Consider the following 115343-nt stretch of genomic DNA (forward strand, 5'->3'; position numbering starts at 1 on the left):
GCCGCGTTCACGGGGCGGTTGATTGACTCTTCCTGCCCATGACACTGAATCGGTGGGGAGTTCGTCTTGAACGAAAAGGGAACCATGGAGGTGCGGATCGCCTGCACCCGTCTGCCCCGGCATGAACCGCTCGCTCTCTACGCCCGGCTGACCGGCGGCCGCCCCTCGGCGGACGTGTTCCTCCTGGAGAGTCCGGCGGGCAGTGCCGAGGACCGGCGCTCGGCGGTCGTCGGCGTCGGGCGGCTGGCCGAGATCCGGGTGTACGACCGGCATCTCGACATCGACGGCGTACCGGCCGTGGCGGCGGCCCTCGCCCGGGCGGCCGGAGCGGCGGGGCTCGTCCGGAACCCGCCGCCGGGCCCGGAGCCCGGCCGGCACCGGCTGCGCTTCACCGGCCGGGACATGCTGTGGGAGGCCCTCGGCCGGGTCCGGGGTGTGTTCGAGGTCGGCGGTGAACTCCCCGCCCAGGGATACGCGTTCGGGTTCCTGTCGTCCTTCGCGTACGAGTCCGCATGGCACATGGAGACGCTGCCCGGGCGGACCGGGGATCCGCAGGGCCCGGACATCACGCTCACGCTCTTCCGGGACACCGTCCGGTACGACGTCGCGGGCGGGGCACCATGTCATCTGCGGGCGCACTGTGCGGAGTTCGCGGGCGCGGAGCCGGCGCCGGACATCGCCGCGGCCGCCGCCGAGGCGGCACGGACCGCCGCCGTCGCACCGCCGGAGGCGCCCGCACCCCGCTCGGTGCACGACAGCGTCGCCCGTGACACGTTCCTGGGCTGGGCGGACCGCTGCCTCGCGCACATCGCGGTCGGCGACCTGTACCAGATCCAGATCGGGCACCGTATCGACGTGGTGACGGACCTGGAGCCGCTCGACGTCTACCGGCGACTGCGCGCGCGGAACCCGTCGCCGTACATGTATCTCGTGCCCGGGGCGGGCGGCACCCTCATCGGCGCGAGCCCGGAGCTGTTCTTCCGGATCGAGCGCGACGACCTCGCCGGGGACGAGATCGTGATGCGGCCCATCGCGGGCACCGCGCCGCGCGGCCCCGACGACGAGGTCAACCGGCGCCGCATCAAGGAGATGCGGGAGTCCGGCAAGGAACAGGCCGAGCACATCATGCTCGTCGACCTGTGCCGCAACGACATCGGCCGGATCAGCCGGCCCAGCACCCAGCCGGTGGACCGGCTCATGGACGTGGAGAGCTTCTCGCACGTCTTCCACCTGGTGTCGACGGTCTCCGGCCGTCTGGAACCGGGCGTCGACGTGTGGCAGGCGGTGCGTGCGACGTTCCCCGCCGGAACCATGACCGGGGCGCCCAAGGTGCGCGCCATGGAGATCATCGACGGCCTGGAGGAAGAGCCTCGCGGCAGCTACGCGGGCGCGGTGGGGCTGATCGACGTACGCGGCTGGTGCGAGCTCGCCCTGTGCATCCGCACGATCGCGTACGACGGGGCCGTCTACTCCACCCAGAGCTCGGCCGGCATCGTCGCCCAGTCGGATCCGGAGGCGGAGTGGCGGGAGACCCTGGCGAAGATGGGCGCGGCGTACTGGGCGCTGACCGGAGAGGAGTTGCTGCCGTGAAGGTGCTGCTGATCGACGCGTACGACAGTTTCGTCCACATCATCGACCAGTACCTGCGCACCCTCGGTGCCGACACCCGGGTCGTCCGCTCCCTGACCCGGACACCCGCCGCCCTGGCGGGGCTCGAGCCGGACGCCGTGGTGCTCGGGCCGGGCCCCGGGCATCCGGCCGACTCGGGGCACGTGGAGCTGGTGCACGAGTTCGCGGGACGGGTGCCGCTGCTCGGGGTGTGCCTGGGGCACCAGGCCATCGGGCTCGCGTACGGCGGACGGATCGAGGTGGCGGAACAGGTGATGCACGGGCGGACCAGCACCGTCCGGCACGACGGGGCGGGGCTGTTCCAGGGGCTGGGGCACACCCTGGAGGCGACCCGGTACCACTCGCTGCTGGTCGCCGAGCCGCTGCCGGAGGAGCTCATGACGACCGCGGTGGCCGCCGATCACGGCTATGTGATGGGGCTGCGGCACCGGACCCTGCCCGTCGAAGGGGTGCAGTTCCACCCGGAGTCCGTGATGACGACGGGCGGGCTGGCCATGATGCGCAACTTCCTGGAGCTCGGCGCCTCCCCGGTCAGCCGATGACCGCGCCCAGCTCCGCGACGGCCTCCCCGATCCCCGTCCTCGGAAGCTGGGCGTGCCCCACCACCAGCGCGGGCGTCCCCTCCCCCGCCCGCGCGTGGAACGCCGCCGCGCCCCGCACCAGGACCGAGCGGCTGAGCGCCCCCGCCACCAGCGCCGCCTCGTCGGTGTGCGGAGGCAGCTGTACGCAGGCGTGCAGTCCGGCCGCCGGTCCCAGGACCCTCGCGCCGGGCAGATGCCGTCGTACCGCCGTCTCCAGGACCTGACGGCGGTCCCGGCAGAGGGAGTTGAGGCGGCGCAGATGACGGTCGTACAGGCCGCTGCGCAGGAACTGCGCGAACGCCAGCTGCGCGAGGCTGTCGGTGCCCAGGTCGTGCCGGGCACGGGCGCGCAGGAGCGGGCCGAGCAGGGCGCGCGGTGCCACGAGCCAGCCCAGGCGCAGGCCGGGGGCGAGCGTCTTGCTGGCGGTGCCCGCGTAGACGACGTGCTCGGGGGCGAGCCGGCGCAGGGCGAGCGGCCGGGGCGTGCCGCGCTCGTACCAGAGGCCGCCGTCGTAGTCGTCCTCCACGATCCAGCCCCCCGTCCTCCGTGCCCACGCCACGAGTTCGGCGCGCCGTCGCGCGGACAGGGTGACGCCGGTCGGGTACTGGTGGGCGGGCGTGACAAGCACCGCACGCACCCCCGAGGCCGCCAGTGCCGTCACGTCGATGCCCTCCGCGTCGACGGGCACCGGGACGGGCCGCAGTCCGCACTCGCGCACGAACCGGCGCTGGCGCGGATGCCCCGGGTCCTCCATGCCCAGGGTGTCCACGCCCAGTTCCGGCAGCGCGGCGCCGAGCAGGCCGAGCGTCTGGGCGAAGCCGGCGACGACCATGATCTGGTCGGGTGTGCTGGGCACGCCGCACACCCGGCCCAGGTAGTGGGCGAGTTCGGTGCGCAGCGCCGGCATCCCGGCGGGCGGCGGGTAGTCGTGGTCGGCCGGGTCCGCGGACCGCAGCGCCCACTGGTAGCAGGTGAGCCAGTCGCGGCGCGGGAAGTGCGGGAACACGGGGGCGTTGGGGCGCAGGTCCCACCGCACGTCCGGCACCCGGCCGTCCTCCAGCAGGGTCGGTACGACCGGCTCGGGCCGCAGATGCCGTACGACACGGGTGCCCGCGCCCTGCACCGCCTCCAGATAGCCCTCGGCCACGAGTTGCCCGTACGCCTCGACGACCACACTCCGCGAGACGCCCAGGTCGTCGGCGAGGCTCCGGCTGGAGGGCAGCCGGCTGCCCGGATGCAGCACTCCGGCGGCGACCTCGCTCTTGATGAACAGCTGGATCTGTGACGTCAGCGGGACGCCGGAGTCCCGGACGACATTCATCGTCGCATGCACGCTGCTCTCATCCCCCTTTCCCTTCCCTTTCCCATTCCGGTTCGGGCGAATTGGACCGCACGAAGGGCGCGGCAGTGGTCTGGAAAGGAGCCGTTTTCTTTCCCAGACTGAAAATGAATCCATTGACGTACGAGGAGATCGCCGTGAACAACTGGCCGACATTGCTGAGCACGTTGCTGGACCGCCGGGACCTGTCCGCGCCGCAGGCCGAGTGGGCGATGGACGAGGCCATGTCCGGCGCGGCGGGCCCGGCACGGCTCGCCGCCCTGATGATGGGCCTGCGCGCGAAGGGCGAGACGGCCGCGGAGATCGAGGGCCTGGCCCGCGGCATGCTCCGGCACGCGGTGCCGCTGCCGGTGCCGGGCCGCTGCCTCGACATCGTGGGGACCGGCGGCGACGGCTCGCACAGCGTGAACATCTCGACGATGTCGGCGCTGGTGGCGGCCGGGGCCGGGGCCCGGATCGTCAAACACGGCAACCGCTCGGCGTCCTCGGCGTGTGGCTCCGCCGATGTGCTGGAGGAGCTGGGGGTGGCGCTCGACCTGCCGGCCGACGAGGTCGCGGCGGTCGTGGAGGACACCGGCATCACGTTCTGCTTCGCCCCGCTGTTCCACCCGGCGATGCGGCATGCCGCCGGGCCGCGCCGCGAACTCGGTATCCGTACCGTGTTCAACGCCCTCGGTCCGCTGACCAATCCGGCACGGCCGGCGGCCCAGGCGATCGGGGTCGCCGACCCGGCGCTCGCCCGGCGCATCGCCGAGGTGCTCGCCGGGCGGGGCACCGACGCGCTGGTGTTCCGCGGCGACGACGGGATGGACGAGCTGACGGTCACCACTACCTCCACCGTGTGGTCGGTCACCGGCGGCGAGGTCCGCCGGGAGTCGTTCGATCCGCGGGACATCGGTGTCCCACGGGCCGCCGCGGGGGCGCTGCGCGGCGGCGACCGGGTGCACAACGCCCGGGTGGCCCGCGAGGTCCTGGCGGGGGCGCGGGGGCCGGTCAGGGATGCCGTCCTGCTGTCCGCGGCGGCGGGACTGGCGGCGTTCGAGGGGGGTACGGCGCCGCTGACGGAACGCCTCGCCTCCGGCCTGGCCCGTGCGGGGCACGCCGTGGATTCGGGGGCGGCGGCGGAGGTGCTGGAACGGTGGGTGGCCGTTTCGGCGGGGCGGGTCGCGTCCCCCGCGTGATCGCCGGGGGGGGCGGGGTCGCGGGGCGGCTGCGGGCCGTGGTCCGTCCTCGCGCAGTTCCCCGCGCCCCTGAACGGGCGTCAGCCCCGCAGCCGCGCGACCGCCGACGCCGCGTCACCGTCGACGACCACCGCCTCCCCCACCAGGACCGCGTCCGCCCCCAGCTCCGCGTACTCCGCCACGTCGGCAGCCACCCGCACCCCCGACTCCGCGACCCGCACGACATCGGCCGGCAGGTACGGGACGACCCGCGCGAACGTCGACCGGTCCACGCTCAGCGTCCGCAGATCGCGTGCGTTGACGCCGATCACCCGCGCCCCCGCCGCGAGCGCCCGCTCGGCCTCCGCCTCGTCGTGGGTCTCCACCAGCGGCGTCAGGCCGATCTCCGTGGCCAGTGCCGACAGATCGGCCAGCAGCGGCTGTTCGAGCGCCGCCACGATCAGCAGCACCAGGTCCGCGCCGTGCGCCCGTGCCTCCCAGACCTGGTACGGGTCCACGACGAAGTCCTTGCGCAGCACCGGCAGGGCGACCCCGGCCCGCACCGCGTCCAGGTCGGCGAGACCGCCGCCGAACCTGCGGCCCTCGGTCAGCACGCTGATCGCGGCCGCGCCGCCCTTCTCGTACTCCGCCGCGAGCCCGGCCGGGTCCGCGATCGTGGCGAGCGGGCCGCGGGAGGGACTCGCGCGCTTCACCTCGGCGATGATCCGGGGGCTCCCGTCCACGGCCCTCAGCAGGGACACGCAGTCCACGCCCGGGCCGCGCGCCGTCGCCCGTCGCCTCAACTCCTCTTCCGGTACGGCGCGTCGGCGCTCCGCGAGGTCCTCGCGCGCCCCCGCCACGATGTCGTCGAGCACGGTCATGCGGCTGATCCCTTCTCGTCTGCTCAGGTCATCGAGACGACGACCTTGCGCGTCCCGGTGAACGCCTCCCGGCCGTGCAGGACGGAGAGGTTGTGGACGATCATCACGTCGCCCTGCTGCCAGGGCTCGATCAGCCGGTGCGCGCGCTGCGCCGCGCGGACCTCGGAGAGGTCCTCGTCGGAGAGGGGCGTGCCGTCGGCGTACGTCACCCAGTGCGGCAGGTCGTCGACCGAGTCGGTCAGCGAGAGGAGCAGCTCGCCCTCGTCGCCGGGGAGGTTGGAGGGGTGCCACTGGTCGGCCTGGTTGAACCAGGTGTCGCGGCCGGTGCGCGGGTTCTTGCGGACCCCCGGGCGGTGCTGGCCGACCCGCAGCCCGCCGTCGGCCGTCCACACGAAGTCGGCACCCGACTCGGTGAGGAACTCCTCGACGACGGCCCGGTCGTCCGTCTCGAACGTGTCCTGCCAGGACTTGCCGAGCCCGGCCCCGCCGTGCAGGTACTGGCGGTAGACCACCCCGGCGGCGAACCGCTCCCGCACCTCCGGGGAGAGCGCGCCGAGCAGGGCCTCGCCGTCACAGACCGGGGTGGCGCCGCCGGTGTCGGGTGCGTCCAGGCAGCAGAAGTACAGCCGTTCGGGCCAACTGCGGGCGTAAGACAGCTCGTTGTGCAGGGTGATGTCGTAGCGCGCGGGATACTCGGTGGAGGTGAAGACACCGTCGGAGAGCGTCTTGCGAGGGGTGTTGCCGCCCCGATAGCTCTCGATGAGGTCGTCGCCGAAGCGGCTGACGGCACCGTGGAACGCGGTGACGTCGGGGATGCCGGCGCCCCGCAGCAGGACCGCACCGTACGCGTCGAGCAGCACCCGCGTCCGGCCGCGCACCTCGTTCCAGCGTGCCTCGTCCCAGGCGTCGGACGGGGTCCCGGTGTACAGGATCGCGAGCGTGGTGCCGCCCGTGGTCCGTGTCTCGTGGCGCATCTCAGCGAACCTCCTCGCCGGCCGGCTCCGCGCGCAGTGCGACGGGCAGGCCGCTGTAGCCCTGGATGAAGTTGGAGTAGAGACGCTGCGGAGGGCCGAGCAGGGTGATGTCGGCGACCATGGCGCGCAGCGCCTCCACCATGGCGTTCACATGGACCCGGCCCAGGAAGGCGCCGAGGCAGAAGTGCGGTCCGTGGCCGAAGACCACGTGCTTGTTGGGGGTGCGGCCGACGTCGAAGGTGTACGGGTCGGTGAAGACGTCCTCGTCGAAGTTGGCGGACGCGTTCCACAGGGTGACCACGTCACCGGCCTTGACGGTACGGTCCCCGATCTCCACGTCGGTGAGGGCGCGGCGCCCGAAGTGCATGGCGGGTGTCGTCCAGCGCAGGATCTCCTCCGTCGCCGACTCCGGGGTGACCTCGCCGCTCTTGAGGCGGCGCCACTGCTCGGGGTTCCCGGCCAGGGCGATGAGCCCGCCGGTGATCGACATCCGGGTCGACTCGTCGCCGCCGAGGATGAGGCTGTAGCTGTTGAGGACGATCTCGTCGTCGGTCAGCGGCCTGCCGCCGATGGTGGCGGTGGCCAGGGTGCTGAGGACGTCGTCGCCCGGCTTCGCCCGGCGTTCGGCGGCGAGTCCGGAGATGTAGAGCAGGATCTCGTTGCGCGCCAGGAGCGACTCGAACTCGCTCTCCTCGGAGCTGTGCCGCGACAGCGTCCGGGTGTTCCACTCGACCAGCTGCGCGCGGTCGGCGGCCGGGATGTCGAGGAGGTCGCCCATGGTGTGCATCGGGATGTGGTCGACGACGTCGGTGACGAAGTCGGTCCGGTCCGCCGCGACGGCGGCGCCGAGCAGGTCACGGGTGTGCCGGTGCACACCGTCCACGACGGGCTCGAGGACACGCGGCGAGAACGACTTCAGCATGAGGTTGCGGATCTCGCGGTGGCGCACCCCGTCGGTGACGGCGAGCATCTTGCCGGCGGCCGAGTCCTCGCCGCGCAGCAGCGTGGTGAGGACGGTGCCCTTCTCGGAGGTGAAACGCTTGTTGTCGCGGTAGACGGCGACCGCGTCCGCGTACCGGGAGATCACCCAGAACCCGGGGCCGGCCGGGCCGGCCGGTTGCCAGTGCACGGGGCTCTCGGTGCGGAACCTGCGCCACATGGCGTGCTGGTCGACGTCGAGGAAGGTCTGCGGGTCGGTGAGGTCGAGCGAGGCGGGGTCGGGCGCCGCCGCGCGTTCTGTGACAGGCATGGTGGGTGTTCCTTACGGCTTCGGGCTCAGGGCTTTCGGAAGCGGCGCAGGCTGAGGGCGCAACAGGCCGCGAAGAGCGCGGTCAGGGTCACCGCGACCACGATCAGCGGGTGCTCGCCCACGAAGCCGGGGCCCGTGGTGGCGGGGTTGCCCCACAGGTCGCGGCAGGCGGCGATGACGGCGCTGACCGGGTTCCACTCGGCGATCGGACGGATGACGCCGGGCATGGACTGCGGGGAGAGGAAGGCGCTGGACAGGAAGGGCAGCACGACGACGATGAACGGCGCGACGACGCTGATCGTCTCGATGCTGCGCAGGGTCGTGGCGAGCAGCACGCCGAGCCACAGCATCACGTAGGTGAAGACCGCGACCAGGGCGAATCCGGCGAGCGTGGGCAGGAGCCCGGTGTGCGAACGCCAGCCGAGCAGCAGCCCGGCCCCGGTGGTGACGGCGAGCGCGGCCAGGGCGACGAGGAAGTCCGCGGCGGTGTGCCCGAGCGGCACGGCGGACCGGCTGATCGGCAGCGAGCGGAACCGGTCGACGATGCCGCCCTGGAGGTCCATCGCCATCGACACGGCCGTCGGTCCCACGCAGGCGAGCCCCACCTGGACGGCGCCGCCGGCGAAGACGTACTCGACGTAGCTGCCGCCGGCGGGCAGCCTGATGGCGTCCCGGAACAGATAGCCGAGCAGCACCATCGACACGAGCGGGTTCAGCACGACGCCGATGGCCCGGCCGGGCCCCCGGCGCAGCCGCCTGAGCCTGCGTCCCAGGACGGCGAGCACCTCGGTCCCGAAGGTCCGGGCTCCGCCCGGCCGGGCCCCGTCGAGGAGGGGATGCGCGACAGAGGCCCGGCCGGGGGTGGGCGCCGCGGGGGGCGGCGCCTGGGGGAGGGTGGTCGTCATGAGGGTTTCCGTTCGTCCGGGGCGGGTTCCGCCGGCCGGCGCGGTGCGGGGGACGTCGGGCCGTCGTACGGGCGGCGTGCCGTGCCGAGGTCTGCGCGCGGGGCCGCCGCCGTCACCGTTCGCTCCCGTCCTGCTCGGTGTGCAGCCGCTTCAGTTCCGCCGCGACCGCCCGGCCTATCTCGTCCAGGGGGCCGGGGCTGAGCATGTCGTCGTGGGCGCAGTCCAGGTGGTGCGCGGTCACGGTGCCGCCGGTGTACGGGGCCCAGAGGCGTTCCTTGTCCGTCTCCTCGCCCCACGGCGAGCGGTCGGCCAGGAACAGGTGCATCTCGCCGTCGTAACGTCCCGGCCGGTAACGGGTGTTGAGGATCTGGTGGCGGGCCATCAGATCCACCATGCGGGTCATCCGCCGCTCCCCCACGCGGGCCAGCGCGCTGCCGTCGCGACGCAGGACGTCGACGATGTCCGCCGGGCTGAGATCCCGGTCGCCGAACTCATCGCGCCGGTGTCCGATGCCCTCCAGCAGCCAGGCCAGGCTGCCCTGCGCGTCCCGTTCGTCGACGGCACCGGTCCGGGGATAGGCGTCCAGGTTGGCCAGCAGGCCCACCTGCTGTCCGGCGGCCCGCAGTTGCACCGCGATCTCGTACGCGAGCAGTCCGCCGAACGACCAGCCGAGCAGGTGGTACGGCCCTTCGGGCTGCACCCGGCGGATGAGGTCGATGTACGCCGCGGCGTTCGCCTCGATGCTGTCGGGCAGGGGTGCGCCGTCGACAACGCTGGGCGACTGGATGCCGTAGACCGGGTGCTCCGGACCGATCCAGCGGGCCAGCGGCAGGTAGGAGAGTGCGAGGCCGACACCGCTGTGGACGCAGAAGACGGGCGGGCGCCCGCCGGTCGGACGGATGCACAGCATCGGTGCGAAGGTGTCCGCGTGGTCGAGGCCCTCGGTCTCCTCGATCGCCTCGGCCGTGAGGCGCAGGGTGTCCCGGGGAGCGGGGGCCGTCGGCTCCGGCGCCGTCCCGGGTTCCGGTTCCGGGCGCAGCGCCGTCGCGAGCGCGGCCACGCTCTGGTGGGTGAACACATCGGCGATGGTGAGCTCGAGGCCGGCCCTGCGGGCGTGGGCCACCAGGCGCAGCGACTTCATGCTGTCCATGGACCGGGTCTCGAAGAAGTTCTCCGCCGGGGCCACGGACTCGGCCCCGACCACCTCGGCGACGATCGCGCAGAGCCGGGCCACGACCGGGTCGGCCGCGTCGGCGACCGGCCGCGGTGGCTGCGGTGGCCGCGCCGGACCGACCGGAGCATCGCCGCCCCGGGTCACCATCCGGCCCGTCCGCCACATCCGTGCCCCTGCCCCGCCCCACGGATCGGCGACGAACCGCCCGGCGGTGGCGCCGGCCCGGCCCGCGTAGGACCGGGCGACGGCCGCCCCCGCGAGATACAGCTCGCCCTCGGGGGCCGGGCGCAGGGCCTCGTCCAGGACGTAGCCGTGGGCCGGCCGGTGGGCCGTGTCCACCGGGAACGTGTCCGGTGCGGCCCACGCGGCGGGCGGTCGCTCGCGGGAGGCGACGCCGGTCCCGGCGAGCAGCGCGCCGAACAGCCCGGCCTCACCGGGCCGTCCCGCGTCGAGGGCGGCGGCGACCCGGGCGGCGGCCGTGCGGTGTTCCACGACCGTGCCGGATGTGCCGCCGCGGATCACGTACGCGGCCTGGCCGGGCCGTGCCGTGGCGGTCACGGGCCGGTGGTCGTCGTCGGCCGTGCCGCGCAGTGCCGCGACGTCGAGGACGAGCACCGGCACCCCGGTCGCCCGCAGCCGTCCCGCCATGCCCGCCGTCGTCAGGACGCACACCGGGTCGACGTCCTCGAAGAGGCGCCGGATCCCGTCACCCGGTTCGTCCGCGGCCAGCGGCACGTACGCCGCGCCCGCCTTGAGGATCGCGAGTGCCGCGAGGGCCTGGTCGGCGGCGCGCGGCACGGCGAGCGCCACGGTGCGCTCGGGGCCGGCTCCGGCCGCGACCAGGGTGCGCGCCAACGCGTCGGCGCACCGGTCGAGTTCGCCGTACGACAGCGCCTGGGGCCCGCTGCCGACGGCGACGCTGCCGGGCTTCCCGGCGACCAGTTCGGCGAAGAGGTCGAGCAGGGTGACGTCGGGCAGCTCCCGGACGATCTCGTCGAAGTCCGGAGCCGCGCCGGCCGCAGCGGCCGGCGTGTCCGTGCCCCCGACCTCCAGGTCCCCGATCCGTACGTCCGGATCGGCCACCGCGTCCCGCAGGACCCGCGTGAACTGCCGCACCAGGCTCTCGGCCGTCTCCCGCGTGAACAGGTCCTTGCTGAAGGTCAGCAGGCCCTGCATGCCGTCCTTGTCGTGCCACGGCACCAGTTCGACGACGAGGTCGAGCTTGGCCTGCCGGGACGGGACGTACTCGGGGCGCGCGGTCAGGCCGGGCAGGCCGAGGTCGCGTACGCCGTCGTACTGCACGGTCAGCGACACCTGGAACAGCGGGTGCCGGTTCAGCGCGCGGGCCGGCCGCAGCGCGTCGACGACCCGGTCGAAGGGCACGTCCTGGTGGGAGAAGGCCGCGAGGTCGGTCTCCCGGAGCCGGTCGAGCAGTTCGCGGAACGTCGGGTCGCCGCTGGTGTCGCCGCGCAGCACCAGGGTGTTGAGGAACATGCCGACGATGTCCGAGAGCGCGTCGTCCGTGCGGCCCGCCACCGAGACACCCACCGGGATGTCGGTACCCGCGCCGCGCCGGGTCAGCAGGGCCGACAGCGCCGCCTGGTAGACGATGAACTCGGTCGTGCCGGTGGCGCGGGCCAGCTCCCCGATCGCCGACCGGAGGCCGGCGTCCACGTCGAACAGCACCACGTCGCCCTCCCGCGACCCCTGCGCCGGGCGCGGGAAGTCGGCGGGCAGCGGTGTCTCGTCGGGCAGGCCCGCGAGCGCGTCGCGCCAGAAGTCGAGCTGTTCGGCGGCGAGCCCGTCCGGGTCGTCGTCGTCGAGCAGTGCGCGCTGCCAGACGGCGAAGTCGGCGTACTGGACGGGCAGCGGCTCCCAGCGGGGCGCGCGGCCCGTGCTCCTGGACCGGTAGGCGGCGGCGAAGTCGCCGAGGAACGGGCCCATCGACCAGCCGTCGAACGCGATGTGGTGGATCACGAACAGCAGCACGGACTCGTCCGGTCCCGCCGGGAAGAGGCGGACCCGCAGCGGGGGCTCCTCGGTGAGGTCGAAGCCGCGGTCGGCCTCCGCGGCCACCGCCGCGGTCACCTCGTCGGCCGGGACCGGCACCACCTCGACGGCGGCTCGGCCCGCGGCGGCGTCCAGGAGGCGCAGCGACGGCACCCCGTCGGTGTCCGGCATCACGGTGCGCAGCACCTCGTGCCGCTCGGCGACGTCGCGCACCGCGGCCCGCAGGGCGTCCGTGTCGAGCCGCCCGGTGAGCCGGAAGGCCAGTACCGAGTTGAACGATCCGTCCGCCGTCCCCTCGCGGCGGTTGAGGAACCACTGCCGCTGCTGGGTGAAGGAGAGCGGCCGCTCGGTTCCGGCGGGCGCGGGTGCCAGCGGCGGCCGGGCCCGGTCCGCCTGCCCCACCCGGGCGGCGAGCTCGGCGGCGGTGCGGGCCTCGAAGAGGGCCCGGATGGGAAGTTCGGCGCCGAGGACGCCGCGGACCCGGCTGACCAGGCGCGTGGCGAGCAGCGAGTGCCCGCCGATCTCGAAGAAGTCGTCGTCGGCGTGGACCCGGTCACGGCCGAGGATGTCGGCGAACAGGCCGCACAGGATCTCCTCGACGGGTGTGCGCGGGGCGCGTCCCCGGGCACCGGCCCCGAGGTCCGGGTCGGGCAGGGCGGCGCGGTCCAGCTTTCCGTTGGTGGTGAGCGGGAGCGCGTCCAGGGCGACCACGGCGGACGGCACCATGTAGTCGGGCAGTTCCCGGACGAGGCGGTCCCGCAGGGCGGCGGTGTCCGCACCGGCCCCGGCTCCGGACGCGGCGGCAGCCACCACGTACGCCACCAGTCGCCGCTCGCCCGCCGCGTCCTCGCGCATCACCACGGCGGCCTGGTCGACCGAGGGCATGGCCGTCAGCGCCGCGGAGATCTCCCCGAGTTCGATGCGGATGCCGCGCAGCTGCACCTGGTCGTCGGCGCGGTCCAGGTAGTCGAGCTCGCCGTCGGGCAGCCAGCGCACCAGGTCGCCGGTGCGGTACATCCGGCCGCCGGCCGGCCCGTACGGGTCGGGCACGAACCGCTGGGCGGTCAGCCCCGGCCTGCCGAGGTAGCCGCGGGCCAGTCCCCCGCCGACGTACAGCTCGCCGGCACAGCCGGCCGGGACGGGCCGCAGCGCGTGGTCCAGGACGTACACGCGGTGGGCGCTGGTGGGCCGGCCGATCGGCGGGCGGCCGCGGCCGGGTACGAGCGGTCCGCTCACGGTGCAGCCCACGACGGCCTCGGTGGGGCCGTACCCGTTGAACATCCGCACCGAGCCCGCCCAGCGGTCGACGACCTGGGGCGGAACGGCCTCGCCGGTCACCACCATGCGCAGGTCGGCGGGGAGCGTGCTGCCCTCGGGGAGGGCGCCGACGACGACCGGCGGCAGCGCGGCCAGGGTGATGCCGGCGCCGTTGATCAGGTCGACGAGCGGCTGTCCCGGGGTGCGGTGCTCCTCGTCGGCGATCACCAGGGTGCCGCCGTTGAGCAGGGCCAGCATGATGCCGAAGATCGACGCGTCGAAGCTGAAGGACGCGAACTGCAGGACGCGGACGTCGTGGTCGAGGTCGAACCGCCCGGTGAGGCTGTCGACCATCGCCATCAGCGCGGCGTGCGGCACGGTCACGCCCTTGGGGCGGCCGGTGGAGCCGGAGGTGTAGATCATGTAGGCGGTGTGCCGCGGGTGCAGCGGTTCGTTCCGGTCCGCGTCGGTGAGGTCGGCGCCGGAGAGTCCGGCCAGGTCCGCCGCGATGCCGGGTGAGTCGAGGATCAGGGGGACGCGGGCCGGGCCGGGCAGCCCCGCCGGGCGGGCGGCGGTCGCGGTGTCGGTGAGCAGGACCGCGGGGCGCGCGTCGTCGAGGAGGTACGCGATGCGGTCGGCCGGGTAGTCGACGTCGACGGGCAGGAACACGGCGCCCGCCTTCATCGCGGCCAGGGCCGCCACCACCAGCTCCGGGGAGCGCGGCAGCAGCACGGCGACCGGTTCCTCGGGGCGCACCCCCCGGGCGACGAGGAGCCGGGCGATCCGGTTGGCGCGGGTGTTCAGCTCGGTGTAGTCGAGGACGTCGGCGCCGAGGGAGACGGCGGGCTTGTCCGGGAACCAGGCGGCCCACCGCTCGAAGGTGTCGGTGGCGAGCAGGTCGGGCTCGGGCAGCGCGGTCCCGGCCCCCGCCCAGTCGGCGGTGAGCCGGTGCCGCTCGTGCTCGTCGAGGGTGTCGAGGCGGCCGAGCGGGATCCCCGGGTCGGCCGCGAGGCGCTCCAGGACGCGGAGGAAGCGTCGTACGAAGGCGGCGGTCCGCTCCTCGGTGAACACGTCGGGCCGGTACTGGGCCTCCACCCTCAGCCGGCCGTCCGGGGCCGGGAAGACACCGATCGCCAGGGGGTACTCGGCGACGACACGGGCCTTCCAGCCGAGCATGGTCAGTCCGGGGATGTGCTCTCCGATGCGGTCGAGGGCGCCGGCCGGGTAGTTGTGGAAGCTGACGACGGTGTCGAACAGCTCGCCGCTGCCGGCGCACCGCTGTACCTCGGCGAGGCCCAGGTGGTGGTGCGGTTCGAGGCCGAGCTGACGGTCCTGGAGCTCGGCGAGCATCACCTCGAAGGGCTGTGCGGCGTCGAGCCGGGCGCGGACCGGCAGGGTGTGCAGGAACGCGCCGACCATCCGCTCCACCTCCCGGAGTTCGGCCGGCCGGCCGGAGACGACGGCGCCGAAGGTGACGTCCTGTCGTCCGGTGAGCGCGCCCAGGACGACGGCCCAGGCGCCCTGCATCACGGTGTTCAGGGTGAGGCCGCGGTCGTGCGCCCAGGGGGTGAGCGCGGCGGTGACCTCGGCGGGCACGTCGGTGACGAGGGTCTCGGGCAGCACGGAGACGCGGTCGCGGTCGGCGGGGCCGAGCCGGGTCGCCCCGCCCGCTTCCTCGATGTCCGCCAGCTCGGCGCGCCAGGCCTCGCGGGCGGCGTCCTTGTCCTGGGCCGCCGACCACTCCAGGTGACGGTGGGCGGGGGCCACCCGGGCGAGGGCGGTGGTGTCGGCGCCGTTGGACCACAGGGTGACCAGTTCCTCGGCGAGCACGGCGGACAGGGACCAGCCGTCGACCAGCAGGTGATGCGTGGTCCACACGACCCGGTGCCGGTCGTCGGAGAACCGGTAGACGGTGAACCGGGTCAGCGGGCCGCGGGTGACGTCGAAGCGGTGCAGCCACTCCTCGTCGGTGCGGCGGGCCGCCTCGGCGTCCACGTCGGCCGCGGCGACGTCGGTCAGGTCGACCTCGGTCCACGGCAGGTCGACCTGGTCGGGGATCAGCTGGACCGGATCGCCGGTGTCGCGTTCGCGGAAACGGGCGCGCAGGGCCGGGTTGCGGTCGAGGAGCGCGACGGCGGCGGCCCGCAGCGCGGCCGGGTCCAGGGGGCCGCCGATGTCCATGACGACCTGGAGGGTGTACGCGTCCATGCCCTGCCGGTCGAACTCGGCCTGGAAGAGCAGTCCGCGCTGGAGCGGGGAGAGCGGCAGGATGTCGGTGACACCGCGCAGTTCGCTCTCGTACGCGTCGATCTCCCGCTGGTCGACCCGGACGAGCGGGAAGTCGGACGGGATGCGCCCCGTGGTGCCCGGCCGGTCCGCGTGCGCGACCAGGGTTTCCAGGGCGCGGAACCAGGTCTCGGCGAGATCCCGTACGTCGGCCTCGTCGAGCAGCGCGGAGGCCCAGGTCCAGTCGGCGACGAGGACGGGGCCCCCGGGGCGGTCCTCGGCGACGGCCACGATGTCGACGGGCTGGCGCAGCGGTGTGCCCGGGGCCGCGGTCTGGCCGGCGCCGCCGGCCCTCAGGGACCAGTCGCCGCCGCTCACCGGGAACCGGCCCAGGTAGTTGAAGGCGAGTTGCGGGACGGGGGTGCGGGCGAGAACGGTGGCGGTCTGCGGGTTGAGGTGGCTCAGCAGGCCGTGGCCGATGCCGTGGTCGGGCAGGGCGCGCAGGGCGGCCTTGACCCGCCTGAGCGCGGCCGTGAGGGAGGCGCCGCCCTGCCACGCGTCGGACAGGTCGAGCTCGCCCAGGTCGAGGCCGACGGGGAAGACGCTGGTGAACCAGCCGACCGTACGGGACACGTCGAGGTCCCCGGCGTTCTGCTCGCGGCCGTGGCCCTCCAGCTCGATCAGCGCTCGGGTGACGTCGGAGGCCCCGGTGCGGCGGGCCCGCTCGACGAGGGCGAGGGCGAGACCGGTCAGGAGCACCTCGTTGATCTCGGCGTGGAGGGCGGCGGGCACCTGGGTGAGCAGGGCCGCCGTGTGCTCGGCCGGCAGTTCGACGCGGAGCCGGCCGGCGCTGCCGTGCACGTCACGGGCCGGATCCAGCGGCTGCGCGGTGAGCACCGCCGGCGCCCCGCTCGACTGCTGCGTCCACAAGGGCAGTTCGGCCATGCGGTCGGCGGTGCGGGCCTCCTCGGACAGAGCCTTCGCCCAGCGGCGGTAGGAGGTCGGGACGGGGTCGAGCTGCGGCTCGCGCCCCTCGGTGACGGCCTCCCAGGCGGACCGGAGGTCGGGCAGCAGGATCCGCCAGGACACGCCGTCGACGGCGAGGTGGTGGACGACCAGGAGCAGTGTGCCGGCGCCCTGCCCGGTCAGCAGCACCGCCTGTGCGACGAGCCCGTCCTCGGGGCGCAGCCGGCCGCGGGCCGCCGCCAGTTCCTCGGCCAGGCGTACGGCCCGGTCGGCGCCCTCGGGTACGGGGACGGTGGTGAGGACGTCGGAGGCGGCGACGGCGCCCCGGGGCCGGGTGCTGAGGGACCACAGGCCGGGGACCGGGCGGGCGAGGCGCAGCCGCAGCGTGTCGTGGCGGTCCAGGACGGCCTGGAGCGCGCGCTCCAGACGTGGGGCGTCCACCTCGGCGGGCACGCTCACCGCGAAGTACTGCGCGAACTCCTTTGCCTCGTCCGGGAGATGCGCCAGAAGTTCTCGCAACTGCTCGGCCACGGGCAGGAGTTCGACCTCCCCGATGCCGTCCTCCTCGGCCGTGGGTGCCGCCTGTGCGGCGTGTCCGGCGACGGCGGCGATGGCCGCCGGGGTGCGGTGCCGGAAGACGTCGCGGGCCGTGACGAGCAGCCCCTCCTTGCGTGCCCTGCCGACCACCTGGAGGGAGCTGATGCTGTCGCCGCCGAGGGCGAAGAAGCTGTCCTCGGGGCCGACTTCGGGCAGTCCGAGCACCTCGGCCAGGATCCGGCACAGGATGCGCTCGTCGTCGGTGCGCGCGGCGCGGCCCTGTCCGGGGGCCCCGAAGTCGGGGGCCGGCAGGGACCTGCGGTCGACCTTGCCGTGCGCGGTCAGCGGCAGTTCGTCCAGGGCGACGAGGACGGTCGGCACCAGGGCGCCGGCCAGTCGCTGTGCCAGCAGGGCGCGGGCGGCCGCGGTGTCCGGGCGGGTGTCGGCACCGACGACGTACCCGACGAGCCGCTTCTGTCCGGCCGGGTCGGTGACGGCGGCGGCCACCGCGTCGGCGACGCCGGGCAGTTCACGCAGGGCCGCCTCTACCTCGCCGAGTTCGATGCGCTGGCCGCGGATCTTGACCTGATGGTCGACGCGGCCCACGAAGGCCAGTCGGCCGTCCGGGCGCAGGACGACATGGTCGCCGGTGCGGTACATCCGGGAGCCGTCGGCGGCGAACGGGTCGGGCACGAACGTGGTGGCGGTGCGACGCGGGTCCCCGAGGTAGCCGCGGCCGACGCCCCACCCGGAGATGAACAGTTCGCCCCGCGCGCCGCGCGGCACCGGCCGCAGGTCGGCGCCGAGGACGTGCAGGCGGGTGTTGCGCAGCGGCCGGCCGATCGGCACGACGGGCGCGTCCAGCTCGCCGGGGGTGGAGACGTACGCGTGGGTGACGTCGTCGGAGCACTCGGTGGGGCCGTAGAGGTTGGCGAGCGGGATGTCCGGGTAGCGGGCGAACCAGCGCCTGCACAGGTCGGCGGGGAGCGCCTCGCCGTTGGAGATCATCCACCGCAGGGCGGGCAGCTCGGGCGCCGGGCCCGCCGCGTCCCAGACGTCGAGGGTGGCGCGGAGCAGGGAGGGCACGACCTCGATGACGGTCAGTCCCTCGGCGCCGATGGCGGGGAACAGGGCGTCCGGGTCGGCGGCGTCACCGCGGCCGAAGGCGCGGACGCGGCCGCCGACGAGCAGGGTCGTCAGGGTCTGCCAGACGGTGACGTCGAAGGTGACGGGGGCGTTGTGGACGAGTGCGTCGGCGCCGGTGAGCCCGAACTCCTCGATCTTGGCGAGGAGATGGTTGACCATGCCGCCGCGCTGCACCATGGCGCCCTTGGGCTTGCCGGTGGAGCCGGAGGTGTAGATGACGTAGGCGAGGTCCAGCGGGCCGCCGGTGACGGGGGCCAGCGCGTTCGCGGGGTCGGTGCGGGCGTCGAGGACGTGCACGGGCAGCGGGCCGGCGACGTCATGGGCCAGGCCGGCGTGCTCGTCCTGGGTGAGCAGGAAGCCGGCGCCGCTGTCCCGCAGCAGTGCGGCCAGCCGGGGCGGGGGCGCGCCGGGGTCGAGGGGCACGAAGGCACGTCCGGCGCCGAGGACGGCGAGTTCGGCGGTGACGAAGTCCCGGCCGGGCTCGCAGAGGACGGCCACCGGGCCGTGGCCGGTCAGGACACGGGAGACGGCGGAGGCCCGGCCGACCAGCTCGGCGTAGTCGATGCTGCCGCCGTCGTCGGTGACGGCCACCGCGTGGGGTGCCCGGGCGGCCTGCTCCCGCACCCGCTCCACGACCCCCCGGTAGGGGGTCTCGCGGACGGGCCCGGTGAGCGCGGCGGTGAGACCGGCCCGCTCGTCGTCGGTGAGCAGGTCGAGCCCACCGAGCGGGGCGTCGGGCGGGGCCTGGAGGAAGGCCTCCAGGAAGGCGGTGAACCGGTCCAGGTGGGTGCGGACCTCGGCCCGGTCGTAGCGTGCGGTGTTGCCGCTGAGGTCGACGCCCAGCCCGGCGTCTCCCTTGTCCGCCACGGTGAACTCCAGGTCGTCGACGAGTCCCGTGGACGGGCTGTGGATGGTGGCCTCGCACGGGCCGATGGCCAGCTTCTCGACCTGCGGCATCATGTTGAGGAACGGGCCGAACGGCCGCCGGTCGTCGCTGGGCAGGCCCATGGCCCTGCGGATCCTGCTGACCCGGTGCCGCTGGTGCCTGAGGCCCTGCGAGAACACCTGGTACGTCGCCGTGAGCAGCTCGGCGCGTGTGGTGCCGGCGGACACCGCGAGCCGTAACGGCAGGTTGTTCACCACCATGCCGGGGATGCGCTGCGTCGTGCCCCCGACGCGCGCCGTCACCGGGAGGGCGAGCAGGACGTCCTCGGTGCCGGCGGTGCGCGCGGTGTAGGCGCCGAGCGCGGCGGCGAACGTGGTCTGCCAGGTCACCCGGGACTCCCAGGCGACCGTGCGCAGCAGCTCCGCCGTCCGCTCGGGCAGCACCGTGCCCTCCTGGTGGAAGGACTGGGCGGGCTGGGCGTCCCGGGTGGCCAGGCTGATCAGCTGGGGGCCGTCGCCCACCTGCTCCTGCCAGTACGCCGCGTCCCGGCCGCTCTTCGCCGACGCGGTGTACGCCGCCTCGGCGTCGACGAGAGCGGCGAGCCCGGGGAAGCGGCCCTCCTCGGGCGGGGTGCCGTCGAGCAGGGCGCCGTAGATCTCGGAGAGCCGCTGGAAGTAGATGACGTAGCTGAAGCCGTCGGAGACGAGGTGGTGGTTGACGAGGCAGAAGAAGGTGCGCCGCGGACCGAGCACGAACACGCCCAGCCGGAACAGCGGGGCGTGCCCCCGGTCGCCGTCGGACTCCTCGTCGATGGGGAACGGTACGGCCAGGTCCTCGCGGATCGCCTGCCGCGCGGCGGCCACGGGGTCGGGCGCGGTGCTCACGTCGGTGACGGTCAGCGGCAGGGTGTCGAGCGCTTCGACGAACTGGCGCGGCTCACCGTCCTGTTCGTCGAACCGGACGCGCAGGCACTCCGACTCGTCGACGAGCCGCGCGAGCGCGCCGCGGAAGAGGTCGAGATCCAGCGGGCCGCGGATGTCCCAGTAGATGGCGGTGTTGTAGGTCGCGCCCCCGCCGGAGAGTTTCGCGTCGAACCAGATGTCCTTCTGGCCGGCGGTGAGCGGCAGGCCGACCGTCTGAACAGGTGTCATGGCAGTTCCCCTAGGTGAAGGATGGTGCGGGTGGGGGCGCGGCGCGGTTCAGCCGCAGCCGCCCGCGTGGCCGTCGTCGGTGGCCGTGCCGATGCCGACCGCGGTGAGTGCGCGAGGGACCGAGGCGGCCGGCTCCTCCTGGGAGCGCAGGTGCTGCACAAAGGCGTCGAGCCGGTCGATCCCCCAGAAGCGGCTGTAGCCGTGCACGAAGAACGGCACGCCGAACACACCGTCCGCGCAGACGTCCAGGAGGATGCGGATGCCCTCGGCGCGCAGCTCGGGCTGGTCGGCGGCGCGGGACAGACGCACGGGGTCGATGCCCAGCTCCCAGCCGATGTCCTCGATGGTCTGCGGGTCGCAGATGTCGCGGCCCTGGCCGAACCTGGCCCGGTACACGGCGTCGATGTAGTCGTGGCCGCGGCCTTGGCCGCGGGCGACGAGATAGCCCAGGTGCGGGACCTCCCACACCGGGTCGCGGTCGACCGGCCAGACGACCTCGATCCCCAGGGCGCCGGTGAGGCGGCCGACGTCCTGGAGCACGTAGCGGTTCTTCTCGCGGGACATCTCCGAGTAGGGGAAGCGGCCGCCCTGGTCCTCCATGAGCCGGGCGCTCAGCGGGTCGGGCTCGAAGAAGGGCACCCATTCGAGGCGCTCCGCGAGGTCCCGGTGCTCGGCCATCACCTTGCGGTACGCGAGCCACGAGTAGGGGCTTCGCAGGGAGAAGTAGAACCGCGGCGTCTTGTTCTTGGGCATGGTGGAGCCCCCTTCCGGTCAGACGACGAGGCCGCCGTCGACTCCGAATACCTGTCCTGTGATGTACGAGGCGCGGTCGGACGCGAGGAACGCCACCAGGTCGGCGACCTCCTCGGGGCGGCCGAGGCGGCCGAGCGGGATCCGCTCGGTCATCCTCGCGAGGTGCTCGTCGGCGAGGCCGGAGAGCATGTCGGTGTCGATGAAGCCGGGCGCCACCGCGTTGGCGCGGATGCCGTAGCGGCCCGACTCCTTGGCGAGTGCCTTGGTGAAGCCGATGATTCCGGCCTTGGTGGCCGAGTAGTTGGCCTGTGTGGCGTTCCCGTACACGCCGGCCACGGACGACAGCGTGATCACGGATCCGGCCCGGCGCTTCATCATCGAGAAGACCGCGGCCTTGCAGAGGTTGTAGGTGCCGTCGAGATTGACCCGCACGACCGCGTCCCAGTCGGCGGGCGCGAGGAGCACCAGGGGGTTGTCGCGCACGATGCCCGCGCAGGACACCACGGTGTGCAGCGGGCCGAGTTCGCGTTCGGCCGCCTTGACGAAGGCGCGTACGGCGTCGTGGTCCGCCACGTCCGTACGCGCCGCGTACACGCGGGCGCCCGCGGCGGTGGCCTCCTCGGCGACGGCGTCGGCCGCCTCCTTGTCGGACTGGAAGCAGAAGGCCACGTCGTGGCCGTCGCGGGCGAGCCGGGTGACCACATGGCGGCCGATGCCACGCGAGCCGCCGCTGACGAGGGCGACGGGTCGATCGGTTGCGGACATGCTTGTCTCCTGAAAGTGCGGGGGGGGGCTCAGGTGCCGGTGAGGACGGCGCAGCCGACCTGGCCGTCCCGTTCGATGCCGGTCACCAGGGCCGCTTCGCCGGGGCCGAGGCCCTGGTCGCCGGCCGTGGCGAGGACGGCCGCCAGCTGGAGGGCGGTGGCCGCGGCGGAGGTGTCGCCGACGCGTTCGCGCAGCCGTATCCACTCGGGGTGCGCGCCGGGCAGGGCATCGGTGACGGCCTGCTCCTCCTCGGCGGCGAGCTTCCCCCCGCCCCCGAGCGGCGCCACGAACCGGACGTCCCCGGGTGCCGCCCCCGCCGCTTCCAGGGCCCCGCGCACACACACGGTGAGCGCCTCACGGGGGCCGTCGGTCCCCTGGTAGGCGCGGAAGCGGGCGGCTCCGACGCGGGCCAGGGCGGTACGGCCCGCCGCCGCGGCGTCCTCGGCGGGCTCGACCAGGAACACGGCGGCGCCCTCGCCGAGCGGGGTCCCCCGCTCCTCGTCGGCCCGTCCGTGCCACTCCAGCCAGGCGCGCTGCGTGGAGAACTCCTCGGCCGCCCCGCAGAGCACCCGCGCGCAGTGGCCGCCCCGGTACAGCCGCAGCGCGTAGCCGAGCGCCAGCAGACCGGTCAGCGAACCTCCGGCCACCGTGGTGTTGGGGCCCTTGATGCGATGCCAGATGGCACTCTGCCCGGCGGCCCGGTTCATCACGGTGTTCGGGAAGCGGGCGGGCTCCACGTGGTAGGGGCGCTCCCCGGAGAGGGAGTCCCTGGTGAAGTCCATGACGCTCTGGACACTGCCGGAGCCGGTGCCGAGGACCAGGGCGGTCTGCTCCGGCCGGGCCGCGAGTTCCTCGGCGACGGACTCGACGAGTCCGCCGACGGCGACGACGGCGAGCGCGGTCAGCCGGTCCATCGTCCGGGTGCCCTTCTTGCCGACGTACCGGGCGGCGGTGAAGTCCGGTACCAGGGCGGCCTGCCGGAAGGGGACCTCGTGGAGGCCGGGGTCGAGGGCGGCCAGGGCGGAGCGTCCCTCGGCGAGCCCCTGCCGCAGCGGCTCGTTGCCCACGCCGTACGGGGAGATCGCCGACCACGCGGAGATGACGAGGGACGACATCACGCGGCCTCCTTGACGGGCTCCGGGCGTTCTGTGCGTTCCCTGCGTTCCGGGCGTTCTGTGCGGTTCATGCGGCCGAGGATCAGCACCGCGTTGTTGCCCGCGAAGGCGAGCGCGTTGTTCTGCACGACGTTCAGGACGGCGGGGCGGGCCTCGTTCGGTACGCAGTCCAGTCCGCACTCGGGGTCCGTCTCACGGTGGTTGACGGTCGGCGGGATGAAGCCCTCGGTGATGGCGAGGGCGCAGGCCGCCGCCGCCAGGGCGCTGGCCGCGCCCATGGAGTGGCCGATCATCGACTTGATGGAGACCGTGGGCGGCGGGGCGTCGAAGACCTGACGGATCGCGCCGGCCTCCGTCACGTCGTTGGCCCGCGTCCCCGTGCCGTGCGCGGAGATGAAGTCGATGTCGTCCTGTGCCACCCCGGCGTTGCGGTGGGCGATCTCCATGCAGCGGGCGAGGCTGTCCTGGTCGGGCGCCACGGGGTGGTGCGCGTCGCAGTTCAGTCCGTAGCCCAGCACCTCGGCGTAGATCCGCGCCCCGCGCGCGAGGGCGGAGTCGAGGCTCTCCAGGAGGAGGACGCCCGCCCCCTCGCCGGTGAGGATGCCCTTGCGGTCGATGTCGAAGGGCTGGCAGACCTCGGGAGCGATGGTGCCCAGGCGGTAGAAGCCGGTGAACGTCTTGCGGCAGACGGCGTCGGCGCCGCCGCACAGCGCGGCTTCCACCTCTCCGCTCCGGATGGCGTCGAAGCCGCTGCCGATCGCGTAGTTGCCCGCCGCGCAGGCGGTCGGGATGGTGAGGGCCTCGACATCGACCAGGCCGAGTTCCCGGACGATGCCGCTGGACAGGCGCCCGGCCTGCGCCCTGCGCGCCAGGCCGGGCGACAGCCGCTCGGGGCCCTCCGCGAGCTGGGCGGCGACCAGGGTGTCGAGGTCGCGCGACTCGGCGTCGGTGGTGCCGACCGAGACCAGCACCCTGCGCTCCCGCAGGTCCCGCGCGGTCAGGCCGGCGTCCGCGACGGCCATGTTGGCCGCCGCGACGGAGAACTGGGTGGCGCGGCCCAGCTCCTGGGGGTCGACGTGGTGGATCCACTCGTGCGGCACGAAGTCGGTCACCTCACATGCGTGGGCATGCGCGAAGCCGCTCGTGTCGAAGGCCGTGATGGGCTTGACCCCGCTGCGTCCGGACTTCAGTCCGTCCAGGAAGGCCGGGGCCCCGAGCCCGATGCTGGTGACCGCTCCGAGTCCGGTGATGACCACCCGGCGCGGCCGCTGCTCCTCGTCGTACACCATGCGCTCCCGTCGTGTCGGTCCGGCAGCGGTGGCTAGTTGGCCCGGGCGGGCTTGGCCGCGACGGCCTCGCCGACCACGGTCACGACGCCGTCCAGGTTGACCATGCGGGAGAGCTCGGCCTGGTCGATGTCGGTGCCGAAGGCCCGCTCCAGCTGGGAGAGGATCTCGATGGCGCCCATCGAGTCGGCCTCGTGGTCCTCCTTGAAGCGGCTGGTGTCGGTCATGTCGTCCGGCTCGATCTCCAGGATGTCGCAGATGATCTCCTTGATCCTGGCGCGGTCCCCGGCGGTGAGTTCCTTCGTTGTCGTCATGCCAACGATGCTGGCGGACCGCGCTGATCCCTCACTGACGCGTCGCTGACCACACGCTGACAGGCTCTGCCCCAAGGTTCTGGGGGTCGGGGGACGGCCCGAGGAACGGCTGGAGTTCGGGAAGCTCGGCCCGATGCCCGACCAGCCATTCCCAGTAGCCGGGCACCGTGCGGGCGTACGCGCAGTAGTAGGCGCGGACCGCGTCCACGAGGCGGCGCAGCGTCTCCTCGGTGACCGCGCCGCGCCGCCAGACCAGGAGCATCTCGACCAGCTCGGTGTCGGGCAGCGGACGCAGGCGTACGTCGGCGGTGGCACCGGAGGGCGTGGCCAGGGCCGCGGCTCCCCGGTCACGCACCCATGTCATCGCCTCGCGCTGGGTACTGACCTGATGCACCACCGAGCCGGGGCCCGCCCGGCCCAGCCGGTCGAGCAGCCGTTCCTCGACGGCGTGCAGCCAGTGGTGCTGCGAATAGCGCACCCAGGCTCCCCCGGACCGGTCGCCGCGCGCGGGCAGAGCGAGCCAGACGGGCTCACGGACGACGACGGTGCTGCCGAGGGCGGGATCGGCCATGTCGGCCGCGGGCCCGGACAGCAGGACGAGGCCCGGCACCAGGGCCACCGAGAGCGCGCCGCGGCGCACGCCCGCCACCGCGGCGGCGGGCGGGAGGGTCTCGGTGGCCACGGTGGTGCCGGGCAGCACTTCCTGCAGGGCGTCGCCGAGGGCGGGCGGGGTCCATTCGGTGTTGCCCAGGCGCAGTCGGCCGGCGGTGGCACAGCTCGCCTGGGCGATGATCTCGTCGGCACGCCTCACCAGATCGCCGAACAACGGGATCAGCCGCTCCCCGAGAAGGGTCGGCGTGACACCGTTCCGGGAGCGCACGAACAGGTCCCCGCCGACGGCCCTTTCGATGCGCTTGAGCTGGGCGGTGAGGCTCGGCTGGGGGAGATTCAGTTCGCTCGCCCCGCGGGAAATACTCCCGGCTTTGCTTATGGTGACGACGATCCGCGCATGTCTCAGTTCGATGTCCATGAGCCGCCTTACATCCCCGATGTGGATATACGGACTCCACTGGCGATCCACGTTAACCGCGACGCGGGGAACAGGCAGCTTTCTTTCGCCGTTTATCAGTATTCCGTCAGCAGGACTTCAGCGGTGGGCGAGAACCTGCCGTGGTTCACCGAGTCTGTCGTCCTGTTCCAGAATCGCCTGATAGGCGCGGTGCAGTGCACGGCCCGGTTCGAGACCCATGTCGTCGGCGAGCCTGCGGCGCGCACGATGAAACACGTCGAGGGCTTCGGCCTGCCGCCCCGCGTGATAGAGCGCCAGCATCAACAGCTCGCTCAGCCGCTCGCGTTCGGGATGGTCGGCGGCCGTCCCACGCAGTTCCGGCAGGGAGATCCGGTGCGGGTCCACCGCCAGCCGCGCGGTGATCAGATCCTCGTACGCGGTGATCCGCTGCTCCTCCAGATCAGCCGCCGCGATCCGCACCCGAAGGCCGTCGTGGGCGTCGCCCAGGGCGGGACCGCGCCAGAGGGACAGCGCCTCCTCCAGCGCGACCACGGCCAGGACCGGGTCGGCGGTCACCAGGTCGGCACCACTGCGCGCCTGCTCACGGAAGCGGTGGGCGTCCACCGAGCCGGCCGGGACGTCGAGCTGGTACCCGCCGCCCACCGTGCGGATCAGCTCGTCCCCGCGCCGGCCCGTGATCGACCCCAGATACTTGCGCAGCCGGCCGACGCTGGCCTGCAGCGCGTTGCGCGCGTTGGTGAGGGTGCGGCCCGCCCACAGCTCGTCCTCGAGCTGGTCCGCCAGGATCGTGCGGCCCGGCGAGAGCGCGAGCAGGGCGAGGATCGCCGTCGGACGCTTCGACACCACGGCGTGCTGTCGGCTGCCGTACCCCACAGAAACAGAACCGAGAACCTGTATGTCCACTGAGAACGCCCCCGTATTCGTCGGTTGGAGGGCCCAAATATCGCCCGTGTCCACCGGTAGGGGGAAATACCATTCACACCGCCCGCGAGCAGCGTGATGGTATGGTCCGGCACCCCTTGCCGCGCGCGCGTCGCCTCGGCATAATGCCGAACCTCACTGACGGTTCGCTGACGCCGCGGGATCCCGGCCGCCGAACCGATTCCACCGGCGTGTTTCAGCGCTCGCTTAACAACCTGTCGTGCTCCTCGGCCGATTCCTAGGCTCCTCCCGTGTACGGGAAGTCGGTCAGCGAACAGGAGTCACTTCATGCTCAACAGACTTGTGATTGTCGGCGGCGGAACAGCGGGCTGGATGACGGCCTCGTACTTCAAGGCGGCCTTCGGGGACCGGATCGACGTCACGCTGGTGGAGTCCGGCAACGTCGGCACGGTCGGCGTCGGCGAGGCGACCTTCAGCGACATCCGGCACTTCTTCGAGTTCCTCGGGCTCAAGGAGAAGGACTGGATGCCGGCCTGCAACGCGACGTACAAACTCGCGGTCCGGTTCGAGAACTGGCGCGAGCAGGGCCACTCCTTCTACCACCCGTTCGAGCAGATGCGATCCGTCAACGGCTTCCCGCTGACCGACTGGTGGCTGCGCGCCGGCCCCACGGACCGGTTCGACAGGGACTGCTTCGTGATGCCCTCCGTCATCGACGCCGGGCTCAGCCCGCGCCACCTGGACGGCACGCTGATCGACCAGCCCTTCGACGAGGGCGCGGACGAGATGCAGGGCCTGACGATGTCCGAGCACCAGGGCAAGACGCAGTTCCCCTACGCCTACCAGTTCGAGGCGGCGCTGCTCGCCAAGTACCTGACGGCGTACGCGGTGGAGCGCGGCGTCACACACATCACGGACGACGTCCAGAAGGTCAACCTGGACGAGCGCGGCTGGATCTCCGGTGTCACCACGGCCGGGCACGGCGACATCGAGGGCGACCTGTTCGTCGACTGCACCGGCTTCCGCGCACTGCTCCTGAACAAGGCCCTGGAGGTGCCGTTCGTCTCCTACGCCGACACCCTCCCCAACGACAGCGCGGTCGCCCTCCAGGTCCCGCTGGACATGGAGGCACGCGGCATCCTGCCGTGCACCACCGCCACCGCCCAGGACGCCGGCTGGATCTGGACCATTCCGCTGATGGGCCGCATCGGCACCGGCTATGTGTACGCCAAGGACTATCTGTCCCCCGAGGAGGCCGAGCGCACCCTGCGCGAGTTCGTCGGCCCGGCCGCGGCGGACGTCGAGGCCAACCACATCCGCATGCGCATCGGCCGCAGCGAGAACTCCTGGGTCAACAACTGCGTCGCGATCGGCCTGTCCAGCGGCTTCGTCGAGCCCCTGGAGTCCACCGGCATCTTCTTCATCCACCACGCCATCGAGCAGCTCGCCAAGAACTTCCCCGACGAGTCCTGGAACCCGGTCCAGCGGCAGCTCTACAACGACTCGATCGCCCATGTCATGGACGGCGTACGGGAGTTCCTCGTCCTGCACTACGTCGCCGCGAAGCGCAACGACACGCAGTACTGGCGCGACGCCAAGACCCGGCGCGTCCCGGACGGGCTGGCCGCCCGCATCGAGACGTGGAAGACCCAGCTCCCCGACACGGAGACGGTGTTCCCCTACTACCACGGCCTCCCCCCCTACTCCTACATGTGCATCCTGCTCGGCATGGGCGGCATCGACCTGCGGCCCTCCCCGGCCCTCGCGCTGTCCGACCCGGGCCCGGCGGAGCGGGAGTTCGCGGCGATCCGCGAGAAGACACGCCGACTGACCGAGACGCTGCCGAAGGCGTACGACTACTTCGCCGCGCAGCACTGACCGGCCGGAAGGTGCTGCGCAATGGACTCCCTGCAACCGCTCGGCCACGCCGCGCACCTGGCGGCGCTGCTCGCCGTGGTGCTGCTGCTCGCCCGCGCGGGCCGGGGCGTGGCGCGCCGGATGCGCCAGCCCGAAGTGATCGGCGAGATCGTGATCGGGCTGCTCTCCGGGCCCGTCGTGCTCCGCCTGCTCGGCCAGGACACGTTCGACGCGGTCCTGCCCGGCTCCGCCCTGGACACGCTGAAACTCGTCGCCAAGGCCGGGCTCGTCCTGTTCCTCGTCGGACTGGCCCATGAACTGCGCGCCCGTTCCGGCGCCGAGCGGCGTTCCACCCTCTGGCTGGCGGCCGGCTCGCTGGTCCCGCCGCTGTTCGCGGGCACCCTGCTCGCCGGGTTCGTGGTGCTCGAGGACGACCCCGCGGTGCGCGGCGACGCCCCGCTCCCCGCGTTCGTGCTGATGGTCGCCGTCACGCTGTCCATCACGGCCGTACCGGTGCTGGCCCGCATCCTCGCCGACCGCGGTCTCAGCACCACCTCGGCCGGACGGCTCGCGCTGGCCGCGGCCGTCGTGATCGACTCGGTGGGCTGGCTGCTGTGCACGCTCGCGATCAGCCTGAACACCGGAAGCGTGACGGGTTTCCTGCACTCCGTCGTCGGCATCGGGTTCGGTGCGGCGGGCGCGCTCGCCGTGCGGTACGCGGTGCGGACGCCGGCCGCGGGCCGGGCGTGCGCGCGCCGGCCACGGACCGCCACCGCGGTGCTCGGCGCGGCGGCGCTCGCCGTGGCACTGACGGTGGAGCACCTCGGTATGACCGCGATCCTCGGCGCCGCCCTGGTGGGTCTCGCGATCCCGACGGACGAGGACACCCCGTGGACTCCGGTCGTGGCGGACCTGACCCGGGCCGGACGGGCGCTCGTCCCCGCGTTCTTCGTCGTCACCGGAATCACCGTGCTCGACAAGGCCTTCTCCCAGCTCTCCTGGACGCTGCTCGTGACGACCCTCGTGCTCGCCTGCGCGGGCAAGGGGATCGGCGGCTACCTGGGAGCGCGTCTGGGCGGTCAGCCTCGCGGGGCGTCCCGCCGGATCGCGGTGCTGATGAACACGCGCGGGCTCACCGAACTGATCGTGCTCCAGGCCGGCTTCAGCGCGGGGATCCTCACCGCTCCCCTGGTGCTCGCGCTGACCCTGATGGCGGTCACCACCACCGCCGCGACGGGTCCGCTGCTCGGCCTCCTCGACCGCGGCGGGAGCGGCCCCGAGCCCGCTCCCGCCGTCGAACCGGTCGCCGCGGCGGCAGAGAGCGGTGCCCGATGAACCGGTCCACCGTCCGGACGACGGCGGCCACGGCCACCCCGTCCGACGACTTCCGCACGATGATGAGCAGTTTCCCCACGGGGGTCGCCGTGATCGCCGCGGAGGACCTCGACGGCACCCCGCGCGGCATGACGTGCTCGTCGGTGTGCAGCGTCGCACTCGACCCGCCGACCCTCCTGGTGTGCCTCCGGGACGGCAGCCCCACACTCCAGGCCGTCCTCGCCTCGGGCGAGTTCACCGTGAATCTGCTCCACGAGAACGCCCGGAGCGTCGCCGAGCTGTTCGCCTCCGGGGACCCCGAACGGTTCCGGGTCACCCACTGGGAGCGGACGGCCGACTCCGCGGGACCGCATCTCCCCCGGCACGCGCACACGATCGCCGACTGCACCGTGGCCCTGACCCAGCGCGTGGGCGACCACGTGACGGTCTACGGACGCGTGCGGCACATCAGCCGGCCGAACGGACGGTCCCCGCTCCTGTACGGGCTGAGGCAGTTCACCGCCTGGCCCACGACCACCTGACCACCGGGTGCGGGGCGCGCCCTCCTCCCCGTCGACGCGCCCCGCACCCCCGACTCCGGCCCCACCTTCTCCACGCCTCTAAGGACACCCATGAACGGGACACAGGACCCGCATGCCCAGCCAGTCGTCCTCCTCGAATCCGTCAGCCGGCTCTACGGCGGACCGAAGAACCGGGTGACGGCACTCGACCACGTCAGCATCAGCCTGGAGAGGGGTACCTTCACCGCCGTCATGGGCCCCTCCGGATCGGGCAAATCCACGTTCCTGCACTGCGCCGCGGGCCTCGACCAGCCGACGTCCGGGTCCGTGCGCCTGGACGGGGTGGACCTCGCCTCACTGCGCGAGAAGGCCCTGACCAAGTTCCGCCGCAAGCGCATCGGCTTCGTCTTCCAGGCCTTCAACCTCCTTCCGGCGCTCAGCGTCGTGGACAACGTGACGCTGCCGCTGCGCCTGGCGGGCACCCGCCCCAAGAAGGCCGTCGTCGACGAGGTCCTCGAACAGGTCGGTCTGTCCGGCAAACGGCACAGCCGTCCCGGTGAGCTGTCCGGCGGCCAGCAACAGCGCGTCGCCATCGCGCGGGCGCTGGTCACCCAGCCCGCGGTGATCTTCGGGGACGAGCCGACCGGCGCCCTGGACACGCGCACCGCCGCCGAAGTGCTCACGCTGCTGCGGCAGGCGGTGGACGTGGTGGGACAGACGATCGTGATGGTCACGCACGACCCGGTGGCCGCCGCGTACGCGGACCGGGTCGTCTTCCTCGCCGACGGCCGGCTCATCGGCACGCTCGGCAGTCCGACCGTCGAGCAGGTCACGGAGCAGATGCAGCAACTGGGCACGTGGAGCGACCCGTTCGCGATCCGGCAGACGGAACACGGGGTGCCCCGATGATCCGGATCGCGCTGCGTACCCTGCGCTTCCACAAGGGCGGCTTCCTCGCCTCGTTCGTGGCCCTGTTCCTCGGCGCCGTCATCGTCATCGGCTCCGGCGGACTCCTCGAGACCGGTATCCACAACGCGGCGCCACCGCACCGGCTGGCCGCCGCGCCGATCGTCGTCACCGGCGACCAGCGCTATGCGTACACCCAGCAGGAGCTCGTCTTCCCCGAACGCCTCCACATGGACGCCACCTGGGCGGACAGGATCGCGAAGGTCCCCGGCGTCGAGGCGGCGGTGCGGGATCTGTCGTTCCCCGCGGCCCTCGCCGAAGGCGGCACGGTCACCGGTCACGGCTGGTCCTCCGCCGCGCTCTCCCCGTACCGGCTCACCGACGGCACGGCCCCCGGCACGGACGGCCAGATCGTCCTGGGCAAGGTCCTGGCGGACCGTACGGGGCTCAGCACCGGCGACCGGATCCAGCTCCTCGTCCACGGCACGGAGAAGAACTACCAGGTCTCCGGCCTCGCCACCGGTCCGGACGACGACGGTGACGTCTTCCTCGCGGACACCGAGGCCGCCGAGGTCGCGCACCGCGTCGGCACGACCGACAACATCGGCGTCTTCCCGGCCTCCGGCGCGAACACGCAGGAGGTCGCCGCCGCGGTCCGCGAGGTCGTCGACGGGTCACCGATCACCGTGCTGACCGGGGACAACCGCGGCCGCGCCGAGGACCCGGACGTCGTGGCCGACGGCAGCGACCTGATCCCCCTGGCCGCCGCCTTCGGCGGTCTGTCGGCGATGGTCACCGTGTTCGTCGTGGCCAGCACGCTCGGCCTCTCCATCCAGCAGCGGCAGCGCGAGATGGCGCTGCTGCGCACGATCGGCGCGACACCGGGGCAGCTGCGCCGCCTCATCCTCGGCGAGACCCTGTTCCTCGCGATCGTCGCCACCGGTCTCGCCACCGTCCCGGGCCCCCGCTTCGGACACTGGCTGCTGACCGCGTTCGCGGACGCGGGCGTCGTACCGGAGTCGATCGCGTACCGGGCCGGCTCCGTGCCGGTGATCGTCGGGGTGGGCACGGCGCTGCTCACCGCTGTCGGTTCGGCGTACATCGCGGCACAGGCCGCGGCGCGCACCCGGCCGACCGAGGCGCTGGCCGAGGCGACCCTGCAGCGCCGCTGGTTCAGCGCGTTCCGGCTGATCGTGGGACTGCTGTGCCTGGCCGGGGGCGCGGCCCTCGCCTGGGGCACCGCGGGCTCGGCGGGGCCGGACGCGGCCGGGGTCGCCACCCCGGCGGCGATGGTGTGGGCGGCGGCCTTCGGCCTCCTCGGACCCGTCGTCGTCCGCGCCATGGTGGCCGTGCTGCGCCGCCCCGTCGGCAAGGTGTCCGGGCTCGCCGGTGAACTCGCCGCGCACAACGCGCGGGCGCGCACGGCCCGCCTCGCGTCGGCCGTGATGCCGGTGATGCTGGCCAGCGGCCTGGCGGTCGGTCTGATCTACATGCAGACCACGCAGTCCGACGGCGCCCGGCAGGCGTTCGACGACAACCTGCGCGCGGACGTCGTCGTGACGTCGGCCTCCGGGGGGCTGCCGCTCGACCTCGTCGACACGGTCCGCAGGCAGCCGGGGGTGGCGGCGGCGTCCGCGCAGATCCCCACGACCGGCTACATCGAGCCGGACGAGCCGATGCGGCCGAGCGAGGGCGAGGACACCGGACCGCAGCCCACCGAGCTGTCGATGCAGGGAGTCACGTCCCAGGGCCTGGACCGCACGACCGCGTTCCACGCGGTGCGGGGCAGCCTCACCGCCCTGACCGGCGACTCCGTGGCCCTGCCGGTCACCTACGCCAAGGACCGTGAGCTCGGTGATCTGGTCCCGATGCGGCTCGGCGACGGCACCCAGGTCAAGCTGAAGCTGGTCGCCACGGTCGACGCCCGGCGCGGATACGAGACCGCGCTCGTCTCGGCGTCGGTGCTCGTCGGGCACACGGACGGCGGGCTCGTCCCGCAGATCCTGGTGAGCGCGGCCTCCGGCACGGACCCCGCCCGGCTGAGCGCCTCGCTGTCCGGGCTGGCGAAGGAACAGCCCGGCCTCCGGGTGACCGGACGGGAGGTCCTGGAGGCGGCGCAGGCCGACGCGGACGACACCCAGGCGTGGATGGCGTACCTGGTCCTCGGCGTCGTCGTCGGCTACGCCACCCTCGCCCTGATCAACACCCAGGTCCTCGCGACGACCGAGCGGCGCAAGGAGTTCATGCTGCAGCGTCTCATCGGGGCCACGCGCCGGCAGGTCCTGCAGATGATGACGGTCGAGGCGTCCCTGGTGGCCCTGGCCGGCATCCTTCTCGGTCTCCTGGTCGCCGGGGCGACGCTGGTGCCGCTGAGCATGAGCGTCCTCGGCACCGCGCTGCCCGGCGGCTCACCGTGGATCCTCGTCGCGGTGGTGGCCGGAGCGACGGCGCTGACCCTGACGACGACCTTGCTGGCGGCGGGCGCGGTGCTGCGGGGCCGGCCCGGGGACATGGCGGGCATCAAGGAGTAGCGGGCCGACGAGGGTGCCGTGCGCCGACACGGCGCACGGCACCTTCGTCTTTAGAGGGGCGCGGGGAACTGCGCGAACGGCCCCACCGGCCCGCACCCGGCCCCCATCCGGCCCCCACCCGGCGACGAACCGGCTAGGCCGCGCGCCGCACCGTCGCGGCCCCCGCCCTGACCGTCGGTCCGGCCGGGCGAGGGGAGATGCCTTTGAGCAGGGCGACACCGAGCGGCGTGAGCGTGTGCAGCACCGTGTTGCGGATGCGGCGGGTCGTGATGAGGCCCGCCCGGCGCAGGATGGCGGTGTGCTGGCTGGCGCCGGCCGCCGAGATGCCCAGCCGGTCGGCCAGTTGGCTGGTGGTGCAACTGCTGCGCAGGGCGTGCAGCGCGGCGGCCCGGGTCTGCCCCACCAGGGCGCCGAGCGACTGGCCGCTGTCGTCCGGCTCGTCCCACAGCCCGGCCGCCTGGTGCGTGTCGGGCGGCGCGGCGAAGGCGAGCACGACCGGGCCGTTCTCGGCGAGGCGGCGGGTGACCCGGCCCGGCCGGTGGGCCAGGAACACGGACGGGGTGAGCACCAGACCACGCCCGTCGAGGCGGATGTCCTCGTCGGGGCCGTCGTGGATCTCCAGGACCGGAGCACGCCAGGTGATCTTCGAGTGCAGGGTGGTCAGCAGCAGTTCCACCCCGCCGGCCATCAGCACCCTGCCGCGGGCCTCGCACTCGGCCTCCAGATAGCCCCGTACATGCTCCCAGTACGGTGCCACGGCGACCCGCCACACCATCGACAGATCGGCGGCCGCCGGGTGGAAGGGCGGTCCGGATGCCGCCCGGCGGGCGTCGGTGCCGACCGAGCGGCCACTGCGCTCGATGAGGTCGATCAGCCCGTCGAGGCCAGGGGCGGCACTGCCGCCGGTCAGCGGGAGCGGACACCGAGCCAGCCGTTCCCCGACCTGGCTGCGCCAGCGGGCGAACGGCGCTCCGACGCCGCGCCCCAGCAGCCCGTACGCGAAGGCGCTCTCCACGAGCGGGCCGGCGGTCGTCCGCAGCCGGACCCGGGCGAAGTCGGCAGGGGTGAAGTGGATTCGTTGCATGGTGATGCCCCCGTGGTCGCTGCTGACGGCAACCGCCGCTCAGGCCGACTTGCCGGTGAGGGAGATGAAGACGTCGTCGAGGGTGGGTCTGCGCAGAGCGAAGTCGGCGACGTCCACGCCTGCCAGGCGCAGCGCCGCCGCGGCGGCCTCGATGCTCCGCATGCCGTCGCCCAGGACGATCGACACGGTGCCGTCGGCGGGGTCCGCGGACGGCTCGCCGACGGCGACGCCGCGCAGCGCGTCGGCGGCCGCCGCCATGCTCTCCGGCCGGGTGAGGGACACTTCGAGCCGTTCCTCACCCGCCGTGCGCTTGAGTTCCTCCGGGGTGCCCTCGGCGATGACCCGCCCGGTGTCGATGACCGCGATCCGGTCGGCGAGGACGTCGGCCTCCTCCAGGTACTGGGTGGTCAGGAGCACGGTCACACCATCGGCGACCAGCTCCTGCACCGCGGCCCACAGCCGGGACCTGCTGACCGGGTCGAGACCCGTGGTCGGCTCGTCGAGGAAGAGGACGGACGGCCTCGCCACCAGGCAGGCCGCCAGGTCGAGGCGGCGCCGCATACCGCCCGAGTACGTGCGCGCCGGGCGGTCGGCGGCGCCGGTCAGCTCGAACCCGTCGAGCAGCTCGGCGGCCCGGGCGCGCGCGGCACGCCGGCCCAGGTGGGTCAACGTGCCGATGAGGACGAGGTTCTCCCGTCCGGTGAGCATGTCGTCCACCGCGGCGTACTGTCCGGCGAGCCCGATGCGCCGCCGTACCTCGGCGGGCTGCCGCACCACGTCGTGACCGGCGACCCGGGCCCGGCCGCCGTCCGGTGCGAGCAGGGTCGTGAGCATTCTGACGGTGGTCGTCTTGCCGGCCCCGTTCGGGCCGAGCAGGCCGAGCACGGTTCCCGGTGGCACCGCCAGGTCGACTCCGCCGAGCGCTTGCCGTCGCTCGTACCGCTTGCACAGGCCCTCGGCCTCGATCGCCCATTCCACCGCTGCCACCGCCGCTCCTCCGCCCGACCCGGCCGGCTCGTCAGGCGGCCGGAGCGTCGGCGGCCGGGCCGCGCAGACTGCGCGGGCGGAGGTCGGTCCAGTGCTCCTCCACATAGGCGAGCGCGTCGTCGCGCGAGCTCTCGCCGAGGGCCACCGTCCAGCCGGCCGGGCACTCCGCGAAGGTGGGCCACAGGGAGTGCTGGCCCTCGTCGTTGACCAGTACCAGGAACGTTCCGGCCGGGTCGTCAAAGGGGTTCGCCACGTCGCACACTCCAGGTCGTGTCTGATTCGAAGGCCCGGTGTGCGTCCACCGGGCTCAACGAGGATCTCGACCTGCGCTGACGAAACGCTGACTGCTCACTGATGCGGGCCGCGCGCGGCGACGGGCGGGCGCGCCCGTCAGGCCACGAGCGACCTCGTCGCGGCGACGTCGCGCTTGCCGTTGGCGGTCACGACGATCTCCGGCACCGTGTGCACGGCCTCCGGCACCAGGGCCGAGGGCAGCACCGCCGCGAGGGCGGAGCGGACGGCGGTGGCCAGGGCGCCGGTGCCGGTGGCCGCCACGGGCCGTACGAACAGCTCCAGGGTGTCGACCGGGCCGCGCACGATGTCGAACACCGCGTCGGCGACACCCGGCACGGACAGCACGTGGTGGCGGAGTTCACCGAGTTCGATCCGGTGGCCGTTCACCTTCAACTGGTCGTCCCCGCGCCCGAGATGGAGCAGCGTGCCGTCGGCAAGCAGTTCCACCACGTCGCCCGTGCGGTAGGCGCGACCCGCCGGCCCGCCGAGGTCCGCCTCGTCGATGAACCGCTCACCGGACGGCTGCGGGCCCAGATAGCCGGCCGCGACCGCCCGGCCGGCGACGACCAGTTCGCCCGGACTGCCCTGCGGTACGGGGCGCAGCTGGTCGTCCACGACATAGGCCCGGGTGTTCCACGCGGGCCGGCCGATCGGCACGGTCGGCGTCGCGGGCAGCGTCGCACGGTCGAAGGGGAAGGCACAGCAGCCGACGGTGGTCTCGGTCGGACCGTAGTGGTTGACGAGGCGGACCCCGTCGAGGCGGTCGCCCAGGGAGGCGACGAGAGCCGGGTCGAGGCCCTCGCCGCCGAACATCAGCAGCCGCGTCACCCGGTCGTAGCGGGGCGGATGCGCGAGGACGTCGAAGAAGCGGGCGTGCGAGGGAGTCATCTTCACGAACGTGTACTTCTCGGGGCGCTCGCCGAACAGCGTCTTCTGGTCCCACAGCCCGGCGACGGTCACGACGGTGCGGCCCTGCGCGAGCGGGACCCACAGCGATGTCATCGCCAGGTCGAAGCCGAGGCTGCCGAACAGGGGGCTGCCGGTGCCCCCGGAGCCCACCAGCCCGCCGCACCAGGAGACGTAGTTGGCGAGCGAGGCGTGCGGCACCCGGACGCCCTTGGGGACGCCGGTCGAGCCGGAGGTGAACACGACGTACGCGATGTCCTCCGGGCCCGGCAGGGCGGCACTCCGGTCGGGTGCGTCGGCGTCCGGGAGGGCCGCGACGTCGATGAACGGCAGTGATCCGGCGGGCAGTTGGCCGACCGCTTCGGGGCCCGAGTGCAGCAGCGCGGTGGGAGCCGCGCCGGCGAGCACGGCGGCGGCGCGTTCGCCGGGGTGCTCGGGGTCGACGGGCACGTAGGCCGCGCCGAGCGCCATCACCGCGAGGGCTCCCGCCACGGTGTCCGGGGTACGCGCGGCCATCAGGGCCACCCGGTCCCCGGGGCCGACGCCCGCCTCCTCCAGGGCGGCGGCCACGACGAGCGCCCGGCGCCACAACTCCCGGTAGGTGAGCGCGCCTCGGGCCGACCGCACCGCCACGGCGTCGGGCCGGGTCCGCGCATGCCGTACGACCATATGGACGACGGAGGCCTCCGCGACGGGGCGCACCGCGCCGCGCACCAGGCTGGGGTGAGGTACATGGACCATGACGGGGACTCCTGGGTGGGGACGCGTCAGGGGCGTCGGCGCGGTCTTCCGGACGGTCGTCAGCGTAGGAACGCCGCGGCCGTCCGGACCACGCTCTTAAGCCCCCGCCGAAACTCACCGGTCAGCCGCCGAGGGCGACGGTCACCAGCAGCCCGTCCGCCGCGAGCCAGCGGCCGGAGAACTCACACCGGTCCGGGGCCAGGACGGTGGCCCGGAAGGTGTGGTCGGCCGGGTCGAACGACACCGTGACGTCCCGGAAGGTCAGCGCGGTCCCGGTGTCGGGGAACCACGCCTTGTAGACGGCTTCCTTGGCGCAGAACAACAGCCGGTCCCAGCAGGCGAGCCGGGGGTGCGACGCCGTCAGCGCCGCCAGCCGTGCGCGTTCCCCGGGCAGCGAGACCGTGCCGAGGACGCCCTCGCGCAAGGGGCGGCAGGGCTCGGCGTCCACCCCCAGCGCGCGCACGTCGCACCGTCGCGCCACCACGGCGGCCCGGTATCCCCGGCAGTGCGTCATGCTCCCCACCACCCCGTCGGGCCAGCGCGGCACCCCCCGCGCGTCCGGTACCAGAGGCACGGGGGCGCGGCCGAGCGCGGTCAGGGCGCGGCGGGCGCAGAGCCGGACCGTGGTGAACTCACGGCGTCGCCCCTCGCTCACCCCGGCGACCGCGGCCCGCTCCTCGGGGTGCGGGGAGTCGTCCGCCGCGTCGACACGGGCCTCGGCCCCGGCGACGTACGACGGCAGCAGCCGCTCGATCAGCGGCTGTCGCACAGCATCCCCAGCACCGCGGCGCCCAGCACCGTGTCCGGGTCCGCGAGGTCGAAGGGCAGGTCGAAGTGGTGGCGTCCGGGTACGACGAGATCGGTCACGTCGGTGCCGCCCGCGCGGGCGAAGTCGACGAACCGGTGGTGCTGCGCGGTGAACGCGTCCGTCTCGTTCTCACCGAGGGCGACGACGAGCCGCGGGAGCCGGGCGGGCGGGCGGTGCAGCGGGCTGCACGCGCGGGCTTCACCGGCGTCCATGCCGAGGGCGTCGTTGACGTAGGTGTGCCGTAGGGGCTCCAGGTCGTAGACCCCGCTGATCAGCGTCGCCGAGGCGAGGGCGCCGAAGGGGTGCGGGCCCTCGGCGTCGAGGAGCGCGCTCGCGACGAGGTGGGCCCCCGCGGAGTGACCGCCGAGATGAACGGCCCTGGGCGTGACGGGCAGAGGGGCGCGGCCGGTGCAGATGCGGCGCAGTGAGTCGGTGACGGCCGCGGTGATGGCGCGCAGGCGGTGGCGTGGCGCCAGGCCGTAGCCGAGCGCCGCGAAGGAGATCCCGGCGGCCAGGAAGTCCCGTGCGGCGAAGGCCGCTTCGGACTTGCTGAGCTCCTGCCAGTAGCCGCCGTGCACGAACACGAACAGCGGGGCGTGCGGGTCGGGCGCCGGGAACAGGTCGAGCCGTTGCTCGGGCAGGGGGCCACAGGGCAGGTCCAGGTGGACGGGGAGGCCGCTGCGTGCGCGGGCGCTGTCGGTGGCGTACCGCGCGAGATGGACGTCGAGGTCGCTGACGCGCGAGCTGGGCGAGTACTCCAGGTCGAGGCCGGTGCGGGCCGTGTCGGGCACGGTCATGACAGCGGGGTCCAGACGTCGGGCAGCATCCGGCGCAGGGCGGCCCGCCACAGGTATCCGGCGCCCTCGGATCCGGCGGTGCCCACGGCGGTGCCGAGGAACCGCTCGGCGAGCACGGCGTGCCGGGCCCGCCAGACGGCCGCGGCGTCGTCGAACTCGAGGAGGGCGAGCCGCACTCGCTCCGCGGCCGCCCGGTCCGCACACCTGTCGGCGAAGTCCCGGTAGGCCTCGGCCACCGACCGTTCCCCGAGCCGCGCCTCGAGCCGGACCCGGTCCCCCTCGGTGAAGCCGGCCGTGGTCAGGTAGCGGGAGTCACGCAGACCGCAGAGGAACTCGACCTCACGGAACTGCGCGGACTGGAATCCGCTGGCGTCGCCCAGGGTGGTCCTGATGTCCTCGAACGCGGCCGGGGTCAGCGTCGCGAGCCCGTCGAAGTGCCGGGTCAGCGTGTCCATCAGCCGCGGCAGCGGGGCGGCCCTGCGGACGGCCCGGTCCGCGTCGCCCGCGTCCAGGGCCGCGCGGATCTCCTCCAGATGGCGCAGGGCGACGGCGAAGAGGATCTCGCAGGACTGATGCGTGGCCAGGAAGAGGACGTGGTCCACGTCGTCGTCGTGGACGCGGGCGGTCCGCAACAGCTCGTCGAGCCGAAGCACTTGGCCGTAGGGCGGGGCGGCGGTCACGGCATTCACGGGGCCTTCTTCCTCGCGTACGGAAACCGACAGCAATGCGAACGGGAAGCTGTGCCGGGAGCGTAGCCGCGCGGCATCCGACGGATCACCGTGATCAAGCGGAGCCTTAAAGGGCCACTTCCGGACCCCGTGAAATCTTCATCTCGCAGTGATGACACCGGCACTGTGCGCAGCGAGGCGAACTTTGCAGAATTTTCCCCGGAGCCGCACACACAGCACCAACGAGGAACAGCAACACACACCACATACACCAAGGGATGACACATGAATCTGCTTTCCTCCGGCATTCAGCTGAAGGCCGCCGGCGCCGACGGCGCCGTTCCCGCCCGCCCCGCCCGGTCCGCCCTCGTGATCGAGGAGCTCGACTCGGTGGCGGACCACACGGTCGCGCTCTCCACGTTCTGCATCCTGGCCGAGACCGCTGTTCCGGTCGCCGCGCGGAGGGCGGGACGGCCCGACGCGTGACTCCTTCCGACGTACGGAGGGACGGGTCCCCCGTGCTCGCTGCGGGGGACGGTGTCCTGGTGGGTTTCAAGAGCCACCTCCACCCCACGGTCCTGCCGGACGACGCGACGTACCTGGTGTCACGCCGCGGCGTCACGGCACTGCACGGTCCACAGGCGGAGGTCCTGGTGCCGCTGCTGGACGGTACGCGCAGCCCGCAGGCCGTGCTGCGCGAGGCCGCCCCGGTGCTCGGCATCGAGGACGCCGAGGCGGCGCTGCGTGCCCTGGACGGTGCGGGTCTGCTGCGGTACGGCGGTCCCGGACGGCGGCACACGGACCCGGCCGCCGAGGCGTACTGGGACCTGATCGGCCTGGACGGCGGGCGCGCCGCGGCCACCGTCGCGGGTGCCACCGTCGCGGTCCAGGCGCTGCCCGGAGTGGCGGTGGAGCCCGTGGCGCGGGCCTGTCGCGCCGAGGGGATCGCCATCGCCCCGCCCGGCACCGCCGCCGACCTGTCCCTCGTCCTGTGCGACGACTATCTGTCCCCTCAACTCGCCGCGGTGGACGCGGCGCACCGCGCCGCCGGGCAGCCGTGGCTGCTCGCGAAGCTGTGCGGGGCGGACCCGTGGGTCGGTCCGGTGTTCCAGCCGGACGACGGCCCCTGCTGGCACTGCCTCTCGGTACGGCTGCGCGGCCACCGCCACGCGGAGGTACCGGTGCAGCGAGCTCTCGGGCTCGACGGACCGCCGCCGCGCCCCGTCGCGTCCCTGGCCGCCGGACGCTCGCTCGCCATCGGCATCGCCGTCCTGGAGACGGCGAAGTGGCTGGCCGGGGTACGCGATCCGGAGCAGGGCCACATCCACACCCTGGACACGGTCCGGCTGCGCACCGCCTCACATCCGGTGAGCAGGCGCCCGCAGTGCCCCGAGTGCGGGGATCCCGATCTCGTCGCCCGCCGGGTGCGCGCCCCGTTCCGGCCGGTCTCCCGTCTCAAGGCGGTCACCACCGGCGGCGGCCACCGGGCGCTGACGGCACAGCAGATGCTCAGCACGTACGGCCATCTGGTGAACCCGGTGACCGGTGTCGTCAAGGAGATCAGACCGGCGCCGGGCTGCCCCGACTTCGTCACCTCCTACGTCTCCGGTCACAACCTGGCGATGGCGTCGGCGACCCTCGCCGGACTGCGCTCCGGACTGCGCGCGCTCAGCGGCGGCAAGGGCCTGACCGAGACGGAGGCCCGCGCCAGCGCCCTGTGCGAGGCGGTGGAGCGCTACAGCGGAACCCTGCACGGCGACGAGCCGGTGGTACGGGACTCCTACCGCGGCCTCGGCTCTGCGGCCGTGCACCCGAACGACTGCCAGCTGTACGCGGACCGGCAGTACGCCCACCGGGAGCGCTGGAACGCGACCCACTCCCGGTTCCAGCACGTCAGCGCCCCCTTCGACGAGACACGGCCCACCGACTGGACCCCCGTCTGGTCCCTGACCCACCACACCCGGCGTCTGCTGCCCACGTCGATGCTCTACTTCGCGGGCGGCGGCGCCGGAACGGGAGCGGGAACGGACGGCGGGGCCGGCGACGGCCTGTGGGCCGACTCGAACGGCAACGCCGCCGGCAGCAGCCCCGAGGACGCCCTCCTGCAGGGCTTCCTAGAACTGGTCGAACGGGACGCGGTCGCCCTGTGGTGGTACAACCGCACCCCGCAGCCCGCCGTCGACCTGGACGCCTTCGACGAGTCGTACGTGGAGCGGCTGCGCCACGGATACCGGCGCGTCCACCGGGACATCTGGGTCCTCGACCTGACCTCGGACTTCGGCATCCCCGTCATGGCGGCGCTCTCCCGCCGCGTGGACAAACCGGCCGAGGACGTCATCTTCGGGTTCGGCGCCCACTTCGACCCGCGCACGGCACTGCGGCGCGCGCTCACCGAGATGGGACAGCTGCTGCCCGCGGTGTCCGACGTGCTGCCGGACGGGTCCGGGTACCGGATCGACGATCCCGAGCCGACACACTGGTGGCGGCACGCCACGACCGCCGGCCAGCCGTACCTCACGCCCGATCCGCAGGTGGCGCCGCGCGGCCCCGGACACTGGCCCGCCCCGCACCGCCCCGACCTCCTGGACGACGTGCACGCGGTCACCGCGCACGTCCGCGCCGCGGGCCTGGAACTCCTGGTGCTCGATCAGCGACGCCCCGACCTGGGCGTACCGGTCGTGAAGGTGATCGTGCCGGGCCTGCGCCACTTCTGGGCCCGGTTCGCACCGGGCCGCCTGTTCGACGTACCGGTGAAGACCGGCCGCCTCCAAGAGCCCACCCCGTACGAGAGGTTGAACCCCATACCGCTCTTCGTCTGACAACAGAAAGACCAGGTCACGATCAACGTGACCTGGTCTTCGCCGGAGCCGCCTTCGGGGCTGTGCCGTCCTGTGTTGGACCGTCAGCGCGGATGCCATGACCCCCAACCGTCCCTCCGGTCAAGGTCTGTTGGACGGCACTCCAGCCTCGACGCCCCCGAAGGCGGCCTGCTGCTCGTCCAGCCGGGTGCGTTCGCGGTGGGAGGGTGGCGGGTCGGCCTGGCGGTTTGGGGGGGAGGGCGGACCAGGTGCAGAGGGCGGCGGCCAGGTTCATGCCGCCGCCGAAGGCGGTGAAGAGGATGCGGTCACCGGGGGAAAGGCGGCCTTGGCGGTTGGTCGCGTCGAGGGTGAAGTGGGCGGCTTTCTTCACCGAGGACGGCACGTTCACCGTCGGCTCTCATCCGGTTCCCGCCCGGGGGCGAGAGGAGATCGTCGCCGGAGCCACCCGCACCGTCGAGCAACTCCGGGCGCAGGGCATCGCACGGCGGCACTGGCTCGGTATGGCGGACATCTCCGCCGAGAGCGGGGGCGAGGGCGAGGGAGAAGGCTACGCCCTGCGGGTACGCAGCTACGCGCTGGTCTTCCAGATCACCGCGGCGGACGGGCCCACGCTGCGGTCCAGCACGACCTGCGAGGACGTTCTGGTGCCGGACGGTGACTCCTGGCTGATCAAGAGCCGGCTGGTGGTCACGGACGCGCCCGACTGACCCGCGGGCGCAGGAGGGCACCCGGCCGCTACTGCCCGCAGGGGCCTGACGATGCGTCATGGCGCGTCGGCGCGGCAGCGGCGGCTTCGGGCCGGTCAGTCAGCCGGCGTGGCAAATCGGACGTCCGGGGTCTCACCGGCAGCCGCGAGGAAGCCGGCCAACTTCCTTCCCTCTGTGTCCAGTTCAGCGATCTCCTGGGCAGCCAGCGGCCGGAACGGCGAGATGGTGACCAGCCCCCCGTCAGCCCGCCAGAGGCCGGCCACCATGCCGTCGACCAGGATCGATCCGGGCACGATACCGTTGCGCAGGAACAGGTTCTTGCGCAACAGCTCGGGGACGATCCGGCTGCGGTCGGCGTACGAGAGCACGACGTTGTCGAAGTCCGGCAGGAAGCGTGCGGGCGCCGGCAGGCCGGGGTCGGGGCGGGGCGCGTCTGGCAGGTCCAGCAGATCGGCGCCACCCGTGCCGCGCATCCGTACCAGATCGGACATCGTGTCGGTCACCTCCCGCAGTCTGGTCAACCCGCACCACGCCTGCACATCGGCGACCGTCGCGGGGCCGAACGCGGCCAGGTAGCGGCGGATCACGGCGGGCAGCGCGGCGGCCTCGGCCGGTGCGCCGAGCCAGGACTCGGCGGTGGCGTAGCGGGTCGCCCCACCCGCCCCCCAGACGGCGCGTGGCGGCACCTGGACCAGCGCCAGCCGAGCCCGGGAGACGTCCGCGAGCCGCCGCGGCGCCACGCCCGGCATCCGCTCGGCCAGCGCCTCGCCCAGCTCCTTCGGGGTCATCGGCCCCTTCTCCAGCAGTTCCAGGGCGTGCTGGGCCACCAGCGCCGGGTCGCCGACCTCCCGTACCGCCCGCGCCGTCACGTACATCCGCTCGATCACCGGCTGTACGACCGGGCGCAGTGCCAGGCAGTCGGCGGCGCTCACCAGGTGCACGGTGCCCCGATACAGCAGCAGCCTGGTCACCGAGCGGTCGGTCAGCAGGTCGGCCAGCTCCTGGTGCCGGAAGCCGGCCAGCCGGGTCCACAGCCCGGTGTACGGCGGATAGGGCGCCTGGGCCTGCAGACCGACCAGGTGCTCGATCATCCGCAGGGCCGGCATGTCGCTCCGGCGCAGCAAGTGCTGGCGCGCCAGGGTGGCGCGGTTGAGGGCCCGGTCGGTGAGGAGGGCCACACGTGTCCTTGGGGTAGTGGGTGGTGGGAGCCGCAGCACCCCAATGCTCAGGCGCTCAGCAGGTGCGGTAGCGCGCCGCCAGTTCGGCGTGCCGCTGGGCGAACTCCCGGCAGGCATCACGTAGTTCGGGTGGGTCGAGCACGGTGAACGGCACCTCGAAGACGGCCAACCATTGAGCGATGTCGCGCAGTTCCTCGCCGCGCAGTGACACCACGCAGGTCTCGGCTTCGTCGCACTCGACGGTGCCCCAGCCCTCGGGCACCCGGCCGGCCACCTGGTCGATCGGGGCGTGCAGCCGCACCCGGGCCCGCGTTTTGGTGAAGGCCCGTTTGAAGCCCTGGGCCACGAACGCGGCAGCGCCGCCCTCGGGCAAGTGGCGGGGTGTGAAGCGCGGCCCAGTGGGGCTCTTGAGCGTCATCCGGTCCACCCGGAACGAACGCCAGTCCTCCCGTTGCACGTCCCAGGCCACCAGGTACCACCGGGAGTCGGCCTGGACGACCCGGTGGGGCTCGACTTCGCGCCGGGTGTGGGTGCCGTTCCTTGCGGTGTAGTCGAAGCGCAGCCGCTCCCTGGCGTGACACACCGAGGCGACGGCGGCCAGGACCTGCGCCCCCACCGCCGAAGCGGCCTGCGGGCGGTCCATGATGTCGACCTGGAGGGCATCCAGCCGGTTCTGCAGCCGGGACGGCATGACCTGCCGCAGCTTGGTCAGGGCCCGCAGTGAGGCTTCGCCGATGCCGGCCACCGGCCCGACGGCGGTGGACTGGAGTCCGAAGGCCACGGCCGGCGCCTCCTCGTCGTCCAGCAGCAGCGGAGGCATCTCCGCGCCGGCGCCGAGCTGGTAGCCGCCGCCGACGCCGATCCGGGCGTTCACCGGGTACCCGAGCTCGCGCAGCCGGTCGACGTCCCGACGCAGGGTGCGGGTGGTGACGTCGAGTCGTCCGGCCAGCTCCGCTCCGGTCCATTCGCGCCGCGTCTGCAGCAACGACAGCAGGCGGAGCAGGCGTGCCGAGGTCTCCAGCATGCCGCTGAGCTATCGGCCATGGCGGACAGGATCGGTCCTCAATTCAATTGGCTGCCCGTCCCTGGTCAATGTAGGTCCGAAGTCGTCCGCCATCTCTCCTGGCGTCTGCCCTGCGCCCGGCCCCACGACGGGGCGCGACGGGTACCACCGGTCGGGCGAGGCACCGTCGAGGACGACCGGACGAATCCAAGGAGTGATGTCGACAGATGGCTGCGACCGACAGTGTGACCCGTACGCCCGGCAGTGCCCGGTCCCGGCTGGGGCTGATCCTTCTCGCCTGCTGCGTCGGACAGTTCATGGTGGTGCTCGACGCATCGATCGTGAACGTGGCGCTGCGGCCGATCCAGGACGCGCTGGGCTTCTCGGCAAGCACCCTGCAATGGGTGATCAACGCCTACACGATCATCTTCGCCGGCTTCCTGCTGCTCGGCGGCCGATTGGCCGACCTGTTCGGCCGACGGCGGATCTTCGCGCTGGGACTGGCCCTGTTCACCGCCGCCGGCCTCGTGGCCGGCCTGGCCTGGAACCCGGAGTCGCTGCTGATCGCGCGCGGCATCCAGGGCCTGGGCGGTGCGGTGCTCGCGCCCGCGACGCTGACCGTGCTGTTCACCTCGTTCACCGATCCGGCCGGCAAGGTCAAGGCGTTCGGCACCTGGAGTGCGGTCGCGGCCGGCGGCGGCGCCATCGGCGCGTTGGTCGGCGGCGTCGTCACCGAGTGGCTGTCCTGGCGCTGGATCTTCCTGGTGAACGTCCCGATCGGGGTCGCGCTGATGGTCCTGGTGCTGGCCGTGGTCCCCGAGTCCCGGGCCGAGCGGGCCGACCGGCGGATCGACGCGATCGGAGCGGTCGCCGTCACCGGCGGCCTGATGGCGATCGTGCTGGGCATCGTGGAGTCCCAGGACAAGGGCTGGGACTCGACCGTGACCGTCGGGTCGCTGGTCGCCGGTGTGCTGCTGGTGGCGTTCTTCCTCCTCAACGTCGTCTCTTTCACCACCAGCGCCGCTCTGGTGGGCGTGCTGTTCCTGTTCACGTTGCTGATGCAGTTCGTCTACGGCTACGACTCGTTGGAGACCGGCCTGGCGTACCTGCCGCTGTCGCTGGCGATCGTCACCACCGCGCGCGGTCTGGCCCCGCAATTGATCACCAAGCTGGGCCCGAAGCCCGTCCTGGTGGCGGGCAGCACCCTGTCGCTGGCGGCACTGATCTGGCTGTCGTTCGTCACCACCGACGGCGGTTTCGTCCACGACCTGCTCGGCCCGTCGCTGCTGTTCGGCGCGGGGCAGGGTTTCGTCTCGGCGACCGTCACGATGGCCGGCACCGCCAATGTCCCCTATACCCAGGCCGGTTTGGTCTCCGGTCTGCTCAACGCCAGCCGACAGGTCGGCGGCGCGCTCTGGCTGAGCATCCTGGCGGCGGTGGTGGCCGGCCACGCGGACAGCCTCACCGCCGGAGCGAGTGCGGACGGCTACCGGGTGGCGTTCCTGGTCGCGACCGCCTTCCCGCTGATCGGCATCCTGGCAGGACTGGCCGTGCCCGGGGTCTCCCCGGCCGCGCTGGCCGCGGCGAAGAACTGGGGAGCCAAGAAGTCCACCGACTCCGGGTCCACGGACTCGGACGGCGCCGACTCAGGCTCCGGCGGCTGGGGGTCCGAGGACTCCGCCGGACGCTGACGCAACACGACGCACAGCACAGCACACCGCGACGCTCAGCGGCATGCCACGGCCCGTGGAAGAAGGCCCGGACGTCCGCAATGAGTTCGTCCGGCGCCTGGAGCGAGGCGAAGTGCCCGCCGCTGAAGTACCGCGACCAGCGCGTCACGTGATGCGTCTGCTCCGCCAGCCCCCGGATCGCCCGGTCGCCGGTGAAACTGGCCACCCCGGTCGGGACCGGCGAGCGCTCGGGCCGCACACCCCAGGCTTCCTGGCCACCCTCCAGGTAGATCCGCGCGGCGGACCCGGCTGTCCCGGTCAGCCACAGGATCGACACGTCGGTCAGTACGGCGTCGTGGTCGATCCGGGCCTGCTTGGTCCCCGTCGGGTCCCAGTCGACGAACCACTCCAGGTTCCAGGCGAGTTGGCCGACCGGGGAGTCGTTGAGCGCATAGGCCAGCGTCTGCGGGCGGGTGCTCATCTGGGTGGCGTAGCCGGAGTGGGACTGCCACCACACCTGATTGCGCCGCGCCTGCTCCCGATCGGCTTCCGGCAGCGCGTCGAGCCGATCGGAGTCGGTGGTGGTGGAGGCGTTGACCAGCGCGTTGACGTGCACGCCGAGCACGTGTGCGGGGTCGACGCGGCCCAGTTCGGCCGAGACCAGGCTGCCGAAGTCACCGCCCTGCGCGCCGTACCGCGTGTAGCCCAGCCGTTGCATCAGCTCGGCCCAGGCCCGCGCGGTGCGCCCGACGCCCCATCCGGTCTCCCGGGTCGGCCCGGAGAAGGCGAAGCCGGGCACGGACGGGGCGACGACGTGGAACGCATCTGCCGGGTCGCCGCCGTACGCGGCGGGATCGGTCAGGGGTCCGATGATGTCCACGAAGTCGTTGACGGTACTGGGCCAGCCCGCGTCAGCACCAGCGGCAGGGCGTCCGGCTCGGGCGAGCGGACGTGCAGGAAGTGCAGGAAGTGCACATGCTGGCCGTCGATCTCGGTGCTGAACTGCGGGAGAGCGTTGAGCCTGGCCTCGTGCCGACGCCAGTCGTAGCCGGTGCGCCAGTACTCCACCAGATCGGCCAGGTAGTTCTGCTCGATTCCGTAAGACCATCCGACGTTCGGCAACTGGTCGGGCCAACGGGTGTGGGCCAACCGGTCGTTCAGGTCATCCAGGTCTGCCTGCGGAATGTCGATGCGGAAGGGCGTGACAGCGTTCATGCTCTCCACCATCCACGGATTGCGGACATCCGCTGACCGCCGTCTGCCGGCTGACGGCCGGATACACCCGGTCGTGTGCATCGTGCCTGGACGCGACAGCGGTGCGGCGGAGGACTCTGCCCCTGCCGCACCCCGGCCCGTTGCCGCTCCCGTGTCGCCTCAGGCGCGCGCCTCGGCCCCGGCGCTCTCGACCGGCGCATCCCAGTCGATCCGGTGCTCGTGCATCCACAGCGTCCGACGGCCGTCGCTGGCCGGCTTCCTGAAGGTCCGCGCGATGAAGTGGTTGCGGACCAGGCTGCGCACCGGGCCGCTCAGATTGCCCTCGATGTTGCGCTTGCCCTGGGCCACCACAGCCTCCACTCGGGTGCGCCGGACGGCCTCGAACCGACGGAACGCCTCGTCCGGATCAGAGCTGTCCCGCAGGCACTTGGCCAGCGTGACCGCGTCCTCCATCGCGATCGAGGCCCCCGATCCGGAGGTCGGCGAGGCCGCGTGCGCCGCGTCACCGATGACGATCATGCGGTCGCGGTGCCAACGGGTCAGGCTGGGCAGGTCGCAGTTGAGGAACGGCGCCGGGACGTCCGGGGTGACCCGGATGATGTCGGCGACCGGCATCCGGTCCCGCCTGAACAGGCCGACCAGTTCGTCTCGCCAGGCGTCACCGCCGCGCAGCGACGCCGGGTCCGGGCGGACTTCGCGCGGCGGGTTGGCGTACCAGCGCAGCTCGCCGCTGGGGGCCTGGGTGTACATGAAGAAGCACTTGCGGCCGAAGAACATCCGGATCACGCCGGGTGCCTCTCGGGTTGGGTATGCGGGCAGCAGGCCCCAGGCGTTGAGCACGCCGACGTACCGGGGGCTCGGCGCGGCCGGGTCGATGATGGTCCGCACCCGTGAGTTGAGGCCATCGGCGCCGACCAGGAAGTCGCCCTCCAGTTGCCGGCCGTCGGCGAAGGTCGCCAGCACCGTGCCGTCGACCGTCTTGGCCTCGGTGATCCGCGAGTCGTACTCGATCGGGATGCCTCGGCGCTCGGCCTCCTCACGCAGCGCTATGTAGAGGTCCGAGCGCTGCACCGTGGTGTTGCCGGTGCCGCGCACCCGGTCGAAAGCGATATCGCCGGTCAGCCGACGGCCATCGTGCCGGTAGAACGCCATCGCAGGGGTGTCGAAACCGGCCCCGCGCACCACATCGGCGAGGTCCAGGCACTCCAGGGCGTTGAGGCCGTTGGGAGCGATGTTCATGAAGGCGCCGACTCCGTCGGCGGTACGTTCGAAGGCTTCGTAGACAGTCGTCTCGAAGCCGGCCTTCTGCAGTGCCATCGCGGTGACGGGACCCGCGATGCCACCGCCGACGACTAGGGCGCGCGGCACTCTGCTTACCGAGCAGGCCGGCCGAGGGTCACCAGGTGACCGGGAGGGCGGCCAGCCGGTAGACGAAGCCGCCGTCCAGGACCGGGACGTCCTCCAGGGGGACGGCCAGCCGGAGCGCCGGGAACCGGCGGGCGAGGGCGCTGTACACCAGCCGCAGCTCCAGCCGTGCCAGGTCGGCCCCGAGGCACAGGTGACGCCCGAAGCCGAACGCCAAGTGCTTGCGCTCCCCCGTGCGATACGGCTGGAACTCCTCCGGGCTGTCGAACGCCGCCGGATCCCGGTTGGCCGCCGCGGTGGACGGATAGACCCCGTCGCCGGCCGAGATCGTGCTGCCGCCGAGCACCAGGTCGGTGGCAGCGACCCGGGCGGTGGCCAGATCCGTGACGTTGACGTACCGCAGCAACTCCTCGACGACCGGCTCGGCCGTGTCGGGCTTCTCGCGGAGGGCCGCGAAGTGCTCCGGGTGCTGGGTCAGGGTCAGCACGCCGAGAGAGATCATGCTCGCGGTGCTGTCATGCCCGCCGTTCAGCAGCAGCCGGGTGAGGTGCACCATCTCCGTCAGCGAGAGATCCGGGTTCCTGGCGATGATCCGGCTGACCATGTCGTCGCCCGGGGTCTTGTACTTGGCGGCGACGAACTCCTCGAAATAGGTGTCGAGGAAGTCGACGGCAGCCCTACGCTGCTCCGGGGTGCGGGCGTAGTCGAACATGCCCCGGGTGGCGTCGTACAGACTGCCCAGGTCCTGGCCCGGGATCGCCAGCAGTTCCCCGATCACAGCCAGGGTCAGCGGCATCGAGAACTGCAAGACGAGGTCCTTGGGGCCTCCGCCGTCGGCGAAGCGGTCCACGTACTCGTCCACCAACTGCTGCACCCGCGGCTCCATGCCGTGCACCCGTTGCAGGGTGCATTCCGCCTTGACCAGCTTGCGGAAGGCGGTGTGCTTGGGCGGATCCATGCTCAGCATCGAGCCGTTGGTCCGCATGACGGGTGGAATCGGTATCGGGGAGGGGTAATTGGCGTGTCGGCGGTCGTTGCTCAGCCGGTCGTCGCTCAGCGCTGTCCGGACGTCCTCGTACCGCGTGACGATCCAGGCGTGGCCGCCGGCCGCCATCGGCATCTGCGGCACGACCCCCTCGTCGCGCAGTCGGGTGTTACTCCTCCGGAAGGGCGAACGGGCAGCCACGCTTGAACGGAAACGTGGCGCTGTCCACGTCGTCGACGTTCACGAAGCACTCCCGACGTCGTCGACGCCGGAACAGCGGCGCTGTGGGGGGGGCGGGGACGGGTTCGGCAACGAGGGCGTCGGCAGAGGCAAGGACGGTCAGGAAAGGCGGATTCATACCAGTTGGGCTCCTCCGGGTGAGTCATCGGCGGACGAGCCGGTCGTCCGGTCCGGCTCAGCGTCACCCACCGCCTTCGAGGATTGTTCAAGCCCCGATCCGCCCCCGCCGCGCCCGGCAGGGCGATCCCGACCAGCAGCAGACCGTGCCCGCCGGTGACACAAGGGCGGCAATGGGCCCCTGATGAAGGGTCACGCACGCCTGTCCACCGCTTGTCCACCGAACCGCATCGCGTATGCCTGAGCCGACCCTCCCGGATGAGCAAAGGCCCAGCTCAGAGCCTCAGGCGGTCTGCACCGTCACGGAAACCAAACCCCCAACCCACGCATTACGATGCGTAGACCACGAGTGTCCGAATAGCCCGGATTCCAAGGTCAATGAAACAAAGAAACCCCAGGTCAAAGGCATGACCTGGGGTTCACCATGGAGCCGCCTTCGGGATTCGAACCCGAGACCTACGCATTACGAGACCGTGAGCACCCGTGTTGAGTGATGCCCAGTCGTGCCGCTCAGTGACGTTCTGCCTGATCAGAGCACGTGCGACAGGTTGACCTGTGCCACCCGATGCTGGACCGTCCATAGGCGTCCGGCCACCGGCTGGCCACGGGGAGCCCGAACGCGGCTTCCCGCCGACCCAAATGTGGGCTTGTGGCTGACCCACAAATCGGCGGTCGGCTAGCCACTCCGTGCGGGGGAAGGCGGAGAGGTCGGGGTGCCGGGTGCCGGAGACCAGGTCGGGGGCGTTCCAGGCCGAGGTCCGGCGGTGACACAGGGTGGTGCCTGGGCGCCGGTCAGCGGAGGTACCGTGCCGTAGTCGGCCGGCGGGGTCACCGTTCGATCGGCCACCCGCGTGCCCGAGCCCTGGCGAACGGAGAGCCAGCCCTCGGGAACCAGTTCGACGTAGGCCTCGGCGACCGTGTTGCAGGCGATGCCGAGGTCGGCGGCGAGGGAGCTGTGGGACGGCAGCCGGGTGCCCGACGCGAGGCATCCGGTGCGAACCGTGTGACGCAGGGCATCGGTCAGGCCCCGGCCCAGACCGGGACCTGCGGGCTCCGCATGGAGGCCGCTGCCAAGCAAGCCGTCCGGTGAAGCGGCCGGTGTCTTGTCATGGATACCGACGGTACTTCCGGGCCGCTTGGCCCTTCCGAGGCACTTCCGCGTCCGTGGACAACTGCGGCGTCCCCGGTCACCCGGCTCCGACGGCATCACCCGGCCACCTCCATGAAGGGCCGACCCTAGCGGGTCAGCTGGCTGCCCGCCGCCCGCCACTCGGCGGCCGAGCTCGGGGGCAGCAGGTCGGCCGAGGCTGGGCGGTCGGCGTCCAGGACCTCCGTGGCGATCCTGACGAAGTCCCAGATGCCGATGGCCGTATCCGCCGGGTCGAGGAGGGTGCGCAGTTCGTTCCAGGTCAGCCGGGCACCACCTGAGACAGCGAAGCGGATCCGGGCAAGGACGTCCGCTTCGGTCACCGCCTCGGCCCGCTTAAGCGCGGCGTCCAAGTCGAAGTCACTCGCCGGGACCTCGGCCTCCAGCCGGGCCGCCTCCTCGAAGGCCTGCCGCGTGGCCCGCTCCACATCGGCCTGCCGTACCTCGGCGAGCAGGGCGCGGCGCTCGGGCCGGTCCAGGAAGATGCCGACCTCACGGACGATGTCGGCGGGCTCGTCGGCCACATGGACGAAGTTGATGATCTTGTTGGGCGGGTCGAGCACCGTGCGGAGATGCTCGGGGCCGCGCGCTTCGGGATCGGCTGAGCCTTTGAGGTCGGCCAGCCTGACCGAGCCGGGCACCTCGGAGTCGAACCGGTCGTCGCGGACGATCAGCAGCAGCGACTCGCTGACACTGTGCATCAGCGTCATCAGGGCGAGCCGGTCGGTCGTGTAGACGTGCCAGTTGTAGCGCCACAGCTCGCGCATCGAGTGCCGGTTGTGCCGGATTCGGGAGCTTCCGAGGATGCTGAACCCCTGGTCGGCGAGGTAGCGCAGGGTGCGGTCGGCGCGGCGGGCCGCCATACCGTCGCACTTGAAGCTCAGCAGGCCGAGGGGAGCGAGCGCACCTGCCGCGGCGGGCGCACCGAAGACGTCGAGCGCGTCCGCCCAGCATTCGCGGAAGTAGAGATCCTCGGCAAAGAGTTCCGTCTTGGTGGCCGAGACGGTCAGGGCGGGCCACAGGTCCTCGCCCGGCATCCGGCTGTCGCGTGCAACGGGTGCGCTGGTCATGCGGTCTCTCTCTTCCGGCTCTCTACGAACGCCCGGCTGTCTACGAGCGTCCGACTCTCCGTGGACTTCCCGGCTCTCCACGAACCGCAGTGCAGGAACAGCGGTTAGCGAAGCTGCGTGTCTGCCGTCCACCACTCCGAGTCGGGATTCGTGAGCGTCTTGGGGTATCCCGGCTCGTCGTAGACGATGAAATATGTTCCCAGCACCGCGAGATCCCAGCGGTCGGGACGGACGCCCGCCGTGGCGAGGTCCGCCATGAACGGGCGCCATTCGACCCGCTCGCCCCGCGCCATCCGGTCGAGCCGTAGCCGTGCCGACTCGGCAGCCGGGCCGGGCTCGGCCCGGTCCACCGCCTCGGCCACTCGGCGCAACGCGTCGGTCGGCGCCAGGGAGCGGGTGGGGGCGGCGAAGCGCTCCAGTGCGGCGTCGAGGGCGTCCTTGTCGCGGGAGGAGAGGGTGTCACCCCGCAGGCTCTCGAGAAGTTCGCGGCGGACGGACGCGTCGAAGAGCAGGCCCAGTTCGCGCAGCAGGTCCGCCGGTTCGTCGGCGACGTGCACATAGCTGAGCACGCGGTTCGGCTGGCCGAGGAGGCTGCGCAGGGTGCCGGGCTTCTGGGCCTCCAGGGTGGCGGAGCCCTTGAGCGTGGACAGCCTTACCGCTCCCGGGAGCCGGTGCCCCGGTCCCCCCCGTAGCAGCAGGAACAGGGCGGGGCCGACCCCCAGCAACAGCTCGTTGACGGCGAGCCGGTCGAGCGTGGCCGAGGTGAGCTGGTAGCGCCACAACTCCCGCCAGTGGAAGGGCTGGAAGCGGAACTCGCGTACTGCGGCCGGGGTGAATCCGTGCTCGGTCAGGTATTCCAGGACGGGGGGCAGCACGCCCGCAGCCAGCCCGTCCGGTTTGACCATCAGCAGGGCCGTGTCCAGCAGTACGGTGGCGAGTGCCTCGGCGCCGAGCACCTCCTCCGCGTCGCTCAGGCCCTCGCGAAAGTAGGTCTCGCGGGCGTAGAGATCGCTTTTGGTCTGGCTGCGGGTCAGCGTCGACCAGTCGAGCGTTGCCATCGAACCTTCCCCCCCCGTAACGGTGCGCGGTGTCGTAGTCGCTCGGATGCTAGCAGCTCCGCATTTTCGGACCGAATCACGTGAGACGCGATTTGGGAATGGCTCACTGCACCTCCTCCAGGCGAGACAAGTTCGGTCGAGTATCGGCGCCGCACACTACGAAGGAATGGACATTCAAGACCAATATGGACGCCGTTTCAGTTCCCGTGCGGGACTCAAGTTCTGTCAAGGTCGCCCTGGGTAAAAAATTTCGAGTTCATTTCTCAGTCAGGTACCTAATGCCGACCTTGACGGATTCGACCGACGTCCAGCTAATCTCCGGACTGCGGGAAATTCCTCCCGTCAGACACATCAAGGAGGGTGGCCTACATGCGTGAAGCTGTTTCCACCGCTGTGCAGAGCGGCAACTTCAACCTGAAGAATGAGGTCGTCGAGCTCATTCCTTCCAGTGTTGCCGCCGAGCGCGCCGTCCTGGGCATCCGTGAGCTGGAGGCCTTCCGCGCCGCCGGTTCCTTCGTGCCGGCCTCGAAGCACGGCCTCGAGGTCATCACCGGCGCGAGCTGCGAGACCGGCGCGCAGTAATTGAAACGCCGGGTGGACCGCCGTTTGGACGACGGCCCACCCGGCGCATTTCGTCAGCATGTACCTCACTCGTCATCGCTCGCCTTCGATGCTGGATAGGAAAAGGTCATGACCGACTCTTCGCCCCAAGCACTTCCCACGGTTTCAGTTGTGACCTCGCACGGGCGCCAGCCGCTGAGTGGCGCTGCGGATGAGCGCCTTATCGACATCCTCAATCGAAACCGTGTTCCGTGGTCCGCGGTCGCGGCTTATATCGTTCCGGAATCCGGCGGGGATCCTCGCCTTTCGCCCTCACTCGACCGTACTCTGGCCGAGTTCGAGGACGCGTCCGAAATCCTGCTCTACTTCAACCGCAATGTGAATCCATTCAATTTCTCGATCGACGACTTCAAGACGATCGACAGCGACCACCCGGGCGAGGAAGCGACCGAGTACGTCTACCAGCGGCTCGACAACGAGACTGGCCTGGCCGAGTCGTTCCTGAAGAAGCTGAGTCCCGAGGAATGCCGCCAGATCATCGCCGACCGGGTCGGCGACACCATCCGCGCGAACGTGCCGGCGGGCGCGGACCTAGTGGTCGGCGTCAGCGGCGGCGGTGACAGCAACGCCCTGCTGTACGGCCTCAGTCAGCTGTCCGATCACGGCGTCACCGTCCACCCAGTGATCCTCAAAGGCATTCCGGACTGGGACGCCGGCGTGCCGCGTGCCCAGATACTGTGTGAGAAGTACGGCCTCGAACTGACCGTGATCGAGGCCGAAGAGGTGAAGCAGCTGCTGGGAATTCCGGCCGACTCCGTCGATCTCATCGACCGATTCGAACGTGAATTCCAGGGCGACGACTTCGAGTTCCTCGGCACGCTGCTGATCCGTCTCGCGCTCTCCAAGGCCGCCCAGGACATCGGCACGCCGTACATCGCCACCGGCGTGAATCTCGAGGACATCGTCTGCGAGAACCTCTTCCGGGTCACCACGGGCCTGAAGCCAGCCGCCTTCCCGAAGCGGCAGATCGGCGAGACGACGCTCGTGCTGCCGCTGTGGCTGTGCCCGAAGCGCATCATCGACGGCTGCTTCCCAAAGTTCTCGCTGGAGAACTACGACGCCCGCTACCCGTGCTTCTCGCTTGGCCGCAACCTCTATTACAGCGTGGTGTACGCCATGCAGTCGCAGTTCCCCGGCTATCTGGAACAGGTCGCCCGCGGTCTGTCCCAGCTCAGCCAGAAGGACCCGGTCGAGTACACATACAACGAGCAGCTCGGCTTCCACGTCGAGCGGACAGTGCCCTTCCCGCTGCTGCGCCGCTTCCAGAAGATGCTCAGTGGCGCGCAGCCGACCGCGGGCTGACGGAGCGGGGGGCAACTGAGATGACCACCCACTGTGTCGTCGTGGTCGGTGGCGGCCCCATGAGCACCTACGCCCTGGCGCACCTGGCAGCCGTGCTGCCCGACGCTCCCCCGGCCGGCCCGGTCCGGATCGTGGTCTTCGAGCGGGGCGGCCGGGCCGGCGCGGGTGAGGTGCACAGCGACGCACAGCCGCCCACCGGCTACCTCAACCGGGTGGCTGGGCAGATCGCCTTCGCCCCTGACGAGTCGAGCGACCCGCCCCGCAAGCTGCTGCCCCGCCAGCTGCGGCCCACCTTCCAGGAGTGGTGCGCCGAGCGCCACGCCCGCACCGGCCACCCCGACTTCGATCTGCGCCCGCACGACGTGCCCAGGCGCTACGTCCACGGCCTGGCCCTGCGCGAGCTGTTCCTGGGCTACGCCGACCGGCTCCGGAGCGTTCCGGGGGTCACGGTCGAACTGCGCGGCACCGAGGTCACGGACGTCACCCGCGCTGGCGCCACGGCACCCGCGGACGCCCGCCGCTTCCGGCTGCGCTCCGCCGACGGCGGCGAACTCCTCGCCGACGAGATCCTGTTCGTCACGGGCCACTCCTGGAACACGCCCGCCCCGGGCAGCGAGGAGGAACAACTCGCGGCTCATCAGGGGTATGTGTCGACGCCATATCCCTTGGCGGAGCGCCTCGACGAACGGGCAGTACGGCCCGACCGGCCAGTGGCGGTACGCGGACTCGGGCTCACCGCCATCGACGTCTGCCTGCAACTGACCGAGGGGCGCGGTGGCACCTTCGTGCCCGACCCGGGCGCGGCACCCCACGGGCTGCGCTATGTGTCGGCTGGCCGCGAGCCCTCCGTGATCATCGCGGTCAGCCCCAGTGGGGTGCCCGTCTCGGGCCGGCCGCTGAACGGCAAGGTGGCCGCCCCGGCCCGGCTGGAGCACACCGGGGTCTTCTTCACGGTGGACGCGGTGCGCGCCCTGCGCTCCCGGGTCGGGGTGGCACTGCCGGACGGGCGCCGACCACTCGACTTCGATCGGCACCTGGTGCCGCTGGTCTGCCTGGAGATGGCGTGGGTCCACCACCGCACTTTGCGGGGCGACACCGCCGTACGTCCGCTGGGCGATGCGGTGGCCGAGGCGTACCAGAACTTCCTGGCGGGGCACGGGCCGTGGGGCGAGGAGGGCGCCGACGCACTGGTCCGGGCCCTTGAGGCGCCGCTCGGCGACACGGACCCGGACGGCGGGTTCGACTGGCGTGCGCTGCTCGACCCGCTGCCGGCCGGCTCGGCCCGACGTGGTGACGACGGCGCCGACTGGGCCCGGCGGACCGCCGCCCATCTGCGCCAGGACCATCGCGACGCCCTGGAGGGCAACCTGCGCAACGCGGTCAAGGCGGCCTGCGACGGCGTCTGGCGCGATCTGCGCGCCGTGTTCGGCGAGGCCGTGGACTTCGGCGGTCTGACCCCCGACTCCCACCGCCGCTTCGTCCGCACCCATCTGCGCCACTACAACCGGCTCTCTAACGGCGCTGGCCTGGAGCCGATGCGCAAGGTGTTGGCGTTGCTGGACACCGGGCTCCTCGACCTGTCGGTCGGGCCGGAGCCGACGGTGCGTCCAGTGGGCGAGGGCGCCGCAGCGTTCACCGTGACGGGCGGCCGCACCGGTGTCGTACGGACGGTCGAGACAGTGGTCGAGGGCCGGGTGCATCCCTTCGATCCGCAGCGCGACGTGCTGCCGCTGTACCGCTCGCTGCTCGACGGCGGTCTGGTACGGCTGTGGCGCAACCTCGGCCCGGTCGGCGCCGAGGACTTCGTGCCCGGAGCGCTGGATCTCACCGACCGTTTTCACCCCGTGCTCCCGGACGGCTCCAGCGAACCGCGGCTCACCTTCCTCGGCGCTCCCGCCGAGGGGCTGCGGGTCTTCCAGCAGAGTGCCGCCCGGCCCCACTCCAACAGTTCGGTCCTCGCCGTAGCCGCGGACTGGGCCGAGGAGGCAGCGCGGCGCATGCCGTGTCCGAAGAACGCCGCACCATCGAACTCCGAAGAACGGAAGACGCGTTGACAGGGCATTCCCACATGCGACTCGGAGCCTTCCTCTATCCGACCGGCTACCACGTCGCGGCGTGGCGTCACCCCGATGTACCGGCCGGGGCCGGCGTGGACATCGCGCACTACACCGAGTTGGCGCGCACCGCGGAACGCGGCAGGCTCGACTTCGTGTTCCTGCCCGACAGTTCGGCCATGCGCGGTGACGACACCGCGGAGCTCAGCCGCACCGCGATCCGGTACGTGGCCCAGTTCGAGCCGCTCACCCTGCTCGGTGCGCTGGCCGCCGTCACGGAGCGGATCGGGCTCACGGCCACGGTCTCCGCCACGTACAACGAGCCGTACCACTCTGCCCGGATGCTCGCCTCGCTGGACCACATCAGCCGGGGACGGGCGGGCTGGAACCTGGTCACGTCGCAGAACCCGTACGAGGCCTACAACTTCGGCCTGCGCGAACATCCGGAACACGACGCCCGATACACCAGGGCACAGGAGTTCGCCAAGGTGGTCAAGGGGCTGTGGGACACCTGGAGCGACGACGCCTGGGTGCGGGACAAGGGAGCCGGGCTGTTCTTCGACCCCGACGGGGTGCGACCGCTCGACCACCGCGGGGAGCACTTCTCGGTGCGCGGACCGCTCAACATGCCGCGCTCCCCACAGGGGCATCCCGTGACGCTGCAGGCCGGCTCCTCGGACGTCGGCCGCGATCTGGCCGCCGCCACCGCCGACGTGGTGTTCACGGCGCAACACTCCCGGGAGCAGGCGCTGACCTTCACGCAGGACGTGCGGGCGCGAGCGAAGAAACTCGGCCGCGATCCCGAGTCCGTGCAGGTCCTGGCTGGTGTCTTCCCCTTCGTGGGCCGTACGCGGGCCGAGGCGGAGGAGCGGGTGGAGCGGTTGCAGGACCTGATCGACCCGCTGGTAGGAATCGGGCTGCTCTCCAGCGAGCTGGGCCATGTCGATCTCAGCGACTGCGACCTGGACGGGCCGCTGCCGGAGATTCCGGTGTCCAACTCCGGCCGGTCGCGTCGCGATCTGCTGGTACGGATGGCCGCGGAGGAGAACCTCACCGTCCGGCAGCTGTACAGGCGGGTGGCCGGATCCCGGGGGCACCGGCAGGTCGTGGGCACGCCCGAGTCGGTCGCCGACGATCTGGCGGACTGGTTCACGAGCGGAGCGGTCGACGGTTTCATCGTGATGCCCCCCTATCTGCCCGGCGGTCTGGACGACTTCGTCGACCTAGTGGTGCCCGAGCTGCGTCGGCGCGGGCTGTTCCGCTCGGAGTACACCGGCACGACGCTGCGCGACCACCTCGGGCTGGCGAGGCCGGGCCGATGACCGGGCCGAACAAGCAGCCCCTCGCGGCGGAGTTCGACCTGATGATGGCACGTGCCGGGGTACCAGTGCCGACCGGGTGGCGGGCCGGGGCAATCGCCTCGTACGCCGAACTCAGCGCGCTAATCGGTCTGTTGCGCTCCGCCGACCGACCGGTGAGCAGTGAGCCGTCGGCCGTGTACCGGATGCCCAAGGAGAGCGGGGGATGACTGAGCCGGGCCCGCTGCACGAGCTGTCCGTCGCCGAGGCCGGTGCGCTGCTCCGCTCGGGCAGCCTGACCTCGACCGGATTGACCGAGTACACGCTGGAGCGGATCGCGGCACTGAATCCGGTCCTGCACGCGTTCGTGACAGTAACTCAGGAGCGCGCGCTCAAGGACGCGGACCGCGCCGACCACGAGTTGGCGTCCGGCCTCGACCGGGGGCCCCTGCACGGCATCCCCTACGCGCTGAAGGACATCTTCGACACGCGCGGTATCCGCACCACCAGCCATTCGTGGCTGATGGCCGAGCATGTGCCGGACGAGGACGCCGAGGTCGAGTCGCGGCTGCGGGCGGGCGGCGCGGTGCTGGTCGGCAAGCTGGCCACCCACGAGTTCGCGCTCGGCGGTCCGAGTCCGGAACTCCCCTTCCCGCCAGCCCGCAACCCCTGGCATCCCGATCACTTCACAGGCGCATCCTCCTCCGGGGCAGGCGCGGCCGTGGCTGCGGGGCTGGTCCGGATCGCGATCGGCTCAGACACCAGCGGCTCGGTGCGCGGGCCGGCCTGCCACTGCGGGACGGTCGGCCTCAAGCCGACGTACGGGCTGGTCTCGCGGCGGGGTGCGTTCCCGCTGTCGTATGCGCTGGACCACATCGGCCCGCTCGGCTGGACCGTGCGGGACACCGCGCTCGCCACCCAGGTGGTGGCCGGCCACGATCCCCTCGATCCGAGCAGCGTCCACCGTCCGGTGCCCGATCTGACGGCGGGGCTCGGACAGGGCGTGGCGGGTTTGCGCATCGCCTGCTCTCCCGGCTGGTTCCGGGACGACCCGGCGACCTCGCCGGAGGTGACAGCGGCGATCGAGCGGGTGCTGGCCGGACTCAGAAAGCGCGGCGCCGTGGTCGAGGAGGTGGAACTGCCGCCGTACCGGCGGTTCAACGCGTGCGGGAGGGTCATCATGGCTGCGGAGGCGTACGCGATCCACGAGGCCGAGCTGAAGCGGCGGCCCGGCGCGTACGGGCGATACACCTACCAGCGGATAGCCCCTGCGGCCGGGCTGAGTGCGGCCGACCTGGTGCAGGCGTTCCGATTGCGTCAGGAACTGGCGGACGCCATGCAGCGCACGGTCTTCGACCGGTATGACGTGCTGGTGACGGCGACCGGACTGGCCCCCGCGCCCCGGCTGGACGCCTTCCCGGCCGACTGGCCTCCGCCGCGCGAACTCACCGCGATGCAGACCATCCCGTTCAACGTCACCGGTCACCCGGCGCTCGCCGTCCCCGCCGGCCTGTCCGGCAGCGGTCTGCCCCTCGGCCTGCAGATCGCGGGGCGCCCGTTCGACGAGGTGACGGTCCTGCGGGTGGGGGAGGCGGTCGAGGAGATCACCGGGCATGCGAAATGGAGACCTACGGGCTTCGAACGGCTCGGCTGACAAACACACTCCGCGGGCTGTGGGTGGCTGCCGGGACTCACTCCTCCGCCAGCCACCCGGACTCCAGCAGCGCATCGAAGAGGCGGGTCGTGGTGTGCGGGTCGAGGGGGCGGCGCAGGGCGTAGGAGGTGTCCGCGACCAAGCGGGCGCGATCGTGTCGGCCGCCTGCCCGGATGGCCAGGTTGAACAGGACCGACAGATGGTGTTTGTCTTCGGCGATCATGCTGGCGAGGAGCGTTCTGGTGGGGGGCGGCAGTTCGCCGAGCATCGCCCGCAGGTTCAGGGGACCGTCCCAGCGGCGGTGCACGCGGCGGCCGTCAGGGGATGGCGCACGGCCGGCCTCGCACAAGTTCCGGGCCTCGGCCACGGACGCCCCGGCCGCGAGAGCGCGCAGCGCGGCGCCCTGGCGGGTCACATGATCGGCGAGACCGCTCACCCACCCGGCCGGGGCGTCGGCACCGCGCCTCAGGGCGGCCACGGCCCCGTCCTCGCGCCGGCACCAGCGCTCCACGACCGCAGACCGCGTGGCCGGGTCCGGTCCGTCGGAGGCCAACACGTGGGCCAGCGCGGCGCCGGCGACAGTGGAGCGGGCCATCTCCACCTCGGAGACCTTGTCAGGAGAGTCGCCCGCTGAGTGGTTGAAACGGTCCGCGGGATGGCAGAACTGCACGGCCGGACGGTCCACCGAGGGGTCGGCGTACAGCGCGTGGTCGGAGAAGCCGAGAAAGGGTGACGGGCCCCATGTGCCAGGGTGGTCAGCGGTGGCCGCGAAGACCTGCTCGACCACGTGCTCGGCGAGCGGCCCGAGCAACGTGGGGGTGGTCTCGGGAGGTCGCTCGACGACGAACGGCGAACGGCACAGGGCTTGGTCCTCGCCGACCATGTCGAGGTTGATCAGCGCATGCGGCAGCCCACCGCCCCCCGGCTGGGAACGCTGGTGCAGGACGGCCGCGTTGCCCAGGAACTCCGCGCCCCAAAAGAACCGGATCGGACGCCGCGTCCGGTACCGGGCGTGCGCCCGCCGCGCATGTGAAAGGGTCGCGGCGACGCCGAGCAGGGCGGCCACCCCGGAGGCGTTGTCGTTGGAGCCGGGGCGCGGATGGCACAGATGTGCTGTCAGCCATATCTCGCCCACCGTCTCGTCGCCGGGGAGCACCCCGCTGACCACCGGCATGCCGGCCGTCCGGTCCACTGTGACCTCGGCCCGTGCCGTCGCGCCCCGGCCGACGGCCGCACGGGCCGCGTGGAACATCGCCGGGGTGACGCTGAAGCCGAACAGCACGCTGTCGGGCGGGAGTTCGATACGGCCCACCTGTGCAAACGGCCCGGTGCCCTTCGCCGGCGCGTCAGTGACGAGGCCCAGCGCGCCCGCCGCGGTCAGCTCCTGCAGCAGGGAGCCCCGAACAAAGGCGTGCCGGTCCACCAGGGCGACGGCGCCGGCCATCTCCGGGCCGACCGGGTCGCCTCCGGCGACCGGCACGAGACGGGCGACCACGCCGCCGGCGGGTGTGGCGGCGGAGTAGGTCGCCACGGTGAAGGGCTGTTCGGCGTGGTCGACGCGCAGCACTTCGGGCGCGTGCGGGCCGGGACCGGCAAACACGGTGAGGCGTGCGGTCAGCGGCGTCCAGGAGACGGGTGCCCGGAACGTCCACCACTGGCGTCTGCCGTCAGCGGTGAAGTGCCGCACGCCGACGTCGTGGAGGCCCGCCGCGACTGCCGCCTCGGCGACGGTCCGCGCTGCCTCCTCCAAACCGCGCGACCCCTGGTAGCGGTCGAAGGCGCTCACACGGACGACCTGGTCCATGACGTCGTCGATCCGCAGGAGGCCGAGCAACTGCGCAACCAGTGAATCACCCATGGAAAACCACCCCGAAATATCGACTCGACTCCGACGCGCTCGGCTATACAGACAGCTATACAGAGCCTCGCACTGGCGTGGCAATGGCGAATCTGTCTCATGTCGTCATCCGTCGTGGCGCCCTATCCGCTCCACTTCGCCCCCGACGCACGGAGCCGACCTGCGAAGACGTCAACTTGCCTGCGACAGTTGAAGGTTGAGCTGTCTCATGTGGACCTTGACGGGGCCGACGGCCCGGCTGTTTCCTTTCCATTGTCGGAACCAATGAATGCACGACTGCGACATTTCCGTAAATCGGCATTCTCGATTTTCATGGGGAGGTGAATGTGATGCGCAAGTACACCAAGCCGGCTGCCAAGGAGATCACCTCCGGCACCGTCCTCAAGTCCGTCGTCTGAGCCCCGCTCGGACCGCGGTCCGCCGCGCCCGGCACCGACCGGGCGCGGCCCCGCACCGCATCCTCCGTGAATCCAGTCTCCGCAGCGAGCGAGGTAGTTCTATGTGTGGCCTGTCCGGCATGGCTCGGGTCGACGGCCGTCCCGTGGGTGAGGGCGCGGACGCGCTGCTCCGCCGGATGGCACGGGTCGTGGCGCATCGCGGCCCCGACGACGAAACGTACTTCCGCTCCGGCCCGCTGGGCCTCGGCTTCGTCCGGCTCTCACTGGTCGACCCGGAGGGCGGCGCCCAGCCGCTCGCGACGGACGACGGGGCGCTGGTCCTGATCGCCAACGGCGAGATCTACAACCACCGTGAACTGGCGGCCACGCTGCCCGAGGGCACCCGGCTGCGGACCCGCTCCGACTGCGAGGTCCTTCTCCACCTCTACCGCCGCGATGGTCTGCGCTTCCTGGACCAGGTGCGCGGCATGTTCTCCCTGGTGCTCTGGGACCGTGACCACGACCGGCTCATCCTCGCCCGTGACAGGTTCGGTATCAAGCCGCTCTTCTACCACCTGGACCGGGAGCGGATCGTCTTCGCCTCCGAGATCAAGGCGCTCTTCCAGGACTCGGCCTGCCCTCGCGAGCTCAACTGGGACGCCGCGCTGCGCGACCAGATGCTCAGTATGGCGCCGGTGACGGACGACAGCCCGGCCCACTCCTGGTTCAAGGGCATCGAACTCGCCCCTGCGGCCTCGATCGTCACCGTCAACCTCAAGAACGGCTCCACCTCTACGCATCGTTACTGGGACTTCCCCGCCTACGAGGGCGACTCGGCCGCGTCCGAGACCCAGCTCGTCGCCGACTATGGCCGTTACCTCGCCCAGAGCGTCGAGGAGTGCCAGATGGCCGATGTCGAGATCGGCCTGTTCCTCAGCGGCGGCATCGACTCCGCGGCCGTGGCCGCGCTCGCCGGCGTTAAACCGCGAACCTTCACCGCGCTCAACGGCAGCACCCTCGCCAACGGCGACGCGGAGTCCGCCCACTCCATCGCGGCCGCGCTGGGCCTGGCGAACCACCAGGTCCTGCTGGACAGCGCGCACACCCCGTCCGTCGAGGAGTGGAAGCGGCACCTGTGGCTGCTGGAGACTCCGCTCGCCGGTCCGGAGACGTTCTACAAGTACGAGATGTACCGCTATGTCGGCTCCCATGCCCCCGAAATCAAGGCGATGCTGCTGGGCGGCGGCGCCGACGAGTTCAACGGCGGCTACTCCAAGACCATCGCGGGCGGCGGCGAATGGCCCGACTTCGTCCGCAACGTCGACAGCCTCGGCATCGCCCGGGACCGCGCCCTGCGCCCCGACCTCGGCGCCTGGTGGGACACCGCGGGCCCCTCCCCGGTCAGCGCCCGCTATCTGCGCGAGGCGACCGGCGGACCGGCGAGGGACCCATACGCCGCGCTGTTCCGCTGGAAGTACCGTGACGTCCAGCTCTACAACTGCTGGCACGAGGACCGCACCGCCGCCGGCAACGGCATCGAGGCCCGGGTGCCCTTCCTCGACCATCGGCTGATCGAGCTCGTGGCGGCCGTGCCCGAGGACCTGCGGGCGAGCCTGGTATGGGACAAGCAGATCCTGCGCCGCGCGATGGTCGGCATCCTGCCGCCCGAGATGGTGAACCGCCCCAAGGGCCCGTTCTTCTACGGCGATGGAGAGCACCACACGTACCGCACCTTCCTGCGGATGCTGGCCCAGGACGGCGACCGGCTGCTGGAGGAAGCCCTCGACTCCGACGCCGCCCGCCAATACCTGGACGCCGACGCCTTACGGGCGCAGCTGCGCCGCCTGGAGAGCGACCCGTCCGCCGGTCATGTGGAGCTACTGCTGCGCGTGGTCAACCTCGGGCTGCTGGAGCGGATGACGGCCGATCTGCCGATCCCGCTCGTGGACACCGTCAAGGCGCCGATTCCGCAGAGCGTACCCGTAACGGACTGGGACGCCGAGCGCGAGTCCGTCGAGGCCCGTGTGGTGCGCCGCCCCGAGGTCCCCGACGAGGAGGTGCTGCGGCTCGCGGAGAACGTCCTACTGCTGCACTCCGCCGACGAGCCGACCGTCTGGTACCTCGCGGTCGACGGCGGCATCGAGTACGTCCTCGACGAGTTGGAGAACCCCGACTGGCTGCGGCTGCTGCACGCGTTCGACGGCAAACAGCCGTACGGCGACCTCGTCACGGGTCTCGGAGTCCCAGCCGCCGGCGTCGCACCGCTGGTCGCCGAGGCACTGGAGATAGGGCTGCTGTCACCGGCCGCCACCACGGAGTGACGGGCCCCGGCCCGGTGGAGAAGGCGTACGCCACTCTGCTGCACGGACCCTGGAAGCAGTCCATGACCCGCACCACCCTCCTGGACCGTTTGGAGGCGCTGGACAGCCGACGCTGGCCAGGACCGTGCTTCGGGCGTTCGTGACGACCCGGTCGCTCACCGAGGCGGACTCGTCGGTCGAGGACGCGCTGGGCCAACTCGCCGCCGACAACCTCGACAGCGCAGCTGTCGGCGCGCAGGGCCTTCGGGCATGTGGTGGACGCATTACAGGAGAGCCACGGCGCGTACGGCTCGCGCATGCCCAAGTGTCGCGCCCGGCGCTTCCGCGAGGTGCGGCCCCGGCAACTGCCGTACGAGACCTACTGGGCGACCGAAACCATGGGCGACTTCGACCCGGAGGAACCCGGAGCCTGGGTGACCCGAACCGTGCAGCAGTGCAAAGACCTATCGATCGAGGTGGAGATTCACTGATGGGGGAACTGGAGTTGACGCCCGGCAGCGTGCTGCAGCGTCGAACGGAGGCCCGCGCACGCAAGTACCGGGGCAAGCTCTACATCGCCGTACAGGACCAGGCACTGGAGCTCGACGAGGTCGCGCAGGCCATCTTCCGGCGGATCAACGGCACTTCTACGCTGCGCGAGATCGCAGCTGAGCTGGCCGAGGAGTACGAGGTGCCGACCGACGAGGCGACGGGCGACACGGTCGACTTCGTCGCCCAGTTGTTCGCGCACGGTGTCGTGGAGATCGTCGCGTGACGCGGAACGCACCGTACTGCCGGTCGGTCCGGGAGAGAGGGTCAGCATGTGCGGCACCGTAGGGATGTTCGTCGGCTGCTCGGCGCTGATGTACTGTCCCCGTCGGCTGTTGCAGGGCCCCGGGCCCGGCACGGATCCGGCGGGGCAGGAGGAGCAGACCGCATCACCCGATCCCTCGGAGCCTTCGGCCCTGGAGCCGGGCGCCGGTGTGGCTGGACTCCCGACCTACCGCAGCCCGTTCCGCACATGGTACGAGCGCTCCAGCGTACGCAGCGCACCCCGTCGGCTGCTCGTCGCCGAGGATGGGTCGGCGGGGCTGCGGCTGTTCCCGCCGGACCTAGTGCCGGTCACCCGGCATCCACTGGTCCGCGCGCTGCCTGCGGAGCGGTTCCAAGAGGTGCTGGTCCAGCATCTTTACCGGTACCTAGACTTCACAGCGAAGCTGGAGTACCTGGTCGTCAATCGCACCGTGCTCGGCATCGCGCGCGGCTCGGTCGGGGTCTCCGTGCCCGACGAGATGCGCCTCGACGCATTCAAGATGTACTGCGACGAGGCGTACCACACCCTGTTCTCCGCAGACCTCGCCATGCAGGTGCGGCACGCGACCGGCATCGCGCCGCGGCTGCCCGACGAACCGTTCTTCCTGCGCCGGCTCCAGGAGATTCTCGACGAGTTGCCGACGGCCGACCGGCCGCTCGCCGAATTGCTCTTCGTGATCGTCTCGGAGACTCTGATCTCCGCGAGCCTCGCCGAACTGCCACAGCGGGACGAGGTGGCCTCGGCCGTCACCGGGACGATCCGTGACCACGCCCTCGACGAGGGCCGCCACCACGCCTACTTCGCCCACTTCCTGCAGCGGCTGTGGGCGGAGCTCGATCCGGCGGAGCGGCGCACCGCGAGCCGGCTCGTGCCGCGGCTGATGGACGCCTTTCTGCGTCCGGACCTCGACGCGCTGCGCGAGGAGCTGACCGGATACGGGCTGTCCAAGGACGACGCCGAACAGGTCCTCGCCGAGGTGTACACACCGAAGGTGCTCGGCGCCCACTTCCGCGCGACCTCGCAGCAGACTCGCCGCTATTTCCACGAACTCGGCGCCTTCGACGACCCGATGGCCCGGGCCGCACTGGCGGCGCACTGCCTCCTGGACTGACGCACGCCAACCCTCGCCACGGGCCCGAGAGACAACCTGCCCCCGGCCGAGCCACCGTCCCGCCACACAATCCGGCTAGAACGGCCCACACCGCCCGACACCCTGGTGCCGACACGACCACCATCGCAGCCTACGACACCACGAGGACCGCCCGGCCACACCACTCGACAGCATGCCAGCTCCCGACCCGCACCGGCTTGCGGCATCGCCCCCGGCGCACGCCGACCCGATGTGCGGGGAACACCCCCCGAACGACGGGCGGGCCCGGGTGCGGCTTCCCGGTCCCGCCCGTCCTGCGCATGCGGACCTGATGGCTCAGCCCGCCAGAAGTGACCCGTCCCTGCAGGCCAGGAGGGGTTCCTCGCCCTTGAGGACGGTTCGTTCGGTGACGGTCACCCGGACCACATCCTCCAGGGACGGCACGTCGTACATCACCGAGATCAGCGCCTCGTCGAGGATGGCGCGCAGACCCCGGGCGCCTGTGCCGCGGCTGATCGCCTGGTCGGCCACCGCCTCCAGGGCGGCGGCCTCGAAGTCCAGTTCTACACCATCCAGTTGGAATAGCCTGCGGTACTGGCGCACTAGCGCGTTCCTGGGCTCGGTCAGGATCCGCAGCAGGGCCTCTCGGTCCAACTGCGCCACCGAGGTGATCATGGGAAGCCGACCGATCAGCTCGGGGATCATGCCGAACTTCACCAGGTCCTCGGGAGTGACCCGGTCGAACAGATTGTCCGTCGCAACCTCCTGACGGGAGCGCACGCTGCCGCCGAAGCCGATGCCCTTCGCTCCCGTCCGCGCCTCGATGATCTTCTCCAGGCCCGCGAAGGCACCGCCGACTATGAAGAGGATGTTCGACGTATCGATCTGAATGCCCTCCTGGGCGGTGCGGCTGCGGCTGCCGACGACCGCCCCGGTGCCCCGGTTCGACGGTGACACCGTGACCACCGAGCCCTCGAGCACCTTCAGCAGCGACTGCTGCACACCCTCGCCGGAGACATCACGCGAGACAGCCTGCCCCTCGCCCCGGCGGGCGATCTTGTCGATCTCGTCGATGTATACGATGCCGGTCTCCGCCTTACGCGGATCGTGGTCGGCCGCCTGGATCAGCTTCAGCAGCATCGCATCCACGTCCTCCCCCATGTACCCCGCCTCGGTGAGCCCGGTGGCGTCGGCGATGGCGAAGGGAACGTCGAGGATGCGGGCCAGGGTCTGGGTGAGCAGCGTTTTACCAGAGCCGGTAGGTCCCAACAGCAGGATGTTGGACTTGGCGAGTTCGACCTCGTCGTCCGTGGGCGCGCCGGAGCGCACCCGCTTGTAATGGTTGTACACGGCGACGGAAAGGGACCGCTTGGCGCGTTCCTGACCCACTACATAGGTGTCCAGAAATGCCCTTATCTCACGTGGCTTCGGAAGGCCTCCGGCAAGCCCCGCCACCCTCTCTCCTTTCCTCGCTTCGGATACGACCTCGGCGCACAGGTCGACACACCCGTCACAGATGTGCACGCCCGGGCCCGAGACAATGTTCAAGACTTCGTCTTGTCTCTTCTCGCAGAAGGAACAGATGAGTTGGGAGCCATGAGGCCCTGCGACCGCCATTTGGTGAACCTCTCCGAACGGTTGGTGAAATCCTCGGATGTGCCGAACTCCTGGTTAACTCGCACCGAACTTGTCAGCAGCGCGGATCAATTGAGTATCGCCCCGCTCAACCGAACACGGGGGCACGGACTTTGCATGGCGAGACGCATGTCGCGTCGATCCTGCAACTCTGGCAGGATGAAGGCCATTGAATCAATGTGTTCAGGGAGTCACATGACTGCGGTATCCCGAATTGTTGCCCGCGAAATCATCGACAGTCGGGGCAACCCGACCGTCGAGGTCGATGTCGCTCTGGAGGACGGTTCACTGGGCCGTGCTGCGGTGCCATCGGGTGCCTCGACCGGTGCGCACGAGGCCGTGGAGCTGCGGGACGGTGACGGCGGACGGTTCCACGGCAAGGGAGTCCGCAAGGCCGTCGAGGCGGTCAATGGCGTGCTGGCGGAGGCACTGGTCGGCAAGGACGCCGAGGACCAGGCCCTGATCGACGAGATCATGATCGGTCTGGACGGGACGACGAACAAGGGCCGACTGGGCGCCAACGCGATCCTGGGCGTGTCGCTGGCGGTCGCGAAGGCGGCGGCGACCACGCACCGGGTGCCGCTCTACCGCTACGTCGGCGGGGCCGGGGCCCGGCTGCTGCCGGTGCCGATGATGAACATCATCAACGGCGGGGCACACGCCAACAACGCGCTGGATTTCCAGGAGTTCATGATCGCGCCGATCGGCGCGGAGAACGTCTTCGACGCCGTCCGGATCGGCTCGGAGGTCTTCCACACCCTGCGCAAGTCGCTCTCCGACGCGGGGCATTCCACCGGGGTGGGCGACGAGGGCGGTTTCGCGCCGGCGCTGAGCACCGCGGACGAGGCGTTGCAGTTCATCGTGGACGCGATCGAGAAGTCCGGGTACACGCCGGGCGAGGACATCACCCTGGTGATGGACCCGGCGACGTCGGAGTTCTACCGGAACGGGGTGTACGACTATGCCGGCGAAGGCGTCAAGCGGTCGGTGGAGGAGCACATCGCCTACCTCGCCGGTCTGGTGGCCCGCTATCCGATCGCGTCCATCGAGGACGCGATGGCGGAGGACGACATCGAGGGCTGGAAGCAGGTCACCCGGGAGCTGGGCGGCAAGATCCAGCTCACCGGTGACGACGTGTTCGTCACCAGCGCCGACCGGCTGCGCGAGGGCATCGAAGGCAGCTACGCCAACTCCATCCTGGTGAAGGTCAACCAGATCGGTTCGCTGACGGAGACACTGACCACCGTGGACACCGCGCACAAGGCCGGCTACACGGTCGTGATGTCGCACCGCTCCGGGGAGACCGAGGACACCACCATCGCCGACCTGGCGGTGGCGACCGGCTGCGGTCAGATCAAGACCGGTTCGCTGTCCCGCTCGGACCGTACCGCCAAGTACAACCAGCTCATCCGCATCGAGGAAGAACTGGGCTCCCAGGCCCAGTACGCCGGCCGCACCGCACTCTCCGTGCGCTGACGCCCGGCCGCCGCGGGGTCCTACGGCACCCCGCGGCACGCCGTCGGACTTCCCGCACCGCTGTCGCGGGGTCGCCGGTGGTCCACCAGGGCGGGGTGCCCATGCGCCCCGCCCTGCGTCCGTCCCGCGGCCTCCCGACCGCCGCTCACGCCCCGTCCCGTGCACAGGAAGGCGACGCCGTGTCCCTCGCCATCGGCTCCTACGAGAAGCTACACGACCTGTCCGACGGCTCGGACCTGCTCAATCTCGCCTGGACACAGGACGAGCGGGACCTGCTGTCGGTCGACGTTATGGCGACGGTCTCCGCCGAACTGGCCGCCGAGGTGGCCGAGGAACTGCCGTACGTCGGCGACTATCTGGTCAAGGACCCCTACGGCGAAGCCGTACTCGGCCCCGTGGCCGCGGAGTTCTTCGGACGGCCAGGCTGGGCGGCGTCGGTGACCTGCGGCGCTGGCGTCGGACCGCTGCTGCACGGGCTGAGCCTGCTGGCGGCGGGCGGCACGGTGGAGGTGGTGACCGACGTCTATCCCGACTATCCGCACTGGGTGACCCGGGCCAAGGGCCGCTGCGTGCCGTACGGTTCGGGGCCGCGCGGGGACCTGCTGGTTCTGGAGCGGCCCGCGCTCCGCGACGAGCGGTTCGCCCACCTGGACGCGGTGCGCGACCTGTGCACCGGAGCGGCTGAGCGAGGGGCGGTGGTGCTGGTCGATGAGTCGAACGCCAACTACCTGCCGCCGGACTTCAGTGCCGCGAACCTTGCCCCCGAGGTGCCCAATCTGATCGTGGTGCGCGGGCTGTCCAAGGCCTACGGCCTCGGCGGAGTGCGCCTCGGGTACTGCGTGTCCTCCCCCACCGCGACCGACCTGGTGCGCGCCGTGGTATCCCCGCTGGGCACGTCCTCCCTGTCGCTACGCATCGGCCGCCGCGTCCTGGGACTGGGCGACGTGACCTCAGCGCTGCGGGCTGGGATCGCGCGGGCCAAGCCGTATGTGCGTGACCTGCTTGCCGAGGCGGGCCTGCCGGCTCCGGTCACGGCGGCGACCGGGCTCCCCTACGTCCTCTTCCCCAACCAGCCGCGACGGGCCGTCGAACTGCTCAGGGAACGCGGTGTGCAGGCCAAGGTCCAGCCGGTGTGGTCGGCGGCCACTTGCGCGCTCACCGAGGTGGGCCGCATGAGCGTCCCCCTGCGCAAGGACAGGCTGCACAACCTCCGCAACCGTCTGGACGGTCGCAAGGAGAGGTGAGCCGAACGGCCGTCGCCCACCGGCCCGTTGGCCACCGCTCCCGCCGTGGGGATCTCCGAAAGGGCTGTCGTGGCCTCCGTCGCGTCGGGCCCCTCGGTGACGAGGTGGACGGGCGAACCCGCCCTGGTCCCAGGGCCATGAGGGCCAGGACACTGGTGGCGGCGGCCGAGCAGCCCTCGTACCCGATGCGGACCGTGCTGGTGAAGCGTGGGGTGGTCGTGGCGATGCGGCCCGCCGGGCGGGCGTGCAGGTCCTCCGGCAGGACGACACAGACCCGGCAGCCCGGGGCGGAGTCAGAACTTGCGTACACTCCGGGCCTTCTCGGCGCTCGCGAGCACGGTGGCCAGATCGGCACCACCGGCTGCGGCGACTGCGGCCGCGATGGCGCCCTCGACGAAGGGCGCGTCGACGATGACGGCGTCATGGTGCGGGTGGTCCTCCAGAACGGTACGGGTCATCAGCACGGCGCTGCCCAGGTCCGGCGGAACAACGAGACCGACACCCCGGTCCGCCGCCTCGAGGGCCTCCTGGATCCGGTGGTAGCTCGTCCCGAGCCCTCCCTTGGCGTCGCCCCCCGCGACAGCCACGGGCACGTTCACGGCTCCGATCTGGGCGACCAGTTCGGCGGCCCCCGAGGCGAGCTCTTCGCTGTGTGACAGCAGTACCACACCGACGGCCTGGTTCATGAGCGAGTGGATTATCTACCAGAACGATGTTCAGCAATGCCGACCAAGGGGAAGCCGTGGTCCAGTCGGTCAAACGCTCCGTGTGCATCCTTCAGGAGCTCACAGGAGCCGCTCCCCGGCTGGGTCTCACCGAGCTCGCCGAGCGCATCGGCATCTCCAAGTCGGCCGTTCACGGACTGCTACGAACGCTGCAGTCGGACGGGCTCGTGACCCAGGACCCCGAGTCCGGCAAGTACCGGCTGGGCCCCGCCCTGGTCACCTTCGGCAACGCCTACCTGGACACACACGAGCTGCGCACCCGGGCCGTGACCTGCTCCAACCTGCTGGGGTCCCGCACCGGCGAGGCGGTCTGGGTCGGCGTCCTAGCCTCGCCTTTTCGGTTGAGGCGGGGCCAGTTGGTGGTCTGGAACGCGAAAGTGCCTTCTGAGCTGGGACGATGAACCTTGTCGAGGGGTTCTGTTGTTCCAAGCGGAAGGCACTTTCTACGTGCAGGCTATCGGTTTGCGTCCCAAGGTTCATGTCACCGCTGACGGGGCGGGGGTGGTCGGGCATGCCGGAGCGCGGTTGCTGGCGGATCTCGCCGACGCGACTGGGCTGACAGCTGCGTACTCCGATGTGCTGCGGCCTCTGCGGCCACGTGGGACCGGTCACGATCCGGGCCGGATCATGACCGATCTGACGGTGATGCTCGCCGATGGCGGTGAGACCATCACGGATCTGGCCGTCCTGCGCGACCAGCGGGAAGTGTTCGGCCTGGTGGCGTCCACGCCCACGGCCTGGCGGCTGCTCGCCGCCATCGACGAGCGCGTGCTGGCCCGACTGCGGACGGCCCGCGCCCAGGCCCGCGAGGTGGCCTGGCTGCAGGCCGCCGAAGACGGTGAGGGCATACCCGCCGCCCGGGCCGGAGGCCGTACTCTGCCCGGCCTGGTCCTGGACATCGACGCGACGCTGGTGGCCTGCCACACGGAGAAGGAACAGGCCGCCGCCACCTACAAAGGCGGTTTCGGCTTCCACCCGCTGCTGTGCTTCCTTGCCAACCCCGGCGAGGCACTGTCCGGACGGCTACGACCGGGCAACGCCGGAGCGAACACCGCCGCCGATCACATCAGGGTGCTCGATGACGCCCTCGCCCAACTCCCCGACATCCACCACCACGGCACCCCGATCCTGATCCGGACGGACTCCGCCGGCTCTGCGAAAACCTTCCTCCGCCACCTGCGCGACCTGCGAATTCGCGGGATGGGCATCGGCTTCTCGGTCGGCATGGCCGTCACCGCCGACGTCCGCCGCGCGATCCGCTCGCTGCCTGAGCGCATCTGGCACCCCGCTCTCGACCAGGACGGCTCCTTGCGTCAAGGAACCCAGGTCGCCGAACTGACCGGGCTGGTTTATCTTGTCGGCTACCCGGCCGACACCCGCATCATCGTGCGTCGTGAACGCCCTCATCCCGGCGCCCAGCTCTCCCTGTTCGACCAGGATGAGGGCCTGCGCCACCAGGTGTTCCTCACCGACACCCCGTACTCCGGCGGCGGCTCCATCCAGCATCTGGAGGTCCGGCACCGTGGGCACGCGATCGTCGAGGACCACATTCGCTGCGGCAAGGACACCGGCTTCGGCCGTTTCCCCTCCCGCCACTTCCTGGTGAACGCGGCCTGGCTGGAGCTGTCCCTGGCCGCGATCGACCTCCTCGCCTGGACGCGCACCCTACTGCTGGACGGCGACCTGGCCGCCGCCGAGCCGAAGAAGCTCCGCTACCGGCTCCTGCACGTCGCCGCCCGCCTCACCCGCGGCGGCCGCAGCCTTCGCTTGCGGATCTCCAAGACCTGGCCCTGGAGGAACGAACTCGCCACTGCCTTCCAACGCCTTGCCGCCCTGCCCCGCCCGGTCTCCTGACCGCTGGCTGTCGTGACCGCCCGCGATCCGCAAGACCTCGGAGACTCCGGCCCCCGCGTCGGCACCCCGGCATGCCCACACAACGAAAGCGTCATGGCCACCCACAAGTTGACGACGATCAGCGTCCCGCCACGGCAACCGAAACAGCGAGGCTAGTGGGCGAGAAAGTAATGGTCATCCATCACGCGTTCCGCCCCGAGGGCGTGGTGCAGCCCATCGAGACCGGTGCCACCCTGCCCTGGAGCGTGAGCGCCCTCGGCAAAGCCATCGTGGCATTCTCCCCCGAGGAGCAGCGGGAGCGTCTACTGTCCGCGCCACTGGTCGCGCCGACGGGCCGGACAGTGATCGAACCGTCTGCGCTCACCGAGCAATTGGAGCAGGCCACCACGGTCGGCTACACGCTGGAGAGCCAGGAGGCGACCCTAGGTGACGCAGGCATCGCGGCGCCCGTCTTCGACCGCACCGGCGCCGTCGCCGGGGCCATCGGACTGATCGGCCCGGTCGAGCGGTTCCTGGACGAGGAGCGCCGCCAGGCGTACGCGATCGCGACCCGAGAGACCGCCCGGAATCTCTCGCGCGAGCTGGGCGCCCTCCCCAGATCTGAGCTGGGCTTCCTGCCGTATCCGCACCGACGCCTCACCACGATTCCCCCGTCGCCAATCACCACGTCCCCTTCGGCGCGGGGTCCACGGCACCTCCGCCGAGAAAGCATGATCGACGGCCCAGACCCAACGCTACCCAGCCCACGCGGCGGGCAATCCAGCAACCCGCCGGTAGCCGCCGAGGTGCCTCGGCGGCTACGGCACCCTCTTGACACACCAAGCAAGGCCAACCTAATTTTCGAGCAAGTGTTCAGTAGTGAAGAATAACGTTCGAGTTTGTTCGCGTTAACTAGAAGCGACGACCTGTGGAACCAAACGTGACGGGCCGGTGACCACGCGCCGGGCGGCTGTTGGGGGGTGGAGGGGCGACTGTGACGAAGCCGTTCAATCCTGCCGAGAGCCGAGTGCCAGACAGCCTGCACGCTATGGAGATCGCCCACCCCGGCCTGCCCGTCACCCCCGCGCCTCGGGTGATCGCGCGCGCGAGCGGCCCGGTGCCCGGCAGAGTCGGCCTCGCCTCCGGGGGCGGCGCGGGTCACGAACCGCTGGACGGCGGATTCGTCGGCCGCGGCATGCTCGACGCCGCGGCGCCCGGCGAGGTGTTGGCCTCTCCCGCCTCCGGCCGGAACCTGGCCGATTTGCGGCACGAACTACGGCGGCGACCGGCTCAACTTCGCGATGGCCGCCGAACTCGCCGAGGACGAGGGACACAGGGCGCGGACCGTCGTCGTGGACGACGACGTCGCGAGTGCGGCGGGAAAACGGGCCGCCGTGGCACAGGTGCCACGGTGGTCATGGACAGGATCTGCGGCGCCCCGGCCGGACAGGGCGCCGTTCTCGTGGCCGTGGCCGAGACGGGCGAACGAGTCAACGCCGCCTCACGCAGCATCACGCTTGCCCTGACGCCATGCACCTCGCCCGCAGCGAGCCGGCCGAACTTCGAACTCGGCCCGGACGAGATCGAGTTCGGGGTCGGCATCCACGGCGAGCCGGGCCTGTGCGGGGAACCTCTGCGCTCGGCCCGTGACCTCGTCGTACGGGCCACGGAACCGCTGCTCGCCGGGCTCCCGCCGGGCGACGCCACCTGTCTGGTGATGGCCAACGGCCTCGGGGCGCCCCCTGTAGGAGCTGTACGTCGCACCGAGCGAGACCTCCGGTGTGCTGGGCACGCCGACCTGGCCATCGCACACGCCTTGGTCGGCAACTACGTCACGCGCTGGACATGGCAGGGGTGTCCCTCACCGTCTGCCGGGCGGCCGCCCGGATGCTCGGTCTCTGGACGATGCCGGTGAACACAACAGCGCTGCGCTGAGGGTGCTGACATGTGAACGCCGGTCGATAACCACGACACACGGGAGGACCGTTGGACTCCGCACGGACGCGGACATGGCTGCGCAACGCCGCCTTTCTTCTGGACCAGGACAAGGACCGGCTGACCCGACTGGACTCGGCCATTGGCGACGGTGATCACGGAGTCAACATGCACCGCGGGTTCTCGGCAGTGGCGGCCGCCCTCGACGAGGACGATCGGGCGGACGTGACCGCAGGGGAGTTACTCGTCGCGGTGGGCAACACCCTCGTGTCGACCATCGGCGGGGCCTCGGGGCCGCTGTTCGGCAGCTCCTTCCGGGCCCTGGGCAAGACACTCGACGGCCCCAGCCCGCAGGGCGAGAGGCAGAGGCTGGCCGCCGCGAGCGACAGCGTCCATCGTCTGGGCGCCGCCGAGCCCGGCGACAAGACCATGTACGACGTCTACCGGCCGGCTGCCGCCGCCTTCGCTCGGGTGACCGAGTCCGGCGGCGATCTCCCGGCCGCCGCCCACGCCGCGACCGACGTCGCCGAAGAGGGATTACGGGCTACCGAACCGATGCAGGCCCGCCGGGGCCGTGCCTCCTACCTGGGCCTGCGCAGCGTGGGCCACCAGGACCCCGGCGCGGCCTCGCTCGCACTGATCTTCCAAGCTCTCGCCACTGCTCTGGAGACCAAGTGACTCAGCGCCAGCAGACGGTTTCCCCACTACGTCGCAGGAGCACGTCCGGAACACACGGCCAGCCGCAGCCCGCACTGGTGGCCGCCGGCCGGTTCTCCTGGCTGACCCCGATGATGCTATGGCCGCTGGCCCGCCACTATCTGCCGCGCCCGGCACAGCGACCGCAGGGTGGCGGTACCCAACGCGCGGACGACGAGGCGATGTTCGCGGCGATCGTGTACGTGCTAGTGAGCGGAGTGCCCTGGCGCGCGTTGCCCAAGACGTTCGCCGTGTCCTGGCAGAACACCCACCGCCGCTTCACCCAGTGGAGCGAGGCGGGCCTCTGGGACCGAATACGCGAGGCCTCCCGCAAGCAGCAGATGCCCGGTCAGATGCGGCACTGGGCCGACGTGGTCGGTGCTCTGGCCGAGGAGCGGCTGAACCGGACGCCCGCCCCAGTCGAACGGATCCCGGCGGCGCCCCGGCGCAGCACGGGGCTCAAGCCCGGCATCCGGGTGCATCAGCCGGGAGACTTCACCGTCCGCCTGTTCGGCCCGAGCCGCAGCACGGCGTCGGTGCAGGGACAAGAGCTCCGCCCGGCCCAGTGACACCGCAGGCCGAAGAAGGGCGCCCTTGGACCCTGCCCGACGATGTCCAATCGTGCCCTCTCTGCCGAACAGGACGGTGCCGTCCACCCCAGGCAGTGTCGGGACCTGCCCCGGCCGGGCCCGACGCGTTCCGCTCGCGCCGAGCCGGGCAGGTCCCACGCCCCGACACGGCCGGCCCGACGCGGGCCGGCCGAGAGAGTGGTCGATTCCGGTGAACCCCGCCCCACCGCCGTCCGTCACGGACTTCCGTGCCGAACTCGCCCTTCTGATGGCCGCGTACGCCACCCGCCATGTCGTGGTACTCGCCCTTGACGGGGTCAACCTCAGTGCGGCTTCAACCTGTTGGCCCTCCGCCGAGACACGGCTCCTGCGCGCCGTAGCGCCGACTACGTCCTCAGCCGGCTGGCTGAGCGCCCTGACCGGTCTGGACGTCGCCGACCACGCGGTGCCCGGCGTGGTCTTCTCCGACCCATCGGGTCAGGGCGGTCTGGTCAACTTCCTCAACCACCACGGCCCCGGCCTCACGCCCGCCACGGAGAATGTCTTCCTGGATGCCATCCGACTCGGCCGTACCCCGCTGGCCGTCCTCGGCGACCTGGAGTGCTACGCCTCGTCCTGGCGCGACGCCCTGCTGGCGCACGCCCAGCCGATCACGGGCCACCGCTTCTACACCGAACACGACGCCTACCACCGGCGCCCCGCCGCCGAGGTGGCCGCGCGGGTCGGCACGGCCGTCGAGGAGACCCTCGCTCGGCACGATGCACGACCTTGTCTCCTCTGGTGCTACGTCGAGATCGACCAGCACGTGCACCGGCACGGCTACGACGAGCACACCTTCCGGGTCCTCACCGCCCTGGGCGAGTTCGCCGCCTCCCTGGCCACGCGGGACATCCTGGTCGTGGCACACTCCGATCACGGTCTGGTGCCCACCGTGCACGACCCGGAACTCGCCGACCTGCTCGACGACCTGGGCCGACGGTACGGTTTCACGATGGGCGGCGCGGGACGCATGCGCTGGCTCTACCCCCGGGCCGGCACCGGCCCGGAACTGCTTGCACTGCTCGGCGAGGAGCTGCCCGGCGACATCCGGATCCTGCCCGCCGACGAGGTCTTCCGGCCAGGCTCGCCGGGCCGAGCTCGGGTCGGCGACGTGCTGCTCGTGTCCGAGGGAGGGGCGTTCCTCACCGACCCGGAGTACCGCTATGACCACGGCTCCTTCGCCCCTGAGGAGACCGAGACCCCCTTCGCCGTATGGCGGGTGAAATAGGCCCGCGCGGATCCGCCACGGCACCCAAGCACCTTGTCTCATGTGGCAGTTGACGCCTCCTGCTTTTGTGCTGAACGCTGAGGCGAGGTCTGAACGGGGAGGTAGATCAATGAGTACGAGCCTGACCGGCTGCCTGGAGGAAATGGATCGCCGCGGGCTCATACCAGACGGCTGCCTCGCGGTGTGCTGCGTGGGCTCCGTCGCGCGCGGGTGGTCCAACGAGAGCAGCGACTACGATTTCAACGTCATATCCACCATCCCCTGGACGGGCGCGAGCGCCCGCACGATCCCTGTGCCGCTGACCCCTGCCGTCGTCCCCGCCGTCGTGCTGCACGTGGATGGGCGCCGCTGGGAGATCAAGTACTGGCTCGACAGCCAGGTCCGCCAGATGCTCGACAAGGTCACCTGGGAGCAGTTCGAGGCGGACGGCACCACGGCCAAAGCGCTGGTGGACGCCGAGGAACTGTTCCTGGAGCGGATGAGCACCTGCCTCACCCTCAGCGGCACCTCTTGGGCCGAGGAGTGCAAACGACAGGTCGAGGAGTCCGCCTTCCGGGCCTTCGTGACCACACGCTCGCTCGCGGAGACCGACGCGTCCATCGAGGATGCCGTCGGACAACTGGCCGCGCAGGACCTCGACAGTGCGGTGCTGTCCGCGCGCAAGGCGCTTGGGCACACCGTGGACGCACTGTTGGAGAGCAAGGGCAACTTCGGCTCCCGTACCCCGAAGTGGCGGGCGCGCCGCTTCCGCGAGACACGGCCCAGAGCCCTGTCGTTCGAGGAGTACTGGGCGCTGGAGACGATGCGGTCCTTCGACCCCGACGCGCCGCAGGCGTGGGTGAACCTGATCGTGCAGCGCTGCAAGGACCTGACACTGGAGGTGGAGATTTCTTGACGACCCCTCAGGACACCCGGCCGGTACCCCCGACCGACGGCCGCCAGCCGAGATCCGCGTCCGCCTTCTGGCGGTACTGGACCGCTTCCACCATCAGCAGTGTCGGCGACGCGATCACGACGGTCGCCCTGCCGCTGGTGGCCGTCGGTGTCCTGCACGCCTCCAGTCTCGAGGTCAGTTTCCTGACGGCCGCGCAGTACGCCGCCTGGATCGCGATCGGACTGCCTGCCGGGGTCATCGTGCAGCGCCTGCCACTGCGGGGCACCCAGGTCGCCATGGACCTCATCAGGGCGGTCGCCGTCCTGTCGGTGCCGCTGGCGGCCGCGTTCGACATCCTGCACCTGGCCCATCTCGTCCTCGTGGCGCTGGTGATCGGCCTGGCGACGGTGGTCTTCGACGTGGGCAACTCCACGTTCCTGCCGTCGATCGTCAGCAAGGACGAGCTGACTGCCCGCAACAGTCTGACCTCCGCTTCGGTGTCGGCCACCCAGCTGGGCGGCCCGTCGCTCGGCGGTGTGCTCGTCCAGCTCCTCGGCGGCGCCATGAGCCTCCTCTTCGACGCCGTCAGCTATCTCGTCTCCGCCGTGCTGCTTTGCAGCCTGCCGCGACCCGCGCCCGCGAAGAAGTCGGCCAAGGGCGAGTCGACGCTGGGCCTGATCAAGGAGGGGTGGCGGTTCGTCAGCCACCACGAGGCGATCCGCCCCTGTGTCGCTGCGGCCACGCTGGTCAACTTCACCTGCGGTGCCTTCATGGCGTTGCTGCCCGTCTTCCTGGTCCGCACCCTCGACGCCCCCACGGGCTTGGTGGGTGTGCTGATCGCCACGGAGGGCCTGGGCAGCCTGATCGGTGCCACGCTCACCCCGCGGCTGGCGGGCCGTATCGGCAGCGGCCGCACGCTGCTGGTCTCGACCCTGTTCGGCGCGTCGGTCGCGGTGCTGATGCCGCTCGCCGAAAGCGGCTGGGGACTGATTCTATTCGCGCTGGGCAACATCGGTTTCGGCGCGGGCGTGGTCGTGCTCAGCATCCTCACCCGTACTCATCGGCAGACGGTCACGCCACCCGAGCTGCTGCCCCGGGTCATGGCCACCGTGCGTTTCGTGTCCTGGGGTGCGGTCCCCTTCGGTGCCCTGACGGCCGGCGCCGTGGCCATGGCCATCGGCAACCGCGGCTCCCTCTGGCTGATCTGCGCCCTCGCCTTCCTGGCTCCCCTCGCCGTGTGGACCAGCCCCATCCGTCGTATGCGCGACCTGACGTGACCCGACAGGGGCCGGCCCTCCACCGCCGAAGTGGCCCAGGGAATCACTGAGCCTTTTCAGTCTGGGTCCCGTGTGGGTGACGGGCGGGCCGGCCGCAACGCACAGAGCTCCCGCGCCGTTGAGTGAGGTGTTCGACGTCTCAACTCGACAGCCCGGGAGCCCTGTTGATTCCATATCCTGCCGCACTCGACCTCCCGCATGCGCCGGTCGAGTGGGTGACGATGCTGATCGTCACCCGGGAGGGTGACCGTCGCTGCAGACTCCGTCCGTCCGGACGTGCGCTGATCGCTCTGGCGTACCTGCGCCGGCACGACACCCTCGCGCAGCTGGCAGCCGGGTTCGGGGTGTCCGTCGGCACCGCGCACGCCTACGTCACCACCGTCGTCGGGCACCTGGCGGACAAGGCACCGGGCCTGCTGAAGGTGCTGCGCGAGACGGACCCCGACTATGCACTTGTGGACGGCACCCTCGCCGAGTGCGACCGGGTCGGTGACGGGCGCGCGGACCACTCCTCCAAGCACAAGCGGCACGGGGTGAACGTGCAGGTCGTCACGGATCCCGCCGGGAGGATCCTGTGGCTCTCGCCCGCTCTGCCGGGCCGCACCCACGACCTGACGGCCGCCCGCCGACACGAGATCATCCGAATCTGTGAACGCCAGGGCGTGCCGATTCTCGCCGACATGGCCTACATCGGCGCCGGCGACTGGGTCACCACCCCGAAACGCCGACCGCCGAACGGCGAGCCCACCCCCACCGAGCGGACGGTCAACCGGGCTCTGTCCGCCGCCCGGGCACCCGTCGAACGCGGAGTCGCCCGCCTGAAATCCTGGCGAATCTTCCGACGGGCACGCTGCAGCCCGACACGTCTCACGTCGATCACCGCCGCCATCCTCACCCTGGAGAGGCAACGCTGAAAACCCTCACTGGGGAAATGGGCCAGATCCCTGGGCTGCCGCACTCCCAGGCGCAGAAGCAGCAACTTGGCCTCCGGGTTGACCGCACTGCCCCAGACGTCTGACCGGCCGTTTCCACGTGCCGAGCAAGAGGGCCCTGCGCCGCGTCCTTGGCCCCCTCGACCCGATCGAGGTCAGCGCGGTGAGCTTCGCCTACCTCCGTCCGCTCGTCTCGCAAGTGACCCGTACCCCGCCCGGTCCGCGCTACCGCCGACGGGCTGGCCGAACGAGAACAGCGCCGTGCTCACCGGCGAGCACAGGACCACGACGGCCCCACCCCGAGCCGCCCGGCTCTGACGGTGGACGGTAAATGCTTGCGTGGGGCTCATCGCCCCGACGGTAGCCGTGTGTTCGTACTGTCTGCGGTCCGCCACGGCGACGGCATTACCCTGGCCTCCCGCGAGATCGGCGCGAAGACCAACGAAATACCCGAGTTCGCGGCCCCTCCTCGACCAGATCAACGACGCCGATCTGTGCGACTGCGTGATCACTGTGGACGCCCCGCACGCCCAACGCGCCCACGCCGCCTACCTCGTCGAACAACGCGGCGCCCACTACCTGTTCACCATCAAGTCCAACCAGAGGAAACTCGCCGACCAGCTCCGGAAGCTGCCCGGGAAGAACATCGCGGTCATCTACCGCGACGACTCCACCGGCCACGGCTGCACCGAACAGCGGCACGCCCAGGTCGTAACCGTGGACAATCTGTTCTTCCCGCCCGCCAGGCCCTACGGATCCGCCGCAAGCGCCGCACTCCCGGCGCGAAACGGTGGAGCACCGAGACCGTGTACGCGATCACGGACCTGCCCGCCGAGCAGGCATCCGCCTCCGAGATCGCCGCCTGGGCTCGCGGGCACTGGACCGTGGAGAACACCGTCCGCTGGTGCCGGGACGCACGCAGCCGCTTGCAGCCCAGCAAGACGACAGCCTGTCAGGACCCGACGACCGCCCGAACGAGGATGTAGGTTGAACGCGCGATTGTCAGAATGCCACAACCATCGCTCCCCTGCGAACCACCAATTTCACGGTTTACCGGGAGTCGGTCTGCACGCTCGGCCACCACACGGCCACCACGCCAGTCCGAACAGCCCGAAGAAGAACGACCGCAAGAGACAAAAGACCAGATCACAGCCCTGGAGAGCAGAACCGCCACCGATCGTAAACCTCAGACCCACGCATTGCGGTGCATGAAGCACACGTGCCCGATTAGCCTGAATTCCAAGGTCAACCGAAACAAGAAACCCCAGGTCAGAGCCCCGACCTGAGGTTTACCACAGAGCCGCCTTCGGGATTCGAAACCGAGACCTACGCATTACGAGACCAGCAGCGATCATGTTGCCGAATGACATGTCGTGCTGTCGGATGACGTTGTGCCTGATCAGAGCACATGCGGCAGGTTGGGCCGTGCCATCCCGTGACACGCCGTCCAAAGGCGTCCGGCCACCAAGCGGCCACCGAGCCAGCTTGCGCACGGGCAGCAGGACGATTTGGCTGGGCTTGTCGCTTCCCCACAAGCACCCCCGCACCATCATGTCGGTTCCCCGACCGGCAAACGTCTGTTCCAACGGGTCATGTCAGTGCCTCGGCGCGCCCCACCATCTCCCGTGGTGGTGACGGACGCGGTTCCAGTCCGCGCCGGGGGCGTCGTCGGGCACCGCTACGAGCATCGAGTCCGCTTCGTCGCGCACGCACTCGACCTGAGCCGCAGTCAGGCGCCGGCAGTTCCACAGCAGCCGCGCCATCTCGGCCGCCAGCGGATCGTCGGGCCCCGACGTCTCGCGGAGTTCAACCCCGGTGATAGCGGCGAGGTCACTACCCGGGATGCCGAGAGTGGTCGCGAAGCCTGCCACGCGGTCCGCAGTCAGTGCTACGCGGCCCCTGCCGATACCGCTGATCGTGGAGGCGGCCAGGTACACGCGGCCTTCCGTAAGAAGGGCCAGGATCTTGGCTGCGGCAGTCGGGGAGTGCAGATTCCGGTTGAGGCACAACAGGTTGGCGAGTAGCGCGCCGGAGCCCGCCTCGTGCTGGTCATAAACCAACGGTGGAGGGGAGCGTCGCTCGTCGTCATCCAGCGACAGCTGATCAATGAGCTGGTGGACGTGGGCTCTCTGGTCCGTCGGCAGTGCCAGCATGATCTGGACAAGGCCCACGATCGCTGCCCCGGCGGCCGGTTCCCGAGGTGTGAGGGCCACTGGCACCGGGACGTCAGCGATCACATAGAGGTCGGCGACGTGGAAACCGAGCGCGGGGGCGAGAGCGTCGAGCTGCGAAGCCAGCGGCGGCGTGCCCGCCACCACCGCGCGGAGTTCGGTCTCCGGGATGCCGGCGGCGGAGGCCAGCCACGCCACATCCTTCCGGCGGTGATTCATGAGCCGGGTCAGAAGCACGCCGAAGCCTGGATGATTCGCCACGGTTCCACCTTACGTTTCACACCGGAAACGGACCGACGGGGCTCTTCTCACTACGCGAGGGCGAGGCTCGCCTACTTCACCATCCTGTCGGTCCATGACGCTTCGACCGCTTCTGTATCCGTCCCTTCAGCTGGTGATCGAAATACGCGAAGCGGTCTCGGTCGTTGTCCACCACGTCGAGGACGAGCCTCGCAAGCAGCGCCCGACCGGTGGCGTATTCCTGGTAGAGCGTCCAGAGACCTTCCCGGGCAGCGATCTGACAGTCGATCTCGATCTCGGGTGCGCCGGCCTCGACCTCGGTCCAGTGGGACTCCCCGCCCACACACGCGCCGAGGTCGTCCAGGAGCCTGACCCGTACATCCTCCCAGAGGGGCTCGTTCAGGGCCGCCACGATCATCGAGGAGACAGGAACCGCCACCTCGAAGAGGAGCGACTGAATGTGGACGTGGCCCTCCAGGGATGCCTCCGCCAACCCCTGCGGCGTCGTCGCGTCGACCAAGGCCGCGAAGGTCTCGGGTATATGCGCCCCAGTCATGCCGCAGCCACATCGCAGGGAAGCCCAGTCGACCCGCTCGGCCTGGATCAGCGACGGCCGGATGCCCATGTGTGCACTCCCCTTGTCCTGGTATCGGGTAGCCCCGACTGCGCGGGGAGAAAGTGTACGAGTTGGTATCGCTACCTGTTGTCCCAAGGACCGGGGTGGTAGTACCACGGCCCTGGCTCGACGTCGTCCGGCGTCAGAAAGACCTGGCACCTGTCGCAGATCGGCATCTCGTCCCAGACTTCCTTCTCCCTGTCCCAATGAAGCGCCCGCGTCAGCACGACACGGTTGACGTCACCGCCCAGAGCATTGATGACGTTGCCTTCCGCGCAGTATCCGCAACCCGAGGAAGCAGCGACTATCTCGCCTGTTTCGGCGTTGTAGCCCGCCGTCCAGGTCTTCCTCGCCATGGCCGTACTGACGGTTACTCCATCCCGGTTCGGAAACAGCGAACGCTCAGCCAGCCGATTCCGGAGGTTTCTCGCGCCGGCAAGACCATCATCGATGGTGGTGCCTCGAGGCACCTTGGTCTTGGTGACGATCGCCTGGCTCGACTTGCTCGCTCCGGGTGCCGTCTTCTGCACTGGCGGCCGTGAGTCCCGCGCCGACGGCCTCGTGCCGGAGGCTCCGGCGGCCGGTGAGCTCGGTGCTGCCGAGGCCGCTTCCGCCTCCTCCGCCCGCGCCTGAGCGTTCGCCCGCTTCAGTGCCGCCAGGTCCGCGACGTCGGAGGCAGCCTCGTCGACAGCCTTGGCACCTGCCCCAGCCGCAGCGGCGGCGTCGCCTTCGGCGATTCCCTCGGCCGCTCCTTCGGCGTCGCCCACGGCACCGCGTTCGGCGGCGCCGAGGCCGCCTCCTTCGAGACCGCCGCCCGAGACGACGCCACCGGCCGTCTGGCAGGACGCGTCGTGGTCCGCGCCGCCTCCGCTCAGCCAGAACTCGCAGTTGACCAGGTCGTACGCCGTCTTGGCGATGCTTACTACGACTGCGGTGACGAAGCTGTGCGGGGCGGGCGGGTACGGCCCCGGAGTGGGCGGCGCACCCGGCGAAGGCGACGGGGTCGGCGAACCACCGCTGGAACCGCTGCCGCCCCCGGTGTCACCGCTGGAGGTGGTGGTGTCGTCGCTGGAGTTGCTCGACGTCTTCCCGGTGTTCTGCCCGTACCCGTCGCAGATGTCCTTGGGGCACAGGCCCGACGGGTCGGATCGCGTCGCGGGGTTGTCGCCGGCGTAGCTGTACCCACCCATCTGGTTGGGGTCGCCGGACTCGAAGACCGGGTCGGGCGTGAGGAAGCGGCCCAGGACCGGGTCGTAGTTGCGGGCGCCCAGGAGGTCGAGGCCGGTGACCGAGTCGGCCGGCTTGCCCAGGTAGCCGTGGTTCTCGTCCCCGGCAACCCATGCCGACGGCGCCGTGCCCCGAGGGTTGCCGTACGGGTCGTAGAAGCGGCGAGTCACGGCGAGCGTGGAGGCGTCCACGGCCGTCGTCGCGGTGCCCTGGGAGGTGGCCACCTGATACGTGACCGAGCCCGAGCTGGACCGCGTCACCCGCGTCCCGTCCGGCCCCGCGTAGTACCGCAACGCCGTACATGTCTTCGCCGCCACGTCCAGCGTGAGTTGCTCCGCTCCGCCGAAGAGGTACAGCACACGCGTCTTGTCGGTGCCCCCGACGGACGCGGTCTGCTCCAACAGGTCGCCGTCGGCGTCGTACAGGTAGGTGCTGGTGCGGCTGGTGGTGCCGGACGGTGTCGTGACGGTCGCTGTGCGGCCCTCGGCGTCGTAGGTGAGCGTCTGGGTCTGGCCCGCCGGCAGGGCGCCCGTAGAGACCGTCGTCCAGGTCTGGCCCTTGCCTCCGCAGGTGGTGGCGGTGAGCTGGGTGCCCGTGGTGGCGCTGGCGCTCGGGTCGGTCAGGCACAGGGTGCTCTTGGCCGCGTTGACCAGGGTGCCGGTCGATGTCACGCGCCACTTCTGGGTGGCGTCGGTGGAGCATGCCTCCGCGACCACGCCCGCACCGGACGTCGTCGAGTTGGCCGCCGTTTCCAGGCAGAAGCCGGCCGCCTTCACCGTGCCGTCGGTGCCGATGGTCCACTTCTGGGCCGTCGACGTCGAACTGCAGGTGTTGACCTCGACCTTCGCACCCGAACCCGTCTCCTCCACGCACAGCTTGCCGCCGCCGGTGAGGGTGAAGCCGGTCGTCAGGGGGCCGGTGGTCTTCGTCGCCCGACCGGCCGTGTCGCCCGCGTTCTTGCCGGTCGTCACGTCCGTGTACGTCGGGGTCTGCGTGGCCGTGCCCGTGCCCGGGTTGGTGGTCGTGGTCGCGCCCGCCTGGTCCGGGTGCGCGGCGGCGGTCGTACCGTCCAGCCCCGGGTACGTCGTCGCCTGGGTGGTGTCCGCGAGGGCGTTGCCGGTGGTGTCGTGATTCACCGTGCCCGTGCGGTCGCCCAGCAGGTCGTAGGTGTACGTCTGCCAGTACGGTGCCGGGCCGCCCACGGTCTTCGTCTTCACCGGCGCCGCGCTGGTCTGTACGGAGGCGGTGGCGCAGCCTCCGACCGCGCCCACCGATGCGGTGCCGGAGCCGGTGATCCCGGCCGTGTCCGTCCAGGCGGCGGTCAGCCGCTGGAAGGAGTCGTAGCTGAAGCACTGCGTGTCGTGGGCGGTGTTGTTCTGGAGGTCGTCGGTCGCCGTGAGCTGACCGGTCTGGTCGTAGCGGTAGTTGACGACGTCCAGGGCCGTGGCCGACGTCTGGAGCATGCTGGACGTCTGGGTGGTGCGGCCGGTCGTCGCGTCGTACTGGGCGAAGGTGGCGAGTTCCTTGCCCACAGGGCCGTAGTTGGTCTGCAGGACCCGGCCGAACGGGTCGTGGACCGTGCCGTCCAGGTAGGAGGGCGTGTTGGCGGCGTTGATGTAGCCGCCGAAGCCGTCCAGTGCGCCTTGCTGGGTGTAGCCGTAGCCGATGCGCTCGGCGGGCAGGCCGCCGTCCGCCTGGTACTGGGTGGTCGACAGGAGGCCGACTGTCGGGGTGTAGGTGGAGCTCAGGGTGTAGGTGACGGTGGCGCCCGCCGTGGTCCCGGGGAAGCCGTCGGCGGACGGGATCGTGAGGGTCGAGCCCAGCGGCTGGTAGGCGGTGTTGTAGCCAGTGACGGCCTCGGTGTACGCCTTGCCGTTCGCCCCGCCCACGTACCGTGTCGAGGACGTGGGGTAACCCTTGGCGAGGGTGTCGTAGACCCGGGCGGTCTGCTGCTTGGCCGGGTCGGGCGTCGCCGACCAGGGGGCCGCGTACGTCGCCGTGAGCCGGTTGTCCCAGTCGTAGGCGTACGACATCACCTGACCGCGCGCGTCGGTGGCCTGGAGCAGGTTGCCGAGCACGTCGTACTTGTCGTAGGAGGCCGTACCGGTGTTGGGGTCGGTCTGCGAGGTCGGCTCGCCCAGCACGTCGTAGCCGTACGACCAGGTGTTGCCCGCGCTGTCCTTGACGGAGTCGATCCGTCCGGCGGGTGTGTAGGTGTAGCGGGTGGTGGCGTCGGCGGGCGGGACGGCGCCCGCGGTGCCCTGCTTCCACAGCACGGACGTCCCGTTGCCCGCGACGACCGCGAGGGTGGAGTCGGCCCGGACCTGGAGGGTGGCACCGGTGGTGGCGGTCAGGCCGGTGCTCCACTTGGAGGTGCCGGCGGTGGTGTAAACCGCGAGGTTGCCGTCGGTGCCGAACTGGGCGTAGGCGCCCGGGTTTCCGCTCGTGCCGGAGGTCCAGACGGTCTTGCCGGTCGCGAGGGCGGTGAGCACCAGGCTGCCGTCGGCCTGCATGGACAGGCGGACGCTGCCCGAGGTCAGCGAGGTGCCGGACGGGATGATGGTGCCGCCGGCCAGCGTGACCGTCGCTCCGGTGTTCTTCACCACCGACCTCACCGTCCGGCCGAGGGCGTCCGTGAAGACTGCGGTCTCCCGGCCGCCCGCCGGCGGGGTGGAATCGGTCTCGTCGGCACCCGGGTAGGCGGTGGAGGAGCTCCACTGCTTGATCGCCTGGTGCCACAGGGTGCTCGCGGTGGCGCGGCCCTGGCCGTCGTACGTCGTGGTGGTCTCGGCGGGGATTTCGTTCTCGTTGGCCGCGTACAGAGTGGTGGAAGGGGTGTGGTCCGGCTCCGAGTAGGGGGCGTACGACGCGCTGGGCCAGCCGTGGGAGTCGTAGAACGTGTCGGAGATGATCCGGCCGGAGTCGGAGTCGCCGTCGGCGGTCGTCTGGACCTGGCGGGGCTGGAGCATTCCGTCGTAGACGCTGATCGAGGTCGCGTAGGTCTCGTCCTCGCGCAGGGTGCGGGTGGTGACGGAGGACGGGTCGCCGGGCTGTGTGATGGTGCCGCCGGGGGCCGGGACCGCGCCGGGGTTGATGGAGTACGCGAACGTCATGTCCGCGCTCTGTGTCGCCTTGTCGCGGCCGGGCAGCCATACGGCGGTACGGCGGCCAAGAGCGTCGTAGGTGATGTCGGTGACGCGGCCGTTGGCGTCGACGTCGCGCAGCGGCAGGCCCCGCAGCGGGTCCAGCGTGGACGTGACCTTCCACTGCTTCTGGTTGGAGGAGACGACGCCGGTGGCGTTGGTGTTGCCGCCCCCGCTGCTCCACTTGGGCAGGTAGTCGGTGTGGGTGCCGTTGCCGGTGGCGTCGAGGGCGTCGGTGACGCGGCCCGCGCCGTCGTAGGCGATGCCGCTGGTGGTGCGCCAGTTCTCGGTGCCGTCGGTGGCGAAGCCGGTGGCGACCTGGGTGCCCGTGACGTGCGGGTGGGCGACCGTGCCGTAGGTACCGAGGGCAGTGACGGAACCGTCGCCGTCGTAGTAGATCTTCTTGTCGGAGAGCAGGGTGCCCGAGCCGGCCTTGATACCACACGGCCCGGAGACCGTGGTGATGCGGTCCGGGTAGGTGAGCAGCATGGTGTTGCCGGCCGAGGAAGCGGGCGCCGCGTAGTCGGTCGTGCTGCACTTCTCCTGCGCGGCCACGGTCACATCGCCGTGCGCGTCGACCGTCTGGACGCGGCCCTGGTCGTCGTACGCCGTGTCGGTGCGGGTGTGCCGCCAGGTGCCGTCGGCGAGCAGGGCGTAGCCGTGGCTCTGGATGGAGGTGATCCGGCGGGCGGTGAGGTCGGGCAGGGTGGCCTTGTCCGGCTTGGTCTCGCCCGGGTTGTCGTCCTGGGTCCAGGCGGTCCATGAGGTGCGGTCGGTGTGTGCCGTGGTGCTGAAGGCGAACGGGCCGTTGACGGCCGAGGTGTTCACCGTGCCGCCGGAGGCGGTGTAGGTGTCCGTCTGGAGGGCGGTGCCGGCGAGTTGGTCGGCGTCGGTGACCGTCTCGACGGTCTTTCCTCCGACCGTGGCGTCCACGCTGACCGAGCGGCGGCTGCCGTCGGCCTGGTAGTCGCCGTCCATGCCCTGGAGGTAGGTGGTGGTCTTCTGGGTGACCGGTTCGGGCGCTTTTCCGGTGCGCACGGTGACCGCGCGGAAGCCGCGGAACTGGTCCCAGGTGCGGTATTGGTCGTCCGTGAGGTCGGAGTCGTCGCGGTGCCAGGCTGGGCCGGAGTAGGCGTACGTGGAGACGTGGGCCTCGGAGCCGGCCGGGATCTTGGAGGCGTCCGGGTTGTACTGGGCGGCGATCGTCAGATCGGCGGTGGTGACGCTGTGGACCGTGACCTTGTTGAACCAGTCGGCGATCGGCTTGGAGGCGCCGGGGACCGTCCAGTACACGGGGTAGCAGGAGTTGGTGTTGGAGTCGGCCGCCTTGGCGTCGAGCGTCTTGCCCGCGCACGGGGTCTCGTTGTACTCGACGGTGATCGACTCGCCGGTCTCCGTCTGGACGTTGGAGATGCGCGGACGGTACAGCGGCGGCGCGGACGGCGAGTCGTCGTCGACCCGGTTGTCGATCTCGGTGCCGGTGAAGGAGACCTGGTTGAGGGCGATGTCGCTGTTGCCGTTGCCGTAGGTGCCCTTGCCGGTGTGACGGATGGACTGCAGCCACATCACGGCCTGGAGGGAGCCCGCGTCCTTGGGGTCCACGGTGGTGCCGGTGACCGGGTCGACGGCTCCGCCCGCGTCGGAGTACACCTGGCCGAGGGCGTAGGAGTCGACCGGGGCCAGCTTGTCGGTGTCGGCGTCCTTGACGTGCACCTTTGTGGTGATGGTGTCCAGCCGGGTGGTGGACCAGAAGGTTGGCGACGACACGACGCACACGTCGGTCGGCACCTTGGTGGCGTCGTCGGGCAGCTTGGTCTTGTCCGTGGAGTCGCAGTGCAGGTCGTAGGGGACGTCCGGCCAGTGCGGGGCCGTGTCGTCGTCCAGGTTCCCGGCTGAGCAGTCGGTGAAGGCCGACGTGGTCTGGCAGCGCTCCTTGGAGGCGAAGGCCACCTGCGCGGACGGGGTGCGACCCGCCTGTTCGTCGTCGAGGGTGTAACCGTAGGAGATGGTGGCGAGCGTGCCGCCCCGGGTGTACGAGGTGAGGGTTCCGGTGTCGTCCTTGTCGTCGGTCGCCGCCGCCTGGCCGCCGCCGAGGTCGTACCAGCCGGTCTCGGTCGCGTAGTCGTAGCGCTGCACGAAGCCGGTGGGTGAGACGACGAAGTCCAGGTTCCAGCGCCAGCCCTCGGGCTTGTCGCAGCGGGACTTCTTGCCGTCCGAGTCGCTGTGGCAGGGGTCGGACGAGCGCGGGTGCAGCACGGGCACGCCCCAGGCCGCGTGTGTGGAGTCGTCGCCGGCGTCGGCGGAGGCCAGGCCCTTGGTGCCGGGGCCGGTGGGTGAGTGGTCGGCGCCGAAGTAGGCGGCGGTGCCGTCGGTGGTCAGGACGCGGAAGTAGGTGCCGTCGTACAGGCCGTTGGCGGCGCCGGACAGCTCCTGCACGACCGTGCCGTCATCGCCCTGGAGCCGGAACTCCCTTATTTCGCCCGGCACTCCGGAGGTGGCTGTCGGGACGAGGACCCCGGAGTGCGAGCCGAAGGAGACGGTGGCGCCCGCGCCGCCCCAGCACTGGTCGCCCGAACCCTTGAGGATCTTGTCTCCGTCGGAGTCGAGCAGCGACCCGCAGGAGCGGTACGTCCGCTCCACGAAGCCCGGCTGGTAGCTCCAGCCGTCGCCGATCCACGAAGCCTGCGAGTTACGTGCCGAGGTCTCTCCGTCCACGGACTGGGAGTCGTACGACAGCGCCACCGACGGCCCGGTGTCCCCGAGCCCCGGCGGCACCTGAACGGGGTACGCGTACGTGTAGGCGCCGGTGCCGGTGGCCTGCCAACTCCCCTCGGGGGTCAGGGAAGTCGCCGAGTAGTCGCCCTGCGAACCCCGGCTGCCCGAGGTGACGGCGATTGCCGAGTCCGTTGTGGTGGTGGCGGTGAGCTGGTTCGCGGTGGCCCGGTTGACGGTCTTCAGTGGGGTGCCGGTACGGCACTCGGCACGCTGGGGGGTCGTCAGGGCGCAGGCGGGGAGCCGGGTGAGGGTGAGCCGGGAGCCGTAGCCACCGCCATAGGCCTCGGCGACGGCGGAGTAGTCGATGACGACGCTGACCTTGCCGGTATGTGACGGGGTACGCCCCAGTCCGACCAGGAGCCCGGAGTCCGCGCCGGCCTTCAGGGCCTGGGCGCGGGAGGCGAGCCGGACGCCGACCCGAGGGGCGCTCCGCTTGCCCGCCGACGCCACCCACACCGGAAGCGAACCGGCCTTGGTGGGCTTGCGCTTGAGCGTGAGCGTGTGCGAACCCGGCTTCGGCCAAGAGGCTCTGGTGGCCGTGTAACGCGTGAGCGGACGGTATCCCTTGGGATGGACGGTCTTCGTCCGGGCCAGCGCGTGGTCGCCGACGGCGGGGGTCTTCGGCAGCGGTTTCGGCTTCCAGAAATCGCCGTGGAAGACGAACGGCCCGATGCCGTTCTGGGCCACCGCCACCGTCACCAGTAGCACCATGGCGGTGAGCAGAGCAGAGACGAACGTCAGCGTTCTTCGCACACCCACCGTGTGAAGTCCCCCCGTATGGAACAAATCTGATGATCCGTCTTCTGAGCGGTCACGTGGTCTGCGTGATCCAGGACGGGAGGCTAGGAACCGGGTTGACCAAGTCTCAAGACTTTTTGCCAATGCCATGACAACTTTGTGACCGCTTTTGGCTTTTGCTGTGTACGTTCTGTGCGGGGGGAGCGAACATCACCGCCGCACGCCTGCCGCCGACGTTCTGACCACCGTCCGCGACGGCTCGTTCCGGGGCGCGGATGGTCGCAGATCTCGTGTCTGCCCTGTCCGTCGTGCGAAGGAGTTGTTCCGTGCTGTCGTCATCCGTCCGCAGACTGGCGCTTCTTCCAGTGACCGGCGTGCTGCTCGGCGCACTGAACGTCCCGGCCGGCGCGGTCACCTCGGACGATCCGACCGGCACGTCCGACCCGTTGCTCGCGGCACAGGCGGAGGCCGTCGCCGACGGCACCGCCGTACCAGTCGACGCGCTCACCAGCGAGACCGACACCGTGACGGCGCAGCCGGACGGCAGCTTCACCACGACCACGGCCGTCCTTCCGGTGCGGGTGTGGCGGGAAGGGGCGTGGGTGCCCGTGGACGCCACCCTCCTCGCAGACGCCGACGGCACCTACTCCCCCAAGGCGACGCCCAGCGGGGTACGCCTCTCCGGCGGCGGCAGCGGGCCGCTGGCCACCCTCACCGACCCGGCCGGGCACAGCATGAGTCTGACCATGCCGTTCGCCCTGCCCACCCCGCAGGTCAGCGGCGATACCGCGCTGTATCCGTCCGTCCTGCCCGGCGTCGACCTGTCGGTCTCGGTGACGGACCAGGGCGGTTTCAGCGACGTCCTGATCGTCCATGACGCCAAGGCCGCCGCCGATCCGCGTGTGCGCAGGCTCACGGTGGCCGCGGACACCGACGGCCTCGAGCTGGCGGCGACACCTGCGGGCGGCATGACCGCCACCACCTCGGACGGCACGGTGTCGTACACCAGTCCACCACCGCTGATGTGGGACTCCGGTACGTCGGCCATATCGGAGGCCAGGGCAGTCGGCGGTCCGGCATCGAACGGGACGGCGGCCCCCAATTCCGCGTCCGACAGGGTGGCAGCGGCCCGGCCCGCGTCCTTCGTGCGGGCCGGAGCCGACACCCCGGTGGCAGCCTCCTCCGACGTCCCCTCCTCTCCCGCCGGCCCAGGTCCCGGTGCCCAGGTGGGGGACGTGCCGATGACCACCACAGGCGACGCCCTCACCCTCACCCCGGACACCTCCGTCCTCGACGACCCCGACACGCGCTACCCCGTCTACATCGACCCCTTCGAGAACCCGGTCACCAGCAAGTCCGGTGCCTACGACGAGGTGTACTCCAGTTCGGCCTGCTCCGACGCCCCGCAGTACAACAAGCCCCAGGCCAACGGCGAGGGCGTCGGCTACCAGCGCTGGGGCGGGGCCTGCGGAGTCGGCCTCGAGCGGTCGTACTACGCGCTCAACACCAGCGGTCTCGACCCGTCGATGACAGTCATCAAGGCCGAGGTGAAGGCCAGCACCACCTACGCGGCCAGCCTCGACTGCTCGCACGACCAGCCGATCACCCTGCACACCACCGGCGGGATCAACGAGAACACCGACTGGCAGCACCAGCCGGGCACTCTCGACGACAACGGCTACCCGGCGGTGAAGACCACCGTCCCCAGCGGGCACAACGACAACTGCTCCAACAGCACCGCGAGCTTCCGCGTCGACGACCAGATCCAGAAGATCGCCGACGGCAACAAGTCCACCTGGACCATCGGCCTCTTCGGCAACGAGTCGAAGACCACCTCCAACGACGACTACCTGCGCATGTCGCAGACCCTCTCCCTGATCACGAACTTCGACATCGCGCCCGACGTCCCCGCCAAGCTCCGCACGACACCCAGACCACTCGGCGCGGACGGCGACTGCGTCATCGGCGCCGACGCGATCGGCTGGATCGGCGCGACCACCTACAGCGACGCGGGCAGCAACATCCAGCTGCACTCCACGATCACCACGCACATCTCCGGCGAGCACGCCGAGGCGCACTACCACGTCTGGGACCGCACCGACCTCGACGCCGACGGCAACGCCGTGGACAAGGGCACCCCGGACAGCGGCATGGTCGCCTCGGGCCAGGACGCAGACGCGCCGATCGGCTTCATCCTCAAGGACGGCCACGAGTACGGCTGGGACGTCTACGCCCAGGACAACTCCGCCATCAAACTGAAGTCGGCGATCAGCGACCACTGCTGGTTCGACACCGACTTCACCCCGCCGCAGACACCCGCGATCGCCGACAACCCGCACTTCCCCCCGGTGGGCAGTGGCGCCGGCGACACCCCCGCGGGCAGCGGCGTCACCACCGACTTCACCGTCTCAGCCGCCGACAACACCCCGGCCGACACCTGCGACCCCGCCGGCTGCAAGGCCAGCGGCGTCGACCACTTCCTGTGGCAGCTCGACGGCCAGCCCACCGCCACCACCGGCCACACCGCCAAGGTGACCGCCACCAGCGGCACCACCTCCACCGGTACGGTCACCGTCCCGGTCACGAACTGGGGCGTGCACACCCTGTACGTCGTCGCCGTCGACCGGGCCGGGAACCTCTCCCAGAACCCTGTCGGCTACACCTTCACCGCACCCTGGGACCCGAAGACGAAGATCGCCCCCGGGGACGTCACCGGCGACGGCAGCCCCGACCTGCTCGCCACCACCAGCACCGGCGACCTCGAACTGATCCCCGGCAACGGCGACCCCGCCCAGGCACCCGCCCCTGCCCAGGACGGCCCCGTCACCGGCACCCCGCCCGCCGTCACCAGACCAGTGATCGTCTCCACCGCGAAGGGCGCGCCCACCGGGGACTGGCGGGACTACCTGACCGCCCACCGCGGCAACCTGCACGGCGACACCCACGACGACCTGCTCGCGTACAACAAAAAGACCCAGCAGCTGTACGTCGTGAAGAACGACCTCGACCCCAAGGACGACGGCTCCTTCCCGCGCACGCCGTACTCGACCTTCCCCGGCTTCGTCGGCCGCCGCTACGACATCGTCACCAAGGACCCTTGCGAGAGCACCGACGTCGTCCCCGCCAGCCGCTGCGCCGCGGCGGGCTACGACCCGTCGACCCCCTGGGACATCTCACAACTGACCGTCGACGGCGACGTGTACGGCAACCCCGACCACCCCGCGGTCCTCACCGTCGAACACAACAAGCTCTGGCTCTACCAGACGTACGGCATCAACCACCTCGGCCACCCCCTCCTCCTCGGTGACGGCGACTGGTCGGGCCTGACCCTGATCGCCCCCGGCCGGGTCGGCGGCACCTTTACGGCCGACGCCGAGGGCAACGGCAAACTCACCGGCGGAACCCCCACACTCTGGGCCCGTGACAACACCACGGGCGGCGTCTACACCTTTCCGATCGACGTCGACGGCTCCACCCTGCTGCCCAAGCTGCTGCACGCCCCCGTCCGCACGCCGTTCGTCTCGGCCGTGAAGACCTCCTCCGGCGGCACGCTCTGCCTGGAGACCGCTGGCGGCCACACCACCGACCACACCAAGATTCAGATCCACACCTGCAACGGGACAGCTGCACAGCAGTGGGTCCTGCACGACGACGACTCCCTGCGCGTGCTGGGCAAGTGCCTCGACGCCACCGACGGCGACACGGTCGACGGCACCCTCCTCCAGCTGTATAAGTGCAACGGCAGTGGCTCCCAGAAGTGGACCACCGGGACATCCGGCAGCCTGGTCAACCCGCAGTCCGGCAAATGCCTGGACGACCCCCAGCAGAGCGCCGTCAACGGCACCCAGGTCGAGCTGCACACCTGCAACAGCACGGCCGCGCAGAACTGGACGGGCGGCACGACGGCGGGCTGGAACACTCACCCCGCCACCAGCCTGGACGTCGTCCTCCCCCTCAAGCAGTACCCCACGGTGGCCTCCCCCGGAGACGTCAACAGCGCCACCGGAGGCCCGGACGGCAAGCCCGACCTGTACGCCGCCGACTCGGCCGGCCAGCTCACCGAATACCCGGGCGCCACGCCAACGGGCACCACTGCGGAGTTCGCCGCCCCTGTCTCCCTCGGCACAGTCACCGACACGGCCGCCCACCGCTGGTCCCTCACCGAGGGCAACGGCACCACCGCCGCCGACCCCACCGGCGCCCTGTCGGCCACACTGCACGGCGCGGCCGCCTGGACGACCGACACCACCCGCGGCACAGCCCTGAAGCTGACCGGCACCACTGGCTACGCCGACACCACGGCCCCTGGCGTGGACACCTCCAAGGGCTTCACCGTCTCGGCCTGGGTGAGACTCAACTCCCTCGACACGGTCAATTCCACCTTCGTCTCCCAGTCCGACGACGCGTCCGCGAACGCCACTACCGGCTTCCAGCTCTACTACTCCTCAGGCGCCGGAGTCTGGGCCTTCGGACGCCGCGCCGGGGACACCACGACCGACACCTGGACAGCGGCGTACGGTCCGAAAGCGGTCGCGGGCCGCTGGACCCACCTGGTCGGCGTGTACGACGCCGACTCCGACCGTCTCCTCCTCTACGTCGACGGCGACCTCACCGCCACCAAACCCTTCACCACCCCCTGGAACGCGAACGGCCCCGTCCAACTCGGCCGCCGCCTTTCCGCAGGCACCTACGGCGAATACGCCAACGCCACCCTCAGCGACGTACGCCTCTACCCCGTGGCACTGCCCCCGGCGGACGCGGCGGCACCAGGCGGCAGCGCGACACTGACACAACTCGACTGACCCCGGGAAGATAAAGCAGTTCGTCCCACCCATCTCAACCGATTCCAGGTCGGCTTGAGCGCCGCGGACCGAGGTTTGCGGGTTGCGGGTTGCGGGTTGCGGGTTGCGGGTTGCGGGTTGCGGGTTGCGGGTTGCGGGTTGCGGGTTGCTCAATGCTCGCCGGGACCTGGGTGCACTCGTTGCGCGCGGCGGGCCGAGCCTCACCGGAGACGGATCAGCAGAGGCCAAGAAGGTGCTGGGGCCAGAAGCCGGCCTGCTCCAGCAATAGCTCATCAGCACCGCCAGACCGCAGTCCAACCCCTTGATCGACAGCACGCCCGCCTGCCGGTACCAGTAACCGCCCAACCAGAAGCAGGCCGAACGCGCGACTGTCGATATACGACAACAGTCGTTCCTCTGCGCCGTCCAATTACGCGACTTGACCGGGAGCCGGTCTGCACGCTTGGCCACCAAATGGCCACCACTCCGATCCGGACAGACCGAGGCGGATCGACGGCAAGGAGAAAAGAGCCAGCTCACAGCCACGCAGAGCGAAATCGCCACTGGCTGTCAACCTCAGACCTACGCATTACGATGCATAGACAGCCAGCACCCGATTTACCGAGATTCCAAGGTCACCCGAAACAAGAAACCCCAGGTCAGAGGCCTGACCTGGGGTTCACCATGGAGCCGCCTTCGGGATTCGAACCCGAGACCTACGCATTACGAGTGCGTTGCTCTGGCCATCTGAGCTAAGGCGGCGCGCCGTCCGCACTATGGTGCGATCGGCAACGTCGGTAAGTCTACACAGTTTCCGAGGGTGCTCCGTACCACCCCCGGAGGGGGCGGGGACGGGGCTATGAGCAGCGCTTTCCCCGGGCCGGGGGCGTTCCGTCGAGGAGGTAGGCGTCGATCGTGGAGTCGATGCAGGTGCTGCCGCGGCCGTAGGCGGTGTGGCCGTCGCCGACGTAGGTGAGGAGGCGGGCGGAGGAGAGCTGGCGGGCCAGGGACTCGGCCCACCGGTAGGGGGTGGCGGGGTCGCGGGTGGTGCCGACGACGACGATCGGGGCGGCGCCCTCCGCCGTGATGCGGTGCGGCCGGCCCGTGGGCCCCACCGGCCAGTACGCGCAGTTCAGGGAGGCCCAGGCGAGGCCCTCACCGAAGACCGGGGAGGCCTTCTCGAAGGACGGCAGGGCCTGCTCCACCTGCTCGGGCGTGGCGAAGGCGGCCGGCAGGTCGAGGCAGTTCACGGCCGCGTTGGCGGACATCAGGTTCGCGTACCGGCCGTCGGGGTCGCGCTGGTAGTAGCTGTCGGACAGGGCGAGCAGTCCGGCGCCGTCCCGGTCCTCGATCGCCGCGTCCAGCGCGGCGCGCAGCTGCTCCCAGCTGCTCTCGTCGTACATCGCCGCGATCACCCCGGTCGTGGCGAGCGCCTCGCCGAGCCGGCGGCCGTCGGGGTCGCCGGTGGGGAGGGGACGCCGGTCCAGCGCGCCGAAGAACGCCTTCAGGCGCGGCCCGATCGCGCTCTCCTTGCGGCCGAGGGGACAGTCCGGACGGCGGGCGCAGTCCTTCGCGAAGGACCGGAACGCCGTCTCGAAGCCCGCCGTCTGCTCCAGGTTCAGCTCGCGGGCGGACAGCGACGGGTCCAGCGCGCCGTCCAGGACCAGCCGCCCCACCCGGTCCGGGAACAGCCCCGCGTACGTCGCCCCGAGGAACGTCCCGTACGACGCCCCCACGTACGTCAGCCGCCGGTCCCCCAGCACCGCCCGCAGGATGTCCATGTCTCGGGCCGCCTCGACGGTGGAGACATGGCGGAGCAGCCGGGCCGCGTGGGCGCCGCAGGCCTCGGCGAACCCCCGGTACGCGTCGACCAGCCCGTCCGTCTCGCGCCGGTCGTCGGGGGTCGTGTCGGTCTGCGCGTACGCGTCCATCCGGCGCCCGTCGAGGCACTCCACGGGCTCGCTGCGGGCCACGCCCCGGGGGTCGACGGCGACCAGGTCGTACCGGGCGCGGACCGGGGCCGGGTAGCCGACACCGGCGTACGACTGGAGGTAGCCGACCGCCGAGCCGCCCGGTCCGCCCGGGTTCACCAGGAGTGATCCGAGCCGCTTGCCGGGGTCCGTCGCCTTGACACGGGACACGGCGAGCCGGATGTCCCCCGCTCCCCCCGCTCCCGGGTGGGCGTAGTCCAGCGGCACCTTCATCGTGGCGCACTGGAAGCCGGGGGCGCCGCAGGACCGCCAGGACAACTTCTGCCCGTAGTACGGCGTCAGCGCCGACGGTGTCGCCTTCGGCAGCGCCGCCAGTTCCGCCCGCGCCGCGGAGCCGGCGGTGGTCGTCGAGCCACCGGAGGAACAGGCGGAGACGGCGAGCAGTGCGGCGAGGGGGAGGGCGACGGAGAGGGCGCGGAGGGCGATGCCGGTACGGGGCCTGCGGGGACAGCTCCTGAGGTGCATCCAGCGAGCCTAACTCTGCGCTACGGGGCGAGTGCTCTCCGTGCGTGAACCGCCACGGACGAGCGACCCCGTCAACCCGCGGCCGATGTTCACCCCTGTCCGGCCCGGTCCCGGCCCCGCGGCAGCTCGCCGCGGTCAGCCCGCTCTCAGTGCCATCGTCATCGCCTCCACCGCCAGCAGCGGCGCCACATTGCGGTCGAGGGCCTCCCGGCACGCGCCGATGGCCTCGATCCGGCGCAGGGTGGACTCGGGGGAGGTCCCGCGGGCGAGCCGCTCCAGGGTGTCCTCGGCGTCCGCGTTGGCGATCGCGACCCGGGAGCCGAGCTGGAGCGCGAGGACGTCCCGGTAGAAGGCGGTGAGGTCGGTCAGCGCGAGGTCGAGGCTGTCGCGCTGGGTGCGGGTGCGCCGGCGCTTCTGCATGTCCTCCAGGTCCTTCATCACCCCCGCCGTACCGCGCGGCATCCGGCCGCCCTGGGCCGCGCCCAGCGCCGCCTTCAGTTCCTCGGTCTCCTTGCCGTCCCTCTCCTCGGCGAGCACCTTGGCGTCCTCCGCCGCCGCGTCCACCAGTTCCTGGGCGGCCTTCAGACAGCCCCCGACGTCCTCGATCCGCAGCGGCAGCTTCAGCACCGACGCCCGGCGCTCCCGGGCGGCCGGGTCGGTGGCCAGGCGGCGGGCCCGGTCCACATGCCCCTGGGTGGCGCGGGCGGCCGCGGCGGCCACCGCGGGCTCGATGCCCTCGCGCCGGACGAGCATGTCGGCGACCGCCTCGACGGCCGGCGTCCGCAGGTTCAAGTGGCGGCAGCGGGAGCGGATGGTGGGCAGCACGTCCTCCAGCGAGGGCGCGCACAGCAGCCACACCGTCCGGGGAGCGGGCTCCTCGACCGCCTTGAGGACGGCGTTCGCGGACTTCTCGTTGAGCCGCTCGGCGTCCTCGACGAGGATGACCTGCCAGCGGCCGGTGGCCGGTGAGGTGTACGACTTGCGGACCGTGTCCCGCATGTCCTCGGCGAGGATCTGGGTGCCGACGGCGGCGACGGTGGTGACATCGGCGTGGGTGCCGATCAGCGCCGTATGGCAGCCGTCGCAGAAGCCGCAGCCGGGGGCGCCGCCGAGCGCGCGGTCGGGGCTCACACACTGCAGCGCCGCGGCGAACGCCCGCGCCACCTGGGTCCGGCCGGACCCCGGCGGGCCCGTGAACAGCCAGGCATGGGTCATCTTCGAGGCCCCGGGCGGCGGGGCCTGGGTGACGGCCGCGGTGACGAGCGCGTCGGCGTCCCGGGCGGCAGCGGTCAGCTGCTCGCTCACCTTCTCCTGCCCGACGAGGTCGTCCCACACGCTCATGGGTCACGCCGCCCTTCCGTCACGTCCACTGCCGGTCTCCATTGTGCGGGCCCCCACCGACAACGGGGGCCACCGGCCGGAACGGCCAGGTGACCCCCGTGACGCTCAAGGCACCCGCCCTGCTCAGCGGCGCCGGCCGCGCCCCCGGCCGCCGCCCTGGTCCTCGTCGAACCCGTCGTCGTCGCGGCGCGGACCGAGCAGCTCGTCCGCGAGGGACGGCAGATCGTCCAGCGGGGTCTCCTCGGCCCAGTCCGGCCGGGGCCGCTGCCGGGGCGCGCCCGCCTCGTCGACCTGGGGCAGCTCGCGCGTCCGGCCCTCGGAGCCGTCGGGCCCGGCGCCCTCCCGCTCGTCGCGGAAGAACCCGGACGGCATGCGGTCCGCGAGCGCGTCCTGCCGTACCGGAGGCAGTACGGCCGTCTCGTCCACCGCGCCCCGGTCGTCGCGCACCGGCGGCAGCACCGCGGTCTCGTCGGCGGCCCCGGGGGCGTCCTGTCGTACGGGAGGCAGTACGGCCGTCTCGTCGGCCGCGCCCACCGGCGGGGCCGGCGGCTGGGGCAGCTCGGCCGTCACCTCGGCGTCGGAGGCGTTCCCGGCCGGCCGCGAGGGCTCCGGGGCCTTGTCCATGCGGATCCGGGGCAGCGGAGTGGTGTCCTCCATCTGCCTCTTGTCCGCGACCGGCCGCTTGCTCATGTCCGGCCGCTTGCTCATGTCCGCCTTCTTGCCCATCGGCACCTGGGGCGGGACCGCCTCCTCCACCGGCCCGCCCGAGGCGTTCGGCGTGACCACCGGCGTGGGCACGGTCACCGCCTCCGGAGCGGCCGGCGGGGCGGTCGGCGGGGCGGTCGGCGGCTTGGACCGGGGGCCGACCTGGGCGGCCGCCGCGGCCTGCTCCGCGGCGCGCCGCGCCTCCTCGGCCCGCAGCAGCGCCTCCTCCGCCTTGCGCTGCTTCTCCAGCCGCGCCGCCTCGGCCTTGCGCTGCTCCTCCTGGCGGACCGCCTCGGCCTCGGCGCGTCGCTGCGCCTCCTCCTCGGCCAGCTTGCGCTGCCGCTCCTCCTCGGCCCGGCGCCGCTCCTCCTCCACCTTGCGGCGGGCCTCGGCCTCGGCACGGGCCTTCTCCTCGGCGAGGAGCCGCTGCCGCTCCTCCTCCGCACGCCTGCGTGCCTCCTCGGCGCGCAGCCGGGCCTCCTCGGCCTGGCGCTCGGCCTCACGGCGCTGCGCCTCCTCCAGCTCGCGCCGCTTGCGCTCCTCCTCCTCGGCGCGCAGCTTGGCGAGCTGCTCCTGGCGCACCCGCTCCAGGCGCTCCTCCTCGGCCTTGCGGGCGGCCTCTTCCTCGGCCTTGCGGCGGGCCTCCTCCTCGGCCTTCTTCCGCGCCTCCTCCTGGGCCTTGATCTCGGCCTCGGACAGCGGCAGCATCCGGTCGAGCCGGTGGCGTACGACGGTGGTGACAGCCTCGGGCTCCTGGCCCGCGTCGACCACCAGATAGCGGCCGGGGTCGGCGGCGGCCAGGGTGAGGAAGCCGGAGCGCACGCGCGCGTGGAACTCGGCGGGCTCCGACTCCAGCCGGTCCGGTGCCTCCGTGAAGCGCTCGCGGGCGGCCTCCGGGGAGACGTCCAGCAGCACCGTCAGATGCGGCACCAGGCCGTCGGTCGCCCAGCGCGAGATACGGGCGATCTCGGTCGGGGACAGATCGCGGCCGGCGCCCTGGTAGGCGACGGACGAGTCGATGTACCGGTCGCTGATGACCACGGCGCCGCGCTCCAGGGCGGGCCGCACGACGGTGTCGACGTGCTCCGCGCGGTCCGCCGCGTACAGCAGGGCCTCCGCGCGGTGCGACAGACCGGCGCTGGACACGTCGAGCAGGATCGAGCGCAGCCGCTTGCCCACGGGCGTGGCGCCCGGTTCGCGGGTGAGGACGACCTCGTGGCCCTTGGACCTGATCCAGTCGGCGAGCGCCTCGGCCTGGGTGGACTTGCCGGCGCCGTCGCCGCCCTCCAGGGCGATGAAGAAGCCGTTCGCTGCGGGGGCCTCGGCCGGGTCGTCGCCGCCGAGCAGCGCGTCCCGCAGGTCGAGGCGGAGCGGGACGCCGGAGCGGTCGTCGACCTTGGCGAGCACCAGTACCGCGACGGGCAGCAGCAGGGCGCCGACCAGCATCAGGGTGAACGCGGCGCCGCCGTGCGCGAACACGAACCTGCCGTTCTCCAGCCGGTGCGGTCCGATCAGCGCCGCGAGCAGCGGGGCGGCCACGGCGGCGAGGGCCACGCAGACCCGCACCACCGCCTGCAGGTGCTCCGTCGTGCGGGCACGGCGGCTGTCCTCGGTCTCCTGGTCCAGCAGCGCGTGCCCGGTGTTCGCCGCGATGCCCGCGGAGACCCCGGCCAGCCCGGTGATCAGCAGCACGCTGGTGACGTCGGGGACGAGCCCGGCGGCCAGCAGGGCCACGCCGGTGACGGCGATCGCCAGCGCGAGCAGCCGGCGCCGCGACAGCGCCACCAGCACCTTGGGCGCCGTACGGATACCGAGGGCGACTCCGCCGGTCAGGGCGAGCACCAGCAGTCCGTAGAGCACGGGGCCGCCGCCCAGGTCCTTGGCGTGCAGCACGGCGACGGCCGCGGCGGCGGCGACGGCTCCGGCGACGGCGGCGCAGGCGAGGACCAGCAGCGGGATCACGCCCGTGCGGCCCTTGTCGACGCCCGCCGCCGTCTTCGGCCGGCGCAGCCCCTCCAGCGGGGACCGCGCGCGGGGGGTGCGCACCGAGGGCAGTTCCAGGAAGACCACGACCGACAGGGACCCGGCGAAGAGCCCCCCGGCGACATAGGAGGCGAGGGCCGCCTGGTGCTGGGCGAACCACTCGATCCCGACGCCCAGAAGATTGTTGAACAATGCGGCGACGACCAGGGCGGCGGCGGCCAGCGGGATCGCCAGGAAGCCCGTGCGCAGCGACAGCCGGCGCAGGGCGTCCAGGTGGTCCGGCAGCGGCCGTACCGTCGCGCCCTCGAGCGGCGGGGCGGGCAGCAGGGCCGGGGCCGCGCTCTCCCTGGCGACCGTCCAGAAACGCTCGGCGACACCGGTGACGAACGCGGTGACCAGCAGGAAGGCCAGCGCGTCGTCCGGCGTCCAGTCGATCCACAGCGGCGCGATCAGCAGCAGTACGACGCGCAGCCCGTCCGCGCCGACCATGGTCCAGCGGCGGTCGAGCGGGCCCTCGGGCGAGGTGAGCGAGGTCAGCGGGCCCAGCAGGACGGCGCCGAAGAGCAGGGTGGCCAGAATGCGCACCGCGAACACGGTCGCCACCGCGAACGCCACGCCCCGGTAGCCGCCTCCGAACGAGCCCTCGGCGATGGCCGCCTGAAGGACGAGGAGGACGAACACCAGGAGGGCGAGCGCGTCGGCGACACCACCCACCAACTGCGCGCTCCACAGCCGCTTCAGCTGGGGCTCGCGCAACAGGGCGCGCACGGCGCGCTCGCGGGAATCCGCCACCAGGGCGTCGTCCGGTGCCGGGGGGAGGGCCGTTGGCTGCTCGGCTCGCGTCATGCTTTCAGCCTATCGGCAGCGACTGACAGCCAGGCGCGTCCGGCCTGGTGTACGACCGCCCCGACACCAAAGTGATGCCGGGGCGTTCACTTCGTGAAGCCGCTGTGGGGAAACCGTGGCCCGAACCCGACTGCCGGACCCACCGGACCGGTTCCGGCCGACCGGCTCCGGCCGACGGACCGTCAGCCGGTCGGCGGTCCGTCAGCCGGTCGCCGGTTCGGCGGTTCGGCGGTTCGCCGGTTCGCCGGTTCGGCGGTTCAGTCCTCCGACGTCGTCCGCGAGGCCGTCGTCTTCTTCGCGGCCGTGGCCGTCGTGGTCTTCTTCGCCGCGGTCTTCTTGGCGGCCGTCTTCTTCGCCGGGGCCGCCTTCTTGGCCGCGGCCGTGGTCTTCTTCGCGGGCGCCTTCTTCGCCGTCTTCTTGGCGGGCGCCTTCGCCCGCTTCTCGGCGAGCAGCTCGAAGCCGCGCTCGGGGGTGATCTCCTCGACGCTGTCGCCGGAGCGCAGGGTCGCGTTGGTCTCCCCGTCGGTGACGTACGCCCCGAAGCGGCCGTCCTTGATGACGACGGGCTTCTTGCTGACCGGGTCCTCGCCGAGCTCCTTCAGCGGCGGCTTGGCGGCGGCCCGGCCGCGCTGCTTGGGCTGGGCGTAGATCGCCAGCGCCTCGTCGAGGGTGATCGTGAAGAGCTGGTCCTCGGTCTGGAGCGACCGCGAGTCCGTGCCCTTCTTCAGGTACGGCCCGTAGCGGCCGTTCTGCGCGGTGATCTCCTGGCCCTCGGCGTCCGCGCCGACGACCCGGGGCAGGGACATCAGCTTGAGGGCGTCCTCGAGGGTGACCGTGTCCAGGGACATCGTCTTGAACAGCGAGGCCGTCCGCGGCTTGACGGCGTTCTTGCCGGTCTTCGGGGTGCCCTCGGGGAGCACCTCGGTGACGTACGGGCCGTAGCGGCCGGCCTTGGCGACGATCTCGTGGCCGGTGGCCGGGTCGGTACCCAGCTCGAAGTCGCCGCTCGGCTTGGCGAGCAGTTCCTCGGCCAGCTCGACGGAGAGCTCGTCGGGCGCGAGGTCCTCGGGGATGTCGGCGCGCTGGTGGCCCTCGCTGTCCTTCTCGCCGCGCTCGATGTACGGCCCGAAGCGGCCGACCCGCAGCACGATGCCGTTGCCCACGGGGAACGACGACACCTCGCGCGCGTCGATGGCGCCCAGGTCGGTGACGAGCTCCTTGAGGCCGCCGAGGTGGTCCCCGTCGCCGTTGCCGGCGTCGGCGGCGCCGCCGTCGGCCGTGCCCTCGCCGAAGTAGAAGCGCTTCAGCCACGGCACGGACTGGGCCTCGCCCCGCGCGATGCGGTCGAGGTCGTCCTCCATCCTGGCGGTGAAGTCGTAGTCGACGAGCCGCCCGAAGTGCTTCTCCAGGAGGTTGACCACGGCGAAGGACAGGAAGGACGGCACGAGCGCCGTGCCCTTCTTGAACACATAGCCGCGGTCGAGGATCGTGCCGATGATCGAGGCGTACGTCGACGGGCGGCCGATCTCGCGCTCTTCGAGCTCCTTGACCAGGCTGGCCTCGGTGTAGCGGGCCGGGGGCTTGGTGGCGTGCCCGTCGACCGTGATCTCCTCGGCGCTGAGCGGGTCGCCCTCGTTCACCTGCGGCAGGCGGCGCTCGCGGTCGTCCAGCTCGGCGTTCGGGTCGTCGGCGCCCTCGACGTAGGCCTTCAGGAAGCCGTGGAAGGTGATCGTCTTGCCGGAGGCGCTGAACTCGACGTCACGGCCGTCGGCGGCGGTGCCGCCGATCCGCACGGTGACGCTGTTGCCGGTCGCGTCCTTCATCTGGGAGGCGACGGTCCGCTTCCAGATCAGCTCGTAGAGCTTGAACTGGTCGCCGGTCAGACCGGTCTCGGCGGGCGTGCGGAAACGATCACCCGAGGGGCGGATCGCCTCGTGCGCCTCCTGGGCGTTCTTGACCTTGCCGGCGTACGTGCGCGGCTGGGCCGGCAGGTATTCGGCCCCGTACAGCTGCGTGACCTGGGCACGGGCGGCGGCCACGGCGGTGTCGCTCAGCGTCGTGGAGTCCGTACGCATGTACGTGATGTAGCCGTTCTCGTACAGCTTCTGCGCGACCTGCATGGTGGCCTTGGCGCCGAAGCCGAGCTTGCGGCTGGCCTCCTGCTGGAGCGTCGTCGTACGGAACGGGGCGTACGGCGAGCGGCGGTACGGCTTGGACTCGACGGACCGGACGGAGAACCGGGTGTTCTCCAGGGCGGCGGCGAGCGCGCGGGCGTTCGCCTCGTCGAGGTGGAGGGTGTTCTCGCTCTTGATCCGGCCGAGGGAGTCGAAGTCACGGCCCTGCGCGACCCGCCGGCCGTCGACGGTCTGCAGCCGGGCGACCAGCGACGACGGGTCGGACGGGTCTCCCGCGCGGCCGGTGCCGAAGGTACCCGTCAGGTCCCAGTACTCGGCGGAGCGGAACGCGATGCGCTCGCGTTCCCGCTGCACGACGAGCCGGGTCGCGACGGACTGGACCCGGCCGGCCGACAGACGCGGCATGACCTTCTTCCACAGGACCGGCGAGACCTCGTAGCCGTAGAGGCGGTCGAGGATGCGGCGGGTCTCCTGGGCGTCGACGAGCTTCTGGTTGAGCTGGCGCGGGTTGGCGACGGCAGCCCGGATCGCGTCCTTGGTGATCTCGTGGAAGACCATCCGCTTGACGGGGATCTTCGGCTTGAGGACCTCCTGGAGGTGCCAGGCGATCGCCTCGCCCTCCCGGTCCTCATCGGTGGCGAGGAAGAGCTCGTCGGACTCCTTGAGCAGGTCCTTGAGCTTCTTGACCTGGGCCCGCTTGTCGGCGTTCACCACATAGATGGGCTGGAAGTCGTGCTCGACGTCGACGCCGAGGCGGCGGACCTCACCGGTGTACGACTCCGGCACCTCCGCGGCGCCGTTCGGAAGGTCGCGGATGTGCCCGACGCTGGCCTCGACGATATAACCGGGGCCGAGGTAACCCTTGATCGTCTTCGCCTTGGCAGGCGACTCGACGATGACGAGTCGGCGGCCGCCCTTCGCGGTCTCGCTGGTCGGGGACAACTTCGCTCTTCTCTCCGGTCGACGGGTGTGGGGCCTCCCCAGGCCTTGCTCCCGGGGTCGGGTCATGGTGACGCTGCGGAGTGTGACGGTACATCCCGCCCCCGTGTCAAACGGGAAAAGCCCACAACGGCCACTCGAACGGTAACCCGACTACCGCCATTCCTGCCGCCCGGAGTGCCGACCGGTCCTTTTGCGCCGGAGCGGAACCCGTCCTCTCTCTTACCTGCATGACCCTGCTCACGCGGTTCAAACGCGGGCCGCGGAAGGATCCCGGACGTCGGTCCCGGAGCGGGATTCAGAGACGGGTGAAGCACCACGTTCCGACGGCCAGCGCGACGAGCGCGGCGAGGGTCGCGAGGGTCGCCGATGCGACCGGGCTCACACCCTGGGCGACGGGCTCGCGGTGCCGTACCCGGACCGCGGTCCACACCAGCAGTGCGCCTCCGAACAGGGCGAACACCATCCCCGCGAAGATCGCCGGCCCGCTCTCCATGATCGCCCCGCCCCTTTTCTCCCACGCGTGCGTGCATCGCCCTGGGGAGGCTGACACGCGCGGGCGGCGCCCGGACGAACCCGAGGTGAACGAGAGACCTCCGGACGGGGGCGACGGGCCGCCGCCGGGGCACGCGGCCGGCCGTCCCGACCGTCCCTCCGCGGCCTCGCGGAGACCATCCCGGACTGCGACGGGCCTCACACCGGAACCGGCACGGGCATGTTCTTGTCACTCTTTTTGCCGAGCACCCCCGCCCGCCCGACACCCGTCACCGAGGATGTTGGCCGGTTTCCCCTCCTGGGGCGGTGGGTGTGGGCGGGGCGGGGCTGGTGAGGAGCGGGGGCGGTGGCGGGGGGACGGTCGGGGGGCGGTCGGGGGGTAGCGGTGCTGGGGTGGCTGGCGGACCCCAAGGCAGGACGTCCGGCAGGACGGCCGCCAGCCGGTCGGCGGCCGGCAGCCGGCGCCTAGCGGTGCACGACGTCCGACGGATCCCAGGCCGGGACGGCCGACAGCCGGTCGGTCGACGGCGGGCCGGTCTGCGGCGGGCCGGTCTGCGCCTGGCCGGTCTGCGCCTGGCCGGTCGACGGCTGGCCGGTCTGCGGTCGCCCGGCACCCGGCACCCGGCACCCGGCACCCAGCACCCACCACCCACCACCCACCACCCACCACCCACCACCCAGCGTCAGTGCGCCGGTTCCAGGAAGCCCTGTTCCACCAGCAGGCGGATCTGCGCGGGGGTGCGGTCGCGCAGGGACACCGGGTCCTCGCCGACCAGCTGGGCGATGGCGTCCAGGATGCGGCCGGCGCTCAGCGAGCCGTCGCACACGCCCGCGAAGCCCGCGCCGACCGTGTCCACCTTCGTGGCGCGGCGCATCCCGCGGTGCTGGCGCAGCACGACGTGCTCCGGGTCCTCGGCACCGGGCATGCCGACCTGCTCCTGGACGATCTCCCCGGCCAGCCTGAAGTGCCCGGCGAGCAGGGCCGCGTCGTCGTGCGCCCGCAGGTAGTCGAGCCGGTCGAAGTGCGCGCGGACGGTGTCGCCGAGCGGCTGCTCGACCGGGTGCGGCCACTCCTCGACGGTGATGACGGGCTCCGCCGCGGTCCTGCGCAGGGTGATCCAGCCGAAGCCGACGGCCTTCACCTTGCGTGCCTCGAACTCGTCCAGCCAGGCGTCGTAGCGCGCCTGGTACTCGGCCGGGTCGCCCCGGTGGTCCCCGGCGTCCCTGAGCCACAGCTCGGCGTACTGCGTGACGTCCTGGACCTCGCGCTGGACGATCCAGGCGTCGCAGCCGCGCGGCACCCACGACCTGAGCCGGTCCTGCCAGTCCTCCCCCTCCACGTGCTGCCAGTTGGCGAGGAACTGCGCGAACCCGCCCTCGGTCAGCCGTTCCCCCGCTCCCTGAACGAGCGAGCGGCACAGATCGTCCCCGCCCATCCCGCCGTCCCGGTACGTCAGCCGGGCGCCCGGCGAGATCACGAACGGGGGGTTGGACACGACGAGGTCGTACCGCTCGTCGTGGCGGAGCGGCTCGAACAGGGAGCCCTCGCGCAGATCGGCGGCCGGGGCGCCGGACAGGGCCAGGGTGAGCGCGGTGATGTGCAGGGCGCGCGGGTTGAGGTCGGTCGCCGTCACGCGCGTGGCGTGCCGGGCGGCGTGCAGGGCCTGGATGCCGGAGCCGGTGCCGAGGTCGAGGGCCGACGACACGGGCGTACGGACGGTGATGCCGGCGAGGGTCGTCGACGCGCCGCCGACGCCGAGGACGACTCCCTCGTCGCGGCTGCCGATGCCGCCGGCGCCGCCGACCGCGCAGCCCAGGTCGGAGACGATGAACCAGTCCTCGCCGTCCGGGCCGCCGTACGGGCGGACGTCCACGGTCGCGGTGACCTCGTCGGCACCGACCCGGGCCAGCCAGCCGCTCTCCACGCACGCGTGTACCGGCAGGAATTCCTCCACGCGTGCGTGCGGCACGGGCTGCTGGAGCAGGAGGAGACGGACGAGCGTCTCCAGTGGTGTGTCCCCGCGGGTGGCCCGGAGGGCGGGCACGGTCTCGCTGCGCGCCAGGGCGGCGTACGCGGGGGCGCCGAGCAGGTCGAGCAGGCCGTCGGCGGTGAAGGAGGCCGCGAGCAGGGCCTCCCGCAGCCGTGCGGCCACGTCGGGGCGGTCGGCGGAGGGCAGGGGGGACAGGGTGGCGTCACTCACGCCCCCATTGTCCCCGCTCCCCCAGCCCTTGTCCCCGCCCGGTTCAGCCACCGGCTCCCGGAATCACGGCGCGAGCCCGGACGCGGGCGACGCAAGCCCGGATCGCCCGTCCCGCGAACCTCAGCCGGTCGTCGCCCGGGCCGATGCCGATGCCGCGACCTTCTTGCAGCTGTCCTGCTTGGCCATGGCGTCCTTGACGTCGCCCTGTTCCAGGTTCTTCAGCGCGGTGTTGCCGGTCTGGCTGAGGGTGCCGAGCTGGGTGGCGATGTTCGCGAGGCCGTCGGCGAACTTGGCCTGGTCCTTGGTGTCGAGCGCGTCGACCGACTTCTTCAGGTCGGCGTAGGAGGTGGAGAGCGTGTTGAGCGCCGCGACGGCGTCCTTCTGCTTCTTCGCGCCCCCCTCGACCCCGGGCGGTGTGCCGGCCTTCTGGACGGCCTGGGCGAGCGCCGCGTACGCGTCGGACATGTCCTGGAAGGCCTGCGAGTCGGTCTTCTGGACGTTCGCCGGGGCGTTGTTGTCCGTGGCTGCCTGCTTGATCGCGGCGTTGGCGGCGTCGACCTTGGCGTCCTGTGCCGGCAGTGCGTCACAGACGCTCTTGGCCCAGGCGTCGAGCTCCTTGTTGCCTTCGTCGCTGCTGCATCCGGACAGCGCCAGTACCAGTACCGCACCGCCGGACAGTGCGGCCGCGAGCTTCTTGTTCACCGGTTTGGTCCCTTCCATGGCCCTCGGCCCCGGAACATACACGCCCAGCGGTCGACAACCCCAGGCCGAATATCCACTCCGTGGTGGTTTGCAGCCATTTGAACCAGGAGAGAGAAGGCTCACGGCCCCGGCACACGTACGGCACAGCGGGCGGGCGGCGCGTCAACACGCGCAGCCCGCCCGCTTCTTGAGCAGGACTCCGACGGCCGGTCTACGAAACCACCGCGGGATCGGCCGACTTGGAGGAGCGGTCGGCGCTGTCCTCGTCCCCCATGGCGATGCCGCGCCGCTTGGAGACGTACACCGCGCCGACGATCACCGCGAGCGCCAGCACCGCGATCATGATCCGTACGCCGATGTTCTTGTCGTCGCCGTAGCTGAACTTGATCACGGCCGGCGCGATCAGCAGCGCGACCAGGTTCATGACCTTGAGCAGCGGGTTGATCGCGGGTCCCGCGGTGTCCTTGAAGGGGTCGCCGACGGTGTCGCCGATCACCGTGGCCGCGTGGGCCTCGCTGCCCTTGCCGCCGTGGTGGCCGTCCTCGACGAGTTTCTTGGCGTTGTCCCACGCGCCGCCGGAGTTGGCGAGGAAGACGGCCATCAGCGTGCCCGCGCCGATCGCGCCCGCGAGGTACGCGCCGAGCGCGCCCACGCCGAGCGTGAACCCGATGAAGACCGGCGCCAGGACGGCGAGCAGTCCGGGCGTGGCCAGCTCGCGCAGGGCGTCGCGGGTGCAGATGTCGACGACCTTGCCGTACTCCGGTGTCTCGGTGTGGTCCATGATCCCGGGGTGCTCGCGGAACTGCCGCCGCACCTCGAACACCACCGAGCCCGCCGACCGCGAGACCGCGTTGATCGCCAGCCCCGAGAAGAGGAAGACGACCGCCGCGCCCGCGATGAGGCCGACCAGGTTGTTGGGCTGCGAGATGTCCATCATCAGGCTCATCGGCGCGCCGGGCCCGGAGAGTTTCTCCCCGACGTCGTTCGCGCCGGTCGTGATCGCGTCACGGTACGACCCGAAGAGCGCCGACGCCGCGAGGACCGCGGTGGCGATGGCGATGCCCTTGGTGATGGCCTTGGTGGTGTTGCCGACCGCGTCGAGGTTGGTGAGCACCTGGGCGCCCGCGCCCTCGACGTCGCCCGACATCTCGGCGATGCCCTGGGCGTTGTCGGAGACGGGCCCGAAGGTGTCCATCGCGACGATCACGCCGACGGTGGTGAGCAGGCCGGTGCCGGCCAGCGCGACCGCGAACAGCGCCAGCATGATCGACGTACCGCCGAGCAGGAACGCCCCGTACACGCCGAGGCCGATCAGCAGGGCGGTGTAGACGGCCGATTCCAGACCGACGGAGATGCCGGCGAGGACGACCGTGGCGGGGCCCGTCAGGGACGTCTTGCCGATGTCCCGGACCGGGCGGCGGGTGGTCTCGGTGAAGTAGCCGGTCAACTGCTGGATGACGGCGGCCAGGAGGATGCCGATCGCCACCGCGACGAGGGCGAGGACGCGCGGGTCGCCGTCCTTGCCGAGGATCGCCCGGTCGGTGACCCCGTCCAGGTCGGCGTACGTGCTGGGCAGATAGACGTAGACGGCGATCGCCACCAGCACGAGCGAGATCACCGCGGAGACGAAGAAGCCCCGGTTGATCGCGGACATGCCGCTGCGGTCGGTGCGGCGCGGGGCGACGGCGAAGATGCCGACCATGGCCGTGAGCACGCCGATCGCGGGCACGAGCAGCGGGAACGCCAGCCCGAAGTCGCCGAAGGCCGCCTTGCCGAGGATCAGCGCGGCGACCAGGGTCACGGCGTACGACTCGAACAGGTCGGCGGCCATGCCCGCGCAGTCGCCGACGTTGTCGCCCACGTTGTCGGCGATGGTCGCGGCATTGCGCGGGTCGTCCTCCGGAATGCCCTGTTCGACCTTGCCGACCAGGTCGGCGCCGACGTCGGCGGCCTTGGTGAAGATGCCGCCGCCGACCCTCATGAACATCGCGATGAGCGCCGCGCCGAGGCCGAAGCCCTCCAGCACCTTGGGCGCGTCGGCCGCGTAGACCAGCACCACGCAGGAGGCGCCGAACAGCCCGAGCCCCACCGTGAACATGCCGACGACGCCGCCCGTGCGGAATGCGATCTTCATGGCCTTGTGGGAGACGGCGGTGAGATCCTTTTCCGGTTCACCGGGTCCAGGGGTGGCTTCACGGGCCGCCGCGGCGACCCGCACATTGCTGCGTACGGCGAGCCACATGCCGATATAGCCGGTGGCCGCCGAGAACGCGGCGCCGATCAAGAAGAACAATGATCGTCCGGCGCGCTGATTCCAGTCGTCCGCGGGCAGCAACATCAACAGGAAGAACACCACGACGGCGAATACGCCGAGGGTGCGCAACTGTCGGGCCAGATACGCGTTGGCGCCTTCCTGGACCGCTGCCGCGATCTTCTTCATGCTGTCGGTGCCCTCGCCGGCCGCGAGGACCTGGCGCAGCAGGACACCCGCGACCACGAGCGCGGCCAGGGCGACGAGCCCGATGACCACCACGAGGAGACGGTTGCCGTCGGTCAGCACTGCGGCCGCGAAGGTTGTCGGATGGTCCAACCGATGAGGGGTAGAAAGCCCCGCCATTCGTCCTCCTTGACGCTTGGGCTGAGCTCAAGATTGTGGACGGGATTGTAGGTACCGGAACCTGATCAAAACAGTGCGCGGTAAACAGAATTCGCCTACACGTCCAGTAATGCCTTCGGGGCATTCTCCGATCATTGAACGATCATTGAACAGAACCATTGATCGTGAATTGATTCACGAATTCCGGGAAGTGATTCATCGACTCAAGATTCACTTCCCGGAACGGCTGGGACAACTGTAAGCACGAGTACCCGGGTGGGCGCATGCCAAAGGGCCCCACCGGAGTGGGGCCCTTCGGGTACGGGTACGGCCGGAGCGGCCGGCGCGGGTCAGCCGACCGTCGCCGCGGCCGGTGTCCTCGGCCAGGTCATACGGATCAGACCGCCGGCCTCACCGGCGGTGACCTCCACGTCGTCGACGAGGCCGCTGATGACCGCGAGGCCCATCTCGTCCTCCTCGGCGTCCATGTCGTCCGCGCCGGAGCCGGGCACCCGGTCTCCGGGGGCGGCGCGTGGCGCCTCGTCGCCGACCTCGATGGAGAACTGCTTCTCCTCCTCGATCAACGCCACCTTCACGGGAGCGGTGATACCGCCACTCTGGTGAAGGCCGACGGCGCGGGTGCAGGCCTCGCCCACGGCGAGTCTCACCTCGTCGAGGACGGCCTCGTCCACTCCGGCCCTGCGCGCCACCGCTGCCGCCACCAGTCGGGCGGTCCTGACGTGCTCGGGCAGCGCGCTGAAGCGGAGTTCAACGGTGGCCATGCGTCCCCCTCGGAACTCGGGCGTGCTGTCGGGGGGCCGGGCTGCCGAAAGCCCGGTCCCCCGGAGTACAACTGGGCCGTCCGGGTCACCGGACCCGGACGGACGGGTCAGTCGGTGGCTTGGACCGCGTCCTCGACCGAGGTGTGAATCGGGAACACCTTGGTCAGGCCGGTGATGCGGAAGATCTTCAGAATGCGCTCCTGGTTGCAGACCAGGCGCAGCGAGCCCTCATGGGCACGCACACGCTTCAGGCCGCCGACCAGTACGCCGAGCCCGGTGGAGTCGAGGAAGTCGACGCCCTCCATGTCCACGACGAGGTGGAAATTCCCGTCGTTCACCAGCTCGACCAACTGCTCGCGCAGCTTGGGCGCGGTATATACGTCGATTTCGCCACCGACCTTGACGATCGTGCGATCGCCGACGGTCTCGGTCGACA

Annotated in this window: 82 protein-coding genes, 1 tRNA gene and 4 pseudogenes (1 of these 87 only partly in view); 38 read left to right on the forward strand and 49 right to left on the reverse strand. The window is 71.4% G+C overall.

Annotated elements, in window-relative coordinates; genetic code table 11:
- Positions 1–66 precede the first annotated feature (66 nt).
- Both ABZ490_RS13110 and ABZ490_RS13115 read left to right on the forward strand, forming a co-directional pair.
- Positions 67–1590: an anthranilate synthase component I family protein gene (locus tag ABZ490_RS13110; RefSeq protein ID WP_358988609.1), complete on the forward strand. Its 1524-nt coding sequence runs from the start codon at positions 67–69 to the stop codon at positions 1588–1590.
- The gene (locus ABZ490_RS13115; RefSeq protein ID WP_358988611.1) at positions 1587–2171 is read left to right on the forward strand and encodes an aminodeoxychorismate/anthranilate synthase component II; all 585 of its coding nucleotides are present in this window, start codon (positions 1587–1589) and stop codon (positions 2169–2171) included. Before ABZ490_RS13110 ends, ABZ490_RS13115 begins: the two co-directional genes overlap by 4 nt.
- Here ABZ490_RS13115 and ABZ490_RS13120 read toward each other — a convergent pair.
- Entirely contained in the window at positions 2161–3543 is a 1383-nt protein-coding gene (locus ABZ490_RS13120) for a PLP-dependent aminotransferase family protein (RefSeq protein ID WP_358988613.1), read from the reverse strand. The two genes, ABZ490_RS13115 and ABZ490_RS13120, sit on opposite strands and share 11 nt — an antisense overlap.
- A gap of 113 nt (positions 3544–3656) precedes the next feature.
- Here ABZ490_RS13120 and trpD point away from each other — a divergent pair, with 113 nt between their 5' ends.
- Positions 3657–4730 carry an anthranilate phosphoribosyltransferase gene (gene trpD, locus ABZ490_RS13125; RefSeq protein WP_358988616.1) on the forward strand — a complete coding sequence of 358 codons (1074 nt, stop codon included), beginning with the start codon at positions 3657–3659 and terminating at the stop codon, positions 4728–4730.
- A gap of 80 nt (positions 4731–4810) precedes the next feature.
- On the opposite strand, the gene trpC is transcribed toward trpD, so the two are convergent.
- The 12 genes from trpC to ABZ490_RS13185 form a co-directional block, all read right to left on the reverse strand.
- A complete protein-coding gene (gene trpC, locus ABZ490_RS13130) occupies positions 4811–5590 on the reverse strand; it encodes an indole-3-glycerol phosphate synthase TrpC (protein WP_358988618.1) in 780 nt (259 codons plus the stop codon).
- Between the two features lie 23 nt (positions 5591–5613).
- Positions 5614–6564 carry a TauD/TfdA family dioxygenase gene (locus ABZ490_RS13135; protein WP_358988620.1) on the reverse strand — a complete coding sequence of 317 codons (951 nt, stop codon included), beginning with the start codon at positions 6562–6564 and terminating at the stop codon, positions 5614–5616.
- Position 6565: 1 nt separating this feature from the next.
- Positions 6566–7813, reverse strand: coding sequence for a cytochrome P450 (locus tag ABZ490_RS13140; RefSeq protein WP_358988622.1), 1248 nt, complete (start codon positions 7811–7813; stop codon positions 6566–6568).
- Between the two features lie 26 nt (positions 7814–7839).
- Positions 7840–8718 (reverse strand): ABC transporter permease, encoded by an 879-nt coding sequence (locus tag ABZ490_RS13145; protein WP_358988625.1) that lies wholly within the window; start codon positions 8716–8718, stop codon positions 7840–7842.
- Between the two features lie 112 nt (positions 8719–8830).
- Positions 8831–20071, reverse strand: a complete 11241-nt coding sequence (locus tag ABZ490_RS13150) for an amino acid adenylation domain-containing protein (RefSeq protein ID WP_358988627.1) — start codon at positions 20069–20071, stop codon at positions 8831–8833.
- A 48-nt stretch (positions 20072–20119) separates the two neighbouring features.
- Positions 20120–20824 carry a DsbA family protein gene (locus tag ABZ490_RS13155; protein WP_358988629.1) on the reverse strand — a complete coding sequence of 235 codons (705 nt, stop codon included), beginning with the start codon at positions 20822–20824 and terminating at the stop codon, positions 20120–20122.
- 18 nt (positions 20825–20842) lie between these two features.
- Entirely contained in the window at positions 20843–21589 is a 747-nt protein-coding gene (gene fabG, locus ABZ490_RS13160) for a 3-oxoacyl-ACP reductase FabG (RefSeq protein ID WP_358988631.1), read from the reverse strand.
- A 29-nt stretch (positions 21590–21618) separates the two neighbouring features.
- Positions 21619–22704 carry a beta-ketoacyl synthase N-terminal-like domain-containing protein gene (locus tag ABZ490_RS13165; RefSeq protein ID WP_358988633.1) on the reverse strand — a complete coding sequence of 362 codons (1086 nt, stop codon included), beginning with the start codon at positions 22702–22704 and terminating at the stop codon, positions 21619–21621.
- Positions 22704–23993: a beta-ketoacyl-[acyl-carrier-protein] synthase family protein gene (locus tag ABZ490_RS13170; protein WP_358988635.1), complete on the reverse strand. Its 1290-nt coding sequence runs from the start codon at positions 23991–23993 to the stop codon at positions 22704–22706. The genes ABZ490_RS13165 and ABZ490_RS13170 overlap by 1 nt, the downstream gene beginning before the upstream one ends.
- Before the next feature lie 32 nt (positions 23994–24025).
- Positions 24026–24304, reverse strand: coding sequence for an acyl carrier protein (locus ABZ490_RS13175; protein ID WP_358988637.1), 279 nt, complete (start codon positions 24302–24304; stop codon positions 24026–24028).
- Positions 24305–24335: 31 nt separating this feature from the next.
- Positions 24336–25334, reverse strand: coding sequence for a LysR family transcriptional regulator (locus ABZ490_RS13180; protein ID WP_358988639.1), 999 nt, complete (start codon positions 25332–25334; stop codon positions 24336–24338).
- Between the two features lie 117 nt (positions 25335–25451).
- Complete coding sequence (locus ABZ490_RS13185) at positions 25452–26177, reverse strand: AfsR/SARP family transcriptional regulator (RefSeq protein WP_358988641.1); 726 nt, start codon at positions 26175–26177, stop codon at positions 25452–25454.
- Between the two features lie 366 nt (positions 26178–26543).
- Here ABZ490_RS13185 and ABZ490_RS13190 point away from each other — a divergent pair, with 366 nt between their 5' ends.
- From ABZ490_RS13190 to ABZ490_RS13210, 5 genes are all read left to right on the forward strand, one after another.
- Positions 26544–28094, forward strand: a complete 1551-nt coding sequence (locus ABZ490_RS13190; protein WP_358988643.1) for a tryptophan halogenase family protein — start codon at positions 26544–26546, stop codon at positions 28092–28094.
- Between the two features lie 21 nt (positions 28095–28115).
- A complete protein-coding gene (locus ABZ490_RS13195) occupies positions 28116–29408 on the forward strand; it encodes a cation:proton antiporter (RefSeq protein ID WP_358988645.1) in 1293 nt (430 codons plus the stop codon).
- Complete coding sequence (locus ABZ490_RS13200) at positions 29405–29929, forward strand: flavin reductase family protein (protein ID WP_358988647.1); 525 nt, start codon at positions 29405–29407, stop codon at positions 29927–29929. The genes ABZ490_RS13195 and ABZ490_RS13200 overlap by 4 nt, the downstream gene beginning before the upstream one ends.
- A gap of 90 nt (positions 29930–30019) precedes the next feature.
- A complete protein-coding gene (locus tag ABZ490_RS13205; RefSeq protein ID WP_358988648.1) occupies positions 30020–30817 on the forward strand; it encodes an ABC transporter ATP-binding protein in 798 nt (265 codons plus the stop codon).
- A complete protein-coding gene (locus tag ABZ490_RS13210; RefSeq protein WP_358988650.1) occupies positions 30814–33345 on the forward strand; it encodes an FtsX-like permease family protein in 2532 nt (843 codons plus the stop codon). The genes ABZ490_RS13205 and ABZ490_RS13210 overlap by 4 nt, the downstream gene beginning before the upstream one ends.
- A 133-nt stretch (positions 33346–33478) precedes the next feature.
- Here the strand turns inward: ABZ490_RS13210 and ABZ490_RS13215 are convergent, their stop codons facing one another.
- From ABZ490_RS13215 to ABZ490_RS13245, 7 genes are all read right to left on the reverse strand, one after another.
- A complete protein-coding gene (locus tag ABZ490_RS13215; RefSeq protein WP_358988652.1) occupies positions 33479–34429 on the reverse strand; it encodes a winged helix-turn-helix domain-containing protein in 951 nt (316 codons plus the stop codon).
- Positions 34430–34468: 39 nt separating this feature from the next.
- Positions 34469–35407, reverse strand: coding sequence for an ATP-binding cassette domain-containing protein (locus tag ABZ490_RS13220; protein ID WP_358988842.1), 939 nt, complete (start codon positions 35405–35407; stop codon positions 34469–34471).
- Between the two features lie 40 nt (positions 35408–35447).
- Positions 35448–35669, reverse strand: a complete 222-nt coding sequence (locus tag ABZ490_RS13225; protein ID WP_358988654.1) for an MbtH family protein — start codon at positions 35667–35669, stop codon at positions 35448–35450.
- Positions 35670–35806: 137 nt separating this feature from the next.
- Positions 35807–37357, reverse strand: coding sequence for an amino acid adenylation domain-containing protein (locus ABZ490_RS13230; RefSeq protein WP_358988655.1), 1551 nt, complete (start codon positions 37355–37357; stop codon positions 35807–35809).
- A gap of 121 nt (positions 37358–37478) precedes the next feature.
- The gene (locus ABZ490_RS13235; RefSeq protein WP_358988657.1) at positions 37479–38126 is read right to left on the reverse strand and encodes a 4'-phosphopantetheinyl transferase superfamily protein; all 648 of its coding nucleotides are present in this window, start codon (positions 38124–38126) and stop codon (positions 37479–37481) included.
- Complete coding sequence (locus tag ABZ490_RS13240) at positions 38111–38962, reverse strand: alpha/beta hydrolase (RefSeq protein ID WP_358988659.1); 852 nt, start codon at positions 38960–38962, stop codon at positions 38111–38113. The genes ABZ490_RS13235 and ABZ490_RS13240 overlap by 16 nt, the downstream gene beginning before the upstream one ends.
- A complete protein-coding gene (locus ABZ490_RS13245) occupies positions 38959–39651 on the reverse strand; it encodes a tryptophan 2,3-dioxygenase family protein (protein WP_358988661.1) in 693 nt (230 codons plus the stop codon). The genes ABZ490_RS13240 and ABZ490_RS13245 overlap by 4 nt, the downstream gene beginning before the upstream one ends.
- A 264-nt stretch (positions 39652–39915) precedes the next feature.
- On the opposite strand from ABZ490_RS13245, the gene ABZ490_RS13250 reads away from it, so the two are divergent.
- Positions 39916–40116, forward strand: a complete 201-nt coding sequence (locus ABZ490_RS13250; RefSeq protein WP_358988663.1) for a hypothetical protein — start codon at positions 39916–39918, stop codon at positions 40114–40116.
- 59 nt (positions 40117–40175) lie between these two features.
- Positions 40176–42449 (forward strand): TOMM precursor leader peptide-binding protein, encoded by a 2274-nt coding sequence (locus ABZ490_RS13255; protein WP_358988665.1) that lies wholly within the window; start codon positions 40176–40178, stop codon positions 42447–42449.
- 22 nt (positions 42450–42471) lie between these two features.
- Here the strand turns inward: ABZ490_RS13255 and ABZ490_RS13260 are convergent, their stop codons facing one another.
- Positions 42472–42837: a 3-oxoacyl-[acyl-carrier-protein] synthase III C-terminal domain-containing protein gene (locus ABZ490_RS13260; protein ID WP_358988667.1), complete on the reverse strand. Its 366-nt coding sequence runs from the start codon at positions 42835–42837 to the stop codon at positions 42472–42474.
- Between ABZ490_RS13260 and ABZ490_RS13265 the strand changes: the two genes are divergently transcribed.
- Positions 42797–43156 (forward strand): nuclear transport factor 2 family protein, encoded by a 360-nt coding sequence (locus ABZ490_RS13265; protein ID WP_358988669.1) that lies wholly within the window; start codon positions 42797–42799, stop codon positions 43154–43156. The genes ABZ490_RS13260 and ABZ490_RS13265 overlap by 41 nt on opposite strands.
- A gap of 95 nt (positions 43157–43251) precedes the next feature.
- Here the strand turns inward: ABZ490_RS13265 and ABZ490_RS13270 are convergent, their stop codons facing one another.
- Both ABZ490_RS13270 and ABZ490_RS13275 read right to left on the reverse strand, forming a co-directional pair.
- Positions 43252–44334 carry a winged helix DNA-binding domain-containing protein gene (locus tag ABZ490_RS13270; protein ID WP_358988671.1) on the reverse strand — a complete coding sequence of 361 codons (1083 nt, stop codon included), beginning with the start codon at positions 44332–44334 and terminating at the stop codon, positions 43252–43254.
- 55 nt (positions 44335–44389) lie between these two features.
- Positions 44390–45358, reverse strand: coding sequence for a YafY family protein (locus ABZ490_RS13275; protein WP_358988673.1), 969 nt, complete (start codon positions 45356–45358; stop codon positions 44390–44392).
- 206 nt (positions 45359–45564) lie between these two features.
- On the opposite strand from ABZ490_RS13275, the gene ABZ490_RS13280 reads away from it, so the two are divergent.
- Positions 45565–47028: an MFS transporter gene (locus ABZ490_RS13280; protein WP_358988675.1), complete on the forward strand. Its 1464-nt coding sequence runs from the start codon at positions 45565–45567 to the stop codon at positions 47026–47028.
- A 568-nt stretch (positions 47029–47596) separates the two neighbouring features.
- Here ABZ490_RS13280 and ABZ490_RS13285 read toward each other — a convergent pair.
- From ABZ490_RS13285 to ABZ490_RS13315, 7 genes and pseudogenes are all read right to left on the reverse strand, one after another.
- Positions 47597–47887: pseudogene (locus tag ABZ490_RS13285) on the reverse strand (alpha/beta fold hydrolase); the annotation flags it as partial.
- Entirely contained in the window at positions 47866–48222 is a 357-nt protein-coding gene (locus tag ABZ490_RS13290) for an epoxide hydrolase N-terminal domain-containing protein (RefSeq protein WP_358988677.1), read from the reverse strand. The pseudogene ABZ490_RS13285 and the gene ABZ490_RS13290, both read right to left, overlap by 22 nt.
- A gap of 159 nt (positions 48223–48381) precedes the next feature.
- Positions 48382–49590, reverse strand: coding sequence for an NAD(P)/FAD-dependent oxidoreductase (locus tag ABZ490_RS13295; RefSeq protein ID WP_358988679.1), 1209 nt, complete (start codon positions 49588–49590; stop codon positions 48382–48384).
- Positions 49591–49618: 28 nt separating this feature from the next.
- The gene (locus tag ABZ490_RS13300) at positions 49619–50707 is read right to left on the reverse strand and encodes a cytochrome P450 (protein ID WP_358988844.1); all 1089 of its coding nucleotides are present in this window, start codon (positions 50705–50707) and stop codon (positions 49619–49621) included.
- A gap of 898 nt (positions 50708–51605) precedes the next feature.
- Positions 51606–52136: a winged helix-turn-helix domain-containing protein gene (locus ABZ490_RS13305; RefSeq protein ID WP_358988681.1), complete on the reverse strand. Its 531-nt coding sequence runs from the start codon at positions 52134–52136 to the stop codon at positions 51606–51608.
- Positions 52137–52165: 29 nt separating this feature from the next.
- Positions 52166–53146: a hypothetical protein gene (locus ABZ490_RS13310; protein ID WP_358988683.1), complete on the reverse strand. Its 981-nt coding sequence runs from the start codon at positions 53144–53146 to the stop codon at positions 52166–52168.
- A gap of 104 nt (positions 53147–53250) precedes the next feature.
- Complete coding sequence (locus ABZ490_RS13315; protein WP_358988685.1) at positions 53251–54204, reverse strand: nucleoside-diphosphate kinase; 954 nt, start codon at positions 54202–54204, stop codon at positions 53251–53253.
- A 369-nt stretch (positions 54205–54573) separates the two neighbouring features.
- On the opposite strand from ABZ490_RS13315, the gene ABZ490_RS13320 reads away from it, so the two are divergent.
- The 6 genes from ABZ490_RS13320 (at position 54574) to ABZ490_RS13345 (ending at position 61133) form a co-directional block, all read left to right on the forward strand.
- Entirely contained in the window at positions 54574–54786 is a 213-nt protein-coding gene (locus ABZ490_RS13320) for a hypothetical protein (protein ID WP_358988687.1), read from the forward strand.
- Positions 54787–54894: 108 nt separating this feature from the next.
- Positions 54895–56127 (forward strand): hypothetical protein, encoded by a 1233-nt coding sequence (locus ABZ490_RS13325; RefSeq protein ID WP_358988689.1) that lies wholly within the window; start codon positions 54895–54897, stop codon positions 56125–56127.
- Positions 56128–56147: 20 nt separating this feature from the next.
- The gene (locus tag ABZ490_RS13330; RefSeq protein WP_358988691.1) at positions 56148–58181 is read left to right on the forward strand and encodes an FAD/NAD(P)-binding protein; all 2034 of its coding nucleotides are present in this window, start codon (positions 56148–56150) and stop codon (positions 58179–58181) included.
- Positions 58182–58195: 14 nt separating this feature from the next.
- The gene (locus tag ABZ490_RS13335; protein WP_358988693.1) at positions 58196–59503 is read left to right on the forward strand and encodes an LLM class flavin-dependent oxidoreductase; all 1308 of its coding nucleotides are present in this window, start codon (positions 58196–58198) and stop codon (positions 59501–59503) included.
- Positions 59500–59709 carry a hypothetical protein gene (locus ABZ490_RS13340; RefSeq protein ID WP_358988695.1) on the forward strand — a complete coding sequence of 70 codons (210 nt, stop codon included), beginning with the start codon at positions 59500–59502 and terminating at the stop codon, positions 59707–59709. The genes ABZ490_RS13335 and ABZ490_RS13340 overlap by 4 nt, the downstream gene beginning before the upstream one ends.
- Positions 59706–61133, forward strand: a complete 1428-nt coding sequence (locus ABZ490_RS13345) for an amidase (protein ID WP_358988697.1) — start codon at positions 59706–59708, stop codon at positions 61131–61133. Before ABZ490_RS13340 ends, ABZ490_RS13345 begins: the two co-directional genes overlap by 4 nt.
- A gap of 37 nt (positions 61134–61170) precedes the next feature.
- On the opposite strand, the gene ABZ490_RS13350 is transcribed toward ABZ490_RS13345, so the two are convergent.
- Positions 61171–62991 carry a M28 family peptidase gene (locus tag ABZ490_RS13350; RefSeq protein ID WP_358988699.1) on the reverse strand — a complete coding sequence of 607 codons (1821 nt, stop codon included), beginning with the start codon at positions 62989–62991 and terminating at the stop codon, positions 61171–61173.
- 499 nt (positions 62992–63490) lie between these two features.
- Here ABZ490_RS13350 and asnB point away from each other — a divergent pair, with 499 nt between their 5' ends.
- From asnB to ABZ490_RS13370, 4 genes are all read left to right on the forward strand, one after another.
- Positions 63491–65689, forward strand: a complete 2199-nt coding sequence (asnB, locus tag ABZ490_RS13355) for an asparagine synthase (glutamine-hydrolyzing) (protein WP_358988701.1) — start codon at positions 63491–63493, stop codon at positions 65687–65689.
- 296 nt (positions 65690–65985) lie between these two features.
- The gene (locus ABZ490_RS13360; protein ID WP_358988703.1) at positions 65986–66159 is read left to right on the forward strand and encodes a hypothetical protein; all 174 of its coding nucleotides are present in this window, start codon (positions 65986–65988) and stop codon (positions 66157–66159) included.
- Positions 66159–66443, forward strand: coding sequence for a PqqD family protein (locus ABZ490_RS13365; protein WP_358988705.1), 285 nt, complete (start codon positions 66159–66161; stop codon positions 66441–66443). The genes ABZ490_RS13360 and ABZ490_RS13365 overlap by 1 nt, the downstream gene beginning before the upstream one ends.
- Positions 66444–66489: 46 nt before the next feature.
- The gene (locus ABZ490_RS13370) at positions 66490–67593 is read left to right on the forward strand and encodes a diiron oxygenase (protein ID WP_358988707.1); all 1104 of its coding nucleotides are present in this window, start codon (positions 66490–66492) and stop codon (positions 67591–67593) included.
- A 315-nt stretch (positions 67594–67908) separates the two neighbouring features.
- Here the strand turns inward: ABZ490_RS13370 and clpX are convergent, their stop codons facing one another.
- Entirely contained in the window at positions 67909–69189 is a 1281-nt protein-coding gene (clpX, locus tag ABZ490_RS13375; RefSeq protein WP_358988709.1) for an ATP-dependent Clp protease ATP-binding subunit ClpX, read from the reverse strand.
- Between the two features lie 213 nt (positions 69190–69402).
- Here clpX and eno point away from each other — a divergent pair, with 213 nt between their 5' ends.
- Complete coding sequence (eno, locus tag ABZ490_RS13380) at positions 69403–70683, forward strand: phosphopyruvate hydratase (RefSeq protein WP_358988711.1); 1281 nt, start codon at positions 69403–69405, stop codon at positions 70681–70683.
- 179 nt (positions 70684–70862) lie between these two features.
- Positions 70863–71927, forward strand: coding sequence for an aminotransferase class I/II-fold pyridoxal phosphate-dependent enzyme (locus ABZ490_RS13385; protein ID WP_358988713.1), 1065 nt, complete (start codon positions 70863–70865; stop codon positions 71925–71927).
- On the opposite strand, the gene ABZ490_RS13390 is transcribed toward ABZ490_RS13385, so the two are convergent.
- Positions 71839–72285, reverse strand: a complete 447-nt coding sequence (locus ABZ490_RS13390) for an HPr family phosphocarrier protein (protein ID WP_358988715.1) — start codon at positions 72283–72285, stop codon at positions 71839–71841. The genes ABZ490_RS13385 and ABZ490_RS13390 overlap by 89 nt on opposite strands.
- Complete coding sequence (gene dhaM, locus ABZ490_RS13395; protein WP_358988718.1) at positions 72221–72613, reverse strand: dihydroxyacetone kinase phosphoryl donor subunit DhaM; 393 nt, start codon at positions 72611–72613, stop codon at positions 72221–72223. Before dhaM ends, ABZ490_RS13390 begins: the two co-directional genes overlap by 65 nt.
- Positions 72614–72639: 26 nt before the next feature.
- On the opposite strand from dhaM, the gene ABZ490_RS13400 reads away from it, so the two are divergent.
- The 13 genes and pseudogenes from ABZ490_RS13400 to ABZ490_RS13460 all read left to right on the forward strand — a co-directional run.
- Positions 72640–73053, forward strand: coding sequence for an IclR family transcriptional regulator (locus ABZ490_RS13400; RefSeq protein ID WP_358988720.1), 414 nt, complete (start codon positions 72640–72642; stop codon positions 73051–73053).
- 46 nt (positions 73054–73099) lie between these two features.
- Entirely contained in the window at positions 73100–74506 is a 1407-nt protein-coding gene (locus ABZ490_RS13405) for an IS1380 family transposase (protein ID WP_358988722.1), read from the forward strand.
- A gap of 155 nt (positions 74507–74661) precedes the next feature.
- Positions 74662–75375, forward strand: coding sequence for an IclR family transcriptional regulator C-terminal domain-containing protein (locus ABZ490_RS13410; RefSeq protein ID WP_358988723.1), 714 nt, complete (start codon positions 74662–74664; stop codon positions 75373–75375).
- A 158-nt stretch (positions 75376–75533) separates the two neighbouring features.
- Positions 75534–75674 (forward strand): annotated as a pseudogene (locus ABZ490_RS13415) (dihydroxyacetone kinase subunit DhaK); the annotation flags it as partial.
- A gap of 112 nt (positions 75675–75786) precedes the next feature.
- The gene (locus ABZ490_RS13420) at positions 75787–76011 is read left to right on the forward strand and encodes a hypothetical protein (RefSeq protein ID WP_358988845.1); all 225 of its coding nucleotides are present in this window, start codon (positions 75787–75789) and stop codon (positions 76009–76011) included.
- Positions 75924–76400: pseudogene (locus ABZ490_RS13425) on the forward strand (dihydroxyacetone kinase subunit DhaK); the annotation flags it as partial. The gene ABZ490_RS13420 and the pseudogene ABZ490_RS13425, both read left to right, overlap by 88 nt.
- 71 nt (positions 76401–76471) lie before the next feature.
- Entirely contained in the window at positions 76472–77098 is a 627-nt protein-coding gene (gene dhaL / locus ABZ490_RS13430) for a dihydroxyacetone kinase subunit DhaL (RefSeq protein WP_358988725.1), read from the forward strand.
- Between the two features lie 77 nt (positions 77099–77175).
- Positions 77176–77685, forward strand: a complete 510-nt coding sequence (locus ABZ490_RS13435) for a transposase (RefSeq protein ID WP_358988727.1) — start codon at positions 77176–77178, stop codon at positions 77683–77685.
- Between the two features lie 211 nt (positions 77686–77896).
- On the forward strand, positions 77897–78952 hold the full coding sequence (locus ABZ490_RS13440) for an alkaline phosphatase family protein (RefSeq protein ID WP_358988729.1): 1056 nt from the start codon (positions 77897–77899) through the stop codon (positions 78950–78952).
- Between the two features lie 109 nt (positions 78953–79061).
- A complete protein-coding gene (locus tag ABZ490_RS13445) occupies positions 79062–79847 on the forward strand; it encodes a hypothetical protein (RefSeq protein WP_358988731.1) in 786 nt (261 codons plus the stop codon).
- Positions 79844–81103 (forward strand): MFS transporter, encoded by a 1260-nt coding sequence (locus ABZ490_RS13450; RefSeq protein ID WP_358988733.1) that lies wholly within the window; start codon positions 79844–79846, stop codon positions 81101–81103. The genes ABZ490_RS13445 and ABZ490_RS13450 overlap by 4 nt, the downstream gene beginning before the upstream one ends.
- A gap of 164 nt (positions 81104–81267) precedes the next feature.
- The gene (locus ABZ490_RS13455) at positions 81268–82017 is read left to right on the forward strand and encodes a transposase family protein (RefSeq protein ID WP_358988735.1); all 750 of its coding nucleotides are present in this window, start codon (positions 81268–81270) and stop codon (positions 82015–82017) included.
- Between the two features lie 76 nt (positions 82018–82093).
- Positions 82094–82949: pseudogene (locus tag ABZ490_RS13460) on the forward strand (ISAs1 family transposase); the annotation flags it as partial.
- Between the two features lie 681 nt (positions 82950–83630).
- Here the strand turns inward: ABZ490_RS13460 and ABZ490_RS13465 are convergent.
- The 3 genes from ABZ490_RS13465 to ABZ490_RS13475 all read right to left on the reverse strand — a co-directional run bounded on the left by ABZ490_RS13465 (position 83631) and on the right by ABZ490_RS13475 (position 92966).
- Complete coding sequence (locus ABZ490_RS13465) at positions 83631–84467, reverse strand: hypothetical protein (RefSeq protein ID WP_358988737.1); 837 nt, start codon at positions 84465–84467, stop codon at positions 83631–83633.
- 76 nt (positions 84468–84543) lie between these two features.
- On the reverse strand, positions 84544–85071 hold the full coding sequence (locus ABZ490_RS13470; RefSeq protein ID WP_358988739.1) for a hypothetical protein: 528 nt from the start codon (positions 85069–85071) through the stop codon (positions 84544–84546).
- A gap of 71 nt (positions 85072–85142) precedes the next feature.
- Positions 85143–92966, reverse strand: coding sequence for a ricin-type beta-trefoil lectin domain protein (locus tag ABZ490_RS13475; RefSeq protein WP_358988741.1), 7824 nt, complete (start codon positions 92964–92966; stop codon positions 85143–85145).
- A 305-nt stretch (positions 92967–93271) separates the two neighbouring features.
- Here ABZ490_RS13475 and ABZ490_RS13480 point away from each other — a divergent pair, with 305 nt between their 5' ends.
- Positions 93272–97747, forward strand: coding sequence for a LamG-like jellyroll fold domain-containing protein (locus ABZ490_RS13480; protein ID WP_358988743.1), 4476 nt, complete (start codon positions 93272–93274; stop codon positions 97745–97747).
- A 664-nt stretch (positions 97748–98411) separates the two neighbouring features.
- Here ABZ490_RS13480 and ABZ490_RS13485 read toward each other — a convergent pair.
- From ABZ490_RS13485 to bldG, 12 genes are all read right to left on the reverse strand, one after another.
- Positions 98412–98488: transfer RNA gene (locus tag ABZ490_RS13485), tRNA-Thr, on the reverse strand.
- A 95-nt stretch (positions 98489–98583) separates the two neighbouring features.
- Positions 98584–100182, reverse strand: a complete 1599-nt coding sequence (locus tag ABZ490_RS13490) for an alpha/beta hydrolase (RefSeq protein ID WP_358988745.1) — start codon at positions 100180–100182, stop codon at positions 98584–98586.
- A 135-nt stretch (positions 100183–100317) separates the two neighbouring features.
- Complete coding sequence (locus ABZ490_RS13495; protein ID WP_358988747.1) at positions 100318–101523, reverse strand: DNA polymerase III subunit delta'; 1206 nt, start codon at positions 101521–101523, stop codon at positions 100318–100320.
- Between the two features lie 123 nt (positions 101524–101646).
- Complete coding sequence (tmk, locus tag ABZ490_RS13500) at positions 101647–105057, reverse strand: dTMP kinase (RefSeq protein ID WP_358988749.1); 3411 nt, start codon at positions 105055–105057, stop codon at positions 101647–101649.
- Positions 105058–105314: 257 nt separating this feature from the next.
- Positions 105315–108134 (reverse strand): type I DNA topoisomerase, encoded by a 2820-nt coding sequence (topA, locus tag ABZ490_RS13505; RefSeq protein ID WP_358988751.1) that lies wholly within the window; start codon positions 108132–108134, stop codon positions 105315–105317.
- Positions 108135–108429: 295 nt separating this feature from the next.
- Positions 108430–108627 (reverse strand): hypothetical protein, encoded by a 198-nt coding sequence (locus ABZ490_RS13510; protein ID WP_358988753.1) that lies wholly within the window; start codon positions 108625–108627, stop codon positions 108430–108432.
- 464 nt (positions 108628–109091) lie between these two features.
- Positions 109092–109268: a hypothetical protein gene (locus ABZ490_RS13515; protein WP_358988755.1), complete on the reverse strand. Its 177-nt coding sequence runs from the start codon at positions 109266–109268 to the stop codon at positions 109092–109094.
- 41 nt (positions 109269–109309) lie between these two features.
- On the reverse strand, positions 109310–110827 hold the full coding sequence (locus tag ABZ490_RS13520) for a class I SAM-dependent methyltransferase (RefSeq protein WP_358988757.1): 1518 nt from the start codon (positions 110825–110827) through the stop codon (positions 109310–109312).
- A 120-nt stretch (positions 110828–110947) separates the two neighbouring features.
- On the reverse strand, positions 110948–111547 hold the full coding sequence (locus ABZ490_RS13525) for a small secreted protein (protein ID WP_358988760.1): 600 nt from the start codon (positions 111545–111547) through the stop codon (positions 110948–110950).
- A 193-nt stretch (positions 111548–111740) separates the two neighbouring features.
- A complete protein-coding gene (locus ABZ490_RS13530; protein WP_358988762.1) occupies positions 111741–114146 on the reverse strand; it encodes a sodium-translocating pyrophosphatase in 2406 nt (801 codons plus the stop codon).
- Positions 114147–114475: 329 nt separating this feature from the next.
- On the reverse strand, positions 114476–114907 hold the full coding sequence (locus tag ABZ490_RS13535; RefSeq protein ID WP_358988764.1) for an ATP-binding protein: 432 nt from the start codon (positions 114905–114907) through the stop codon (positions 114476–114478).
- A gap of 107 nt (positions 114908–115014) precedes the next feature.
- Positions 115015–115343 carry the 3' portion of an anti-sigma factor antagonist BldG gene (gene bldG, locus ABZ490_RS13540; RefSeq protein WP_055636390.1) on the reverse strand. It continues 13 nt past the right edge of the window, so 329 of the gene's 342 nt are visible here — the last part of the coding sequence; its start codon lies off the right edge, out of view; its stop codon occupies positions 115015–115017.

The sequence above is a fragment of the Streptomyces sp. NPDC005811 genome (assembly GCF_040630405.1).
In the GTDB taxonomy this organism is placed as follows: domain Bacteria; phylum Actinomycetota; class Actinomycetes; order Streptomycetales; family Streptomycetaceae; genus Streptomyces.

What these genes read in the sequence shown, in the direction of transcription:
- trpD (WP_358988616.1), top strand. Translation starts at nt 3,657, where the DNA reads ATGAATCCATTGACGTACGAGGAGATCGCCGTGAACAACTGGCCGACA.
- trpC (WP_358988618.1), bottom strand. Translation starts at nt 5,590, where the DNA reads ATGACCGTGCTCGACGACATCGTGGCGGGGGCGCGCGAGGACCTCGCG.
- ABZ490_RS13135 (WP_358988620.1), bottom strand. Translation starts at nt 6,564, where the DNA reads ATGCGCCACGAGACACGGACCACGGGCGGCACCACGCTCGCGATCCTG.
- ABZ490_RS13140 (WP_358988622.1), bottom strand. Translation starts at nt 7,813, where the DNA reads ATGCCTGTCACAGAACGCGCGGCGGCGCCCGACCCCGCCTCGCTCGAC.
- ABZ490_RS13145 (WP_358988625.1), bottom strand. Translation starts at nt 8,718, where the DNA reads ATGACGACCACCCTCCCCCAGGCGCCGCCCCCCGCGGCGCCCACCCCC.
- ABZ490_RS13150 (WP_358988627.1), bottom strand. Translation starts at nt 20,071, where the DNA reads ATGACACCTGTTCAGACGGTCGGCCTGCCGCTCACCGCCGGCCAGAAG.
- ABZ490_RS13155 (WP_358988629.1), bottom strand. Translation starts at nt 20,824, where the DNA reads ATGCCCAAGAACAAGACGCCGCGGTTCTACTTCTCCCTGCGAAGCCCC.
- fabG (WP_358988631.1), bottom strand. Translation starts at nt 21,589, where the DNA reads ATGTCCGCAACCGATCGACCCGTCGCCCTCGTCAGCGGCGGCTCGCGT.
- ABZ490_RS13165 (WP_358988633.1), bottom strand. Translation starts at nt 22,704, where the DNA reads ATGTCGTCCCTCGTCATCTCCGCGTGGTCGGCGATCTCCCCGTACGGC.
- ABZ490_RS13170 (WP_358988635.1), bottom strand. Translation starts at nt 23,993, where the DNA reads ATGGTGTACGACGAGGAGCAGCGGCCGCGCCGGGTGGTCATCACCGGA.
- ABZ490_RS13175 (WP_358988637.1), bottom strand. Translation starts at nt 24,304, where the DNA reads ATGACGACAACGAAGGAACTCACCGCCGGGGACCGCGCCAGGATCAAG.
- ABZ490_RS13180 (WP_358988639.1), bottom strand. Translation starts at nt 25,334, where the DNA reads ATGGACATCGAACTGAGACATGCGCGGATCGTCGTCACCATAAGCAAA.
- ABZ490_RS13190 (WP_358988643.1), top strand. Translation starts at nt 26,544, where the DNA reads ATGCTCAACAGACTTGTGATTGTCGGCGGCGGAACAGCGGGCTGGATG.
- ABZ490_RS13195 (WP_358988645.1), top strand. Translation starts at nt 28,116, where the DNA reads ATGGACTCCCTGCAACCGCTCGGCCACGCCGCGCACCTGGCGGCGCTG.
- ABZ490_RS13200 (WP_358988647.1), top strand. Translation starts at nt 29,405, where the DNA reads ATGAACCGGTCCACCGTCCGGACGACGGCGGCCACGGCCACCCCGTCC.
- ABZ490_RS13205 (WP_358988648.1), top strand. Translation starts at nt 30,020, where the DNA reads ATGAACGGGACACAGGACCCGCATGCCCAGCCAGTCGTCCTCCTCGAA.
- ABZ490_RS13210 (WP_358988650.1), top strand. Translation starts at nt 30,814, where the DNA reads ATGATCCGGATCGCGCTGCGTACCCTGCGCTTCCACAAGGGCGGCTTC.
- ABZ490_RS13215 (WP_358988652.1), bottom strand. Translation starts at nt 34,429, where the DNA reads ATGCAACGAATCCACTTCACCCCTGCCGACTTCGCCCGGGTCCGGCTG.
- ABZ490_RS13230 (WP_358988655.1), bottom strand. Translation starts at nt 37,357, where the DNA reads ATGGTCCATGTACCTCACCCCAGCCTGGTGCGCGGCGCGGTGCGCCCC.
- ABZ490_RS13240 (WP_358988659.1), bottom strand. Translation starts at nt 38,962, where the DNA reads ATGACCGTGCCCGACACGGCCCGCACCGGCCTCGACCTGGAGTACTCG.
- ABZ490_RS13250 (WP_358988663.1), top strand. Translation starts at nt 39,916, where the DNA reads ATGAATCTGCTTTCCTCCGGCATTCAGCTGAAGGCCGCCGGCGCCGAC.
- ABZ490_RS13275 (WP_358988673.1), bottom strand. Translation starts at nt 45,358, where the DNA reads ATGCTGGAGACCTCGGCACGCCTGCTCCGCCTGCTGTCGTTGCTGCAG.
- ABZ490_RS13280 (WP_358988675.1), top strand. Translation starts at nt 45,565, where the DNA reads ATGGCTGCGACCGACAGTGTGACCCGTACGCCCGGCAGTGCCCGGTCC.
- ABZ490_RS13290 (WP_358988677.1), bottom strand. Translation starts at nt 48,222, where the DNA reads ATGAACGCTGTCACGCCCTTCCGCATCGACATTCCGCAGGCAGACCTG.
- ABZ490_RS13300 (WP_358988844.1), bottom strand. Translation starts at nt 50,707, where the DNA reads ATGCCGATGGCGGCCGGCGGCCACGCCTGGATCGTCACGCGGTACGAG.
- ABZ490_RS13305 (WP_358988681.1), bottom strand. Translation starts at nt 52,136, where the DNA reads ATGCCGTCGGAGCCGGGTGACCGGGGACGCCGCAGTTGTCCACGGACG.
- ABZ490_RS13310 (WP_358988683.1), bottom strand. Translation starts at nt 53,146, where the DNA reads ATGACCAGCGCACCCGTTGCACGCGACAGCCGGATGCCGGGCGAGGAC.
- ABZ490_RS13315 (WP_358988685.1), bottom strand. Translation starts at nt 54,204, where the DNA reads ATGGCAACGCTCGACTGGTCGACGCTGACCCGCAGCCAGACCAAAAGC.
- ABZ490_RS13320 (WP_358988687.1), top strand. Translation starts at nt 54,574, where the DNA reads ATGCGTGAAGCTGTTTCCACCGCTGTGCAGAGCGGCAACTTCAACCTG.
- ABZ490_RS13325 (WP_358988689.1), top strand. Translation starts at nt 54,895, where the DNA reads ATGACCGACTCTTCGCCCCAAGCACTTCCCACGGTTTCAGTTGTGACC.
- ABZ490_RS13330 (WP_358988691.1), top strand. Translation starts at nt 56,148, where the DNA reads ATGACCACCCACTGTGTCGTCGTGGTCGGTGGCGGCCCCATGAGCACC.
- ABZ490_RS13335 (WP_358988693.1), top strand. Translation starts at nt 58,196, where the DNA reads ATGCGACTCGGAGCCTTCCTCTATCCGACCGGCTACCACGTCGCGGCG.
- ABZ490_RS13340 (WP_358988695.1), top strand. Translation starts at nt 59,500, where the DNA reads ATGACCGGGCCGAACAAGCAGCCCCTCGCGGCGGAGTTCGACCTGATG.
- ABZ490_RS13345 (WP_358988697.1), top strand. Translation starts at nt 59,706, where the DNA reads ATGACTGAGCCGGGCCCGCTGCACGAGCTGTCCGTCGCCGAGGCCGGT.
- ABZ490_RS13350 (WP_358988699.1), bottom strand. Translation starts at nt 62,991, where the DNA reads ATGGGTGATTCACTGGTTGCGCAGTTGCTCGGCCTCCTGCGGATCGAC.
- asnB (WP_358988701.1), top strand. Translation starts at nt 63,491, where the DNA reads ATGTGTGGCCTGTCCGGCATGGCTCGGGTCGACGGCCGTCCCGTGGGT.
- ABZ490_RS13360 (WP_358988703.1), top strand. Translation starts at nt 65,986, where the DNA reads ATGCCCAAGTGTCGCGCCCGGCGCTTCCGCGAGGTGCGGCCCCGGCAA.
- ABZ490_RS13365 (WP_358988705.1), top strand. Translation starts at nt 66,159, where the DNA reads ATGGGGGAACTGGAGTTGACGCCCGGCAGCGTGCTGCAGCGTCGAACG.
- ABZ490_RS13370 (WP_358988707.1), top strand. Translation starts at nt 66,490, where the DNA reads ATGTGCGGCACCGTAGGGATGTTCGTCGGCTGCTCGGCGCTGATGTAC.
- clpX (WP_358988709.1), bottom strand. Translation starts at nt 69,189, where the DNA reads ATGGCGGTCGCAGGGCCTCATGGCTCCCAACTCATCTGTTCCTTCTGC.
- eno (WP_358988711.1), top strand. Translation starts at nt 69,403, where the DNA reads ATGACTGCGGTATCCCGAATTGTTGCCCGCGAAATCATCGACAGTCGG.
- dhaM (WP_358988718.1), bottom strand. Translation starts at nt 72,613, where the DNA reads ATGAACCAGGCCGTCGGTGTGGTACTGCTGTCACACAGCGAAGAGCTC.
- ABZ490_RS13400 (WP_358988720.1), top strand. Translation starts at nt 72,640, where the DNA reads ATGTTCAGCAATGCCGACCAAGGGGAAGCCGTGGTCCAGTCGGTCAAA.
- ABZ490_RS13420 (WP_358988845.1), top strand. Translation starts at nt 75,787, where the DNA reads ATGGCCGCCGAACTCGCCGAGGACGAGGGACACAGGGCGCGGACCGTC.
- ABZ490_RS13445 (WP_358988731.1), top strand. Translation starts at nt 79,062, where the DNA reads ATGAGTACGAGCCTGACCGGCTGCCTGGAGGAAATGGATCGCCGCGGG.
- ABZ490_RS13470 (WP_358988739.1), bottom strand. Translation starts at nt 85,071, where the DNA reads ATGGGCATCCGGCCGTCGCTGATCCAGGCCGAGCGGGTCGACTGGGCT.
- ABZ490_RS13490 (WP_358988745.1), bottom strand. Translation starts at nt 100,182, where the DNA reads ATGCACCTCAGGAGCTGTCCCCGCAGGCCCCGTACCGGCATCGCCCTC.
- ABZ490_RS13495 (WP_358988747.1), bottom strand. Translation starts at nt 101,523, where the DNA reads ATGAGCGTGTGGGACGACCTCGTCGGGCAGGAGAAGGTGAGCGAGCAG.
- tmk (WP_358988749.1), bottom strand. Translation starts at nt 105,057, where the DNA reads ATGACGCGAGCCGAGCAGCCAACGGCCCTCCCCCCGGCACCGGACGAC.
- ABZ490_RS13510 (WP_358988753.1), bottom strand. Translation starts at nt 108,627, where the DNA reads ATGGAGAGCGGGCCGGCGATCTTCGCGGGGATGGTGTTCGCCCTGTTC.
- ABZ490_RS13525 (WP_358988760.1), bottom strand. Translation starts at nt 111,547, where the DNA reads ATGGAAGGGACCAAACCGGTGAACAAGAAGCTCGCGGCCGCACTGTCC.
- ABZ490_RS13530 (WP_358988762.1), bottom strand. Translation starts at nt 114,146, where the DNA reads ATGGCGGGGCTTTCTACCCCTCATCGGTTGGACCATCCGACAACCTTC.
- ABZ490_RS13535 (WP_358988764.1), bottom strand. Translation starts at nt 114,907, where the DNA reads ATGGCCACCGTTGAACTCCGCTTCAGCGCGCTGCCCGAGCACGTCAGG.